Origin of the sequence: Pseudomonas sp. DWP3-1-2 (assembly GCF_049896285.1) — a bacterium.
Lineage (GTDB): Bacteria > Pseudomonadota > Gammaproteobacteria > Pseudomonadales > Pseudomonadaceae > Aquipseudomonas.
In genome coordinates, this window is record NZ_JAFCTZ010000001.1 from 281,278 (window position 1) to 394,119 (window position 112,842).

Here is a 112,842-nt window from a genome sequence, read left to right on the forward strand (position 1 = left end):
CGCTGCTTTACAGCCCGTTCGGAAAACCGCCCCAAGGATGACTGCCAGTTTTGCTGCATCAATTACCCCGATGGTCTGGCGTTGACCAGCCAGGAAGGTCAACCGCTGTTCACCCTCAACGGTATTCAGACGATGTCGGCGCAAGTAACCAATCTCCTGGCCGATTATTCCGGACTGGTGGCGTGTGGGGCCGACCTGTTGCGCCTCAGCCCGCGTTTGCAGGGCATGACCGAAGTCATCGGCGCCTTTGAGCGGGTCCGCTCGGGCGAGGCCCCGCCGGTTTTCGTCGAGGGGTGTAATGGCTACTGGCATGGCCAGGCAGGCATGCTGCGCGTCGAGGAGGTGGGCCTGTGTTGAACCGGAAGAAATGGTTGTTGAAAGGCGCTGACCGGCTATTGCCGTGGGTGCGTCGAGTGCCTTTTGTCGTGCAACGTGTGGCGTTGCAGCAGGGGCTCAATCGCGCCCTTGCCGAGCCGCTACGTGCCGGTGAGTTTGAAGTGTTGCGCGAGCGTTGGCTGTGTCTGCGCATCCCGGACATTGGTGTGTGCTGGTACCTGACACTGGGCGACGAAGGCTTGCGCGTTGCCGAGCGTGCCACGGCGCACGTGACCATCAGCGGCAACTGGCGAGAGTTTCTGCTCCTGGCCAGCCGCCAGGAAGACCCGGACACGCTGTTCTTTCGCCGACGCCTGGTCATCGAGGGCGATACCGAACTGGGTCTGGCGCTGAAAAACCTGATCGACAGCCTTGATCCCGACGTGTTGCCCGTGTGGCTATGGCGCAATCTGGAGCGGGCGGGGAAGGGGTTAGCGGCGCAGTAACTCCGATTGCACGGCATTTACCGCAGCGGCGTTTTTGCCTACTGGAACGCCGCCAGTTGCTGCTCGTCCACGAGCAGGCTGATGGTGCGTCGCTCCATCGCAATCAGGCCGCTTTCCAGCAGGCGGCGCAAGATGCGCGAAAAGGTTTCCGGTTGCATTCCCAGCTTTGAGGCCACCAGGCGCTTTGACACTTGCAGGACGATTTGACCGGTAAGGGGATCGCGTTCCTGAAGCAAAAAGCTCGTGACCCGGCGGCCCGCACTGACCTGGGTCAACATGTCGATGTCCCGCAGCCGCAAGTGCAAGTGAACGCTCATGCTGGCCAGAATCGCGAGACACACTTTCGGCTGATCCTCCAGCGCCGCACGGTAATGGCTGCCCTCGATGCTGACCAGTGTGCTGTCTTTCAAAGCGGTAGCGCTCACGGGATAGCGGCGGGCCTGGCTGAATAACAGGGCTTCGGCAAAGGTCTGGCCGGGCTGAATGACTTCCACCAGATTTTCCTGGCCTTCGTCAGTGAGCCGGTACAACTTGATCTGACCGCTGACCAGCAGGAAAAACCGTTTGGCAGGGTCCCCTTGGTGCATGAGCGTGCTGTGGCAGCTCAAGTGCTTGAGCGTGGCCAGGTGGCAGACGTCCTCGAACACGTTCTCGGGCAACTGACTGAACAGATGATGACGGCGCAACGTTAAGACGGTGGAAGGGTGGGTCAGCATGGTGTACCTCCGCTGACGGTCATAGTAGAGCGCCCGGGCAGGATGACCTATGCCTCTGCAGGTCTACCTCCAAGGAGGCATGCCCGTCAGCCCGTGCTGCGCAGGTGCTCCATAGCCCACACTGCGGCCTCGACCCGCGAACGCAAACCGAGTTTGTGCAGCAGGTTTTTGACGTGGACCTTGACCGTGCCTTCGGTGATGCCCAGCTTGTGCCCGATGACTTTGTTGCTGAAGCCGCTGGCGATGGTTTTCAGCACCTGCCGCTCACGCTCGGTCAGTTCCACCACGGCCTGGCGCGGTGGCGAACGCAGTGCCTGGGCCATGACCCGGGTCAGGCCAGGGCTGATCACCAGCGACCCGTTCAAGGCATCGCGGATGTACTGAATCAGCAGTTCGGGCTCCATGTCCTTGAGCAGATAGCCGTCGGCATCCAGGCGCAGCGCGTCGCGAATATCGTCTTCGGCGTCCGATACGGTGAATAGCAACACTTTGCCCTTGTACTGCATGGCCCGTAAGCGGCGCAGGGTTTCAATGCCATTCATTTGCGGCATGTTGTTATCGAGCAAAACCAGATCCGGTTGCAGCGGCTCGATCAGGCTCAGTGCTTCCTGGCCGTTGCTGGCTTCGCCAACGATCCTGAAATCATCTTCGAGTTCGAGCATCTGGCGGATGCCGTGACGCATCATCGGATGGTCGTCTACCAGCAGGATGGTGTGGGGCAGAGACGGGGTCATGTGACACTACCTTCTGTTAGCTGTCCGAGAAACTCCGGCCGGAACTCCAGCTGGACGCGGGTGCCTTGCGGCGCTCTGGAAACGATCTGCAAATGGCCGTGCAAGCTGCGAGCGCGTTCATCCATGATGTTCAGGCCGTGATGTTCGCGCTGATCCACGTTGCCACTGAAGCCTCGCCCGTCATCTTCCACCGAGAGCCGGACGAATTCGCCGTCCTGGCGCAGTTGCAACCAGGCGTTTTGCGCATGAGCGTGGCGCACGCAATTGGAAAGCGCCTCTCGGGTGATTTGCAAAATGTGGATCTGTTCGCTGGCCGAAAGCTGGAAGGCGAGGGCATCCACATGCAGATGCACCTGAAGCTCGCCCCGCCGGGAGAACTCCTCAGCGGTGTCCTTGAGCTCCTGCACCAACCCGGCATCGTTGATCTGCAAGCGAAAAGTGGTCAGCAATTCACGCAGCTGGCGGTAGGCATTGTTCAGGCCCTCGCGCAGTTCGGCGGTGACGGTTGCCAGGGTTTCGACAGGTTCGCCACGGCGTATGAGCGTTTGCATGCGGCTGACTTGCAGCTTCATGTAGGACAGGGCCTGGGCCAGTGAGTCGTGGAGCTCCCTGGCAATGATCGTGCGCTCTTCAAGCAGCAACAGCCGGTGATCCTGTTCCCGCTGGCGCTTGAGGGAAAGCGATGTGCCGATGAGATTGGCCAGGGCCTGAATCAGTTGGGTTTCCCAGGCTTGGGTGGGATGCCCGTCGACAAAGTGAGCCTTGAGCTCGCCCAATTCACTGCCCTGGTTGCTGATACTGAATGTTTGCGGTTTGGCTTCGTGGTGTTTCTGGCAGGTGGCGCAATCGCTGCTGGCGCAGACTTCGCGGATATTCGCGCCATGCAGCACGAGCAACTGCTGGGCGGGTGCTTGCAGCTGGCCTTGCAGACACAACGACAGACGCAGGCCGGGCAGGCGCTGCTGGAAGCGCCTGATCAAGTCATCCAGGCCTTCGGCATTTGCAAGGCGGGTGGCCAGGCGCTGGCTGCTTTGATACAGCAACTCCAGGGCCGCGTTGGCCTGTTGCAGGTTCAGGGTCTTTTGCTGCACCTGGCTTTCCAGCGTGCGATGGGAGTCTTCGATCGTTTCCGCCATGGCATTGAAACTCATGGCCAACTGACCCAGTTCGTCCTGGGATTTGTGATTGACCCGTACTTTGAAGTCCCCGCGCCGAAAGCGCTGGGTCGCGTCCACCAATTCCTTGAGCGGCATGACCACGCCGTACTGCAACTCGTACAAACCGATCAGCAGGACAATCATGGTAGTGAACAAGGCCAGACCCTGGATGATTTGTTGCCAGCCTTGTTTCTGTTCGCTGTGGCGCTGCAACAAGCTGACGAACTGGTTCAGTTGTTCAACGAACGGCTGGGCTTTTTCCTGAAACGCTTGAGCATCGCCGCGCTCCAGTGCCGGACGCAACGTCTCCCCCCATTGTTGCTGGAGTTGCCCGTAACTGATTTGCAGCTCGGTGGTCGGGCCATCCTCCAGCACCGCCTTGAGAGAATGGCTGTCCAGGCGCGCCTGAAGACTGTCGGTGATAGTGGCGATTTCTTCAGCGGGAGCGTTGGCGGCCAGTTTCCAGCTCAGGTGGTAGGTTTCCATTCGCACCGAGCCTGCCGTGTTGATCGCTGCCGCATCCCCTTGGCTGAACCAGGCGATCAATCCGGCACTCAACGAACTGGCGAGGGCGAGGATGGCGATCAGGATCACCGCCAGGGCGGCGCGAGCGGGCAGGGAACTGCGCAACCAGCGAATCATCAGCGCAGGTTCGCGTAAAAAACGGGGAGATTGACCATGGAAAGCATCCAGGTGTGGTTTTGCCGCCGTTCCCGGGCGCGCTACCTCTAAAGAGTTGTCGACGGTTCCCTGTCAGCAAAATCGACGGTGGAAAGCCTTCAGCACCGTATAAACAAAGGGTTGCGAGGTTTTCCTGTGCTACCTCCTAAGAGGTAGACCGCGCAAGCATAGGCCAAGACCCCCTTGGGCTTCGTTGATGTGGGTCAAGTATTTGCGGGGTTTGCCTCTCTAGTCTGCGGCCATCGTTAACTGACTGGAGAGCATTGTGGCCCGACCCCGCGTACAACAAGGCTTGGTGCTGGGCATGAGCACATTGGCGTTCACTGTGTGCTTCATGGTCTGGATGATGTTTGCCGTGCTCGGCGTGCCGATCAAGGAACTGCTCCAGCTCAACGAAACCCAATTCGGCCTGCTGGCCGCCACCCCGGTGTTGACCGGCTCACTGGTGCGTTTGCCCCTGGGTCTGCTGACCGACCGTTTTGGCGGGCGGAGCGTGTTCTTCCTGCTGATGCTGGCCTGCGTCGCGCCGCTGTACCTGATCAGTCACGCCACCGCCTACTGGCAGTTCCTGGTGCTGGGCTTGTTTGTGGGCCTGGCCGGTGGCTCGTTTTCAGTGGGCATTGCCTACGTCGCCAAATGGTTCGACAAGGAGAATCAGGGTTTCGCCATGGGCGTCTTCGGCGCCGGTAACGCGGGCGCGGCGGTGACCAAGTTTCTCGCCCCGGCCCTGATTGCAGCCGGGAGCTGGCAACTGGTGCCCAAGGTGTTCAGCGCGATCCTCTTCATCACTGCGCTGCTGTTCTGGTTTCTGAGCGCCGAAAACAAGGACCATCGCAGTGCCTCCGGCGCCACTTTGCGCGAGCAATTGAGCTCGCTGAAAGACCCGGCCGTATGGCGCTACTGCCAGTACTACTCGATTGTTTTCGGCGGCTACGTCGCCCTCGCGCTGTGGATGACCAAGTACTACGTGCAGGAATACGGCTTCAGCCTGCAAAGCGCCGCGCTGCTGGCGGCCTGCTTTTCCCTGCCCGGCGGCGTGCTGCGCGCTGTGGGGGGCTGGATGTCGGATCGCTGGGGCGCGCAAAGCGTGACCTGGTGGGTGTTGTGGGTCAGCTGGATCTGCCTGTTCCTGCTCTCGTACCCCCAGACCCAACTGCAAGTGCAGACCGTCAACGGCCCGATGGATTTCCACATCGGCCTCAATCCCGTGCTGTTCACCGTGCTGCTGTTCGTCATGGGCATCGCCTTCGCGTTTGGCAAGGCCTCGGTCTTCAAATACATCGCCAATGACTACCCGACAAACATGGGCGCCGTGTCCGGCATCGTCGGCCTCGCCGGTGGCTTGGGTGGTTTTGTGTTGCCCATCCTGTTCGGCGCCCTGGTGGACCTCACCGGCGTGCGCTCTTCCTGCTTCATGTTGATGTACGGCGTGGTCTGGGTCTCCCTGACCTGGATGTACTTCAGCGAAATTCGCAAGCGCCCGGTGCTCGGCAAAAAACCGCCAGCGACTTCGTCCCCGTTTTCCAGCATTGCCCAAGGAGAAGAACATGTCCGTTCTGCAAAAGCCTGACAAAGGCCCGGTCATTCATGACTGGCGCCCCGAGGACCCTGAGTTCTGGGGCAACAGCGGCAAGCAGACCGCTACCCGCAACCTGTGGATCTCCATTCCTGCGCTGCTGCTGGCTTTTGCGGTGTGGATGGTCTGGAGCACGGTCATCGTGCGGTTGAATGCCATCGGCTTCAGCTTCACCACCGACCAACTGTTCTGGCTGGCGGCGTTGCCGGGATTGTCCGGCGCGACGTTGCGCGTCTTCTATTCGTTCATGGTGCCGATCTTCGGTGGTCGGCGCTGGACCGCGCTGAGCACCGCGTCGCTGCTGTTGCCCTCGATCTGGATGGGCTTTGCCGTGCAGGACCCGAGCACCTCGTACAGCGTGTTCGTTCTGATTGCCTTGCTCTGCGGCTTTGGCGGCGGGAATTTTGCCTCCAGCATGTCCAACATCAGCTTCTTTTATCCCAAGTCGCAACAGGGCACAGCCCTTGGCCTTAACGCCGGGCTGGGCAACCTGGGCGTCTCGGTGATGCAGTTCTGTGTGCCGCTGGTGATCACCTTCGGCGTGTTCGGTTTCATGGGCGGTAAACCCCAGGAACTGGCGGACGGTGGTCAATTGTGGCTGCAAAACGCCGGCTTCATCTGGGTGCCGTTCATCGTGCTGGTGACGGTGCTGGCCTGGTTCGGCATGAATGACCTGTCCAGTGCCCGCGCTTCATTCGGCGAGCAGGCGGTGATCTTCAAACGCAAGCACAACTGGTTGATGTGCTGGTTGTACCTGGCGACCTTCGGTTCGTTCATCGGGTTTTCCGCCGCGTTTCCGATGCTGATCAAAACGTCGTTTCCGGATGTCATTGCCCTGAAATTCGCTTTTCTCGGCCCCTTGGTGGGCGCATTGGTACGCCCGTTGGGCGGCTGGATGGCGGACAAGCTCGGCGGTGCGAAAGTGACCTTGTGGAACTTCGTGGCAATGATCGCGATGGTCTTCGGGGTGATGCACTTCCTGCCTCAGAACGGTTCGGGCGGCAACTTCTACGGCTTCCTCGGCATGTTCATGTTGCTGTTCATCACCACGGGCGTGGGCAATGGCTCCACCTTCCGGATGATCCCGGTGATCTTCCGCACCCTGCATGAAAAAGCGTCGGCCGGAAAACCTCCCGCCGTGCGCGAACAGGCGCTCAAGGACGCCGGCAAGGAATCGGCCGCTGTGCTGGGTTTCAGTTCGGCCATGGGCGCCTTCGGTGCGTTCTTCATCCCCAAATCCTTCGGCACTTCCATGGCCCAGACCGGCGGCCCGGAAATGGCCTTCTACATGTTCGTCGGCTTTTATCTGAGCTGCATCGTGGTGACCTGGTGGTGGTACGCCCGCAAAGGCGCGGCAACCCCCTGCTGAACACCACCCGAATCCAACCATTGCGTGGACGGGGCACAGAACCCCGTAGCAAGCCTGAGAGGACTACACCGTGAGTCATTTACTGGATCAATTGCGGTTTTTCAATCGCAAGCAAAACGAGTTTTCCGAAGGTCATGGAGAGACCCGCAAGGAGTCCCGCGACTGGGAAAATGTCTATCGTTCCCGCTGGCAGTACGACAAGATCGTGCGCTCCACCCATGGGGTGAACTGCACCGGGTCCTGCTCGTGGAAAATCTACGTCAAGAACGGCCTGATCACCTGGGAAACCCAGCAGACCGACTACCCGCGCACCCGCAACGATCTGCCCAATCATGAGCCCCGTGGCTGTCCCCGTGGTGCCAGTTACAGCTGGTACATCTACAGCGCCAACCGGCTCAAGTACCCGAAGATTCGCAAGCCGCTGCTCAAGCTGTGGCGCGACGCCCGGCAGACCATGGCGCCGGTTGAGGCCTGGGCCAGCATTGTCGAGGACAAGGTCAAGGCCGAGTCCTACAAAAGCAAGCGTGGCATGGGCGGTTTCATTCGTTCCAACTGGGAAGAAGTCAACGAGATCATCGCGGCTGCCAACGTCTACACCATCAAGCAATACGGCCCCGACCGGATCGTGGGTTTCTCGCCGATCCCGGCCATGTCGATGGTCAGCTACGCGGCGGGTTCGCGTTATCTGTCGCTGATCGGCGGCGCGTGCCTGAGCTTCTATGACTGGTACTGCGACTTGCCACCGGCCTCGCCGATGGTCTGGGGTGAACAGACCGACGTGCCGGAGTCGGCCGACTGGTACAACTCCAACTACATCATTGCCTGGGGCTCCAACGTCCCGCAGACCCGGACCCCGGATGCCCACTTCTTTACCGAAGTTCGCTACAAGGGCACCAAGACCGTGGCGATTACTCCGGATTACTCTGAGGTCGCCAAACTCACCGACCTGTGGCTGAACCCCAAGCAGGGCACCGACGCGGCGCTGGCCCAGGCGTTCAACCATGTGATCTTCAAAGAATTCCACCTGGACAAGCCGAGCGCTTACTTCACCGACTACGCCAAGCGCTTCACCGATCTGCCGGTGCTGGTGCTGCTCAAGCAAATGGTGGACAAGGCGCCGGGTGCCGGTTATCAGCCAGACCGCTTCCTGCGCGCCAGTGACCTGACCGACAACCTCGGCCAGGAAAACAACCCGGAATGGAAAACCATCGCCCTGGATGTCAGCGGTGAACTGGTGTCCCCTCAAGGCTCTATCGGCTATCGCTGGGGCGAGAAGGGCAAGTGGAACATCCTGCCTCGAGAAGGCGGCGAAGGCCGCGAGATCGACCTGAAACTGAGCCTGATCGGTGATGACGTCGCCGAAGTGGCGTTCCCGTATTTTGCCGGTGAATCACACGAGCACTTCCAGCACGTGGCTGGCGATGCGGTGCAATACCGTCGCGTGCCGGTGCATAACGTGGTGCTGGCGGACGGCAGCGTGGCCAAAGTCGCCACGGTGTTTGACCTGTCGGCCGCTAACCTGGCGATTGACCGTGGCCTCGGCGGCGACAACGTTGCCAGGGATTACGACGATGCGTCAGTGCCTGGCACCCCGGCGTGGCAGGAACAGATCACCGGCGTCAGCCGTGAGAAAGCTATCCAGATTGCCCGTGAGTTTGCCGATAACGCCGACAAGACCAAGGGTCGCTCGATGATCATCGTCGGCGCGGCGATGAATCACTGGTACCACATGGACATGAACTACCGCGGGCTGATCAACATGCTCATGCTCTGCGGGTGTGTCGGTCAGACTGGCGGCGGTTGGGCGCACTACGTCGGCCAGGAAAAACTCCGTCCGCAATGCGGCTGGTTGCCTTTGGCGTTCGGCCTGGACTGGAACCGTCCGCCACGTCAGATGAACGGCACCAGCTTCTTCTACGCTCACAGCTCGCAATGGCGCCACGAGAAGATGAGCATGCACGACGTGCTCTCGCCCTTGGCCGATAAATCACAGTTCCCGGAACACGCCCTGGATTACAACATCCGCGCCGAACGCGCTGGTTGGTTGCCCAGCGCGCCACAACTCAACACCAACCCGCTGCACATCTGCCGCGACGCGGCGGCCGCCGGGATGGACCCCAAAGACTACGTGGTCAAGTCGTTGCAGGACGGCTCGCTGCGCTTCTCCTGCGAACAGCCTGACAGCCCGGTCAACTTCCCGCGCAACATGTTCATCTGGCGTTCCAACCTGCTGGGCTCCTCGGGCAAGGGCCACGAGTACATGCTCAAGTACCTGCTCGGCACCAAGAACGGGGTCATGAACGAAGACATCGGTCAGGTCGGCGACTGCAAGCCTGAAGAAGCCGAATGGGTGGACGAGGGGGCTATCGGCAAGCTTGATCTGGTCACCACGCTGGACTTCCGCATGTCCTCGACCTGCGTCTATTCCGACATCGTGTTGCCGACGGCAACCTGGTACGAAAAAGACGACATGAACACCTCGGACATGCACCCGTTCATTCACCCGTTGTCGGCAGCCATCGATCCGGCATGGGAATCGCGTTCCGACTGGGAAATCTACAAAGGCATCGCCAAGGCGTTTTCCAGCATGTCCGAAGGGCATCTTGGGGTTGAAAAGGACCTGGTGACCATCCCGTTGATGCACGACAGCGTCGGCGAACTGGCCCAGCCGTTCGGCGGTACTGACTGGAAAAGCGCCGGTGTGGCACCGGAGCCGGGCAAGAACGCGCCGAATCTGCATGTCGTCGAGCGTGATTATCCAAACATCTACAAGCAGTTCACCTCCCTGGGCCCGATGTTGGAAAAACTCGGCAACGGCGGCAAGGGCATCAACTGGAACACCGAGGCCGAAGTGAAGTTTCTCGGCGAACTCAATCACCACGAAAGGGATGCGGGCATCAGTCAGGGCCGTCCGAAAATCGACACGGCCATTGACGCTGCTGAAGTGATTCTGTCCCTGGCACCGGAAACCAACGGCCAGGTGGCCGTTAAAGCCTGGGCAGCGCTCTCGCAATTCACCGGCATCGACCACAGCCATCTGGCGCTGTCCAAGGCCCACGAGGCGATTCGTTTCCGCGACATTCAGGCGCAGCCGCGCAAGATCATTTCCAGTCCGACCTGGTCAGGCCTTGAAGATGATCACGTCAGTTACAACGCCGGCTACACCAACGTTCACGAAGGGATCCCGTGGCGCACCATCACCGGTCGCCAGCAGTTCTATCAGGATCACCCATGGATGCAGGCGTTTGGCGAGCAATTGATGAGTTATCGCCCGCCCGTCAACACCCGCACCATTGAAGGGGTGAAAGGCAAGCGCAGCAATGGCGAGATCGAAATCGTCCTGAACTGGATCACCCCGCACCAGAAATGGGGCATCCACAGCACCTACAGCGACAACCTGTTGATGCTGACGCTCAGCCGTGGCGGACCGATTGTCTGGCTGTCCGAGAACGATGCGAAACGTGCCGGCATTGAAGACAACGACTGGATCGAGTGTTTCAACGTCAACGGTGCGCTGACCGCCCGGGCGGTGGTCAGCCAGCGCGTCAAGGACGGCATGGTGATGATGTACCACGCCCAGGAGCGGATCGTGAACGTGCCAGGCTCGGAAACCACCAAGACCCGTGGCGGCCACCACAACTCGGTTACCCGGGTCGTGCTCAAACCGACGCACATGATCGGCGGTTATGCGCAGCAGGCTTACGGTTTCAACTATTACGGCACGGTCGGTTGCAACCGCGATGAATTCGTCGTGGTGCGCAAGATGTCCAAAGTCGACTGGCTCGACGGTTCGTCCGGTGATGACCTGCCGCGTCCTCTGCCTACCGATATTGAGGAGAACTGAGATGAAAATTCGCTCACAAATCGGCATGGTGCTGAACCTGGACAAGTGCATCGGTTGCCACACCTGTTCGATCACCTGCAAAAACGTCTGGACCAGCCGTGAAGGCATGGAATACGCCTGGTTCAACAACGTTGAATCCAAACCGGGCATTGGTTACCCGAAAGAATGGGAAAACCAGGAAAAGTGGAAGGGCGGCTGGATCCGCAACGCCAACGGCACGATCAACCCGCGTATCGGTGGCAAATTCCGTGTGTTGGCGAACATTTTCGCCAACCCGGACTTGCCGAGCCTGGATGATTATTACGAACCGTTCGATTTCGACTACCAGCACCTGCACACCGCCCCGTTGGGCGAGCATCAGCCAACGGCCCGTCCGCGTTCGCTGATCACCGGCAAACGCATGGAGAAAATCGAGTGGGGCCCCAACTGGGAGGAAATTCTGGGGACCGAGTTTGCCAAGCGCCGCAAGGACAAGAACTTCGACAAGATTCAGGCGGACATTTACGGCGAATACGAAAACACCTTCATGATGTATTTGCCGCGCCTGTGCGAGCACTGCCTCAACCCGACCTGCGCAGCCGCATGCCCAAGCGGTGCGATCTACAAGCGGGAAGAAGACGGCATTGTTCTGATCGACCAGGAAAAGTGCCGCGGCTGGCGGATGTGCATCAGCGGCTGCCCGTACAAGAAGATTTATTTCAACTGGAAAAGCGGCAAGTCCGAGAAGTGCATCTTCTGCTACCCGCGTATTGAAGCCGGGATGCCGACGGTTTGTGCGGAAACCTGCGTCGGGCGTATCCGTTACCTCGGCGTGCTGCTGTATGACGCCGACCGCATCAGCGAAGTGGCGAGCACCGCCAATGAGCAGGATCTGTACGAGAAGCAGCTGGAAATCTTCCTCGACCCGAACGACCCGGCGGTCATCCGTCAGGCGCTGGAAGACGGGGTGCCGCAGTCGGTGATTGATTCCGCACAACGTTCGCCGGTCTACAAGATGGCCGTGGACTGGAAACTCGCGCTGCCGCTGCACCCGGAATACCGCACCTTGCCGATGGTCTGGTACGTACCGCCGCTGTCGCCGATTCAGAACGCGGCAACCGCTGGCACCGTGGGCATGAACGGGGTGATCCCGGATGTTGACAGCCTGCGGATTCCCCTCAAGTACCTGGCGAATCTGTTGACGGCGGGCGATGAAAAACCCGTCAAGCGTGCGCTGAAGCGCTTGCTGGCCATGCGCGCCTATAAACGCTCCCAGCAAGTGGATGGCGTTCAGGACTTGCAAGTGCTGGCGGATGTGGGCTTGAGCGTGGACCAGGTGGAGGAGATGTATCGCTACCTGGCCATCGCCAACTACGAAGACCGTTTTGTCGTGCCGAGCGCGCACCGGGAAGACGCCATGAGCGACGCGTTTGCTGAACGCTCAGGTTGCGGCTTCAGCTTCGGCAGCGGCTGTAGCGGCAGTTCTGACACCAACATGTTTGGTGCCAAGAAGGCCAACCGTCGCGACATCCTGAAAACCGTCCAGTTGTGGGAGGAGTGAGCATGCAAATTCTCAAAGTGATTTCGCTGTTGCTCGACTACCCGACCGAAACGCTGATCGCCGGCCACGATGAACTGGAGCAAGCGATTATCCAGTCCCGGGAAATCAGCCCCAAGCAGCGCGGTGCGCTGTTCGAGTTGCTGGAGCTGATTTGCGCCAATGACCTGATGGACGGGCAGGAGCACTACGGTGCGCTGTTCGGCCGGGGGCGCTCGCTGTCGCTGTTGCTGTTTGAGCACGTGCACGGCGAATCCCGCGACCGGGGCCAGGCCATGGTGGACATGATGGCGCAATACGAAGCCGCCGGTTTCGCCATTGGCGTCAAAGAGCTACCCGACTATATCCCGCTGTATCTGGAGTTCCTCTCCACCCGTGAAGACATCGAGGCCCGGGAGGGCCTGGCGGATGTGTCGCACTTGCTGGCCTTGCTCGCGGCGCGTCTGGAGGAGCGTGAAAGCGTCTACGCCAGCTGCTTCCGGGCGCTGCTGCAAATTGCCGGGGCCGAACCCCACCAGGCGGTGGCCGACCTGCGTGCACAAGTCGCCGCGGAACCCCGCGACGACTCCCTCGAAGCCCTCGACAAGATCTGGGAAGAGGAGGCCGTGGACTTCCTCCAGGCCGAACAGCAGGACCGTTGCAGTTCGCTGCCAAGCGCACCGGGCAAAGCCCGGGAAGAAAGCGCGGTGCCGCTGCACTGGGTCGATTTTCAGCATGAAGGCCTGGCAGCCGTGCCAGCCAAAGAGGTGGGCAATGTCTAAATGGGATCTGTTGTTTTTCGGGGTATACCCCTATGTGGCGTTGGCCATTTGCCTGATCGGCAGTTGGGCGCGCTTCGATCTGTCGCAGTACACCTGGAAGGCTGGCTCCAGCCAGATGCTCAATCAGCGCGGCATGCGCGTGGCGAGCAACTTCTTCCATATCGGTGTGTTGTTCGTCCTGGCCGGGCACTTCGTCGGCCTGCTCACCCCCGCATCGGTTTACCACCATGTGATCAGCACCGAGAACAAGCAGCTACTGGCGATGGTCTCCGGTGGATTCTTTGGCCTGTTGTGCCTGATTGGCCTGCTGATGCTGGTTAACCGGCGCTTGACCGATCCTCGGGTTCGCGCCACCTCCAGCACTTCGGACATCCTGATTTTGCTGGTGCTGTTAGCGCAATTGGTGCTCGGCCTGCTGACCATCGTGGCGTCCACGTCGCACATGGACGGCTCGGTGATGGTCATGCTCGCCGATTGGGCGCAGAACACCGTGTTGTTGCGGCCGATGGAAGCGGCGGCGTCCATCGCGCCAGTCGGTCTGATTTACAAGCTGCATGTGGTGCTCGGTTTGACCCTGTTCGTGCTGTTTCCCTTTACTCGTCTCGTACACATGGTCAGCGCACCGATCTGGTACCTGGGACGCCGTTATCAAATCGTTCGGCAGAAAGTCTGAGGAGGCAATCATGTCAGGTGGATGTGGATGTGGCGGTGGTAATGGGGGCAGCGGTGGCTGCGGTTCTTCCAAATCAACGCAACCCGAAGGGGTCGACGCGGCGCCAGCGGTGGCCGTGCAGTTTGAAGCACTCCCGCTTGAGGCGGTGGCCGATGATTCTCCGGCGCTGTTGATCGCCAGCAGCGAACAGGAGTGGCCCATCATCAGCGTCAACGAGGTGGTGATCACCCCGCAAGCGATGGCTCAGGAACTGCAATATCACCCGGCCGAAAGCCGCGAGGAGGCGGTGTACGGGGCCGCCCGGGCGTTGGTGATCCGGGAGTTGTTGCAGCAACGCATTGCCGAACTCGGCGTGTCACTGGAGATCGGTGCTGGAGAAAATGAAGAAGAGGCGGCTACACGCTTGCTGCTCGAGCGAGAAGTGCACGTGCCTCAGTGTGACGAGGAGACCAGCCTCAGGTACTACGAAAACAATCGCGGGCGTTTTCACAGCGCGCCGTTGCTGGCGGTGCGGCACATCCTGCTTGAATGCGCACCGGATGACGTCGAGGGCCGCGCCCTGGCCCATGATCAGGCCGAAGTGCTGCTACAGCGGCTGGTGGATTTTCCCGGCAGTTTCGCCGAGCTGGCCTTGCAATATTCGGCGTGCCCCTCGAAGGCGCAAGGCGGTTCGCTGGGGCAAATCAGCAAGGGCCAGACCGTGCCGGAGCTGGAACGTCAGTTGTTCACCCTGGCCCTTGGCGTGGCGAGCAAACCGCTGGAAAGTCGCTACGGCTGGCATGTGATCAGCGTCGATCAACGAATCGAAGGCATGCCGTTGCCTTACGACGTGGTGTCTACCGCCATTCGCACGCAGTTGCAGCAAGGCGTCTGGCAGAAAGCGCTGGTGCAATACCTGCAGACACTGATCGGCGCGGCGGATATTCGCGGCATCCACTTGCAGGGTGCTGATTCACCGCTGGTGCAGTGAACATTGGGCAAATCGGGAGACGTGATGAGTGCTGTGATGCAGGATGGATTTGGACGGCAGATCGATTATCTGCGGATGTCGGTGACCGATCGCTGTGATTTTCGCTGTGTGTACTGCATGGCGAAAAACATGACGTTCCTGCCGCGTCAGCAGGTCCTGACGCTGGAAGAGCTGCAACGCCTGGCCGGTTTGTTTGTCGGCCTGGGCGTACGCAAGATCCGACTCACCGGCGGCGAACCGCTGATTCGTCCCGGCATTGTCGAACTGTGCCGCAACATCGCGGCGCTACCCGGTTTGCGCGAATTGGTGATGACCAGCAACGGCTCGCAATTGGGCCGTTTGGCCCGGCCATTGGCGGAGGCGGGCGTCAAACGGATGAACATCAGCCTCGACAGTCTGGACGGGCAGAAATTTCGTGAGATCACCCGCAACGGCGATCTGGATCAAGTGCTCAACGGCATTGAAGCGGCACGGGGGGCCGGGTTCGAACGGATCAAACTCAATTGCGTGGTGATGAAGGGCCGCAACTTCGATGAAGTCCTGGGACTGGTGCAATACGCCATCGACCAACACATCGACATCAGTTTCATTGAAGAAATGCCTCTGGGTGATGTGGGTCGTTCACGGGGCGAATCCTTTTGTTCCAGTGACGACGTGCGGGCGCTGATCGCCAGTCGATATGGTCTGCTCGACAGCACCGAAAACAGCGGTGGACCGGCGCGCTACGTGCGCCTGGAACGCCATCCCGATACCCGGATCGGTTTTATCTCACCCAACAGCCACAACTTCTGTGGAAGCTGCAACCGGGTGCGGATGACCGTTGAAGGCAAGCTGTTGCTGTGTCTGGGACAGGACGACGCCCTGGATATGCGCAGCTTGCTCCGGCGTTATCCGCTGGACGATCAACCGCTGATCAATGCGGTGCACAAAGCACTGCGCGGTAAGCCGTTGCGCCATGATTTCAATCCGGCAGGCGACGTGCAGATTGTTCGTTTCATGAACATGAGTGGCGGTTGATCCGCCATTTTTCCCGGCCGCCGAGTGCGGCTTTTTTTTTGCCGCCGATTCTTGACGGTGATCAATTGCCGAGCAGGCCTTTGTCCGTAGTCTTACTGCATATTGTGTTTTTAAGTTAATAAATATCTATATGTAGTGTCTGGAGGCCAAATGCAGAGCACGCTGATCTCGAAAGTCTGTAACCGTTTGCACAAGCGCGATGGCGGTGTGGTCGCCTTCGATGCGGACAAAATCCGTCAGGCGCTGATCGCCGCAGGCAAGGCAACCGGGGAATATGCCGAGGTTGAGGCCGAGGGTTTGCTTCATGCCGTGCTGGCCCGGCTGGAAGGCTTGCCCAGCTTGCAGGTCGAACAAATTCAGGATCGCGTGGAAAGGGTGTTGATGGACGCCGGTTTTTTCCTCGCCATGCGGGCCTACATCGTCTATCGCGAACAGCACGGGCGTTTGCGTCGCGACCGCCGAACCCTGGTGGAAGTGGCAACCTCCATGAACGAATACCTGGACCGTGAGGACTGGCGCGTTCAGGCCAACGCCAATCAGGGCTATTCCCTGGGCGGACTGGTCCTGAATGTGTCGGGCAAGGTTACGGCCAATTACTGGTTGGACGAGGTGTACAGCGAGGCCATCGGCCAGGCGCACCGGGAGGCGGATCTGCATGTTCATGATCTGGACATGCTTGCCGGTTACTGCGCGGGCTGGTCGCTGCGGACCCTGCTGCACGAAGGGCTCAACGGAGTGCCGGGGCGCGTCGAAGCCGGGCCGCCTAAACATTTGAGCAGTGCTCTTGGGCAAATGGTGAATTTCCTCGGCACCCTGCAAAACGAATGGGCGGGTGCACAGGCATTCAGCTCGTTCGACACCTACCTGGCGCCCTATGTGCGTAAGGACAGCCTGAGTTATCCCGAGGTGCGTCAGGCGATCCAGGAGTTTATCTACAACCTCAACGTACCCTCGCGCTGGGGCACGCAGACGCCTTTCACCAACCTGACGTTCGACTGGGTGTGTCCCGAGGATTTGCGGGAACAGATACCGGTCATCGGGGGTGAGGAAATGCCCTTTGCCTACGGCGACCTTCAAGCCGAAATGGATGTGCTCAACCGCGCCTACATTGAAGTGATGCAAGCCGGTGACGCCAAAGGCCGCGTGTTCACCTTTCCAATACCGACCTACAACATCACCCACGACTTTGTATGGGACAGTGAAAACGCTGACCGGCTGTTCGAAATGACGGCACGTTACGGTCTGCCGTATTTCCAGAATTTTCTCAATTCGGATATGCAGCCCAATCAGGTGCGTTCAATGTGCTGCCGCTTGCAGCTGGACGTGCGCGAGTTGCTCAAGCGTGGTGGCGGCCTGTTCGGCTCGGCGGAACAGACCGGATCGCTGGGCGTGGTGACCCTCAATTGCGCACGCCTGGGTTATGTATTCAAGGGCGACACCGGCGGTTTGCTCAAGCGTCTGGACACGTTGATGGAACTGGCGATGGAAAGCCTGGAGACCAAGCGCAAAGTCATCCAGCACCACATGGACGCCGGTTTGTACCCTTACACGAAGCGGTACCTGGGCACCTTGCGCAATCATTTCTCCACCATCGGGCTCAATGGCCTGCATGAAATGCTGCGCAATTTCACCGACGACAAGGAGGGCATGCACACTCAGTACGGCCGCCAGTTTGCCCTGAATGTTCTGGACCACGTGCGCGCCACGTTGCTGCGTTTTCAGGAAGAGACCGGCCATCTCTACAATCTGGAAGCGACCCCGGCCGAAGGCACCACGTATCGCTTCGCCAAGGAAGACCTCAAGCGCTACCCCGACATTCTGCAGGCCGGCAGCACCCAGGCACCGTACTACACCAACTCCTCGCAGTTGCCTGTGGGTTACACCGACGACCCTTTCGAAGCCCTGGAGCTTCAGGACGAACTGCAATGCAAATACACCGGTGGCACGGTCCTGCATTTGTATATGGCCGAGCGAATTTCCTCCACCGAGGCGTGTAAACAGCTGGTGCGCAAGGCCCTTGGGCGCTTTCGCCTGCCTTACCTGACCGTGACCCCGACGTTCTCCATCTGCCCGGTGCATGGCTACCTGGATGGCGAACATGAGTTTTGCCCAAAATGCGACGAGGTTTTGCTGATGCAAGAACGGAAAGTCAGCGCCGTCCATTGATTTCGATTCACTCAACCGTAAGGAGCTTCACCATGACTGCATCGCAAACACTGCCCCAGGCCCAACGTCAACGCTGCGAAGTCTGGACCCGGGTAATGGGTTATCACCGCCCGGTTTCAGCGTTCAATCCGGGTAAGCAGTCCGAGCACCGTGAGCGGGTGCACTTTACTGAAAGCGCAGCGCTGGTCGCGCGCCAATGAGTCGAACGCTCAGGGTTGGGGGCATGGTGCCCCTGACCACTATCGACTATCCGGGGCAGCTCGCCTGCGTGCTGTTCTGCCAAGGGTGCGCGTGGCGCTGCCGTTACTGCCATAACCCGCAGTTGATTGCACCTCGTGGCGCACAGGAAGTGGATTGGCAGCAGGTGCTGGCTTTTTTGCAGCGTCGTCAGGGGTTGCTTGATGCCGTGGTGTTCAGCGGCGGAGAGGCGACCTTGCAAGATGGCTTGCTCGATGCCATGGATGAAGTGCGGGCGATGGGGTTTCGGGTTGGCCTGCACAGCGCCGGTATCAAACCGGTGGCATTTGCCAAGGCGCTGACCGGCTCCGATTGGGTCGGCTTCGATGTCAAGGCGCTGCCAGAGGATTGCCTGGCCATTACCGGGGTTGAAGGCAGCGGGGCGGCGAACTGGCGCAGCCTTGAACGCCTGCTGGACAGCGGTGTGGATTACGAGTGTCGTACCACCGTGCATTGGCATCTATTCCAGCCTGAACGATTACTGACCCTGGCGCGGCGCTTGAGTGAATTGGGCGTCAAGCGTTTTGCCGTCCAGTTGGTGCGTACCGGGCAGATGCTCGACCCGTTGCTGCCGAGTGTCTCGTCACCCGTAGCGCTCGCCGAACTTTGGGAGGCCATGGGCGAGTTGTTTCCAGCCTTCGTGTTAAGGGAGTAAAAGCCCCCGTGACACTCAGGCCCAGCCCCAGAATTGCAGCCACCAGCCAAACCCGATCAAGCCATTGGCGAGTAACAGGCAAACACCGGCCGACAAACTCTGAGCCGGGGTAATGCCTTCTCGATCCAGCCGTTTCCACCCCAGCAGCAAACTCCAGCCCATCGCGGCCATCAACAGGCAAGCCCGGGCGGGCTGAACCCACTCCAGCAGCAAGCCTTCGTAGCGCAGCAATTTGACTGTTGTCGCCGACAGCCCGAGAAACAGCCCGGCAGCGCCCAACGGTGTGAGGGTCAACGCCAGGGGGCGGTACAGCGCGCGATCCTGTGCCAGTTGGGCGCTCAGGCGCACCAGTATCAGCAGCGCCGTGCCGAGCAGCAGGGAACTCATACCCAGGTAAATGATGATGCTGAAGCCGTCCAGCCAACTGAAGCTGTCGTTCAGCTGTGGGTAATGGGTGAGCACCCACCAGGGCGCATTGTCCTGCAGGGGCCAGAGCAGATCGTGTTCCACCAACCCTTGCGCGAGGCGTTGCTTGAGCGCGATGAACCAGGGGCTGACGGTCCACTGAAAGGCGCCCATGGCCAGGCCGATGACGCCGAACAGCAGTAACCGGACGTCCCAAGGGGAGAGCGTCTGCGCGGTCGAATGAAGAATTTCCTGATTGCTTGAACGGGCGATCAACTGAACCGCGCTGCGTTGCCCACTGCAGCGTCCGCAGGCGTGGCAGTCACTGGCGCCTTGCATCCGACGGATATCCAGCAGAGGGGCACAGTTGGGCGGCGGAAGACGGGGCGCGGCATTGGCGACCCAGCGTTGTTCGTCCACACGAAAATGCACGGGGGCCAGTCGGGCGAGGAGGCCGAAGACACCACTGACCGGACACAGGTAACGGCACCAGACCCGCTTGCCCCGGGCAAACAGCAGACCGACGCCCACCGCCGCGACGGTCGAGCCACCAAGGATCAGCAGCGCCGCCTGGGCGTAGTCATAGACGCTGATCAACTGGCCGTAGAGGGTCGTCAGGCAGAACGCCAGGGTTGGCCATCCACCCCAACGCAACCAGCGCGGCACCCCCAGGCCTTTACCGTAATGGCTGGCCCATTCGCTGAGGGAACCTTCCGGGCATAGAACGCCGCACCAGAGACGTCCGAACAACACGATCGACAGCAGCACGAACGGCCACCAAAGCCCCCAGAACAAAAACTGTGCAAGTACGGTCAGGTTGTCGAGTGCCCGGGCCTGGCTGTCGGGCAGGGGCAGCGTCGCGGGTATCACCAGCAGCAAGGCGTAGAGCAGGACCACCGCCCACTGCACGGCGCGAATCGCGGGGGCATGACGACGCATCCCGTCCCCCAGTTGTTGCAGCCATCGGTTGTGCCCACTCAGTTCGCGCATGGCAGGTTTCCCGCAGCCTGCGGCCGAAGCCAACGGCTGACGGCCAGCCAGTACCCGATCCCCGCGACGAGGATGATCCCGCTGGGCGTTGCCCGGTAACCGACAACCCCCGCAAGAAAATGCCCCAATCCATGGCTGTCGCTGAGCAGGTCGCTGCTGTCCCAAAGCGCCTCGCCCGCCAGGCTGTAAACCCACTCCGGCATGTCCAGGGCCAGCAGTTGGCCGTTGATTCGCTCGATGCCGCTGACCAGCAGTGCCGCGCCAAGCATGAGCAGGATGACTTCGCTGATTCCAAAAAAACGTTGCCATGAAATGAACCGGCGACTGCCGTGCAGCGCCACAATGGTCAGCACCGCCAGCACGAGCCCCAACGCGCTGCCAACGGCGAACAAGCCCAGCTGTTGGCCTTGCAGGCGCAGGCCGGCGCCATAGAGGAAGACCACGGTTTCGCTGCCTTCGCGGCTGACCGCGAGCATCGCCAACAGCAATAGCCCCAGGCCGCCTCGCCTGGCCAGATGGCCATCGGCGTGGCGGTGCAAGTCGTGCTTGAGCGTGCGTCCGTGGCGATGCATCCAGCCGACCATTTGCACCATCAGCAGACTGGCCACCAGCGCCAGCGCGGCCTGGAACCATTCACTGGCTGCGCCGCTCATGGCCTGACCGGCAAACAGAATCAACACCGCGAGCAGGCCCGAGAGCAGCAACCCCAGCACAACTCCGGTCCACAGGTATCTGACCAGACCATTGCCTCGACCTTGCTGGCTGACCCAGGCCTGGAGGATGCCGATCACCAGCAGCGCCTCGACGCTTTCACGCCAGACGATAAACATTGATTGATTCATGAAAACTCCCTGCATGGGAAAAGATTATTTCGCGAGGATGCCGCCCTCGGGCAGTTGCGGATTGAACTCGTCGAAGAAGGGATAGTGGCCGGGCTTGAGGGGATGAATGACAACGAAGGTGGTTACGCCTGGCGACATGACCTTTTCAACCCGCAGCGGCGTGCTCTCGAATTCGGCGGGCCCCTGACCCGCGTTCTTCAGGACGATCTTGAAACGCTGCCCGGCCGGAACCTCAAGCAAGGCAGGCGTGAAATGTCCATCGCGCAGGATCAGTTCGTAGGTGGGCAACTCGGCATGGGCCGTCAATGGCGCAACGGCTCCGGCAACGATCAGCCAGGCAAGACCCAGGCGCTTCATTCAATAGCCGCCTTTTTTACCAATGCCGGCATAGACGAATTCGTAGTGCAATTCGCATTGTTCAAACCAGGGTGCGACGCCGGTTTCCTTGTCGGTATGACGTCCGAGGGCGGTGTGACCGCCGGGCGGCAGAACCGTAAACGTCAGACGATATTTGCCCGGGCCCAGCAGCTTCACATTGTCGCCATAGTGGGGGCCGTCGTTGGCGACCATGGCATGGAAGTCACCCTTGATTTCGTCCGGGTTGCCGACCTTGCTCACACTGAAGGAGACGTTGAGGTAAGGCACAAAACTGCCTTCCTGAAAGCCCTGTCGATTGTCAGCCGTGGCCCGAATGTCAGCTTCCAGATGGACATCGGAATCGGCGGTGGCCCTCATCATGCCAGCCGGCGCCATCTCGATCGGTTGCAAATACACGGCCCCGACTTCCAGTCCCGGGCACAGCTGAGGTTCCCCGATGGGGTACTCCTTTGCATGAACCAACGGGGCGAGCACGAGCAAGGCGAGTGAGAGGGCGGTACGCATGATGTCTTCCTGAGGGGTGTCGAGTAGGAACCCGAGTCTAGGAAGACTTGCTGCAAATAATAATGATTGTGATCAAGGTTCGACTGTTTAAACCAATGGCTCGTCCCGCCCGCGAAATCGCTCGGCGCGTTCGACGCTATGGGTCATCTGCGCAGCGGCGTGAAGGGTCAAGGGGTGCTGGGTAAAGCCGGGTCTTGGGGAAATGTAGGCCGCCATCTCGCGGGCGACGGCGAGCTGGCGTTCCGAACCTTCTGCCAGCAGGGCGATGACCAGGTTCTCCAGGGCAATCACCCTGACACGCAAATGCACCAGTTCAGCGTTGGTCATTTCCGGTGGAGCGCTTAAGGCTTCGTCGTCGAGGGGCGTTGCGGTGTCCTGATCATCCCAGGTGGATAAAGGTGGATGACCCGATGTCCCGGTGCCGAGGGAAGGGTTCTTATTAAGCATGAGTACATCTCCAGTTCTGTTGGCTGTCAGAAGCTTAGCCTCTGGATGGCAATGAGTGTCGCGCCGTCCCTCGGTATCTTGATATCCATCAAGGATCGTTTTGCGCTCAGGTTTTAGTCTGGAGGCACGCCTCTCAACGAATGGAGATCGGCATGGCCAAGAACTTCCCCGACAACCCCAAACACCCCGAACGCATCTGTTGGGGGTGCGACCAGTATTGTCCGGCCAAGTCGTTGGCATGCGGCAATGGCTCGGACCGTACCATGCACCCGGCCGAACTGTTCGGAGAAGACTGGAATGCGCCAGCGGATTGGGGGCTGGACAGGCCCATCAAGACAGCCCAGCCGCCGGATGAAGAGGTGTAGCCGGCTTCTTGCATGTAGGCAGGGCGCGTACTTGTGCTTTGACGCTTTGCTTCAGTGGGAAGCATCGTTCCTGGAATGGCTCAGGAAGGACTGAACACAGTTAAGCATTGCATCGTCAACCCAGGGTTTGGGTATGAATCTGATATTGGGGCCGATGTCTGGCAATCGGTGAACTTTTCCCGAAGTCAGGATCATGGGCAGGGAAGGCCACCGACGTGTCACCAGGGTGCTCAATTCGTGCCCGTCCAGAACGCCAGGCATGTTTATATCACTGACAATCAGGCTTAGTTGACTCGCGCTCCTTTCCAGAAAAATCAGGCCGTCATCTGCTGAAGCATAAGCAATAACAATCGCACCCATGTCCTCGATGATTTCCACGAGAAGCATTCGAAGCACATCGTCGTCTTCTAAAACAAGTATCGAGGGGGTAATCACTACCGCTTACTCCACTGAGTGCTTTGATACTAGATGGACTATGCAGGCATTTTTCTGTTCGTGGGATTACAGTTTTGTGAGACCGACGGTAACCAATAAAGATTAACCCGGCCACGCGTTAGAGCAGTGCGAGGGATAGCCATCATCGCTGTAATAATGAGCTATTCGTGGCTTACCAGCGGTAGCGTGACAATAAACTCGCTACCCTTGTCATAACCTTCACTCGTCCCGGTGACTGTCCCGCCATGGGCTTCTACCAGTTCGCGAACGACGGTTAGCCCGATGCCCAAGCCTGAACCGTTGAAGCCTACTGCGTTCACGTCCTGCACATAGGGGTCGAATACAAACGGGAGGGCTTTTTCGGAAATACCGATGCCGTTGTCGCAGATGCTTATTTTCATCACAGCGCCGTCCAGCGTTACCGTTAATTCGATGCTGCCGTCAACGGGCGTATATTTGGCCGCATTGGTCAACAGGTTGTGCAGCACCTGTGACAGGCGCACGGCATCTCCATTGACGGTCAGGGATTGATCGGGGAACCGGGCATTGAACAGCTGACGCTTTGCCTTCATCAAGGGGCGGCAGGCGTCAATGGCATTATTGATGACCTGAACAATGTCCAGATCAAGCCTGTTGAGCCGCAACTTGCCGGTGCCCGCACGGGACACATCCAGCAGATCCTCAACCAGACGTGACATGTGCTGAACCTGACCTTCGATCAACGCCTGCATACGAGGCAATTGGTCTGTCGGCATTCCCACCATACGCTCTGCCATCATGCTGATGGGCGTTAGCGGGTTGCGCAACTCATGAGCCACCATCGCCATTGCGCTTTTCTGCTGTGCCAGTGCCTGCTCCGCCTTGGCCTGAAGGTCCTGAGCACTGAGTGCCGCAAGCACAAGGTGCTCATTGGCTTCACAGATATCCTCATACCTGCCAGGCACTTCCCCGTCAGGAGAGGAGGCAGTGTCGGGCAGTGCCGACAACATCGCGAGTACCAATTGCTGATTGGCCTCGATCAGGTGCTCTATCTGCAGCTTTTCCCCAAGGTTGGCCTTGGCCCCAAGCAGTTCTTGTACAGCTTCGGCACTCACGGTTTCTTCGCCCGACAGCAAGAGTTCGCGAGCGGCATCAGCCTTCTCGCGTTCACTCTTGTCTTCGGACTTGCTCATGAGCTGAGCTCGCCACTTTCAACGAGGGCGACCACTTCTGCGCGGCGCTTTGTGGGGCGGCCACCCAACAGGCCTTCCTGGTCGCCAAGCATTTCGCCAATCTGGATGCCGTTGTCGTCAATCACGTATTGCCGCAACTCATCCGAATGACGACTGCCCCGAATCTTGACCACGGCCATGATGCGCAGCAAGCGGCTAGCGACTTCGATATAGCGCTGGACGATGATGGCGTCGGTCAGGAAGGCTGTACCGTATGGGCTGAATCGAAGATCGGTGTACCGGTCTTCGAGCTCTGAAGTCATCAGCACGGTCACGCCTATACTGGTCAGCGCGGTGACCATGCGCGACAACGACTCTCGAAAGTCTTCACGGAAGGTCGGCGCCAAGGCAAGCTCGAAGCCCGAGAGCGAATCGATGACCACCCTGGTTGCCTTGAGTCGCTTGATTTCACTGAACAACATCTGGACGATTTCGTCGATAGACAGATCAGGTGATCGGCTGTCCACCAAACCCACCTGGTCGTTCTGAATCAACTGAGTGAGCGCCGCACTGCGCAGGTGATTGGGACGCTGCTCGAACGCCGCGATTACGCCCGTCTCCCCACTACGTGCGCCTTCAGCCAGGAACGAAGCCGCGAGGATGCTTTTGCCAGAACCCGAAGGCCCTGCCACCAGCAACGAGTAACCTTTGGGCAGGCCGCCACCGAGCATTTCGTCCAGACGAGGGACACCCGTTTTCAGGCGAACAGGGCGTTCATCTCGCTCTGGCAACATGTTCTCTTCATTGCAGACGCTGGCGGGCGGGAAAACCTTCACGCCTGAGGTGGCGATACGAAAGGTGTGCAGGCCCGGTATTGTCGGTTGGCCGCGCATCTTCATGATTTCCATTTTACGGACCATGGAGTTTCGCTGGACACTCTGGCGAAGCCAGATCAGGCCGTCTGCCACGGTGAAAATCGGATTGGTATCCGTCTCGGTAAAGTACTCGCCAATCAGAAAAGTCGTCGCCTGCCAGGTGGTCATCAACATACCCAGTTGCTGAACAAACTGAGGCAGATTGTTGTTGGGGTTATCCTGGGTTTGACTGGCCAGCACTACCGAGCGGAACGAGTCCACAAACACAAGGGCCGGCGAATATTTTTCGACTTCGCTGACGATGCGCCGCAAGACTTCATCCAAGTCCCCGGCCAGGGTGTCGTCAGCAAGGTTGATGTAGCGAATCGAATGATTGATCGCCTCACCGTTGAAAAAGTCGAACTGTTGCTGGTAACGGAGCATTTTCAACGGCGGTTCGCCGAGCACCGTAAAAAACAATGCAGGGCGCTCGGGCGTCGCCAGGGCGAACATCATTTGATGGGCCAGCGTCGTCTTTCCACAGCCAGGTGGGCCGGCAATCAGGTTGAACGAAAACTCGGGCAGTCCGCCCCCCAGCACTTCGTCCAGCCCAGGCACGCCCGTCGCCAAGCGGTTGATTGTCACTTTGGTACTCATGGCGAAGTTTCCTGCGCAGGTGGAGCGCTCAAAGAATTGTCCCACACGTCACGAAGCAACCGTGCGGAGAGCGACGGCCCAATCAGCGTGGCCAGCAACTCGTGAAACGCTTTCAAAAATTCCTCACCGAAAAAGAGGGCGTCTGCCTGTTTTAGTTGAATGAGCAAAGATTTAAGTTCCATCAGATTCATTCCGCCGGCCAGACTTTCAAACGTGGACGCCAGAAGTGGATGTAATGAAGTGGATAGATAGAGACTACGGCGATAAAGCGCAGCCACTCCTTTGGGGCCAAGTATAGGTACGAGTACCCCGCTTATTTCCTGAAGCATCGCAATAATTGCATCGGCTACTTGTGTAGCGTTAGCGGCGCCATCAACCCGGCGCGCCAGAGACGCTACGATCCGGCGGCCCTCTTCGCTTTCCGTTGACATGGCTAAAGTCTTCTCATGTGTGTGCTTGTAGGTTACACGGTATCGAAGGGCTTAAAGGCTTTTCTTTGTCCTGAAGATGGTGGTCGGGAATATCCATTCGAGTGTAGAGTTATTTTCAGGCTATGGCTGACTGACAGCACCATAAACAACGCTTTTGTACTAGTGGCTGCGGTCAATGATGTCGAATGAATGTATGCAATGTGGCGGTGCTTCCAAAGCCCCTGGTAACGCCTCGAAACATTTTGCCGTGCGCGCGGTACAAAAATTTGAAATGCATGGCGTAGCTCGACACAATCGCGCCCCGATTCGGCCAAAGGTGCCGGACGTCCGTGGTGGAAAGGGGCAGCAGTTGAACGAACACACATTGTCCATGCGTCTGGAGCGCGTGGCGGCGCATGTACCCGCCGGTGCGCGCCTGGCCGATATCGGCTCGGACCACGCCTACCTGCCTGTGGCGCTGATGCGTCGCGGTGCCATTGTGGCGGCAGTGGCGGGTGAGGTGGCATTGACGCCGTTCTGCTCGGCCCGACGAACCGTGCGCGAGAACGGATTTGAACAGCGGATCCGTGTGCGTCAGGCCAATGGCCTGGCCGCCATCGGACCGGGAGACGGGATCACGGCGATCAGCATCTGCGGCATGGGTGGCGAGACGATCCGCGACATCCTGCACAGCGGTGGAGCCTGCCTGAGTGGTCAGGAACGCCTGATCCTGCAGCCTAACGGCGGCCAGCAGCCACTGCGCCAATGGCTCATGGAAAATGGCTACCGCATCCTCAGTGAAGAAGTGCTGCGCGAAAACCGTTTTGATTATGAAATCATCGTCGCCGAGCGCACCGGGCCAGTGACGTACACCCCCCAGGAGCTGTATTTCGGCCCGTTGCTGATGCAGGCACGCAGCCCGGCGTTCCTGCTTAAGTGGCAGCGCGTGCTGAACCAGAAACACAAGACCCTGACCCAGTTCGCCCGGGCGGGGCAGGCCGTGCCCGAGGAGAAGGTGCAGATCGTCGCCCGGCAGGTCCAATGGATCACCGCACTGTTGGCTTGAACCTGACCGAGGTTTGGTAGCGGTGGACCAGCCAGGATACGTGTAGATTCGCGCACCTTGACTCCAGTACTCCTGTGACTAATCAGCCGTATCATTGTGATACAAAAATGGTTTGCATAAGGCAGGGCGCGCGCCATGAACTCATCACCTGATGCTTCCCGTACCCTCCGTTTCGGTGTGTTCTGCGTGGCTTGTTTCCTCCTTTCCATCTCCTATGGGGCGACCTTCCTGTTGTCGTTGCTGGTGGCGTCTTTTGGAGGCGACGAGCACGATGCAGGTCAGGTTTTTGCGGTGGCCATGATCAGCACCTTAGTGGCGGTCCTCGGGTCGGGGCACGTGATGCAACGCTTGGGCGCGCCTCGCTGCATTGCTTTTGGGGCGGTATGCCTGGTCGCTGCGTCGTTGGGATTCGCGCTGGTGCCCGGCTTGGGCATTGGGTTGATGATGTGTGGCGTGGTTCTGGGATTAGGCTGGGGGCTTTTTTATACGACAGGGCCGATCATGGTTGCAGCGATGATTGAGCCAGCCCGAAGGACCCATTGTTTCGCGCTTTTATCGGGGAGCATGCTGACCGGTATTGGCAGCGGCCCCTTGTTGGGCAAGCTGGCGGGGTCTGTGGGCCTGCCTGTGCAGGCAGCCTTTTACTGCGCGGCAGTGGCGGCTGCCTTGAGCGGCATGTACTTCTGGCGGATTGGAGCCCGTGCTCGCGAAAGTGGACAACTGCCCATCGGGCAGACCCATTTCAGTCCACGGGCCGCCTTACGTGTCTTGCGCTCGCGCTCAGCGCTGTCGATTCTCATGGTTGGGCTGGGGGGCGCGATATTCGGAGGGATGGGCAGTTTTCAGACCAGTTACGCTACCAGCCTAGGGCTCGACTACTCACTGTTTTTCATCAGTTTCATGAGCGCGGCCATCGGTTGTCGTTTGTTGATTGCCGGATGGGTGGTCAAGCGCAATCCGTTGGCAGCTTCCTGCCTGTTGACGACGCTCATGCTGATTGCCGTCGTGGGCTTTGCCGAGTGGGTGCACGACAGCGCCAGCTACCTGCTCAGCGCCGCACTCCTGGGCATCGGTTACGGGCTGAACTATTCGGTGATTAACGGGCTGGCGGCCAATGAGGCTCCAAAGGAGCTGACAGCTCAGGCACTTCTGCTTTTCAGCCTGTCGTACTTTGTGGGGGTATTTGGATTTCCGTTTATCGCGGGCAAGCTGATCAGCGTCAACGGGGTGCACGGTATGTTGCTGAGCATTGGCGTGATCGCGTTGCTGGTGTGGGGATTGAGTACAGGCCGCTGGCTGTTCTGGCGGTTTGGCAAGGCACAACTGCTGGCACCACGGATATAGAGACCGGTTGGCGGTCGGACGCCAACCGGCTCGTTTCAGGCAGTGAGTGCAAAGGGATCGAGTTTCTCGACCTCGACCCGGTGGCTTACTGAACTAAACCTTGAACCGCTGCACCAGCCGATGCATGTCAACCGCCAGGCGTGACACTTCCTGGCTTGCGCTGGCTGACTGTTGTGCGCCGCTCGAAGTCTGGATCGACAAGTCCCGGATGCTCATCAGGTTGTGGTCTACCGAACGTGCGACCTGGGCCTGCTGCTCCGATGCAGTGGCGATCATGAAATTACGTTCGTTGATATCGGTAATGGCGCGAGCAATTTCTTCCAGGGCGGCGCCTGCTTCGTTGGCGATGGACAGCGTGGAATTGGCCTCCTGCTGGCTGAGTTCCATGGCCTGCACCGCTTGGGTGGAGCCGGCCTGAATGCCGCCGATCATCTGCTCGATTTCCCGGGTGGATTCCTGTGTGCGGTGCGCCAGCGCCCGGACCTCATCGGCCACTACCGCAAAACCTCGCCCCTGTTCGCCAGCACGGGCAGCCTCGATAGCGGCGTTCAGGGCCAGTAGATTCGTTTGTTCGGCAATGGTACGGATGACGTCAAGCACGCGGGCGATGCTTTGCGCCTGTTCGGCCAGGCGAAGCACGTCGCCACTGGTGCCCTCGACCGTGCCGGCAAGGCCGCGAATGGCAGCCACGGTCTGGTTCACCCGCTCGGAGCCCAAACGCGTGGACGTTTCGGATTCCCGCGCCGAGGCAGAGGCGGAAGAGGCGTTGCGCGCCACTTCCTCGACCGCTGCAGTCATTTCGTTGACCGCAGTGGCGGCCTGCTCGACTTCTTCGTTTTGGCGCTGAAGGCCACGGCTTGCCTCGTCGGATACCGCGGTCATCTCTTCTGCGGCGGAGGCCAGTTGAGTCGAGGACTCGCCAATGTGCCGAATGGTGTCGCGCAGGTTGCCTTGCATCAGCGCTGTGGTTTTCATCAGTTCAGTCAGCTCGTCGCGGCCACTGGGGATGATCTCCACGCGCAGATCACCTTCGGCAATGGTCTGGCTGACCGTCATCAGCTCGCGCAGGGGACGAAGCAGACTGCGGGTGAATAATATGGCGAGCATCACGGTTAACAGGACTGCAATCACTGAACCCACCACAAGCATGGTGATCGCAGTGGCGTAAATCTCGCCCGCATTGACACCGGCTTTTTTGGCTCCCTCCTGGTTCCACTGTGTCAACTGCAAGACGCTTTGCTGTAGGTTGTTGGTGAGCGGTCGGATGTTGTTGTTGATGAACGAAATGCCCTCTGCAGGAGTGCCTGTCTTGGCAATCTGCGTTATTCCATCCAGCTTGCTCTCATAGTCTTTGACCTGAGCCTCAACGGCCTCGAAGAGCTTTTTCTCTTCTGGACTGGCAATAAGCGCAGCATAGTCAGCCACGTTTTTGAGCATTAGCAAACGTGATGAGGCGATCATGTCCAGCGATTGCTGTTTGATCGTAGGGTCGTTGGCTGAAACGACTCGCAGGGTTTCCAGTCGTAACCGCAATATTATTGAGTCGATTTTCGCGGTTTGCGAAATACTTGCCATCCAGTTGGTTTCGACATCCAGTTCGGATTCCCGCAACTGTTTCAAACTCCAACCGGAAAAAATAGCACTGATCAACAGCAGAAGCGTTATCGCCAGGAAGCACAGTGCGGCGCGAGCCGAGAGTCTGAGTGAGCGCATAGCTGAAATCCTTTTATCGTCTTTATCGGTCATGGATAACTGCGTTATCGACGCAGTCGTGCCGAGACTGTAGCCTCGTATTGGAAGGGCGCTGGATGTCGCCGGCTGTAGGTTGGGCTGCAAAAGATTCAAAATAATAGTGATAATACAAAGGGTTAGGGTTGTATTTGTGCGCTTGGCGCAAGGGGCTTCATTCGGGAGTGAGTGAGAGTATCCGACCAGTGGTGTAGCACTTTGCAAGTATTCAGCGGATACACGGCGATCATTGTTTTACTAAATGTAAATTCTTAATGGGCATCTGTCAGGACGCTAAGTTTCAGTCAGCTTTGCTTTCTGGACAAATATGTCGGGTAATCAACGCAACGGCTTGCGTGGGAGACATAAGGGCTGTGTCTATATTAAACGGAGCGTTATCCCACGCTTCATATTCATGATCCAGTACAGACTGCCAGGTGGGTGGAATCAGTCCGGGAATATCAATCTTCCGGGTTTCTACCCGGCGCTGGTGTTCGTGCCTATCCGAACAAACCACCTGAATGTTGACTAATAGAAGCTCCGTGCGTGCGGCGATGTCGGTCCACGCCTTTCGGCTTTCGCTGACGGGATTCACACAGTCGACGATGACTGTATTGCCCATACGAAGATTGCTTAGAGCAAGCTCATTGGCAACCTTGTAACCGCTTCGCCCTACATCATGGGCAAAGTCACCGGAATTTCGAATAGCCTGCTCAATCGTATCGATCCGCAGATATACCGCCTTCGTTTGGGCCGCAAGCCCAGTAGCGATAGTTGTTTTCCCGGTGCCCGGGAGGCCGCTGAAGACAATGAGCATTGTAAGTCCTTCGGTTAATGAGCTTGTTGAGCAGACGCCCTGAGGCATGTGGGGAATGCCGAGTGCTTGCGGGGGAGCAACGCAATATAGCCCGGCACTGGACCCTACTGGCCGGCAGATTGCTGATACCGACGCTGGATGCGCTCCAGCTCGCCCGAGTGCCGCAGTTGCTCCAAAGCTTCGGCCCAAGTGGCTACCTGTTCGTCTTCAGAGTCGCGACTGAAGGCGATGTACAACAACGAGCGATAGAGCTCGATGGGGATCTGCCGTAGCGTACCCGGAGCGATGTTCAACTGGCGGCTGTAAAAAGCTACTCCGGCGTCGTTATCGCCAACGATGATACGGGTGCGCCCGGCCAGCAGCATGCGGTAGAGCTGCAGGTTTTCGGTGGCACTTCTGTCGAGGTTGTTGAAGCCCAGCGACCGCAGCATATCGGGTACCAGACCGGCATGCCGCGTAGTGATCCGCGGAGCGTGCAGCAGTTGCTCCAGGGAATTCACCGGTGGTGCATCGGCCAACTGGTAGGCGTGGATGGACTCTTCCGCGATCGGCCCAACCCATTTGTATAACGGCTCACGTTCCGGCGTGCGGAACATGGAATACATGATCGTCCTGGGCCGGGTTCTCAATACGTGGCTCGCCCGCATGCTGGGCAGCATCACCATTTCAAAATCATCCCCGGTAAGCGCCATGATGGCCCGGACGATTTCCGTGGTCATGCCGGTCAGTTGATTGTTCTCTTCGTAGTTGTACGGTGCCCATTCTTCGGTAACGACCTGATACTGCTCGGCCTTGGCAGGGGTGCCGAGCAATACACACAACAATGCTGCGGCAAGTGTCCAATCTTTCACGTCTTGTGCCCGGTGTGCTGTTCGGTGTTCCAGGGCGGACCGAACAGGCAAGACAAGCATAGACTGTGGCGGGCGCTAAATGGCGGTGATATCACGTCTATCCTCGGTCAGACGTTTGCAGGCATCATCAGGAGAGCGGGAAAATGTCCGACGGGCCCAAGGGTGTTCCGCTTCGCGATCGCTGCTGTTGACCCCTCCCCAAAAATCTGCCGGAGGATGAATGCATAAGGAGTGTTTCGGATGCTGCGAGTGGACTGGCTCGATAAACAAATGGATAAATGCGACTTGATGGCCGAATGGCTATATCGGGAATTCGGTTATGAATTTGCGCAGCAATCTCTTTCAAACTGGCAACACGAGTTCGCTGACGGACAGCGTGATGGCAACTGGAAGTGTCTGATTGCAACGGAACGAGACCAGTTGCTGGGTGGGGCTACGCTTGCCCGTAACGACCTATCTGACCGGCCAGATCTGGGGCCGTGGCTTGCGTGTGTATTCATCGCACCCGAAGCTCGGTGCAGAGGGCTCGCAACCCGGTTGATCGAAGGTATCTGTGAGCATGCACGAGAGGAGGGAGTCACTGCCCTGTATTTGCATACCCACAGCCAGAGTCATTATTACACCAGGCTCGGCTGGGAGGTGTTGGAGCGCTTTGAGGCCTGGGGGAAAGAACAGTGCCTCATGTCGAGACGTTTATAGTCAAAGCCGACTTCAACGTTCCCTCGCCGATTTTGCACACGCCGCAAACTCCGAATTGACGTCTGTGTTTCACAAGGGCCGGCCCGATAGCTGACATTGATTACCAGTGAAACCGGCACAGTAAGTCCTTTAAATGAGACGACAAAAATCGGGGCAACTTGGCCGGTAGCCTCACGACGTTTCAACGAAACTCGAAGCGTTCGAAGTGCAGATTGGCTTTCGGGGTCCGGTTGATCTCCATCAGTTCATGCACCTTGGTCAGTAAACCTTTGGGCCCGCAAAAACTGACGTGCACCTTGTGTGGTCTGGTTTGAGCCGCCGCTTGACGCAGGGTTTCGGCCAATTTCCCGTTACCACCGACATTATGCACAAAGCGTGCCGCATGCCTCTCGGCCATGGCTTGCAACGCCTCGGGGGCAGGGAAGGCGCGCGAGGGCGTGAAGCAATAGACGAGCGTCGCTTTTTCGAAGTCTTTGGCGTCCGGGTCTTGCAGCCAGGAAATGAATGGCGAAATACCCACACCGGCGCCGATCCAGATTTCCCGCTCGGCCCGAGAGGCACGTTTAAAACGTCCGTAAGGGGCGTACAGCGTGGCGCGCATTCCGATTTTGGCGCTTCATGCGGGGGATTCCGACGGTTTTCCTGAACACCTGAACCTGCGGGCGACATTCCCGTGCAAACGGGTTGTTAGCCCGTTGCGCGTACTGCCCGCAAAAAGAACAGCGTTTAAATCAATTAACGCGGCCAATCACCGCGCCGGCTTCAAAATACTCACCTGCCTGTCTGGTGATCTGCACCCGACCCTCGCAAGGTGCCAGGACCGAGCTCTCCATTTTCATGGCTTCTACAACTGCGATCACTTGCCCGGCGCTCACCGACTCGCCGTCTTCGACCACCCAGGTATGCAGATTCCCCGCCACGGGCGTCAGTACCGCCTGCGGATCAGTGACCTCGGGTGGGGCCGCGCTTTCGCTGGCGGTGCTCGCTGCATTCAGGCTGACGCCTCGCAGCAGCGCAGCCGGAAGGCCGAGTTCGTGGCGCTTCCCGTCGATCTCGACAAACGTGCGCAGGATGTCGGGGTCGGCCGATACAGCGGCACGAGGGGCGAGCATGATCTGTTCGGCGAAATCGGTCTCGATCCAACGCGTGTGCACGGCGAATTTATCGGCACCGGTGAAGTCGTCATGGTCCATCACGGCCCGGTGGAACGGAAGCACCGAGGCGATGCCCTCAATGTTGAATTCAGCCAGGGCGCGCCGGGCGCGGGCAATAGCCTGTTCGCGGGTGGCGCCGGTGATGATCAGTTTGGCCATCATCGAATCGAAGGTGCTGGGCACTCGCGAGCCGCTTATCACGCCGCTGTCCAGGCGCACACCCGGGCCGGACGGGGGCAGAAAATCGGTGATCTGACCGGGAGTGGGAAGGAAGCCTTTGCCCGGGTCTTCCGCGTTGATGCGAAATTCGAAGCTGTGGCCCCGTGGGGGCGGCGTCTCACTGAAGGAGAGCGGGAAACCGTCGGCGATCCGCAGCTGTTCGATCACCAGATCAACCCCCGTGGTCTCTTCGGTCACCGGGTGCTCGACCTGCAAGCGGGTATTGACCTCGAGGAACGACAGGGTGCCATCCTGGCTGAGCAGGAACTCCACCGTGCCGGCACCGACGTAGCCGGCTTTGGCGCAAATAGCCTGAGCAGATTGGTGAATACGCTGGCGCTGTTCGTCACTGATAAAGGGCGCAGGTGCTTCCTCCACAAGCTTCTGATTGCGCCGCTGCAAGGAGCAGTCACGCGTGCCGACGACGACGACCTTGCCGTGTTTGTCGGCGAGGATCTGCGCCTCGATGTGTCGAGGACGGTCGAGGAACTGCTCGACGTAGCACTCGCCACGACCAAAGGCCGCTTGCGCTTCGCGCACGGCGGAGGCGAACAATTCAGCCACTTCATCCATGCGCCAGGCGACTTTCATGCCACGTCCGCCGCCGCCAAAGGCAGCCTTGATGGCAATCGGCAGGCCGTGCTGTTCGGCAAAGGCCAATACTTCGGCGGCGCTTTCGACCGGGCCAGGCGTACCGGCCACCAGAGGCGCGCCGACCCACTGGGCAATTTTTCGCGCCTCGACCTTGTCGCCGAGCACATCGATGGTCTCCGGGTTGGGACCGACCCAGATCAACCCTGCGTCAATCACTGCCCGGGCGAAGTCGGCCCGTTCAGACAGAAAACCATAGCCGGGGTGCACGGCATCGGCGCCGCTGCGTTTAGCGACGGCGATAAGTTTGCCGATATCCAGGTAGGTCTCGGTCGGGCGCTGGCCATTCAATGAGTAGGCCTCGTCGGCCTGGCGTACGTGCAGGGCGTCGATGTCCGCGTCGGCATAGACCGCGACAGACTGCACGCCGTAGTCCCGGCAGGCGCGGGCGATGCGGACGGCAATTTCACCACGGTTGGCAATCAGTAGTTTTTTCATGGAAGTTTTTTCACATCGGCAGTTGAAGAAGAGGCTTCCGTAATCGGTTGGATCTCTTTGAAGCCGTCCAAAGGGTTGAAGCGAATCTGAGCATTGATGGGTATCTGGCCAGCCAGGTCGAGATGGTAGCTGGCGACGGCGGCGATCACCGGATAGCCACCGGTCAACGGGTGATCGGCAAGAAACATAACCGGTTGGCCGCTGGCCGGAACCTGAATGGCGCCGACGGAAGTGCCTTCACTGGGCAACTCCTGGTGGTTGCTGCGTTCCAGCGGCGTTTCACCGGCCAGACGAATACCGACGCGGTTGGACTGTGAGGTGACGCGCCAGAGCTGGCTGCTCAGACGCTGGATGGCGTCTTCGGTAAACCAGTCAGTGCGCGGCCCCATGATCACGTCGAGGGTCACGATGTTGGACGTCGTGGGCAGATCAAAGGCAAGTGCTTCGTTCAGCGATACGCTGGTGCCTGTCGTAAGCGGCACAAAACCCAGTCGGTCGCCGGCCGCGAGAGCAGGGGGGCCTACCTGAGCGAGGGTATCTGTCGAGAGGCTGCCGAGCACCGGAGCGACCTCAAAGCCGCCGCGAATCGCCAGATAGCTGCGCAGCCCTGCGGAAGGTGAACCGAGGCTGACCTTGTCACCGGCCTCCAGCTCGATGGGCTGATAGTTGTCGGCAGGCCATTGCAGGCCACTGGCGTTGGTGATGATGACCGGGGTTTGCGCGCCGGTGATCGCTATCACGGCACGGCCATGACAGACGAAGCTCAGGCCGCCGAGTACCGCTTCCACGCAGGCCATGTCCGAGGCGTTGCCCACCGCGCGGTTGGCCGCTCGCAGGGCGCCGAGGTCCAGCGCGCCGGAGCGGGAGACACCTTGGCCGGTCTGCCCGGGACGGCCCATATCCTGCAATACGCTGTGCAAACCGGGGGTGATGATTTCCAGATAGGCACCGCTGGGCGCATCGGCACTTGCCGGCATCGTAGGGGCGGGCAGGCCGCCCGCCGGGAGAGGGCCGGCATCGGTAAACCGCACTTTATAACCTGGGCGGAGCAGGGCCGATTCCGCGCGATTCAGGTCCCACATCTGCAAAGGCGTGACGCCGATGATTTGCCACCCACCGGGGCTGGCTTGGGGATAAACCCCGCTGAATTCTCCCGCCAGGGCAACCGCACCTGCGGGTATGCGGGTGCGTGGCGTTTGTCGGCGAGGGACCTGGAAGCCGGCACCACCCGTGAGGTAGGCGAAGCCCGGAGCGAATCCGCAGAAGGCCACGCTGTAGTCATGGGCGGTGTGGCGTTGGACCACTTCGGCGCGGCTGATCCCCAGCAGTGTGGCGACCTCGTCGAGGTCTTCACCATTGTAATGAACGGGAATTTCCACCCGGCGATGCTCGATCGCGCGCCGCTGGCTCAGGTCCTGGCCAGCAATTCGATTAACGAGCGTCTGCTGGTGAATGGCGCTGGGGCGGAATTGGATCAGCAGGGTTCGTGCGGCAGGAATGATTTCTTCCACGCCCGCAATAGGCTCCGCCGTCAGGGCGTCGAACAATGCCAGGGTCTCGTCCAGGTCGTTCAATTCGACGAGCAGGGCGTCCAGGTTGACCGGTAGAAAACGCACAGGAGGCTCCTAGACGTGGTACGTGCTGTCAGGCACATCGGTGATGAACATATGGCCGGGCGAATGGGTGATCGCGAAGGGCACGCCCGAGGCCATGACCGCAGCCTGAGGCGTCACTCCGCAAGCCCAGAACACCGGGATCTCGCCTGGCTCGATGCGTACGGCGTCGCCGAAGTCGGGTCGAGCCAGGTCCTTAATTCCAAGCAACCCAGGCTCGCCGATGTGCACCGGGGCGCCATGGACTGAGGGGTAGCGTCCGGAGATACCGGAGGCCTCGGCCACGCGACCGGCGGGGATCGGTCGCATGGAAACCACCATGTCACCCTTCAGCCGTCCGGCTGGCCGACAGGCACGGTTGGTCAGGTACATCGGCACGTTGCAAGCATCGGCGATATGCCGCACTTCAATGCCGACCTCTTGCAGGGCCGTTTCAAAGGTAAAGCTGCAGCCGATCAGAAAGGCCACCATGTCGTCGTGTTCGGCCCAGGCCTTTGTGGCGTCGCTGACTTCCTCCACCAGCTTCCCGTCGCGCCAGATGCGGTACAGGGGCAGATCCGTTCGCAGGTCAGCGCCTTCAGCCAGAAGGGTGCCTGGGCTTCCGGCATCAGTGACGTCAAGGATCGGACACGCTTTGGGGTTGCGTTGGGCATACAGCAGGAAGTCATAGGCCCAGTCTCGCGGCAACGCGATCAGATTCGCTTGAGTCATGCCCGGCGCGATACCGGCAGTGGGGGTGACCAGGCCGCCACGGTAAGCGAAGCGTGCTTCACGGCCAGCGGCGATGGCCAACTGACGAGCGAGATCAAGGGCAGTCATGGACGACCTCCAGCAAAGGGTCGCAAGGACGTGTTGGCCTGCTCCAGCACGCGGCGCAGCTCACGGGCCATTTCCACCGCTGCCGGGCTGTCGCCGTGGACACAGATCGAGTCGGCCTGGATTCTGGTCAGGCTGCCATCGATTGCTTCAAGGGTGCCGTCTTCAACGAGGCGCAGCATACGTTGGGCGACGAGCTTGGGATCGTGCAGCACGGCGCCTGGTTCGCGGCGAGAGACGAGGGTGCCCTGCGGTGTGTAGGCACGGTCGGCAAACGCTTCGGCGATGCACTGTAAACCCTCGTCACGGGCCAGTTCAATCAGGCTTGAACCTGCCAGGGCAACCAATATGAGGTTGGCGTCGATCGCGCGGATGGCTTCGATCACGGCCAGCGCCTGACGGCGATCGTGAGCAATGGTGTTGTACAGGGCACCATGGGGCTTCACATAGCGCACGGAGGTGCCGGCGACCTTGGCCAGGCCCTGTAGCGCGCCGATCTGGTAGATCACGTCGGCCGTCAGCTCATCGCTGGCCACGTCCATGTTTCGTCGGCCAAAGCCCACCTTGTCCGGGTAGGCGACATGGGCACCGATGGTGACATTTTTTGCCGCTGCAGCTTTCAGTGTCCGCAGGATGCCGGCCGGGTCGCCAGCGTGAAAGCCGCAGGCGACATTGGCGCTGGTCACGACATCGAGCATCGCGGCATCGTCGCCCATGCTCCAGGCGCCAAAGCTTTCGCCCAGGTCGCTGTTGATATCTATCGTTGGCATTAACGTGACTCCTTGTTCGTTATCGGGCTCAGGCGACGTTGAGGAAGGCGAAGATCGGCCCTACGGATTTGATTGCCATGTACCAGGTCAGCAGGCAGGTCAGGGCGCCCAGCACCAGCAGCCAGCGTGGGTAATGGTAACCGCCCATGAGGTCGGACCGGCGCCAGCCGACGTAGATAAAGATGCTCAGGCCGATGGGCAGTATCAGGCCGTTGAAACCGCCCGCGAAGAGCAGCAGTGCGGCAGGGGCAGTACCCATCAGGACAAAGATCAGCAGCGACAGGGCGATGAACACGGTGGTGGCGCGGTTGCGGCCCTGCTCGGTGATGTTCGGCTTGAACACGGTGACAAAGGAAATAGAGGTGTAAGCGGCGCCGATCACGCTGGTGATACTGGCGGCCCACAGGATGAGACCGAACATGCGCAGACCGATCTGCCCGGCCGCTGCCTGGAAGGCTTGTGCAGCCGGATTGGCGCCCTGACCCGAGGTGTCGATGACTACGCCGCTGGCAACGACGCCGAGGATGGCGAGAAACAGAATGTAGCGCATGAGGCCGGTAACCATGATGCCGCTCAGGGCTGCTTTGGTCACTGCCTGGAGATTTTCGACCCCGGTAGTACCGCGATCCAGCAAGCGGTGAGCCCCGGCATAGGTGATGTAACCACCGACCGTGCCGCCGACAATGGTGGTAATGGTGGCGAAATTGATCTGGTCAGGAAGTACGGTCTGGTAGAGGGCTTCACCCAGTGGCGGGTTAGAGGCAAAGGCTACGAACAGCGTCAGGCCAATCATCACCAGACCCAGCACGACGATCAGGCGGTCGACGGCCAATCCGGCGCGGCGGGAGAGGAAGATGCCGATGGCCAGCAGGGCGCTTAGACCGCCGCCCCATTTTGCGTCTAGCCCCATCAGCGCATTCAGCCCCAGCCCGGCACCGGCGATGTTGCCGACGTTGAACACCAGCCCGCCGAAGATCACCAGTACCGCCAGCAGGTAACCACTGCCCGGAATCGCTTTGTTGGCCACGTCTGCGGCACGCATTCGGGTCAGGGTGACAATACGCCAGATGTTAAGTTGAACCACGAAGTCGATCAGAATCGAGGCCAGGATACCGAAAGCAAATGCCGCACCCATCTTGGCCGTAAACGTGGCGGTCTGGGTGATGAATCCAGGGCCGATGGCAGAGGTTGCCATCATGAAAATGGCTGCGATCAGGGAAGAGCGTCGCGCCTTTGCGAAATCTTGAGCGGTCTGTGTCACGGCATCATTCCTATGGTGGGGGATGACTCGGTTGAGCAACGAGCGTGCCAAGGTTCAGTTAAAAGACCTATAGTGTTGATATATAGGCGTTAGATTGTTGAACAATACATATCAGATAGACAGACAATATGCACCGGTTTGTAACCTGATCACACCTGCGTGTTACTTAATGATGCACGCGGAGCCCTTGCTCCTTGCCATGCGCTGAGCTCTCATGGAACATCAAAGTGACTTTCTCTGAATCCGGATCGCACATGAACGACGCTTCACATTCCCTTCCTCGCTCGCTGGGTGAATCCATTACCCAGGAGGTCCGCCGAATGCTCGTCGAAGGTGAATTGGTCCCGGGCCAACGGCTGTCCGAAGCGGCGCTGGCCGAAAGCCTGCAGATCTCCCGCAACACCTTGAGAGAAGCGTTCAGGGTCCTGACCCGTGAGGGGTTGCTCAAGCATGAGCCCAATCGAGGGGTCACTGTGGCGGAGCCTGACATGGCGTCGATCATCGACATCTATCGTGTACGCCGCTTCATCGAATGCAAGGCCATCGCTCAGGGTTACCCGCTGCACCCGGGAACAGTGCATATGCGTGAAGCAGTGGAGGTGGGCATGCGAGCGCGCGAAGCGAAGGATTGGATGGCCGTCGGCACCGCGAACATGATGTTTCACAAAGCTATCGTCGAGCTGGCCGACAGCCCGCGCTTGGTGGTGTTCTACGGGCAGATATCGGCCGAGCTACGGCTGGCCTTCGGCTTGCTGGGTGATCCCGAATTCCTGCACATGCCTTATGTCGACATGAACGTTTCAATCCTGCGTTGTGTAGAAGAGGGGCGACCAGAGGATGCAACCCGGATGCTCGAGGCCTATCTGGTCCAATCGGAACGCACCGTCCTGGCAGCCTATGAACGCAGTATGAAACGATAACTGAGCGCGCATGACATTGAAGGCGGCGGGTATGCGCAGTGGATGATGCTCAAGACTAAGGAGGGTCCAGGGTAACCAGTTAACACCTGGGCTCTCAGGTTTCCTCCCCGCAACCGCGGTTTTTGGTACAGAGCGACAAGTAGCGTGCCTTCACGGATGTGGAGTGCGAGGTGGCAACAGGCTAGCCACGCTGTTCCTATAAAAACATCCAGAGAGTCTGCCCCATGGATCGTTTACTCAGTGTCGAAGCCTTTGTCCGCGTTGCCGAGACTGGCAACTTCGCCAAGGCGGCTCAGCAATTGGGCGTCACCCGCTCGGTGGTCACCCACCGCATTCAACAACTGGAACAGTTCATCAGCGCGCCGCTGTTCCACCGCAGTACCCGTCATGTGCGGCTCTCCGAGGTGGGGGAGACGTACTATAAGGAGTGTGCGGATATGGTCGCGAGTTTCAATTCGCTGACCGAGCATATGCGCGAGTTGCGCGCCAAGCCAACCGGCAAATTGCGCGTGCAGATGCTGCCAGGTTTTGCCATCGGTCACTTCGGCAGGATGCTGGCCGAGTTCACGCGGCTTTATCCCGATATTGAGGTCGACGTCATCGTTAATGATCGGGTGGTGGATCCTATTGAAGAAGGCTTTGATGTGGCGTTCCAGATGTTCCCGCCGATGGCCGAAACCCTGATCGAACGCAGATTGTTCAGCGTGCGCCGGTTGTTCTGCATGTCACCCGATTATGCCGCCGAGTTCGGCGTGCCCGAGCACCCGCAGGAGCTGTTGCAACACAAGATTGCTTTGTACGAGGGCTATCCGTCGCGTAATCGCTGGATCTTCACCGGCGCAGACGAGCACGTCGAGTTGAGCCTGCCGGGGCATGTCCGCTCGAACTCGGTCCATTTGCTGCGCGACTATGCGTCGACCGGGGTCTGCATTGTCTGCCTGCCGACCCTGGTAGCCAGCGACGACCTGCTCAGCGGCCGGTTGATTCCCGTCCTGCCTGAATACGCGTTGTCGTCCTTCAATTTCTCTGCGGTGTACCCGGCTACCCAACGGCGGGCCTTGAAAGTGCGCACGCTGATTGATTTTCTGGTGGAAAGCTTCGGCGATGAGCCGTGTTGGGACAAACCCCTGCTGGAGCGCGGCTGGGTACGTTGAGCGGTGCGCTTTTCGGTACATTGTTTGCATTTCGCGAACACTGTTGTCGCCGTCGCTCTCATTGTTCCCCGAGCAAGGCCGACGTACTGTGGGCTCACTGTGACTACAACAACAAAACGGTGAAAAACCATGAGCAGCGCTGCAATCGAAACGGTCTTCGGCTCGCTGGACAACTACAGCAAAGGGTCGGTTGAAATCATCAGCGGCCAGGCCAGCCATTACGCCTTTTCGAATATCTTCGAGGTGGCGGAAAAATCCCTTCCCTATGAAAAAATCGTCGTCGGTCTCAATCTCGGCTACGTCATTGAAACCCTGCGCGCCGAAGGTCAGTCGCCTTGGTACACGGCGGCGCACGACGAATTCGCCATCGTGATGGATGGCGAAGTACGCGTGGATTTCCTCAAGCTCGACACCCCTTTGACAGACGGCGAGGGCACACGGCTGGCGGGTGAAATGCCAGCGGGCAAGCCGATGGGCTACATGCTGCTGAAGCGCGGCCATCAGTGCCTGTTGCCGCAGGGCGCCGCCTATCGCTTCGAATCCAGTCGTCCTGGCGTGTTATTGCAGCAGACCATTAAAGGCCCGTTGTCGATCGAGAAGTGGGCAGATATCTGCTTCAAGTGATCCCCGCTGTTTTCCACTCAGAATAATCAGAAAAACTAGAGGAATCCCGTCATGGCCATGCTTGAGAACGCCGCCGATAACGCCGCCTTTGCCGAAGACGAAGTCCAGGTCAGCCGGCCCCATGCCGTTACCGGCTACTGCTCCTTCAAACTCGGCGCGTTCGAGCTGTCGCGCGACGAGTATTTTGCCCGTATCACTTGGCCCGCCAAAGGTCAGACGCGCTCGCACCTGATTCCGATCGATGCCTTTCTGCGCGCCATGATGCGCGATGTGGCCTGGGGCTTTTTCTACGGTTGGGTCAACTTCGACCACGTCATCGGCACCCGCAACTACTACGGTAAAGTCGACCTGTATGCCGGCACCTTCAATGGCACGCTGAAAGCCGCAGGCGTCAACTACACCGAAAATTTTGAAACACCGCTGATCATGGCAACCTTCAAAGCCATTTTGCGCGACTGGACCAACGCTACCTTTGACCCGTTTGCGGCGCCGGAAGAGACCGGTACGGCGTTCGGTCGCAAGAACGGCAACAATATTGAAGCCATTGAACGCTTCCGCATCGCCACCAAACGCATGCCTGGCCTGGCGGATGATTCACCGTTGCGTAACGATTTGCCCGTCAATCGTCAGTTCACTGATGTTTCTCAAGGCGAACCGGAAGTGCATGCCGCAGAAGGTTTCGAAGGTGAACTGCATGCCTTCAGCCTGTTCAAGTACCTGTCGCGTTCCGATGTGACCTGGAACCCGTCGGTTACCTCGGTGTGCAAGGCCAGCCTGTTCTGCCCGACCACCGAAGAATTCATACTGCCGGTGTTCCATGGCAATGACCGGGTCGAGTGGTTCCTGCAACTGTCCGATGAAATCCTCTGGGACGTCGGCGACAAGGATAACGGCAGCCCACGCGCGCGCATTACCATGCGTGCCGGCGACATCTGCGCCATGCCGGCCGACATTCGACATCAGGGCTACTCGACCAAGCGCTCGATGCTGCTGGTGTGGGAAAACGCCACGCCGAACCTGCCGCAACGCTACGAAAGCGGCGAACTTACGCCGTATCCGATCGCGTTTTAAGACCGCTCTCCAGCCCAGCGTCCGCTGGGCGATGCGTCCAGGAATCAAATCGCCAGACACTGCGCCATCGACGCGGTGAGAGGAAAGTATTATGCAAAATCAGCTCTATATAGACGGCCGATTCGTTGATGCGGTCGCCTGCGGCACCATCGATGTCGTGTCACCCCATGACGGCTCGTTGATCACCCGGGTTGCCGCCGCCGAAGCCGCAGATATCGATCTTGCCGTCGCCGCTGCCAAGCGCGCGTTCCCTGCCTGGTCCGGCCTTGGCGCTGCTGAACGCGGGCGGCTGTTGCTCAAACTCGCCGACAAAATCGAAGAATGCAGCGAAGAACTGGCGCAACTCGAATCCCTGAATACCGGCCACCCGATTCGTGATTCCCGTGGCCTGGATGTTCCGCGCACGGCGGCCTGTTTCCGCTATTTCGGCGGCATGGCGGACAAGATCGAAGGTTCGGTGATTCCGGTCGAAGCCGGATTTCTCAATTACGTACAGCGCAAACCGATCGGTGTGGTAGGGCAAATCGTGCCGTGGAACTTTCCGCTGATGTTCACCAGTTGGAAGATGGGCCCGGCGCTGGCAGCAGGAAACACCATCGTGATCAAGCCGTCGGAAATCACGCCGCTGTCGACCCTGCGCATTGTCGAGCTGATGGCTGAAGTCGGCATCCCCAAAGGCGTGGTCAACGTGGTGCCGGGCTACGGGCACACTGCCGGGCAGGCGCTGGCGGAGCATCCGGATGTCGGCAAGATCGCCTTCACCGGTTCGACCGCGACCGGTCGCCGGATTGTTGAAGCGTCGACAGGTAATCTCAAGCGCATTCAACTGGAGCTGGGCGGGAAGGGCGCGAACATCGTATTCGAAGACGCCAATCTCGAAGCGGCCGTCAACGGCGCCGCATGGGCGATCTTTCACAATCAGGGCCAGGCGTGCATCGCGGGTTCGCGTTTGATCTTGCATAAAGACATTGCCGACCGCTTTCTTGAACGTTTTGTCGCGTTGGCCAAATCCATACGCCTGGGCGACCCGATGGATCCCGAGACCGAAATGGGACCGTTGACCTCGGCGCTGCACCGCGACCGCGTGCTGGCCTATATCGATATCGCCATCGAGCAGGGCGGCAGGGTCCTCGCCGGGGGTAAGGCGCCGGATGATCAAGCATTGGCAGATGGTTTTTACGTTGAACCGACCATTGTCGAAGCGTCGCCTGAGGATCGTGTGTGCCAGGAAGAAGTCTTTGGCCCATTCGTCACGGTGGTGCGATTTGGCACCGACGAAGAGGCCCTGGCCATCGCCAACAGCACGCAGTACGGGCTGGGCAGTGGCCTGTGGACGCAGAACCTGACCCGCGCGCATAAAATGGCCAACGCCATTCATGCGGGGATGTGCTGGATCAACTGCTACAAACGCGTCAGCCCCGGCAGCCCCTTTGGTGGCGTTGGGCAGTCGGGCTATGGCCGGGAGATGGGGTTTGAAGCGATCCATGACTACACCGAAGTTCGTTCGGTTTGGGTCAATGTCGACGCCAACATCGCACCGCACTTCAAACGTTGAGGCCTGCCATGAATCCTTTTGTGTACCAAAGCCTGCCAACCCGCGTGGTGTTTGGCTGGGGCAAGCTCTCGGCGCTGGCCGAAGAGATCGAACGTCTGGGTGCCACGCGCGCGCTGATTCTCACCACACCTGAACAACAGGCATTGGGTGAACAGGTCGCGGCTTTGCTCGGCGATCGTGCGGCAGGCGTCTATCCCCAGGCAGTGATGCATGTTCCGCTGGAAGTGGCGCAAGCGGCGCGTATTGAAGCCGCCCGGCTTGATGCTGATTGTTGTGTGGCCGTGGGCGGCGGTTCGACGATCGGTCTGGGCAAGGCGATTGCAATGGATTCGGGCCTGCCGATCGTGGCGGTTCCGACGACATACGCCGGTTCGGAAATGACCCCGATCTACGGGCTCACCGAAAACCGCCTGAAGAAAACCGGACGCGATCCGAGGGTTTTGCCCAAGACTGTGATCTACGACCCGCAGTTGACGCTGACCTTGCCGGCGCAGATTTCCGCCTGCTCGGGAATGAATGCCATGGCGCACGCCATCGAGGCGCTGTATGCGGAGGATGCCAATCCGATCATCGGGTTGATGGCCGAAGAGTCGATTCGCGCGCTGGCGCTGGCCCTGCCGGGTGTGGTCAATGATCCAAATGACCCGCAAGCCCGCAGCCAGGCACAGTATGGCGCCTGGCTGGCGGGTATTTGCCTGGGATCGGTAGGCATGGCCTTGCACCACAAGCTCTGCCACACGTTGGGCGGTACTTTCAACCTGCCGCACGCCCAGGCACATGCGATCGTGCTGCCACACGCCGCCCACTACAATCGTGAGGCGGCGGCCGGGTCATTGCAACGCGCCGCCCGCGCGCTGGGCGGCAGCGAAGCGAGCGAGGTGGGCGCCTTGTTGTACGCACTGAACCAGAAGTTGGGCGTTCCCTTGGCACTGGCAGATATCGGCCTGCCTGAAAATGGGCCGGCCGAGGCGGCACGCATTGCCTGTGCCAGCCCTTATTACAACCCACGGCCGTTTGAACAAGGCCCGATCGAAGCGCTGTTGACCCGCGCCATGCAAGGCTTGGCGCCGGCCTGACGCTTCGCTGTGTCTATCCCCGTCGGAATAACAATAATGACCGATCAAGACAAAGCCATAGAGTCGCTGATCTCAGAGCAGACAGTGAGCAGTTTCAACGACGCTCCCGATGCGCGGTACAAACAGATCATGCAGAGCCTGGTTCGCCACCTGCATGCATTTGTCAGCGATGTCGAACTGACCGAGCGGGAGTGGTTTGAAGGCATCCGCTTTTTGACCGAAACCGGCCAGACGTGCGACGGCCTGGTGCGCCAGGAATTCATCCTGCTGTCGGACACGCTGGGCGTGTCGATGCTGGTCGATGCGATCAATCACCGGCACAGTGCAAGCGCTACCGAGACCACTGTGTTTGGCCCGTTCTACATCGAAGGTATGCCGGATCGCGAGTACGGCGAAAACATGGCGTTCACTGCGGGTGAACCCGCGCTGGTACGCGGTCGTGTGGTCAATACCCATGGCAATCCACTGGCCGGCGCCGTGCTGGACGTTTGGCAGACTGCCGAAAACGGCATGTATTCGGGCCAGGACAGCGCGCAGCCGTTCGGTAACTTGCGCGGCCGCTATCGCACCGACGACGAGGGTTATTTTGCGATTCGCACGATTGTCCCGGTGTGCTACCCGATCCCCACCGATGGTCCGGTGGGACGCATGCTCAATGCCGCCAATCGTCATCCCTGGCGGCCCGCGCACCTGCATTTCATGATCGACAGGCCAGGCTATCGCAAGCTGGTCACCCACCTGTTCAATCACAATGATCCCTACCTGGACTCCGATGCAGTGTTCGGCGTCAAACAGTCGTTGCAAGTGATCTATGAGCACCGTGTCACGCACGATGACTTATCCGCGAGCCTGGGTATCGAATTGCCGTTCAAACGTGCGTGTTACGAATTCGTCATGGAGGTGGAGTGAATCATGGGCCATTTTTTTGCGGTATTCGCGACAGACCATCCCGACTCACTGGCCTTGCGTCAGCGCTTGCGGCCCAGTCATCAAGCCCACTTGCGGGCTACCGAGATGCACCGGGTGATCGTTCGGCTTGGGGGCCCGACCCTCGATGATACGGGGGAGGCGATGAATGGCACGTTGCTGGTGATCGAAGCGGGCAGTCTGCCGGAGGTGGAGGCGTTCATCCAGGAGGACCCCTATGTTCGGGCCGGGCTGTTTGCCAGTATCCAGATCCGCCCGTGGCACTGGAGCCTTGGCAACCCGCAATTGCGTGGCTGATCATGAGCGCCATTACGTTGTGCCGACTCAATGACATCACCGATGGCGGCGCCTTAGGGCTGCCTGAGCATCAACAACTGCACCCCGGCGGGCTGGTGGCGGTGCGCCAAGGCGAACAAGTGCGGGTGTACATCAACCGATGCCCGCATTTTTCTGTGCCTCTGGACTATCGCCCGCAAGAGTTCTGCACGTATCGCGGCAAGATCCTGATGTGCGCTCACCACAGCGCGATGTTTCGTTTTGAAGACGGGCATTGCATCGACGGGCCCTGCAAGGGCGCGCGATTAGAACCGGTGCCTGTGCGCTGGGTCGAAGATCGATTGGTGCTGGACCTCGAACCTCAACAGTAAAAAACCTGTGTACTGCGCAATCCTGCGCGCCCTCCTGCCAACCTGACAGAGCCCCTGGCCCGACGCATATCATGGGCTTGCGAGGCAAGACGGGTGAGCGTAGGTTGACCTGAGTGACTTGATTGGAGTGGCCGAATGATAACGCGACTGCGAACCCTTGATCGTGGCCTTAACGTTTTGGGGTATCTCAACAAAGTACGGTCCGCCTCGGCGCAAAATATCGCCAAGGCGCTCAAGCTACCCTTGCCAACTGTCTATCGAATCATCGAGACGCTTTCTCAAGGTGGTTTTGTCGAGCGAGTGAATCCCGATGAAAATACCTATCACCTGACCATCGCGGTTCGTCGTCTGAGCGGCGGGATGACCTGTGAATCGGTGTTCGTTTCGGTGGCCACGCCGGTGCTTTTTGGGCACCGGCAACAGCTGAAGTGGCCGAGCGCAGTGTCTACTTTTGAGGATGATGGCATCGTCGTGCGCGAAAGCACCGACCGTTTTACCCCGCAGTCGATTGGATTGAGTGCCGTTGGCAGGCGGATTCCGATGTTGTCGACTCCACTCGGCTGGGCGTATCTGGCGTTCACCCGCGACGAGCAGCGACGCGAGATTTTGGCGCATCTACGCAAGTCCCAGGCGCCGGAAGACCACGCGGCTCGTGACTCACAACGCATCGTTCACATGATCCGATCGGTTCAAGTGAAAGGGTACTGTACGTCTGATGAGGTCCCCTACAAGCGTTGCAACAGTATTGCACTGGCTGTGCTTTGCCGGGGCAGGGTGTTCGGCTGCATCAGCACCGTGTGGCCGTCCACCGTGATCAGTCCGCAGGCCGCCATTTCGCGCTGTCTACCCGTACTGCGCGAGGCCAAGGCGGAAATAGAGCACAACCTCGAGACAGCGGGCATCGAGTGGTAGATCACGCGTGGGTTGGCGATTTACAAGGTGTTAAGAGGCAGGCGGGGAATTTGTGGGTCCCCGCCGCTTTTGAGGGTTTCAGGCGTTCGGCTTGGAGGAGTGTTCCATGCGTTCAGGAGTGGACGGCAACCCCCATCCTTGAACACCACTGGCCTTCGGCGGGCCAATCAAGCGCAGCAAGACCATCGCGATCACGGTCATGATGACAATCACCAGGTTGACCGGTTGGTAGTGACCCGAGCTGTCGAAATAGATGCCCGCCGCAATCGGGCTGACTGCAGCGCCGGCAGTTTGGATCAGCAGCCCAAGCGCGGTAAGCATCGGAAACACTTGGACGCCCCAGTAACCGCTTAACAACACCATGGGACCGACTTGCGCTGCACCGAAACCCAGCCCGTACAGGATCGCGTAGCCGTATAAGCCTACTGACCCGCTCGCGTATATCAGTGTGAAAAGGCCGACCCCAAACAGCACCAGGGCACCGAAGTAGGCTCGGCGTGGGCCAAGGCGTTGCGCGACCGAGCCGATACCAAAATTGCCGACAACCATGGCCGCGGAAATGATCGAAATGGTCGCTGCAGCCAGCACGGGGGAGTGCCCGATATCGCGCAGATGGGCCTGCGCATGCGCAATGACGAAGGCCGAACCGCAGGTGGTCGCAAACATGCTGAAATAGATCGCCCACAACGCCGGTGAGCAGAGCACTTTGCGCATTCGCAGATCAAGATTGATCGGCGCAGGGGGTGGCGCGAACGGCCGTGCGGCCAGTCGTTGGCTGTCAGCAAGCTCCCAGGCGTCGAATTGATCGACTTCGGGCTTGTCGCGCACCAACAGCAGGGTGACCACCAGGCCGATAGCCGAAAAGCCGAAGAACACCCAGCAGCCCATTCGATAGCCGATTGTCGAGCCCTGGATCGCCCAGGTCATCAGCCACACGAAGATAAAACCGCCGATACCCATGGCAGCGTAGAGCAATGACAATGCGAATGCGCGCCGGTGGCCGAACCAGGCGGCGACGGCCGTTTGACAGGGGATGACACTGGCGAACGTTGCTGCAACGCCAATCGCCGCGAAGGTCACCGCAGCTTGCCACGGTGCGGTCACCCAGGTTGCTAGCGCGACCGATGCGGCCGCCATGAAGATACAGCCGATGATCAGACACCAGCGCACGCCGATTTTACTCGTCAGCGCAGCGACCAACGGTGCACACAGACCATTGGCGGCCATGTTGGCGGCAATCAGGAGTCCCAGGGTGCTACGTTCCCAGTGGAGCTCTGCGGTCATATAGGTGCCGAGCACGCTGCCGCCGTAGATGGGTAGCGCCATACTGACGCACATCATGAACGCCAGTGCGCCCAGTACAACCCAGCGCGAGTGCAAACTTGTCTTTGTTTTTATTGTTGTCATGAGGATCTGCCAATCAAATCTGAGGTCTGTCCAATCACTCCGCGGTGGCAGAGTGAGTTCTTGAGCGAGACGGCAACGCAAGAAATATCGCTGAACCAACGCAAGCCGTGTGTCCGCGTCGCGTACAACCGAGGTGAGATACGCTGGCGGGCATGGCCGCAGGCTGGTCATGGCGCGGGCGAGATGCTGAGGTTGGCGGCGGGCAAATCCGTGACCAGTATCCGCTTTCACGGGCAACCTCACTCATCTTGTTTGCCCGCCGCGATCAGGCCGGCTTCCCGTTGCCGAACCTAACGAACCGTACTCAGCAGCGCCTTCGCTTCCCTGGGCGCAAGCAATTTCAGCTTAAGCGACAACGGGCCGCCCATGCCGTGCAATTTCCCACCTTCAACCAGCGAGCCCGCGTCTATCGGCTCGCCCCCCAGATCGCGAATCAGCTGAGCCACCTTTGCCTTGGCCTGGGCGTCATCTCCCGAAAAGAAGATCGCACCACTGTCGCCTTCTGCCGGAAGGCCTGCGGCAAACACCGGGATAGGTTCGTAGTTGAAGGTTTTCACCACATGCGCTTCCGGAATCATCTGGGCGACGACTTCGCTGGAACCTTTGCTGCCGATATCAATGAGGTCCTCTGGGCGTGGGCCGCGTCGATTGTTAGTCGCGTCGATAACCACTTTGCCGGCCCATGAGCCTGCGGCAGCGATGGCCGCAGGTGTTTTTTCCCACGGCGTGGCCAGAATTACCACATCGGCCTCAGCGAGCATCTGCCCGGACTCCGCGGCACTCACGCCTGTACCCAGTTGCTGGATCAGCGGCTGCAGGGACTCGGGGCCTCTGGAGTTACTGATGATGACGTGATGACCACTCGATACCAGTTTAGGGACTAGCATTTGCGCCATTTTTCCTGCGCCCAGAATTCCGATTGCCATGATGTTTAATCCTTGATTATTTACGTTGGGATGAGCAGTGCTTACGCTTCTTTTGCAATCACATTGCGCAGCACGCCGATTTCCGAGATTTCCACCTCGACGATATCGCCATGCTTCATGAACAGTTGTGGGGAGCGGCGTGCGCCTACGCCGCCAGGTGTGCCTGTAACGATCACATCGCCTGGCTCAAGCTGGGTAAATGTGGAGCAATACGTGACGAGTTCAGCAATCGAGAAGATCATTTGCCGACTGGTGGCGCGCTGTACTTCCAGGCCATTCAAACGAGTGCTGAGATGCAGCTCGGGATCATTCCCGAATTCGTCAGCCGTGCTCATCCAGGGTCCGAACCCACCGGTCTGCAAAAAGTTTTTGCCGGGCGTCCATTGGTGGGTATGGCCTTGCCAGTCACGAACCGAAGCGTCGTTGTAGGGCGCGTAACCGGCGATATGTTCCCAGACTCGATCGGAAGGGATGCGGCGTCCGGCCTTGCCGATGATGACGGCAATTTCGCCCTCATAGTCGAGTTTTTCGGATTCGGGCGGCAGCGGAATCACTCCCAGGTGGCCCACCTGGGAATTACTGAAGCGCCCGAAAACTGGCGGTTTGAGTGTTGGCTCGCGGCCGATCTCGGAGCGGTGTTCTTCGTAGTTGACGCCAATGCAGATGATTTTTGGCGGCGAGGGAATAACGGGCAGGAACTTGATGTGCTCAAGGGCGAAGTCGGCTTTCGCGCCGTCCAGAGCCGCGGCAACTTTTGGCAGCGCGCCCGCTTGCAGCACGCTCAGCAGATCAGGAAATTTACCCCCCAGGCGTTGCGTCAGATCGACGACCCCGCCATCGATCCAGGCACCGAATCGCGGTGAACCATCAACTTCAAAACTCAGGAGCTTCATCGTCTCTTCTCTCTATCAGGGTGTCGGCAATCGTCCCTTGGGCCAGAGGCACGCGATGCAGCGCATCCGTCAAGCCTCGCCCGGGTCGAAGAAGACTAGGCCTGCGCTGGAGCGTCAAACAAGCACACCCCCTGTTCTGTCCGGTGTGTGTATCAGGGCATCAGAGCCGCGCAGTTGTGATTGATCCGAGCTGTTGAAAACCGCCGGCAACTGATCACTGCGTCTCCCAAGAGCTTGATACACAGAACGGACAGAACAGGGGGTGTGCTTGTTTGGTTGCCTGCGTGGGCACTAGTCTGATTTCGCCCGAGCGGGCTTGGCCGATGCGTTGCATCGCAGCTATGGCTGAAACCCTAATAAGAGAGAGAAGAGACTATGAAGCTCCTGAGCTTTAACGTTGGAGGTCCGCAGAGATTCGGTGTCTGGATCACACGCGCAGTAGCCACATTGACACTGCGTCTGGGCGGTCAATCGTCACAGGCGCTGTTCAACGACGAGCCCCTGTCTTTTTTTGCCGTAGGCCTTTCGGTGGAAGATAACAGTGATTTGATCTTCCCTTCGCGTGAGGCTGTTCCAGCCAGGTCGAAGACGCCGCTCGGTATGGATCGTTACGTTTTCAATAACGAACCTTCGCTGTATTCCCATCAAGCATCGCGGGCCCCCAAATGATCGATCAAACCAACTTTCGTGAAGCCATGTCTCGCCTCATCGGCGCGGTTACCGTCATTACCACGGATGGCCCTGCCGGCCCGGGCGGCTTCACGGCGTCGGCCGTCTGCAGTGTGACGGACGACCCACCGATGTTGCTGGTTTGTATGAATCGCAACAGTCGACAGCACAACGTGTTCAGCAGCAATGGCGTCTTGTGCGTCAATGTGCTCACGGCAGGGCAGGAGACAATCTCCAGAACCTTCTCAGGCGCGGCGACGGTGCAGGAGCGGTTTCAGATTGACCGTTGGAGCGTGCTGGAAACGGGTGCCCCCGCGCTGGAGAACGCACTGGTCAACTTCGATGCGCGCATCGTCCAGACCGTCGAGGCCGGCACTCACAGTATTTTCCTGTGCGGCATAGTCTCGGTACGCATAGAGCCGGAAGACCACTCGGGGCTGGCTTATTACGCCCGTAAGTACCACCCGATCGCGGTACACCGGCGGGAAGAGTGAATGGACCTGGGCGCTTGCACACTGCGTGCGGGCGACCAGGAACGCCGCCAAATCAATGGGCAATTGCAAGTGCCACGAGGAATCGGGAGACCATATTGTAGGCGGCAATCGTCGCGACGAGCTCTACGACTTCCTGCGCGTTGAACCGCGCGGTCACACGCGCCATCACTGCATCCGGCACGGCCACCTCGCGCGTCATCTTGTCTGTAAGTTCGAGGACAAGGGTCTGGCTCTCCGTGAACAGCTGCGCGTCGAACACAGCGCCAGTGCGCAGGTTATCGATGGCTTGCTTGGTAAGGCCGGCGGTGAGGGCGTGAGGTACATGCGCCTCGAATTCATATTCGGCCCGGTTAAGCACGGCGACTCTCAGGATCGCGAGTTCGCGCAAGTCAGCCGGGATTGAGCTGTGATTGCGAACGGCTGATAGCATTTGTTCCCAGCCGCTGGCAATCGGGGCGCTATTGAGAAGCACCTGGTAGAGCAGGGAAATATTGCCGCCGCGTGACTTTTTGATGGTGTCCTCAAGCTCAGCGAGCTCGGGTCTTGTACCTGGTGTGACAACGGGAACTCGAATCTGACTCATGGGAAGCCTCTGTTTGGTCGGCGATGCGCCGAGCATGGGGATGCAGTTGTCCGGATTGTTATTGCGCAGGGCCTTGGCGGTTCACTAGGCCCGCCGCGCTGTCGCGTGATGATGCAAGTTCAATCTGTCGGGCGCTGTTCTTCATCAACTCGATCAATCTGGCTTGATCAGTGAGGGCGAAGCGCGAGCGGGTAGTCACCAGAATCAACGCTGCCGGTTCCAGTGATGTCCCTGTGTACAGCGGAACGGCGGCGCCGGCGGCGTCGGGATCCAGTTGCCCCACCGAGATGACATGCCCCTCATGCTGAATCTTGAGCATTTGGGTACGGAACGCTTTCCACGTTTCGCCGAGACCGGCCTCGGCGATTTCCGCCGCGTGGCTTTCATAGAGGCGCTTGTGTCTGGCCGGCGACAGCGCAGCGATGATGACTTTCGACCCGCCGCCGCGAAAGAGCGGCATGGGGCGGCCCCGACCGAATGCGACGGGGCACGATAGCTCACCCTGCTCCTGGTGAACGGCAAGAATCCGCACCCCATAGATGCTCGCGAGCAAAATGTCGCAGCCGGTCTCTTGCGCCAATCGATTCATCACCGGTTGGCACGCGATCAAAAGCCTGTCGCTTTGGCGGATGTAATAGTCCATCTCGATTATTCGAGGCCCCAGCGAGTAACCGCTCTCCGCACGCCTGAGGAGACCGGAGTCGCACAGTTCCTTGAGGTAACGGTATCCCGTCGGCCGGGACAGGCCTGTTTCGGCGATCAAATCCTCGGGCGACCAGGTGGACTTGTCGATCGAGAAAAAATCGAGTATCGACAGCATCTTAGTTAGGCTGGACATTGAGAGCTTCAGAGGGAGGTTAGGACGCCAGCATGGTAGTCAGCGCAGGTTAAGCGTGCAAGCAAACGGCGCAGCGCCTGCAGGCTCTCACCTTAAAGCCTGAGAGCCTGCAACGGCGCGCGTTCTATTGGCTGGCCGCATATTTGCCGGTCAACTGCGGGGAGAGCGCATTCAGCCCCTGGGTCTGCCGTTGCAGGCGCGTTTCGTTCGACCAGGTTCGACGCAGATCGTCCTTTACGTTGACCGACAGCGTGCCCAGGCCTTCAACCGAGAGTTCGAGTACGTCGCCGTTCTGAATGGCCCCAAGGCCGCGATGGTTAGTACCTGTAGCGATAATGTCCCCGGGTTCGAGCGGGTGGATATGGCTTAGCCACTCGATACTTTTTGCGATGCTGTGGGCCATGTCATTGGTATTGAAACGTTGCCTCGGTTGGCCGTTGAGGTTCATTGCAATGTCCAGGTTCTGCGGATCGGAAATCTCGTCCGCAGTGACGATCCAGGGTCCCATCGGGGCGAAGGTGTTCCTCGACTTTGCCTGGAAGAAACTGTTCTTTTCCGGCTTCATTCCGCGAGCGGAACCGTCCATGAAATTGGTGTATCCGAACACATAGTCCCGCCAGTCCGCCGCCGCCACCTTATCGGCCCGACGCCCGATGATGATCGCGAGTTCCGCTTCAGCTTCGAAAACGATCGCCGGGATATCTGGAAGCACCATGGTGTCTCCCGGGCCTATCACGCAGGAGGGCGCCTTGTGGAATGCATTGATCAGTGGCGGCTCCGCCAGGGTGCCGTCTTCCATGTAATTGACCGCCATGCAGACGATATTGCCCGGCTTGGGCAAAGGTGCCCGGAGCCGAATGCGCGACAGATCGATCCGTTCCCCGTGACTTTGCGCCTTCTCTAATGCGCCCTTGTATTCATCGAACTTCTCAATCAGGCGAATCATCGCATCGTTGGGGTTTGCGTAAGGAAATCCGCTGATCAATGACGAAATGTCCACGATCGATTCGTCGACGATCAGGCCGAGTCTGTATGAATCGAAGAACGCTAGTTTCATTGGCAAGAATCTCTTGTTGTTGAGGAGTTGGACACAGGGCCTGCAAAGGCTTGTGGTCCGGAGGAGGCCGATTGAGCGCCGTCGTGATCGTATGGATCTCGTCGATAGCTAGGTATCAATTAATGTCAAATCTATCACTGTGAGATTTAATCGTAAACGGTAAATTGCTTATGTGTGATTTTTTATCGATAAAAAGTGGAATTATCTCAGGTTTATATGGAGGTAAAAGGTCTTTTTGCTAGGAATTTTACATAAATTTCTATTTCTCATAATTCAAGATTTGATTGATAGTTTTCTTTTTCGTGTGCTAAGTTTTGATCCAGCGCGCCTTGCGCACTCTCAGTGACGGCAGGCGTCTACGCCGGCCCAGGAACATTTTCGATGACGCTCATTGACACGCTTGCTCAACGGATTACCGCAGGCCTTTCCCTCGATGCAATGGAGTCCGCTGCGCCAATGCTTTCGGTCCATGTGCTCGATACTGTGGGCGCCTGGATTGCCGGGCGTGCAACCACTGAGGGGCGGCTCCTCAACGGACTGCGAGGAGGCCTGGCCGCGGGTCATGCATCGTTCGATTCGTCGGTGCTCGATACGGTAGGGTTATTTACTGCCACGGCGAGATTGACCGAGGTCGACGATATCCACATGGCGTCGTGCACCACGCCCGGCGCGCTGGTGGTCATGACCGCGTTGGCCCTGGCTGCCAACGTACCGTGCGGGTTGCTTGGCCAGGAACGTTTTGCACAAGCGGTTCACGTTGGCTATGAAGTAATGACCGGCCTGGGGGAGGCGGTGTCGGGGCCGCAAATATTGCATCAGGGGGTTTGGCCGAGCCTGCTGCTGGCGCCGGTCACGGCGGCGGCAGTCACCGCAAAGCTCCTGAACCTGGACGCGGAGCGTACGGCCCACGCGCTGTCGATTGCGCTGACTGCGTCCAATGGTCGGCCGGGAGGCAATGCGAGTGCCGGGGTTGCATCGGTGCGAGGAACTTCGGCCAGATGGCTGCTTTTTGGAATGGCGGCCCGAACCGGTTGCGCCGCTGCAATGAGCGCCGCCGCAGGCTTCACGGGCGATCGGGGCTTACTTGAGAATGATCAAGCGTCGCCGATGCGCGGGATGACCCTTTCGCACACTCGCATCGCGAGCATTCTGCAAGGCACTCCCGCGCTCCTTGAAACAAGCATCAAGCCGTACTGCGCGGCGAAGCACAACATCGCAGCAATGTTTGGTTTCAGGCAGTTGCTTGACCAGGGTATCGCACACGAGTCGCTGACAGCGGTGCGCGTTCGATTGCCTCCGTCCCACGCGAAAATGGTGGCGCATTACGACGTGGAAACCAGCAGGCTGTCGCGTGTCACCAGTTGCGCCTACAACCTTGCGCTGATGGGCGTCATGCCCGATGACCTGCTTGATGTCGACCGTACGCAGGCGCATCGCAGTGTCGAGATGACGCGCCTTGCAGGCAAGATCGACGTCGTGGCTGACGAGCAATTGCAAGGCGCTACACCGCAATCCTATCCGGCGGTGGTGGAGTTGCTCGTGGGTGATCGGGTCATCGCCAGCGAGACGATTATTCATGCCTTGGGCGATCCGCAGTTACCCTTTCAAATCGAGGATGCGAGACGCAAGTTTCGCCGGCTGGCCAGAGGCCTGCTTGAACCGAGCGCCGCCTTGAAGATCGAGAACCTGTGCCTGGAGGCACCGAACTCTGCACACGCTCGCGCCAGCGTGTGGAAACAACTCACGGGCTTTGACCGACGCGAGTCGGAACGGGACCCGACGCAATTGACGCACCTTCGCAGCTAGCTGGACCTCGCACCACTGGAGCGCTGAGCCATCTGGATCAACCCCACACCATCATGAGCATTGTCATGAGCAACTATTCAGACGTCATTATTGTTGGACTCGGGCCTACGGGCGCCACGCTCGCCAATCTGCTCGCGACTTTTGGGCTGTCGGTGACGGTGATAGAAGCCGCCCATGAGACTTTTCCATTGCCGCGAGCGACGCATTTCGATGGTGAAGTGATGCGCGTGTTGCAGTCGATAGGATTGGCCGAACAGGCCCTGCCGTTCACGCATGTGAACCCCGGTATGACCTTTGTGAACCTCAATCACGAGGTAATTCTGAGTTGGCCAAGGCCGGATACCGTTGGCCCGCACAACTGGCACCCCAGCTATCGGTTTCATCAGCCCGCGCTGGAGGCCGTTTTGCGAAAAGGGCTCGATCGCTTTGCGGATGTGAGCATCAGGACCGGCTGCGAACTGGTGTCTGTGGTGCAATCGCAAGAGGGGGTTCAGGCGCAATTCGTCTCCCGGGGCAATACGACACCAGAAGTCGTCAACGGGCAGTATTTAATCGGCTGCGATGGCGGCAGATCGCAGGTGCGCGGCATCCTTGAAGTGCCGCTGGAGGATCTGGGCAGCCACGAAAAATGGCTGGTGGTAGACCTGATCATGCAGCGGGAAGTCGACGGACTCACCGACGGCACCGTTCAATTTTGCGATCCCCAGCGACCCACGACCTACATGCGGTGCGTTGGCGACCGGCGACGCTGGGAATTTATGGTCATGCCTGGCGATGACGTCGCGGCACTCACTGCGCCCGAGGGCGTCTGGGGATTGTTGTCACCCTGGTTGGTTCCCGACGACGCGCAAATCGAACGCGCCGTGACCTATGTGTTCCATGGAGTTATTGCTCACCCGTGGCGCCGGTCGCGGGTATTGCTCGCCGGGGATGCCGCTCACCAAATGCCACCCTTTCTCGGGCAGGGATTGTGTGCAGGCATCCGGGACGCCTCCAACCTGGCCTGGAAGCTGGATTGGGTGATCAAGGGGCGCGCGTCGGATGACCTGCTCGACACCTATGAACAAGAGCGGTCTGCGCACGTTCGCGCGACGATCGAGCACGCAATCGAAGTTGGAGACATCATCCAGACGATTGACCCCGAGCAAGCCCGCGAACGAGACGTCAAACTGGGCCAGGGGCCACGAAAAATGAGTTCCCTCGTGCCTCGGCTCGGTGCGGGCCTTCACAGAGCCGACGACCTTCCTGCCGGATTTATCTTCGCGCAGCCACTGCTCGAATCCGGCCTGCCGCTCGATGAATTCGTGGGTTCGAACTTCGCTGTCATTGGCGATCGCGAGTTGCTGGATTCGGTGTCGCCGGCGACCAAGGCGCTATGGGACATCAATGGCGTCGTGCGTGTGCCGGACGAGGCGCGGCAGCACCTGGACGAGTTGAATACCAGAGCGGTAATCATCCGCCCCGACCGGTACATTCTGGCGGTTGCCAATAGCACCGAGGTGCTGGATCACGTATCAACCTATCTCCCCGGAGGAGACGAAAATGAACACTCACGCCGTACTTGAAACATCGCCAGCGACTGCGCTGGCGGCGCCGCTGAAAATTGGCATGCTGTTGCCGTCGAGCAACTCCATGGCCGAGCCCGAGATTCAACGAATGCTGCCACCGGGGGTAAATATCTTGACGACCCGGTTGAAACTTGCCGGCTCGTCAAAGGCCGCGTTGCTGGGGATGACCGAGAAGATAGAGGAAGCGAGCAGCCTGCTTGCCGACGCGGCCGTGGACCTGATCGTTTTCAACTGCACGGCGGTCTCGACATTTGATCCGGGCATGGGGGAAAAGCTTTCATCGCGTATTGCTGAAGCCAGCGGGTGTCCGGCAACGGCGACATCGGATGCGCTGCTGGCTGCATTCAACGTGCTGCGGGCCAAGCGTATCGTACTGATCACGCCCTATATCGAGGAGGTGAATCTGCGCGAAGTCGACTATCTCGAACATTTCGGTTATGAGGTGGTCAGCCAGGTCGGATTAGGCTTGCTGGAAGGCACGAGCATGGCCGCAGTGCCGCCCGCCAAGTGGCTTGAGCTTGCGCGAAACTATCGAGACGACTCCACCGACATTTACTTTCTCAGTTGCACGGCAATCAACGTGTCTTCGATCATCGAAACAGTGGAGGCTGAGTTGGGGCGGCCGGTGGTGACGAGCAACCAGGCCATGTTGTGGCATTGCCTGCGCCTCCTGGGGCGAACAGAGCCTGTGCGCGGATTCGGCAAGCTATTCGAGATGGCATGACGGTCTGAAGCTCGCGCGGGTCAATGAGGCCCGCTACGGCGATCGACTCGTCCAACTGTTTACCTGCCGATTACCTGCCGACGATGATCGCCGCGAATGATCGGTTCGAACTCCGGCTCAAGCATGTGCCGCCGAAGTAAGCATTGGCGCTGTTCTGGCTGCCAGCGGTACATCCTGTCTCCCACCACACCACACCACACCACACCACTCGACACGGCCAAGGTCAAGCCTTCGGTCGGCTTTCCGCAAGCCTATAACACGAGTTTCAAACCTTGATCCACGCATCGTCATTGATCACGTCGCTGCCGCCCGTGTTGTCGTTCACGAACGGCATCAACGCGCATGCTCAAAGCCTGCCCGGCTAATGCAACTGCCGATATATATAGAGCAAGCAATCCGTACGACTAAACTTCGGAACTCACAACTAAACGCCTTGCGCGTCTAGAACGCTTTCTCCAACCGACCAACGACGATGTGCGGGGGCGACCGGGCTTACGCGGTTTCCCAGAAAGGGCCTGATCGGTTTACGGCTTGCGTCGGACGCAGGCAGCAGTTGTCACCCAAGGGCTTGGCGTAGCAAGAGTGTCGACGTTTTTCATCTGGACAGACCACTGATGCGGCCAATATCGATGACGAAAGTCAGGGCGAACAACCAGCCGCTTTGAGTCGGTCCTACCAAAGCGTTTGGACCTTGCCTGTTTGGATTCAGAAAGTACTGGGCCGAGGCATTAGCCAGCACTCCGGGAGCAAGTCCGTACTGACCGTGCACGTCGAACGTGAAGGTGTCTCGGTGAACACGGTCGTCACCCCAGCCGTTTGCCTCGCTGGTCTGTTGCTCGTTTAAAGCGCGCCCCTTGCTCAACTGGAGGTAGCGCACAGTTGAGCCGACCAGTGCTGCCGGGTTGCCTTGGACAAAACCACCATATTCGGCGCCCGCATACAGTTCCAGGGGAAATGACTGACCGGAGCCTGGGGTGACAAATGCGCCCCCGTAGACTGCAACGTGAGGAGGAACGATGCCGTCCGCGTTTGCGTCGGTCCAGATGACTTTTCTTGCCTGGCCGTAAAAGCCCGACGTGCCGCTGTCATGTTTAACCGCTGTGCCAAAAGGATTCTGCGACTGAGTCGATCCATCCTTATTGTACAGGTCATCCGTGTACGGACTTGTGTTGTGGTACACGCCGACTTCAGCATTCAGTGGATATCGGCGGTCGGAGAAGTCGCTTGTGTACGACACATTCCCCAGCCATATCCAGCCTTTCCTGGTGTTAGAGGTCCAATCCCATCCGGATGACTCGCTGAAAAGCCCGTAATTATCTTCGGTCACGCCTAACCCCAGGCGGGTATGGGGAGACAGTTTGTATGCAACCCGTGCCCCCCAAAGTGATTTATCGAAAGGGGGCACGCCCACGGTTATAAGCGGGGTCGATGTGATGCATCCGGCGCACATTGTTGAGACCATGAAATCATCACCCAGATTCATCCGACCATATTCAACGTGAAGCTGTTTATCAAAGAGGTCGTGTGACAGTGTCAGCTTGACGAGATTTGAACTCGTGGTTGTCGCGGGAAAGGGGGCAAGGGAAGAGCCGACTTTATATGAGTAATCTCCGTTATTTTGAGAAAGTGGCTCCCACGCCTCCGTGATGTGCAGTTGTGTGTTGGGAACCCCGATGAGCTTGGCTAGATCGGCGTTGACCGACATGAACAGTGCGGGGGAGTCCATGGAACTGCCCGGTTTGATACCCGCCGAAGGGTTAGTGAAATAGCCATTGGTAAAAAACAGGCCGAAAGTGAACCCCTGCTTTTCAAGTTCATCGCCTAACTCGCTAAGCGGCCCCTTTCTGGTGGGAGTGGGAATATCGGACGGAGGTCGTACGCTGACGCTCGCGACACCCGGTGGGTTCTGTCCGGTTTCAGTCTGGGCAGTCAGGAAAACGCCTTTGATGGTTTTTTTGTCGGGATCGATTGAGCTATTGGCGGCGATTGAAGTGCTCGCTTCCTGTGTGCGACTTGTTGCGTCAGTCAAGACAATTGGAGTCTGCTGGTCCGAGTCGGCAGCCGTCGCAGTAAGTGCTGAGAATCCAAGTGCGACGACAATTGTTTTGGCACGCGTGACATTGATAAAACGGTTCATGTGTTTCCTCCATTGTATTTATTGTTGAGTCAACGCGCCGAAGCATAACGAGCGACCCAATGGAGAGAGCCCAACACATGGTTGCCGTCCGCTAGGTGTATGGCAGAGGATTTGGCAAGCGCGACGAGCGGCTGAACGCACGGTGTGTGGGCGGTTGCCGATAGAGGAGGGGCGTGAAAGACAGGCAGTCGTGCGACTGGTACACCCAGCGGACACTCGCCAGGAGATACGATCACTCGCGTGGGCCACACGTTAGACTCAGAGCCGTCTTGCACGTTTAGAAGGTTTCCGGCGGTCGCCTCAGCTCAACAACAATAGCGACTGCCAAATAGCGTATGCGGCTGCCTGCCGCAGTCCGTCCACCGAGAGAGGAAGTAGCGATGACGATTGTCACAGTGAGCAAGAGTGTCAAATTGAAAGCTGGCGCGTCGGATGCCTGGGAATTCATTAAGGACTTTGCCGGCTTCGCCTCTTGGCAGCCGCACATCAATTCAGTTGAGATGCTCCCCAATGGGGATCGCAAGGTGTTATTCAAGCGCGGAAATACCATGCTTGATCGCATCAAGCACCAAAGTGATGAGTCGAAGACCTTGACCTACGAGCTCGTTCCCGGCCAGGAGACCCCGCCCGGCGCTCCACCCATCAAGAGCCTGGATGCAACTTTTGTGGTGGTCGCTGACGGCTCTGGATCCGAAGTCACCTATACCATCGAGGCTGATGTGCCTCCGCCAATGGTGGAGTTGGCTCCAAAGGGTATCGGCGCAGACATCGATGGCGCACTGGAAGGTCTGAAGACGCAGTTCGGTAGCTGACAACCCAAAGCGACATACGCTCTTACGCAGTCTTAGCCGATCCCCGCGAAGTGTATTTATTCGCGGGGATATCGGTGTTGATATCGGCTTGAGGTAAGTGTGCTGCCAATGTGCTCTGGTCGAGCTCGCGGTTAAACCCGCGAGCGCTCATAACCCATCTTGATCAAACCGGCTTCCATATCCAGTTTGGTTTCTATCAGATCCGGCAGATACCGGCTGACTACCTCGTCGTAATCAACGGTCGCCGCCACCCAGACAATATTGATGCAGGCGATGACAGCCTGCTTGTACATGACCGGCACTGCGATGCTGGCACACCTAGGGTGTTCCAACTCCCTACAATTGCTATAGCCATTGGCATGCGAGCTGCTGATCATTTTTTGCAGGAATGCTTCGTCACGACTCAAGGCGTTGTCCGGATCCTGCGAGCAGCGCAGTGAGGCCAGGATATCCTCGCGTTCGTCCTCGGGACAAAACGCAAGATACGCGCGTCCAAGCGGACTTTTCAGCAGATGGCGCTTGCGCCCGATCATCCCCACATCGACTGAGAAGGGGCTGAAGCTATGGGTGCTTTCCCGAATGATCATCGCATCGCGTTCAAAGGTCGCCAGATCGGTTGGCCACAATACCTTCTCGCCCAGGCGTTGCAGCAGCGGCGCGCCGAGGGTGCGAATCCATTCTTCATCGGTGAACCCTTCGCTCAACTGGCGCACCGCGTCGGTCAAGCGAAAGACGCTGTCGGAAACACTGCGGTAGAGCAGCCCGCGGTCTTCCAGGGTTTCCAGGATGCGATACACGGTAGGTCGGGGGAGTTGGAGCTCCATAGCGATCTCGTGCACGGTGGAGGCGCGAACCGTGTTGAGGTACTCAAGCACTTTGAGCCCTCGGTCCAACGAACAAATCGTCTTATAAGTCATGAGCGTTTCCCGGCGTTCGTTATGGTCGATTTTTTGTATGCGGGATGAGGTAGCAATTGAAGGCGGGGCGACCTGGCTCAATCCGGTGCTTGTCGAGTAACACCTGCCAGCCGTGATTCACCCCCTTCAATGCCCAAGGTTATACACCAAACGAGCGGCGGTAAATCGACACGTCGCTCGGCGGCCGGGGTGATTTGATTGAGCGGGGCACCTTGGCACGGTGTATGGGGTCGCGGCGGTGTCGGCTCCGCGCCGCCTGGCGTGCCTGCGGCCATCGTGCCTTACGTTTGGCTGCCCGATTTCGGCATCAGATACACAGGCCGGACAGCCATTAACGGCATCTTGTCCCTCCCAATATGCGAGGACTACTGTGGACGCTCAGAGTCGCCATCCAACAAGAAGATTGCTCAGGAGAATACCGATGGTCAGTACGCTTAAGAGAAATATGGCCAGCGAGATGGCACCGCCGGAGCCGGGACTAAGGCCGGAAGAGTTAATCGCGCGTGCAGTGGCGCTACGCGGAGCGTTATTGGAGGGGCAGTCTGCTGCAGAGGAGCGCGGTACGTTTTCGCCGGAAATGCATAAGGCGTTTGAGGACGCCGGGTTTTACCGGACTTTGCAGCCGCGACGTTATGGCGGGTACGAGTTCGACGTGCCGACGTTCGCGCGCATGGTGATGGAGGTTGCGCGGGGCTGTCCGGGGAGCGCCTGGTGCCTGGCTTTGTCGGCAGGGCACGCACTTAATGTGGCGCAACTGTTTGGCGAGAGTGCGCAAGCTGAAGCTTTTGGGCCGGATGGGCATTTTGCTGCGGCGGCGCGAGCCATTCCATCAGGGACCGCGACCCGAGCTGATGGCGGCTGGCGTCTGGAAGGTACGTGGGATTATTGCTCCGGGGTGCCATATTCAACTCATGTGATGGTGGGTGTAAGGATCCTCGAAGAAGGTGCGGCACCGCAGGCAGGGGTCGCGCTGGTACCGAGAAAAGAATGGACGATGCTGGACAATTGGGGTGATTTCATTGGCATGCGCGCCAGTGGCTCCAATAGCGTGGAGATGCACAGCGCCTGGATTCCGGAACACTACCTGGTGCGTGAGGATTTCTTTGCGCCGAACATCTCACAAGGTACAGAAGGTGCGCGGCTGCATGGTAATCCGATGTACGCCGGCGGAACCCTGGGGTTCTTTCAGACCGAGATCAGCTCGATCATGGTCGGCGTTGGGTATGCGGCACTGGATGAATACGAAAAAATCATCAGCGCCCGCAAGTCCTTCGGCCCGAATGCGGTGCTGCAGTCCGAACACCCGGATCATCAGCGCCCCTACGGAATCGCGCTTGGCAAGCTCGAAGCGGCGCGCCACGCGGTGGTGGGTGCGGCGCAAGAATATATGGATCTTGCACGCTTGAGCATGGAAGGAAAGCGCACCTACCTGCGTTCGGATGACCAACGCCTGCAGGCCGGGCTTCAGCATGCGGCGCAGCTGTCATTTGAGGCCGTGGACATGCTCTATCGCGCTTCAGCTACCAGTGCTGCAGCGAAAAATGGAACGCGCATGCAGCGCTATTTTCGCGATATCTCCATGGCACGCACCAACCCAGGATTGCAGTTTGAGCTGAAGGCGGCGGATCTGGCCCGACAGCTGTTCGCAGAGCGCGACCAACTCCAAGGGAGTAAGCAGCCGTGATCAATGCTGAGCAAGCTCGCGATCGGCAGAGATCGCAAACTGTGTCTATAGCGGGCGGCGCAATCTCGAGTCCCGAGGCCGATCTGACGCCGCAGGAAATGATCCGCCGTGCCACGGCGATGCGCCAGACATTGCGTGATCGACAAGCTGCCACCGAATCGGCAGGCCGCATCCTGGCGCAAACCAACGATGAGTTTGTCAACGCCGGTTTTTACCGCGTGGTGCAGCCGCGTCGGTTTGGGGGGTACGAATTCGATCTGCCGACCTATGTCAGGGTCATGAGCGAAGTTGCACGAGGCTGTCCTTCAAGCGGTTGGGTGCTCGCGTTGACCTCAGGCCATCCCATTATTCTCGCCGATCATTCTGAGCAAGCTCAGGTCGAAGCGTATGGGAGCGACGGAGAATACCGTTGCCCGTCTCTAGGCTCGCCCATCCCCGTGCAGCCTGTGCCGGGTGGATATGTTGTGTCGGGTTTCTGGGATTTCGCCTCTGGCTGCGACATTGCAACTCACATCATGGCGAGCGGCCTGATTCCTCAGGAGGGGGCAGCGCCGAAGCCGGTGCTGATGCTGATCGATCGTAAAGATTATTCGATCATTGATAACTGGAACATGCTGGGCATGCAAGGTTCAGGGTCACGCCGCGTAGTCGTTGAAAACCTGTTCGTCCCGGAGCACCGAGTGGCCCCACTGGCGATGTGGGTGGGTATCACTGGCGAGAAGGTGCATTCGAACCCAATGTACAACGGCCGTAAGGCCGGCTTTTTCATGATCGAGGGCGGTGCCGTGCTAATGGGTACCGCGCGGGGCATGCTCGATCTATACGACGAGTTGCTGCGCAACAAACCCATGCGCTTCGCGCCAAAGACGAAGCTCATGGAGCACCACGAGTTTCAACATTACTTCGGTGTGGCGCAGGCGTTGATGGACAATGCCGACGCCGCGCTGCTCAAGGCGGCGCAGGACTACATGGATGCCTGTACGGCGCAGTCGGAGCAGGGTATCGAGTTTTCAGAGGAAGAGGACCGACGGATCTTCCTGATGGTGCAGCAGGCTACACGTCTTGCGTTCGAAGCAGCGGATCGCATTTTCACCACGGCAGGCACCCAGATCGGTCAAAGCAAGTCGATGCTCGGGCGCTACTACCGCGACCTTGCGATTCAGCGTACGCACTTCACTCAGCAGATGGACCGAACTGCCGTGAACTTTGCACGCATTCACTTCGGCTTCGCGCCCCTGTCACCATTCTAAGGAATGCGATCATGCCCTCCGAAGCGATAACGTCCCACATCCGGGAGAATTTCAAACAACGTCGTGGTTATTGGAATGACGACTGGGAACGGCTGATGCACAGCAACCCGGCCTATGTGGCGGCGTATCTGGAATTGTCCGCTTACACCGCCGAACGCGGCAGTCTCTCGCCGAAGACGCGTGAGTTGATCTATGTGGCGACCAACTGTTCGCCCACACATTTTTTCGAACGCGGCATTCGGCAGCACGCGCGTTTCGCCCGGCAATTCGGCGCCTCGCTTGAGGAACTGATCGCGGTGGCCATGATTGTCAGCACGGTCGGCGTGCAGACCTATCTGCTCGGGGCGGCCGCCCTTGAGGAGCTTGTACCAGGCGCACTTTCCTCAAACGACCATAAGGCGCACGTTCAGTCGGTACACAAGCAGCATCTCCAACTGCTCGGCGCAGCACTGCCTGAGGTCGATGCCGCTATTAATGTCGATCCTGGATTCTATGAAGCGTGGCTGAACTTTGCCGAGGCAGCGATTGGCACGAACGGTCTGCTTTTGCCCAAGGACAGCCATCTGATCGCCCTGGCCGCGTATGCGCAGTGCACGCAGCTGTCGGGCCCTGGGGTGCGACAACATATGCGGGCGGCGCTCGCGAACGGCGCCACCCCGAATGAAATCATGGATGTGTGCAAGCTGATCACCAGTATGGGTGTGCATGCGGTCGTGCTGCCCGTTCCGGTGCTGATCGACGAATGGGAGAAACTGTCTTGAGTACAACGCCTCTTCGCTACAGCGCCGATGGCCAAAGCTTCTGTGGTCAGCTGGCATGCCCGGATGGACAAGGCAAGGTGCCCGGCATCCTGATCTTCCCGGAAGCGCCAGGCGTCGGCCCGCATGTGATCCGTCGCGCTACGGCTCTTGCCCGGATGAATTACGTCGCCCTCGCCGCAGATGTGCACGGGGAGGGCGCGTTATTCGACGATCCCGCCATCATGCGCGCGAGTATCGACCTTCTGAAAAGCCAACCCGAGCGGCTGGCCCAGCGCCTGCAAGCAAGCCTTCAAGCGTTCGCGCAGGTTCCACAGGTGGATCCGCAGCGAATGCTGGTGATCGGTTACTGCTTTGGCGGTTGGTGCGCGCTGGAACTGGCACGCACCGGCGCACCGCTTCTGGGCGTCGGGGTTTTCCACGGTGCCTTGATTCCGACACAGGCCAATACCGCGAATCAGATCCAGGGCAAGGTGCTGGTCTGTTCGGGTGCATCCGACCCCTTGGTGCCAGCGGAACAAATTAGCGCGTTCACTGAAGAGATGTCTGCGGCGGGGGTGGATTGGCAGGTCCACCTGTATGGCGGAACAGGTCATGGCTTTACCAGTCCCGAGGCCGGCAGCAACCCGCGCCCCGGCTTTGGCTACTCGGCATCGGCCGATCGTCGTTCCTGGGCAGCGCTGAGCGTATTTCTGAGTGAGATCTTTGACATGGGAAAAGACTGATGGAATTTGCGAATAAAGTCGTCCTGATCACCGGAGCAGCGACCGGTATCGGCCGCATGACCGCTAAAAAATTGGCCCTGCTGGGTAGCCGCGTCGTCATCGCCGATCTCAATGGCGAGAAGGCCGAAGAAGCGGCGAAATCGATTCAACTCGACGGTGGCGACGCAATAGGCGTGCGCTGCGACGTTACCCGGGATGAAGACATCGCGGCGTTGATCGAGACGGTGGTCGCCACCTACGGCCCGGTCGATGTGCTGATCAACAACGCCTCAATGCCGCCCATCGCCGGGCGAATCGAAGACATTCCCTTTGAGGCCTGGGAAACCGCGCTGCAGGTGAACGTGCTGGGCTACGTGCGCATGATCAGCGCCGTTTTGCCCGCCATGATGGAGCGCGGCAGTGGTTATCTGGTCAACACCGCTTCGTCACTGGCCATCCTGCCCGATCCACCTACGCGCTTTCAGATTCCTTACACGACTACCAAAGGCGCGCAGCTCGCGATGAGTTACGGCCTGGCGCACGCGCTGAAACCGCATGGCGTGGGTGTATCGGTTTTTTGTCCAGGCATTACGGCCACGTCGGATCGCCCCGGCGGTCAAAGCGTGACAACCTCGGGCACAGCGATCCCGAGCATGGCAGAGTTCCTTGACGGTGTTGACCCTCGGCGCGGCAAGCCAGCGACGGCGGAGTTCGCGGCTTCCACATTGGTCGAGGGCCTGCAGCAAGAGAAGTTTTTAATCAGTTCGCAAGTGGGTTATGAGGAGCAGATCGTGGAGTTCGCGCGGGCCGGCCTTGATCCCCTGGCGTTGATAGTCGGCGGGGGCGTCTGATCATGGCTCGCGTACGCTATCTCGATCGAGAGGACCTGGCACCTGAATTTCAGGACATGCCGCGCATGAAGTCCAACATCACGCGAGCGCTCGCCAACAGTCCACGCGGTGCCCGGCATGTCGCCGGCACCGGGATGTACCTGCGGCATGAGAGCGCGCTTAACCCGCGCCTGCGCGAACTGGCGATTTTGCAGGTGGGTTATTCCACTGGCAGCGAATACGAATACGCCCACCACGTAGACGTCGCGTTGTCATTTGGCGTCAGTGAAGCGGACATCCTGGCCATCGCCGCCGACAGCGCCGGGCAGGCAACCACACTCGAGCCGCTGGCCCGCGCGGTGTTACAGGCCGCGCGCGAGATGACCGAGCGGCTGAACTTGAGTGATGCAACATTCGCAGTGCTAAGCGAAGCGCTGGACGCCGAATCGCTCATCGATTTGCTCATCGCCATCGGCGAATACAACGGCATGGTTCGAATCATGGCGGCGCTTCAGATCGATCTGGAGCCGGAATTCATGACCTACCTGGAGCGGTTTCCGCTGCCTGCCTGCCACCAATGAGCTGCGCCATTCCAACTTGATTAAAAGGTTAAAGACTATGGACTTGGGACATGTGGGGATTCATGTGCGCGATTTCGAAGCCATGCTGGGTTTCTATCAGCGCGTATTCGGCTTTGTGATCAGTGATATCAAGCGCGGCCCGGAGCGGTCGATTGTTTTTCTGACTTCAGAACCTGAAGTCCATCACCAGTTCGTTATCGCCAACGGCAGGGCGGCCGATGACCACTCGCGCGTCATCAATCAGATCTCTTTTCGCGTGTCGAGCCTGGCTGAATTGAAGCGTATCGGCACCGCGCTCAAGGGCGAGCCGGTCGAAGAGCTCGACATCATCACGCATGGGACGGCGTGGTCGATTTATTTCCGTGACCCCGAAGGCAATCGCGCCGAGGCCTTTGTCGATACGCCGTGGTATGTCGACCAGCCGTTTCGGGCGCCTATCGATCTGGATCAACCCGATGACGTCTTGCGTCGCGAGACCGAAGCGTTGTGCCGTACCCGCCCCGGGTTTCAGAGCATCGAGCAATGGCGACTCAAGCTCGTTCAACGTTTCGAGTTGGCCCGGACTTAATAACGCGAACCCTCAGGCCGCTGCGTCAGCCGAGCGTTTCGGCGGGCGGCCATGCCCCTCCAGAACCCATAGATTCACACTGCGGACACTTGTACGGCGTGCATGGCAGCGCGGCTCTATGACAATTAATGTGCAGCCAACACAATGTGTCTTGGAGTACGACGTGAGCTTAAACGCAAAGGCGGTAATTATAGGTGCGTACGAGCACCCCGGCCGCGATCTACCGGACCGGTCGGCACAGCAGATCCATGCGGAGGTAGCGCTGGGTGCGCTCGCCGATGCGGGGCTTGGCCTGCAGGATGTCGATGGTTTTTTCTGCACCGGCCAACTCGGATTTGGCGCCATCTCGCTAGCCGAATATATAGGCCTTAAACACCTGCGTTACACCGACTCGACGTTCACCGGCGGTTCGTCCTACCTGTGCCACGTCGGCCACGCAGCTCTGGCCGTGGCAAGCGGCAAGTGTCGCATCGCCTTGGTAACGCAGGGCGCACGGGTTCGCGGCATCGTACGCGGTGCCAAGCTGGCGCCCGACACCCCAGAGTATCCCTTTGAGGCGCCTTACGGCGAAACCAACCTGGGCATCTATGCCCTGGCCGCGCGGCGGCACATGTATGAATACGGGACGACTGCGCGGCAACTCGCTGAAGTAAAAGTGGCCGCCTCGTACCACGCGCAATTCAACCCCAATGCGCTGCTGAGAAAACCGGTCACCCTCGACGAGGTACTGGCTTCACCTTTCGTCGCCGATCCGCTGCGTCGGCTCGACTGCTGTGTCGTCACCGATGGCGGCGGCGCTGTGATCGTCACGACACCGGAGATCGCCGCCGGATTGAAGCGCCAATCGGTCGAGATCCTGGGGCATGGCGAAGCGATCAAGCACACCATGAGCGGTCGCCTGGATATGACTTACACCGCAGCCGTGTGGTCGGGCCCCGCAGCCTTTGAGGAGGCCTCGGTGACGCCGGACGACATTGATTACGCGTCCATTTACGACTCCTTCACCATTACTGTGCTGATGACCCTGGAGGACCTTGGATTTTGCAAGAAGGGTCAGGGCGGGGCCTTTGCGGCGGACGGAGCGTTGCGTATCGGTGGGCGACTTCCGATCAATACCGACGGCGGCGGCCTGTGCAACAACCACCCAGGCTATCAAGGCGGGATGATCAAAATCATTGAAGCCGTTCGACAGCTTCGCGGCGAGGCCCATCCAGAAGTGCAAGTCAAAAATTGCAAATTGGCACTGGCGCACGGCACGGGCGGCGGTATCTCGCGCCTGTGCAGTGCGACGTTGATTCTTGGTCGAGGTGATGCATGAGTAGCGTTGAACTGCCGGTGCCTGCTCCGCTTGTGGTCCCGGAAACCCAGCCTTTCTGGGAGGGAACAAAGGCCGGCCGGCTGATGCTGCCGCGTTGTTTGCGGTGCAGTTTTGTCATTTGGTACCCGCGGCAGTTCTGCCCGGAGTGTGGACACAATTGCGTCGAATGGTTTGAGGCAACCGGACACGGTTCGATTTACAGCTTCACGATTGTTCGCCGTGGCGAAGGCGCGTACCGCGAAACACCCTCTTATGTACTCGCCTTTGTCGACCTCGACGAAGGCCCGCGCGTGATGACCAACATCATCGACTGCGACCCTGCGCACCTTCAAATAGGTCAGTCCGTCGGCGCAGTGTTTTGCGATGCCAGCGATTGCGCCGCGTTGTTGCGATTCCGCCCACTCTTGCCTGAGTAAGCACCCATGACAAAAATATTTTCTTCTCCCGAGGCTGCCGTAGCCGATATTCCTGACGGTTCTTCCGTCGCCATTGCCGGTTTTGGCGTGGGCCATAGCTACCCGAACAGCCTGGTGATTGCCCTCAAGGACCAGGGCGCGCGCGACCTGTGCGTGGTTGCCAATTCGCTGGGTGCTGGCGAATACCGGCCCGAACTGCTTCTAGAAAATGGGCAAGTCAGTAAGGTGATTCTGTCTTTCTCGGCGCGGCCCGGTCTTCCTTCTCTGGTGGAGCAACGCGCCGCTGCCGGTGACGTGCAACTGGAAATGGTCCCGCAAGGGATACTTGTTGAACGCCTGCGTGCGGCGGGTGCCGGGCTGCCGGCCTTCTATAGCCCGGTGACCGTGGGTACGCCGCTGGCTCAAGGCAAGGAGTTGCGTGAGTTCGACGGCAAGTCGTACGTGCTTGAACGATCACTCCCTGTCGACTACGCGCTGGTACGGGGTTTCCGTGCGGACACGAATGGCAACGTCGAGTTTCGCGGTAGCAGCATGCATTTTCACCCAAGCTTCGCCAAAGGTGCACGGGTGGCCATCGTGGAGGTTGAGGAAATCGTTGAAGTAGGCGCTATCCCGCCAGAGCGCGTGGGTTTGCCTGGGGTTTTCGTATCGCGGGTGGTGCTCGCCACCAAGAAAGTGGCGATACCCAAGGGGGCGTTGGGGCGTCGGGCGCCAGACACCCGGCGCGAGTACTTCGGCAAGCCGGCGCTCTCGCGCCTGGAATTTGCCAAACGCGCCGCTGCGCTGTTGCCCGAGCATGGTTACGTCAACCTGGGCTCCGGCTTACCGACGTTAGTCGCCTCACATGTCAGCGGGCGAAACATCACGCTCCACGCGGAGAATGGCGCATTGGGCTACGAACTGCTCGACGACGCTGGAGTCCCCGATTCGGACTTCTTCGACGCGGCTGGCGGCTTCATAGAGATGCGGCTGGGTGGCGCATTGTTTGACAGTGTTGTGTCCTTCGAAGTGGCCCGTTCGGGCAAGCTTTCGGCTGTGCTGCTAGGTGCGTACCAGGTGGCGCAAAACGGCGATCTTGCCAATTGGAGCGTACCGGGCCAGGTGGGCGGTGGCATTGGTGGCGCGATGGACCTGATCGCCGGGGGAAGTAAGCTCATCATCGTGATGGAACACAGCGACAGCAAGGGACGTTCGAAGCTGGTACGTGAATGCCAATACCCGCTCACGGCGCCTCAGTGTGTCGATGTGATCGTTACCGACCTCGCGTTGCTGGTGCGTCGCGGCAACCGTTTTGTCCTTGAAGAGGTTGCACCGGGCTTCACCGTCGCAGAAATCCAGCAACTGACGGATATGGAACTATTGATCGCCGAGAACGTTCACGTGATGCAGCCCGACGCTGACCCCGTGTGATGTAACCCCTGCGCTTTAACTACTGCGCCAATCCCAGGTCACGCAACGCTAATGCTGCGTGGCCTGTTTCGCTTTGATCGGCGGTAACAATCCAGGCAAAAGGTGATGTGTGACCACACAGGCTGTGCTCGACCCTTGCACTGCTCGCTTACTGCCTTGGTTGGTGGCAGTGGCGTTCTTCATGCAAACGCTGGATGGCACTATTCTTAACACTGCATTGCCAGTAATGGCCATCGACTTGGGAGAAAGCCCACTGCGCATGCATGGCGTGTTGATCGCCTACCTTATTACCGTCGCCATTCTGATCCCGGCCTCGGGCTGGATGGCTGACCGCTTTGGTACCCGGAAGACTTTCTACACGGCGATCATGTTGTTTTGCTTTGGTTCGTTACTGTGCACCCAGGTCAACACCCTGGATTCGCTGATCATCGCACGCGTCATCCAGGGGCTGGGCGGTGCACTGATGATGCCCGTCGGACGGCTGGTGGTGCTGCGCGCCTATCCGCGCAGCGACCTGGTACGGGTCATGAGCTTTGTCACATTCCCCGGACTGGTCGGCCAACTGATGGGGCCAACCCTAGGCGGATGGCTGGTGGAGTACGCCAGTTGGCGCTGGATTTTCGCGATCAACCTGCCGATCGGATTGCTTGGCGGTTACGCTGCTCATAAGTTGATGCCCGATTTTCGGCCCGCCAAACGGACGCGCTTTGATGGGGTCGGTTTTGGGCTGTTCGGCGCATTTACCGTATCGGTCATTCTGGGGCTCCAACAGCTGTCCCAGGACTCGATGCACGCCTCCGGCTGGTTCTTCGGCATCGCGGTGAGCGCGCTGGTGCTGTATTGGCTGCACGCCTCACGCAGCCAATACCCGTTGTTTGCGCTGTCACTGTTTCGCCTGCGCAGCTTTTCGGTCGGCATCAGCGGCAGCCTGATGTCGCGCCTGGGCAGTGGGGCGATGCCGTTCCTGACGCCGCTGATGATGCAAGTGGGTCTTGGTCATTCGCCCTCGGTGGCGGGTATGAGTATGATCCCGTTGACCTTGTCCGGCATGGCCACCAAGCCATTTATTAGCGGGGTGATTCGGCGTTTCGGATACCGTTCGGTGCTCTGTTGCAACACACTTGCTCAAGGGGCGCTCATCTGCGGCATGGCACTTGTCGGGTCGGAAACATCGTTGTGGCTAGTTATCGCTCTGCTGTCGCTGATCGGTGTCGCTAACTACATCCAGTTTACTGCCATGGGCACCGTAACCCTCATCGAACTGAATGATCATCAGGCAAGCGGCGGCACCAGCTTGATGTCGGTCATTACCCAGCTATCGACCGGCCTGGCCGTTTCGATAGCAGGTGCATTATTGGTGGTATTTAATCCGGGCGAGGGGGTGTTGGCACAGTCGAGTGTTATGGATGTCTTCTCAATGGCTTATCTCTGCCTGGGTGCGCTAACCATTATGTCAACACTGCTGTTCCTGCGTTTACCGCGTAAGGTTTAGAAAAAAATCACAGAGAACACAATGGCTGGGATGAGTCGGTAATACTGTCATTCATTGGCCGGAGGGGATCACAGGGCATGATGGGACAGTTAACGAGTGGGCAGGCGCGACTGTTTTACTCGTTTAGCCGTGAAAATCGCATCCCGGCCAATCGTCTTCTGCCCAGGATTGACCGGTGTCTCGATCTGAGTGACCTGCGCCATTACCTCGCTGATTTCTCCAGCTCAATCAGGCGTCCGTCGATTGATCCTGAACTAATGTTCCGCATGCTGACTCAAGGCGAGCGAGGGTTGTGTATCGAGATCAATGAGCGGGGTGCGGATATTGGCATCGGCGCAGAACGCGCCCAGGTTGGCAGTGGCCGTGCTTTTACGGGGTCTGCCTTTGGTCGACAGGATTGTTGCGATTTTCATGATGCTTACCTCTAAATCGAATGATTAGAGACAGCGTGCTGCTGTGCGCCAAAGTACTTGGCTATTCAGGGGAAGGGTGGATTTCAGGCATCGTACGATTCAATGAAAAACATCACTGACGACGAAAATTCCTACAAGCCCACCTAAACCCTTGAATCAAATATGGCTCCACGACCTGGACTCGAACCAGGGACCCAGTGATTAACAGTCATCCCATGGTCAATTCGAGCTTTGTCTCAAGTCCAGGAAGTGTCGTGGTCAAACGCAGAAAAATGGCACATTGCGTTTGAGGTCAATCCCACTTTTGCGTCTTTTTCAGTAGTGAGACGTAGTCGCCGTCACAGACCGAAAAGTAGTGCTTTCTTTGCGTGATGTCAAATGTGCGCCGATTGTTGAGTTCGATAGGGTCATCTGAATCCGTTCAATAGGCTTCGCATCTGATTAACACTGACTTCGATGTACTGCATGGTTGTTGAAAGATTTTTGTGCCCCATCAAATCCTTAACGGTATGGATGTTCCGCTCGGGCTCTTTCATCAGGCTGGATGCAAGAGTGTGCCGGAATCTATGAGGGCTCACCTTTACGTTTAATTTGTCCGACATCCGTTTATAGAAAGCTTCAAGTTGATTCATGTTCATCGTAAGCCGATGGTGTCTTGCTGAGAATTTATTGATGTTAAACAGCTGCTCGTCTTTCGCTACTTTCTTCTGCGTTGCTTCGTGTACAAGTTGCCAAAGTGATGGCATCAGGTTGTCATGTATTGGTATCCGTCGCTCACTAAATCCCTTTGATGTGTCCGCCGCTATCAGAATGATGCCTTTGCGAAGATCTACATCCTCCCTTTTTATGCTTAACAGCTCACCTGCGCGTATACCCGTGTACAGTAGGGTGTCGAAAACGGTTGACCAGAACCAGGCCGGATAAAAATAGCTACGGTGGAATGGCGTAGTCTCTTCGCGCTCCGCAGCAGCCAAGTATGTCTGACCACGATCGATGACTTCTGAGTCGACGGTTTTTTTGGGGCGTTTCGGGCATTTCACACTGCAGTCGTCGAAAGGGTTCTTGGTCAGCCCGATGAGGCCAAAATCCAGCGCGAACTGGTACAGGCTGCGCAGATGGCGGATGTAGGTGTTCCAACTGACCTCTTTTATCGTGACCCTCAGGACCTGGTCACGCCACTTGTTGATGGTCTTCCTGTCTATTTCCTCCACGATGCAATCACCGATGTAGCGGATCAGCGCCCGGCAAGCGACGCCATAGGATTGTTGGCTGCTGGGCTTGAGGTCTTTATCGTCAAGGTAGGCTGTCAAAAGATCAGATATCGAATACATTGTTATCTTCTTTATGAATTGATTATCGTTAAGTAAGGATTGTTGTAGGGCTTCTCGGTGAATATCACCGAATAATCCTGTAGCAGGTAGCCTTTGACACTTCGGGTCTTTCTGGGGCCTTTGACCTCGCATGTCCATATGTTCAATCCGTCATCACGTTTTTTGTGTATACCTAGTTTTTCAAAGGCGCGCTGCACTAGTCGCCAGTCGCTAAGTGACTCTGATTTGGCGAGTTGTATAAGCTCTGGGTGTTCTTGAGCATAACGCTGGAATATTTCCGGCGTCACTATGAAAGCTGTATCGGCTACTGAGTGTATTTTTGCTTTCGCATCGTTGATGATGATTCTGTGTTCGACGACTCCTAGTCTTACCCATCTAATGAATTCGTCGCCGAGTTTATTCTTATTGTTTAAAATGTGTAGTGGCTTGTTGTCGGGAAAGACGTTTCGCACTTCATATTCGGAGATTACTGTAGGCTGGTGTAGGACTATATTTTTGTGTGGCGGAAGTGTTCCTACAGGCTGCTCGGAAGGTTCGTTCATGCCTAGTAGCTGAAGGAGATCTTCCACTCCGTCCTTTTCATCAACCTGCACCCTGGACGGCGGGATCGGGCAGGGTGGCAACGTTGGGTTTTTCTGCGGATCACCAATTCCAATGACAGGCTGATCACTGACGACAGGCTTTTCATTGCTCCTGTCTGATGCCTGGGTATGCTCAATGACTGTGCCAGCGAAAGCTGGGGGCCGATCGTCCCCCGCCCAGATCAGGGCGGGCGACAGCTTCAAAAACGTCAGCGTCATTTGCCATCTGCCGCTGTCGACGTCTGCTTTCCAGATCGCTTTGCCTTCAGCGTTTGGCTGGATGATTCCGTGGTCTTGAAGGATGTTGAAAAACGTCGAGTTCGAACTGGGTATGCCCTCAATACCCTGAGCCAGTAAATAGGCCCTCAGCTTGTCGGCAACCGTTTTGCTTACGAGCCATAGCCCATCCTGCGTCAGCCATCCATCAGACGCCTCAGGTTGGTTCAGCTTGAGCTGGTCATGGACCAGGTGGCGCAGACCATCGACCAATTGACGCTGCAGCGATTGCTTCGGCGCGTCCATTGCTCTGATGGGGTTGCCGCCCAGTTCCTGAGCTACGGATGCGCGATCAGCCTGTATGACCAGCTCCCCCAGGATCCCCGCATGCTCGTATTGGTCTGCAAGCACATAAATCAGCGCAGACCACAGCTCTGGAAAACCACTGAGCCAGTCCATGACATTGCTTGAGAGCACCTGGTTGTAAATCAACCCGGCGGCGGCAGCATGCAGTTTGTATTCACGGCCTTCAACGAAGCGGAACCGGTAATCGCCTTTGATCGGACCCTGCCACGGGTGCCAGCGCTTGCCTGACGCAAGATCAACCTCAACATCTACGGCAATCTTGCCGATGTCGTGCAGCAGGGCGGCATAGGCTATCGCCGCCGTCCATGCTTCAGTTTGAGCCGCTTGGGTTTCCGGAGTCGTGCCAAGTGGAAGTAGATACGACTGACGCATCTTCAACGCGTAGGCCACGATTTCCAGCCCGTGGTCCAGCATCCCGCCGTGATAGGCATGGTGGTGATTTCTGGACGCGGGGAGATGCTGTACCAGTTCGGCAAAGCGATGCAGTGGCTCAAGGTACAAGCGATCAAATTGCTGGCGGGAGAGGGATGTGCGTTGCCAGATATGCTCGATGAGCTTCATCCGGCGTGGTGTGGCCATCAAGGCCTTGGCTGATTCTGCACGAACGCAGCCGATTGCAAGATCTGCAGAAGGCTCCGAAACAGGCGAGCCTTTTGCTTTTCTCCATTTCAGTGTCCAACCCATTTCACCCTCGGCGACAGCCTCGGAAGAGCCTTTTGCTCTTCACGTCCAACCCAGTCCTTTTCGGGTAGGGCTCTTACCCCTGGCTTCCATTCCCTTGCTTTGCCATTCCTTTTGACTGGTGGGGTTATGGCCTTTTGGGCGGGAGGGGGCAATAGGGAAACTGGTTTTGGAGCTTAAGGAAAATGCGGTTGCGGCGTTGCGATCTTCGCATTTCCACTGAGTCAGTCAATGTCGTTAATTGCACGATTAAAGGCGATACGACATCATCAGCGATTTAGACTGTCTGGTGTTCTCAGGCACGCCAGTTAGCAGGGAGCAATGATGTTCAGGAGATTGAAGGAGTTCAGGGAGTGGTTCCGATTCGATGCTGTTGCGAAGGAGGGCATTAAAGAGGATGTGCAGGAATCAAGCGAGCGGCCACCCGTCAGGGAGGCTGTAGCCAATTTACCGTCCGACATACTGGGTTACTGGCATAAGGCACTGACGGAGGATGATCTTCTCGGGTTGCAGTCAACCGATGTCCGCATTCCACTTAAGAGTCATGCCCGGCTGGCGTGGCCGAATTTCGATTTAGGTTTCGGGGCACGCCCGGCAAAGGCGCTGGCGGTGATTACCGAGCGAGCTGCAGAGGCCCGGCGCAAGCAAGAGGCCGAGGCGCTTCAGGCCCTGGAGGAGGATCCAGAAAGCGCGGATGATACAGGCGAGGTAGAGACGCGTATTCCTATGGCACTGGTGTTCCACCACGCGATATCAGCTGACGAAATTCAGGTCACTTGGCCTGATCCGGATGATAAACCGGTGAAGGGTAAGAAGAGCTCACGTCCCAAAGTGACCAAACTGAACATAGCGTTCTGGTTCCCCTTTGACCTTAACGACGCCAACCAAATATGCCTTCCCCGTGAATTCAACGATTGTCGCCCGAGGGTCGTCAGGCAATGGCTTGAGCCGCAGCCTCTCATCGCTTTCAAAGACTTGCCTCCACCAATCGGACACTACGACAGCTACCGTGAGGAGCTGAAATCATTTATCGACACCCTGCGGCACAGCACAGATTTGCGGACATACGTCGATGCTTGTTTTGCTCTTTTCAACCGCATTCAAGCCGATGGGGCAGAGACCGGTCTGGCCACTATCTCCGGGCAGTGGATTGCGGTGCCAAGGCAACCTAGTTATGCGACCCGGGCGCTAGAAGGCGTTTACAAGGCGATGCCGCAGGCCAACTCTCTTGGTGCACTCGGACAACTAATACTGCCCGGTCGCCATCGTTCAGCCGTTCAGGTGGGTTGCCCGAGTCCCGCGTCAGTAATTGCCCGGCACGTGGCGATGGTCGACAAAGCTGCCAGCATTCAGAAACCTGACGAAAAACGTTCCGCTGACCCTCTGAATGACTCACAGCGACGGGCACTGCATACCTACGGGCAACTGGCGAGCGGGACTGGGGTTCTCGCAGTAAGTGGGCCGCCAGGGACCGGAAAAACCGCGATGTTGCGGGCGATGATTGCGAACCAGTGGGTATTGGCCGCTTACGATAGCGCCGAGCATTGCCCTGTGACGTTTGTATGTGGCGCTACCAACCAGAGCGTTGAGAACGTTATGGGTACATTCGACGGCGCTGTTGGTAACAAACACCCATTGGCCCGACGTTGGTTGAATCCAGTCGGGAAGAACCTATTGGGGTTTACCGCAAGTGCACCTTCGAAAGCCAAAAGTAAGTCGCATCGCAAGAAATTTACCACGCTAGAAATCAGGAAGAACCGTTTGCATACCTTCGGTATCGGTTCCTCAAGCCTGCATTTACCGTATAAAGACTTTGCAGCGGCGGCCTACGCGCTGGCGGGGCACTTCGAAGACGCTTTTACTAAACTGAGGCCTTTATTTGGCTCGCTCTTTAGCGTCGAGCAAAAGCTCTCGGTCAGTGATATAACGCGCAAAATCCGTCTCGCTCAGAAGGCCGCATCGAAAGATGCGTTGCCTTCCAGGGATGAGCTTCGCGGTTATTTGGACGCACTCGCTGATATCTTGCATAGTGGCCTGAGTTGCGCGATTGATCGACAGGGCGTGGTCGAATCTTTGACGGATCTGACCGAGCTGACTTCCAGCTTTCCGAGCGAAGCATGGTCCTCTCATTGGGTGGAAGACATCCTTTCTGAACTGCGTGCTGCCTCCAGCCCTGAACACCTTCAGATGCAGTATCAGAAATTACTGGATGTTGTTTGGCGACCGATCATTTTCCAGTTGGCAGCCAGATATTGGGAGATCCGCTGGCTGGCTGACGTTGTGGAATCCCCTGAGCCAGCTAACCGAAAAGATGCGCTGAGACGTTCGGCCATGCTATTCCCATGCATCGTGGCCACGCTGCACAGCGCACCACGTTTGTTGGCTGAAGCAGGGCAACCGCTTTTTGATTTTCTTGATCTGTTGATTATCGACGAGGCCGGCCAGGCGGCCCCAGAGTTAGGCGTGCCGGTCCTAAGCCTCGCCAGAAGAGCGGTGATCGTTGGCGATATGAAGCAGCTTTCTCCTGTCTCCTCGGTCACGCCGGAGGTGGATGCCCGACAAGTACGAGATCGCTGGCCTGATTCGGATTGGTTGCTCGATCTGCGGCAGCGCGGGGCTGATTCTGCAAGCGGCTCAATCATGAAATTGGCGGCTACCGGTGCCTCTTTTGCCGAATCTATGCCTGATGGACGTCTGCGGGACGGATTGTTGTTACGAGAGCACTACAGGTGCGCTGAATCGATCATCAATGTTTGCATTGATCTGTTGTATCACGACCATGATCGTGATTTTGACGGGCGATTGCTCGAGCGAGAGTTGGTGCCAAAAATCCCCGACCCGCAACCAGGTCTGTTTGCGGATGCCGATCTGCCACTCCTTGATGGCAAGCCGGAGGAGGAGTTGCGCAAGCGCATGAAAGCCTCTTTTCCGTTGCCGCCGCTTGGGTTCTATCAGACCGGAGGACCGAATGACGAACCCAGCAAAGGCGACTCCTGGTCCAATCCCGGAGAGGCGAGGGCGATCGTAGAGTGGCTAAAACAATACGGGCCAAAATTGGCGAAATGGGTGGCACGAGTCGAGGGCAATCCTGATCAGCCGATCGCGTTGGAGAAAATTGTCGCGATTGTGACGCCGTTTAGGGGGCAAGTTGAAGCCATCAGAAACTGTATCCGCGAGGAACTGGATGCTAATGACGACAACTTGAGCGGGCGTCTAACCATTGGCACTGTCCATACGTTGCAAGGTGCTGAAAAACCGGTGGTGCTCTTCAGCTCCGTTAACAGGGAAAGTCGTGCTAACCGCAGAACCGACAGCAATCACCGCGAGCGGGTGTTTATCGACCGGGACGATGGTCGTTTGCTCAACGTAGCGATCAGCCGCGCTCAGAAGAGTTTCATACTGTTTGGTCATTCTGATCTGTTCTTTTCCCAGCAGGCGATGAATCCGGCCAACGATCTGCCTTCCGCTGTTGTGGGCAGATGCCTTGCCGGTGTCCGCGAGCCGGAACATGAGAGGATGACTGGCGCCCCACGAATACCTGCTTGCAAGCTGGGGCCCCGCACTCTAATGGTCGTGGAGTCTGTTCATAAAGCCAAAATTATCCAGAATCTTGTGCCTGCTGGAACGCAGGTATTCGGCTGCGGCGGCCACATCCGCGACCTGCCAGGTGCAGGGGCTATTCGATGGCAGGATGGACTCCAGCCCCGTTGGCAAATGAGCGAGCGAGAGGGTGGCGACCTCACTACCGCTTTGCGTAATGCCGGCAGCCGTTTGCTGCAATCCAACGAACTCGTTCTCGGCACCGACGACGATGCTCAAGGTGAAGCAATCGCCTGGCACATGATCCAAGTCCTCAAAGATGCTCCTTGGTTCGTCCATGTAAGGCAGGTGCGCCGCGTGCGCTTTCACTCGTTGACCGAGCCGGATATGAAGCAGGCATTCGAGGAAGGCAAGCAGATATTAGTAGAGGGGGCTACCCCGGAAGAGCGTGCTGCCAGTATGTGTCGCGCGTTGAATATGGGCTTGGCGTACGGTGCCATCGCTCTGCGGGTCTTGGATAACCTGATCGGCTCAGTTTATCTGCGCCACGGAATTCCCGGCGGGGGCCGCGTAAAGGGCCCGCTATTGAGAGCTTTAGCGGCACATGGCGACTCTAAGGACAGGCCAGGCAAACGATTTGGCATTGCAATCACTCTGTTGGTCAATGGTACGGCGGTGCCCGCACGTCTGATGGTGCTTCGTCGGGCAGAGGGTTGGCGCAGGTGGGGGACGGACGTCGAAGAAAATGCATCACGTGTGTCTGCGGCACTGAAGGATGCTGTCGTTTCAACTACGCCATGTCTTCTTGAACACGAAACTCACCTGCTGCCACCCATGGAGCAACTCGGTACGAACCAAGTATTGCAGGAGGCCTTTCGGCGCTTTGGTTGGCTACCCTCCGATACTATGACAGCACTGCAGAGGCTGTATGAATTACGCGCTGAGACTGATGAACCTAAACCGCTTTCTCGTAATAGCGCCTGGGCAACTCTGGATGACCAAGGGCGCCTATGCCTGACCAGGGGCGGCCGGAACCTTGCCGGCAAGCTTTTAGGGAGTTCCTGGCTGGAGCAAATCAGTGCCAATGAATTATTGATCGCGTTCGATGAGGCGCTAACCCGCTTTTCGTGGGGTGCTGATGCCTGTGAGCAGGACTACGTCGAGTTTCTTCGCACTTGGGCCGCGAGGTTTGACGATTGCCGTCCCGCACAGGAACGCTCGACCCCAATCGTTGGCCCCTACTCAGCAACGGTTGATGCACAAGGTTCCGACGTAATGCTGTTCGCCGGTCAACCATCTGTGGACTTGAGCTCCTGGAAACCGTGCAGTGTCGATGTTTTACCAGCAGAGGAAAGCGAGTCTGTCGAGGCGCCGGAGACGTCTGCGGGGGATACACCTGACGATTTGGGCGGTGGGCGCTCCGGGGCACACGGAGCCTTGGTCCCTCTAGATTTGGCCATCGAAGCTGATAGTGAAAAGATGGCTGGTTTCTCACCCCGGCAGCGGCAACTTTACACAATGATGTCGAAGCTGATGCTGGCCTCTTCCTTGCGTGACGGCGAGATGCACACCGTACGCCGGATTTATCCGCTGACGTGGGGGGTGGTGCGCCCTATTGAGGTTGGTGTTGAAGTTATCACGGGCACGCAGGGAGCATACGCCGGCTGGTTTGGTATTGATCCTGAGGGGGTCGGTAGGTACACGTCCTCTTGGGCTCAATCTGGAGTAGAGGCTTTACTTGGTAGCCAAGAACCTCCGGTATTACAAGTCCTTGCTCAGGACAATGCCACACGGACCCATTCTCTGCTTGAGCCGACAGTCGATCAGTTATTGGCCTGGATGCATGCTCGTGGGCATGGCAGACCGTCGACTTACGGTAAGCACATTGAAGATCTTTTACGTGGGTACGAGTCTGCCTTGGCGCAAGGGGAGAGTACAGATGAGTAACGGGTTTCAAGTAATGTCTCTGATGCGCCAGGCTTACGAAGCAGCGATGAGTAATCCGGGTGATCAAGGCGCTCAAGCCGCGTTCGCCGCCGCGCATCAGCTCAATCAGGCGACGTTCGTCGACTCGTTTGACGTGGGTGGTGTTACCTACCCGCGAACTGATGGCCACAAATTGAGTGAGCGTGAAGCGAGAGCGGCCATTTCGAGAGTTCTATCCATTCCCGGCTATTCGGTGGCAGATCTTCGTCCAAGTGTCATTGAGGCCGCCTATCCGCTGCAAAAAGATGTGCTGCGCGATGAGATTGAGTCAGTGATCAGGGTGGCCAATGAAATCAATCAGCTGGACTGGCGTAACGACACACTAGACCCTACCAGCAAACATGCGATTCGTGAGCTGCTGCGTATGCCGACCTTGGCAGGTGGTTACGAGACCCTCTCCAATACCAAGTCCACTGAACGCTCACACCTATTGAGTATTTATCGTGGATACGACGCGGATCACCTGATTCCTGACAAGGTGCTTCGTGGCTCGCTGCTTAGAGGCCAATCCTTCAGTCTGAATCACAGTTTCGCGACGTTTATGCAGGACTCACAGAACAAAGGCTCGCAGCACAAGTTTGTAACTGATGAGCAGAGGAAAACCCGTAAGCTGCTGCGGGGTGATCTGCAAAGTCTTGCCAAGAACCCAACAACTGGCGAATACCTCGAACATGTTTTTAAATGGATGACGCAGGTCTACACCGTGGCTGATCTTGGTGTCGATGTTGCGGTGAAGGACAGCGGCTTCGCTAACGGAAGCGAGTTCAAAAACTTCAATGTCAAAGGCTTTGCGTTGGCACAGGCAGGATTCATGACCTGGTCGGAGCGCAAAGATGTCGGTCGAGCGGTGGCCGTGGCCCTGTTGATTGAGGCCCGTGAATTTTATACCAATGCTGGCTGGACAATGGATCGAGAGTTACCACTGTTCCACGACATTCCGCCTACGGTCAATCAACAGCAGGTGCCTGTGACATGAGCCTGGATATTACTGAACCAGCAAATGCTGTCGCTAGTCGACGTTACCAGTTGGCAGATTTGACTGTCGCAGGTGATCGGCCATGGTTTGCCGTCCACGTACAGGATGGTGAAGGGCATACATCCTCTTGGATTATCAGCGGTGAGTTGAACGGCGAAAGATTTGATTTCCGTCCGGAGACTTGGGTGCCTGATGCTATTCAGGCAATCGTTGCCGATAGCGACGGTCAGATTTGGGCAATCACCAGCGAAGACCACCTGATCACCAATACGGATCTGGGCCATCTAGACGGTTGGCAGAAGATCACGCCTCACCCGCAACTTGGTTTGAGGCGTAGCTGGTTCACTCGACGTCTACGTTACATTTCGCCGGATGCAGAAAAAATCGAACTGGCTTGTTGCTTGGCCTGGGTCCACGGTAGCTTGCTGATTGGCACATGTGAGCGTCGTCTTTACCGCTGGGATTCCGATGGCGCCGCTATCCTTGAATATGAAGATCGACGTCCCGATGTATTGGGGGGGATCAATGGAATCGTGGAGACAGCCCAGACCGTGTACGCCATTGGCTATGCTGGCCTGATTTTGCGCCGCAGAGCCGAAGGTACTTGGCAACGTTTGTCAGGCCCGTGGCCAGAGGAGGCTAATGCATTTGTTAACTTGATCGCCGGTGTTGAAGGACCTGAAGGTGAGTTATTGGCGGTAGCGGCCGGCGGCTCGGTGATTTCGGTCTCGGGTGAGATACTTCGGACAGTTGCTCAGGTTCCTGCTGAACCGCTAGGTATTACACAATTTCAACGACAGTGGTTCGTGTCCACTCTAGATGGCTGCTACGAATTGCCCGGTGACGGGGATGTTGCGCTGATCAAGCGCCATATTCTGATGGGCAAGGTCGTTGATGCCGGTTCCTGCTTGATTGCATTTGATGCCGAGCCCCAATCTCAGGATAGCGCCGAGATCCATGTTTGGTTGCGTAACAGGTCTCGAGATAGCTGGTTTCGTCAGGTCGTATGTCGTCCTTGATCAGAGGGTTAGCCTATCAGTGGAAGTGTCCTACGCAATATAGAGAATTAGCTGATCGCAATTTGATGTTGTTTTTGATCTTCTCTAGCTAACGGCATTTTCGGTATCAGGAGAGAAGAGCACCGATGGACAGGATAAATACCAAACCCGGCTTTGCGTTCCGCGCAGGCCAGTTAATGGGAACGGCACTGCTTCGGTGTACGGCACTCGAACGACGTCTGACTATTTGGTGTGTCGGCGGGGGTATGAACCCTGTTCTGTGTCGGTGGGTTCTTCGCATCTTGAAGTCCGGGCTGATTGCGCTCGTTCTCTATTTATCATTCTGGATTGCTGCAGTTATTTTCGGGCTGTGGCTTCTTCGAGGGATGGCTGAGTTGGGTTTGATGTCCGATTTTCGGTCGAACGATGAGGTGGGCTTTGACACCGAAGGACTCTTTCCTGACCCCTATTCGCAGGACAACATCCACGATCCAGTATTCGATCATGAAAACCTGTAACCAAGCTAGCCGCCCTTAAGGGCGGCCACTGTCCCAGTGGCTAACGTGCCTTGCTTGCGACCACGTCCTTACCTTTTCCGCCTTCCTGTTGGGCTGAGCGGGTCCCATCCGACAATCCTTGCAGAGATTTTCCTGCCGCGATACCTGCGTAGCTAAGCGCCGTCATCCATAAGCTTGGCAGGATGATAAACATCGCCGCCATCACATAATTCAGCAACATATCCGCCTGCGTATTGTTCATCCCCAGCAGCGGATTCAGCGTCCCATGCGGCGAGTCTGCTCCGTACATGGCATCGAGAATCGTCGTATCCAGCCAGCGCGCGAGCTGAAACCAGAAGTCCACGAAGATCATCGAGAATTGAACGATGGATAGGGTCATGGCCGACTTGAAATCGAACGTCCCAAACGTAATCACCAACGGTATGCAGATGATCAGGGTCATCTTCAGAAAAGCCATCACCATCGGTAATGCCTGGCGAACCACGTCCATCGCCGGGAAGTAGGCCATGGAACCAACACCCAGACCCACCGCGCCCGTCACCCGACTCGCATCGTTGAACATCGAGCCGCCAACCTGGCCGCCGTAGTCCGAGTAGACCTGTCCTTGTGTCATGCGCTGCGCCCTGGGCGAGGCGATCTCGCGAATCAGCGCGTCGCTTACTGCCTGAGGCGACATGAAGCTAGCCCAACTGATGAATCGCTCCTTCAGCGTAGGGGTTACCTGGCTCAGCAATCGGTCTCTGAGACCTTTCCCGGCGTCGCTCCACCACTGATTGCACATCGGGAAGCCGCCACCGTTCTTTACCTTAGGCATCGCTGCGTCCCTGACGGGGTCCCATGGCCACTCCTGCCTCGGCGATCGGGAGTAGTAGTTGTCGTAATACCCGGGCTGATTGCTGAAGTAGCTTGAGCCGATCCAGTTCACGTCGTTCATGAGCTTCTCATCGAGCTTCGGACGCTTCATGAACAGCTTGGCTCGGGAGTAGGCGTAGCAGTCGTTGGTGAAGTCCGCGACTTCCTGAGCGAGTAGGGGGTCGTGAATTCTCGTGGTGCTGATCTCCATGCGCATCTGCCGTAGGTCCGTCCCGCAGGGGATGGATGCTACCGCTGCGTTGGTGACCGCTTTGGACATCGCATGCACGAAGAACCACCATGCTGGGATCTTCGCGCTCTCGTTATTCAATGCAGTGAAGGATTTTCCCCAGCGGGTGTCCTGAGGCTGCGCGACCTGGTATTGGCATTGCTGCGATCGGCCTTCATCAAACTTCAGGGTGGCAAGGTCCACGTTAATGAGTGGTAAGCCGGCGAACATGATCACCACGGTGGCCACCCACACGCGGTTCTCGATGCGTATCACCGACAGAGCGCCTTTGTTGCCCTCGTCAGCGCCTTCGCCACGCGCCTTGATCCATTCCTGAACGATGATCGCGGCAAAAGCCAGGGCGTAGACCCCGGAGTCCATCAGAACTTCCCAGATCCCGTTACCGATCAGCCAGCCCACGAGTGTCAGGTAGTACTCAAGATAATCATTGGTATAGAGCGTCATGCAGCACCCCAGAGTCCGTGGGCATGCGCACGAGTTATCTCGAAAAGGATGCAGGCTGTTGCAGCAGCAAACTCGGCGCGTTTGATTCGCCACTTCATCTGAGGCTCGGGCTCCAGTAATCGCTGGCGAACCCGCAACCACCCTGTGACCAATAGCGCGTACACAGCGAGCCTCCAAACCAAGAGGTACTCGTAGGATTCTGCGCGCCAGGCTTTCCAGTTTTCCAGGCTGCCCAGGATGTGGATGCCGTAAAGGTTGATGAGCGTCGCGACGCTTATCAGCAGAACGAGCAGGCCTATCAGGCGCCAGTACTTGAATCTGAATACGCGATTGCTTTTGAAATCCATCTCCAGTGCTCCTACAGGTTGTCCTGACTGGTAGGTTTTTGGGCGTCATCCAAACGGTTCATCTCTGTGTCGCCTTGGTAGATCGAGCGCGAGTTCTCTTTGCGCTCCTTGTGTCGCGCAATAATTGCCATCGGTGAATTGCTGGCCAGGGTTCTTCGCAGTTCCAGCTCGGTCTTGAGGTTGTCGATTTCGAGCTTCAGATTCTGGCTTTCGCTGTTGATCGCGCCGGTGGCCACGTCATTGGCTGAGACGTTGGGCTCTTTGTTGCCAGCGAGGAGAGTGCGCTGCAGCAGCAAGGCTTTTTCCAACACGCTGGACACGGCGATCTCAGATGCCAGACGTTGAGCCAGGAGCTCTTGATCAGGTTCATCACGTAGCGCTGTGACGACGCCTCGGGAGATGGGCAGCGAGTTGCTACCTGCCGCGGCAAGGTTTTCCGGTGTGGTCTCTTTGCTACCGGTGATCAGCTCTTGCAACGCCTGCAGCTTGGCGTCGTACTCCTCCTGAATCAGGGGAGTAAGACCGACACCTGCGGTGGTGGTCGACTTGGTGCAGTCTTCACATGTTTGCTGTTGCACCTCGCCGAGTACACGAGTGGCAAACTGTGCGGCCTCTTCGGGAGACTTCCAGGTGCCACACGTCATGCCGCTGTTGCAGGTGCTCTGACTAATTGCCGAGTCATCTGTAGCACTGCGGCCGTTGAGCAGGTTGTATCCCGCTTTGGTGACCTCGCTAATGACCTTGATCGGTTGCTGATTTTTGCCTCCTGCCTTGGTCCCGCCTACCCAGGGCACGCCGCTGTTACCTTTGGAGGCTTCAGCCGTCTTGGTTGCTGCCACAGCATCGCCGCTTTGGCTGACGGCTTCCTTCATGGCCTGGCCTTGGGCGAGGGCGCTCCAGCCGGTCTGGCTACCAGCAATGTCAGCCATCTTCGCTGCCATCGCCGCACAGCTGGCCTTGGAGCGATCGAAGTCCACGCGCGCTTGCAGGATTCCGTTAGTCAGCAGGTTGTACAGTCCAGGATCTGCTCGTTGAATGATTAGCGCGGGCAATGACGCAACCGCACCGGTCGCGCCCTGAATCACGCTGCTCATGATGTTCTGAAACCCATCGGTGGCGCCGCTCAGCTGGTTCTGCAGCGTTGTCGAAAGGTCCATGTTTCCGCACATCAAATTGCTGTTCCAGCCCACCCCGACGCCAATGCTTTGCATGTTGCCGGCGCGACCCATCGACACCGCACTGCCGCCGCCAATGCTGTAAAGCACGTCGTCACCGATAACGCTGCCGGAGGTTCCGGCATTAATCGGATCCGCTTGAACTGTTCTTGCGGCCAGGAACGCAATGGTTAATGCGAGGCAGCGAATTACCGTCAGAGATGCAGAAGAAAACCGAACCATATCGGGCCTCATGAGCTTGGAGTTTTAGTAAGTGCCAGTGCTGCCGAGGAAGGTCTGACCTTCACGTTTGCAGCAGCTGTAGGGGCGCCATAAGGCCCAGGCATAACCGCCATCCTGGGATTGCATCGCTGGCGACTGATCGGGAAATACACTGCAGGTTTGGTTAACGATTGGAGCAAGCTGCTGCCATTTTCCGGTTCGGATCTCACCTTCACGCAATTCGCCTGCAGGCCAGTAACCTGGCTGCACTTGAGCAAGCAACGGCTGATACACATGCGCTTGCCCAGAGCGGGTAACGACGTCCCCGGCGCGCTGCGCCATCACGGCTGCCGCCTTGTAGTCATCCGGCTGATGCAGAAAACCACTGCGCGGGTAAACACTTCCCCACAAGTTCGCAGCAGCGCGACTGCCGATCTCACGCATGCCAGGCGTAAGTGCCTGCGGAAACACATTTTCGGGAACACCAAAGCGCCATGCGATGGTGTCTAGCGTGCTTAGCATATTCGGCACATAGGATGCACCCGCACCTGCGCAGGTGTAACCCGAACCACTGGCAAAACTGTTGAAAGCCACAAGCCCGGGATGGCCGATCACATCAACGTTCTTGAATGTCGCGAGATTGTTCTCATGGACATTGTTGGTCGTACCGCTGCCGCCACCCTGAGCGGATGAAGTAGGTGCACTCATCGATGCGACTTCGACCCACGGGTTCTGCCCTGTATTGCCATAGCTGGAAACCACCGCGTCCGGAACGTAGTGGCCCACCTTGGGAGAGGTCTTTACCTTGCAGCCGAAGGTGGTGCAGTACAGCCAATAGCAAACGCCAACGACCCTGTAGTCCATGCAACTGGGAGACATCACTGACGGCGCGATGGTCGCGGTGTTTAGCGCGAATGCCGGGCTAGAGGTCAACAGGAGAGCGGGGAGGGCCCGCCTTGCTAACGGCCGGAGGGTAAGGAGGCTCATGGCTCTCTCCTTAGGTACTCCTCAATGCGATCGAGTGCGCGCTGGACGTTTGCTTCACCGTAGACCACGTATTTGCGATCGACTACCACGGCTGGGACTTTGGTGATGCTCATGCTCCAGGCGTCGGTGACGTTTTGGTGGGCTTGGGTGAGTTGCGCTCCCAGGGCTGGAGTGATGCGTTGGGTGGCGATTGCTTGGGCTGCGGATGGGGTGGCGGGTAGGGCGGTGGATATCTTGGCTTCGATTGTGGCTGGAAGGTCGAGATTAATTGTGCGGATATTTTTGGTTGCTGCGAGCGGATTTTGGTTGGTGGTGATCAGGATGATTTCACTACTGACTGCGGTGCTTGCCAGGAGGGTAGTGAGGCATGCGGCAAGCGCTTGGCGTATGGGTGCTGCGTATGGGCGTCGAAGTGACATGAGCTGTGTCCGGATTTGTGATCGGAATACATTTAACTACGTGGTAATGAGGGGCGCTGCTAAAAACAAGAATGTAGCTCGGATGGTTTTCCTCGGTCGGCCTCAGCGCAGCGATTAGTTTTATAGGTGCTTTATTTCAGTTTGCATGCTTTTCACAGTTTACTAACTAAGTGGCCACACAAAGGCTATTAATGGCTAACTGGATGCGCCACAGATATGTAGCAGCAGCGTTCAGGACTATGGTGTGTGAGTTGAGATGCCTCATTGGGAAGGCGCGAACTCTTGGTGATGATCAAGCGTGAATGTAATCTTCATTGTTTACGGGTAATTAGTAGGGCTTATTCTCATGTTGTCAGCGTGTTGAGGTTTTTTGTGTCGGGACAATATGTGTGATTGGTATTCCTGGTTTGATATAGAAGTGTTTTGATGATTTGGGTTGTTGGAGCTGATTGTTTAATGGGTTTGTATGTGTGGCGGATATTCAGGCAACTATCGTGTATAACGATAAGAAGAGACCGGCTGAATATTATAATTGTGTTTAGAAAATTCATAAGGTTGCTAATAATTTGTGTGTTGCATTTAGTCGGGATATTGAAGCTGGACTAAAAATTATAAAGTTGCTTGGGGAGGGGCGCCCCTGCCTCAAAAAGGATGGTGGTTTTGATATTGACGGTTATTCTGATTTGGTTGTGTCATTTATAAAACATAATTACGATCGGATTCATCAGTACAAAAAATTAAAGCCGGCATTGGAATTTATATTCTTGTGGAATGCTCAGGCGGCAGATGGCTCGATCGACAGACCGTTCTGCATGAGATTCAGAGCGCCGGACTTTCGCAGAAACTCTATTGCAAGGCTAGGCTTAGGACAGTCAGCTAGCGGGAGTATTGATTCACAGTACTAGTCAATCGTGAAGTTTCTGTCGGGTGATAAAACTGGTGATCCTCAATATGACCTCCTGTACGATTATTCCGAAGGTGAGAGAAATTTGTGGACCGTCACGATGTTGAAGAAAGTATTGCTTAAGGAAGGCGCTGCTGTAAGCTTCCCTGAAATTAGCAAAAAGCTTTTTGTCACTCGAGTCCGTGGTTCGATATGATAAAATTTATCTTGATGAACTTCAAGGGGGTCTTGCAGGAGCTTTTAAGGCCCTTGGTGTGGAGTATTCTGTCGAAAAGGCCCCGCTATGCTTTCTAAGCTTAGCGCTTTGATGCAGCAGGCCAAGACCGTCGAGGATATGAGTCAATTACTTCACCTACCTTTCGTAGAGCAAGAGTTTACTGAAGGGCAGGAAAGCATAGATGCTTACCCATTATTAGATACTTGGGAGGGCATGTTGAGTTTTTTCAAGGCCCACAATGTTCCTGTTAGAGCATGCTCGGCCAATGGTTGAGGAAAAAGAGCATTTTTGTGTGCGATGTAGGCGTCCTGAATGGTTTCGGAAACCTTTCGTGAAACCTTCAAATGATCATATGAAATTGTGGGGGCTCGATATACAAGATCGTGCCGAAATTTTTTCTATACCTAGCGGCCGGGTTACAAAAAATGAGAGGTTTCCATTTAGGGCTTTTGTTTTTCCAGTTGTCGATATTTTCCGTTCTGATTCCAAGATCCAGAGTTTATAGCATCTCCTCTGTCAAATGTGTCGCTTGTTCTTTGTGTTTGTGGGTTGTCCTTTCTTTTTAGTAATGATTCTCCATCAGGCTTTGCGGCGCGCAAAAGTGTTGCCTCGCAAAAGTCGTACATTATTTTCTGTGCCCCGCTAGTAGGTGCTGCCAAATTTCTAGCTGTTAAATCGCTGATGTAGTTAAAGCACTTATATCCATCCTCGCCGACTGTTAGTAGAGTTCCTGCGATTTTGCTTATGGCTTCAATCGCTTCTACACCCACTATTGCGGAGGTACGGTCGTCGTTAGGGTTGGAGTTTACTGAAGTGCTGCTGATTTTGTTGTTTTGTGTGATTTGCTTTTCTAGTCTTTCAATTGTACTCTCTAAATTCTTTAGTTCTTGTTTTTGAGCGTCTGTTCGATCGGCCTCGGTTATTGCTTCTAATTTAGTTTTGTCCGATTTTGCTTTAGTTAATTTGGTTTGTGCTCGTTCATTCTCGTCTTTGAGGTTTGATTCAGAAGAAATGGCGACCGCTGGCGCTTGTGTAGCCTGCGCCAGGTTCTCGATCGCCATGAGTGCCAGCGTATAGCGCTGATTTCGAGTCATCAGCATTTCATATTGCGTGTCAGTTATAAAGCCGTTCACATTAGCTTCGCAGAGTCGGTACATCTGATCTCTTAGCAGCTGTACTGTCTGTGTTCTCATGCCTACAAAAGCTGCTGCTCCCTGATACCCACCTGCCAGTCCAGTCGATGCGCCTTCGAATACTTCTTTCTGAACTGAAAGTTGGGCGGCGTAGCTTGTTAAGGCGTCGGGGCTAGGCTCCGCGCATACGCGACTGTAGGTCTTTTTTGTTCCATCTGCGAGTTCTACTGTAATGGGGCTAGCCAAGATCGAGCGGGTTTTGATATCGACAATCGCTGATCCTTCTGAGCGGAAGTCGTGTGTTCTGTAGACTGCATCCCAATTTCCACACGCAGATACCCCAGCGAGGGAAAGCAGCCCTAGTGCTTGTCGGATTTTTGCCATGATGGCCTCCAAGTCAGTCGCCACTTGGAGATTAGATCAAGGATGGTGGATTGCTAGTCCGTCTTAGAGTATCTAGCTGATTTCGTCTATCGGCATAAATCCCACGCTTCCCATCAATCCGCCGCGCAATCTCAATCGCCGCATCCAGCTCAGTAACCCCCAGCTCACCCATTACCCTGAAACGCTCAGCCTTCTCCTCCGGCTCAGTCATGGCCATCGCCAGATACAAACTCGGCGGAACAGCCCGAAACAGCACCTCAGTCGACTTCGACAAAATCACCCCCTCGGTGAACTTCCCCGACTCCTTCCTGGCTGAAAGCATCAGCTTTTTCTGTGCGTCATTCAGCTCACGAAACCGCGAGATCTTGGCGACTTCGTCTGGGGGCATGTTGAGGCAGATCCACCATTCGATCATGTTCAGCATTGGCTCTGCAGCTTTCGGCAGGTCGTCGATGTTTTGGGTGGCGAGCCAGAACCAGGCGCCGAGCTTTCGCCACATCTTGGTGATCTTGACCACGTAGGGTGAGAGCAGCGGGTTTTTGGTGATGATGTGGCCTTCGTCGGTGACGTTGATGATAGGTCTACCAAGCATCTGGTCGCGTTCGGCGATGTTGTTAACGGTGTTGATCAGCGAGATGTAGGCGATCGAGAGCTGGGCGTTGTAGCCCTCGCGGGCGTAGGTCGCCAAGTCGACGATGGTGATGTCAACCTCGGGCCAAGGGCTGCCGTCGCTGTTGAACAGGTCTCCGTCGGCTCCCTGGCAGAACATGTCCATGGCGTCGGCCATTTCCAGAAGGCGAGCGCGACGTGCTTCAGGTAAGGCGCTGTCTTGGCCAGCGCGGCGTAGGGCATCACGCACGTCCTCGGTGAGTACGGTCCGTTTGGCTTCGACGCAAACCCCGGCAGCATCGAGGATGCACTGTCGAACCAGGCTGCGATCGGCGCGTGTCATGCGCGCTTCTTCCTTGTCTTCCCCGCCGGTGATCATCAAGCGAGCGGTGATCTCCAACTCGCCGAGCACGTCGCGCTCATCTTCGTCCTCAGTTTCCTGCTCGTCGAGCTCGTCGGCATCCAGGGTTTTTACGCGAGCGGGGGTATTGATGAGTCGATGGGCATCGGCGAAGGGTGCAAGGCTGACGCCGGAGCCGGGAGCCAACTTGATCCGGTTGACGGTCAGTCCGAGGCGCTTCGCGAAGTCAGCGAATAATCCAAAGCTGTTTCCCGCTTCGGCGATGAACAGGCGAGGGCGGTACATCGCCGTCACCTGATTGAGGATGTTGTTTAGCGTGGCTGACTTGCCTGCTCCTGTCGGGCCGAACAGGAACAGATGGGCGTTCATCTGCCGATCAAGGCGGTTAAGTGGGTCGATCGTGATTGGGCCGCCGCCGCGATTGAAGAAGGTGATGCCTGGGTTGCCGGTGCCTTGGCTGCGTCCCCACACGGGAGCCAGGTTAGCCACGTGCTGGGCAAACATCAGTTGGGTGTACCAATCGGCGTTTTTCATGCCCGGGTTGAACACGCAAGGCAACCAGCGCAGGTAGCAGTTCAACGGCGCGACTTCATGCTCGTCGCGCACCGGTTGCAGACCTGCATTGAGCATGACGTTGTTCAACTGCAGGGTGCGGCTATCGAGTTGAGCAAGATCCTCGCCGCGCAGGTAGAACGCGACGCTTGAGCGGTAGAGCTTGTGCGAACTGCTAATCAAGGAGCGCGCCTCCTGCACATCATGGCGGGTTTGCTCCGAGTCGACGGTGTCGCCCACCGACTTCTTGGCCAGCAAATTAAGGTGCGCTTCAAGCATGTCCTGTGGCGTGATTAACAAGGTGATGCATAGCACAGTGTCTTCGGGCATCTGGTCGAAGAGGGCATTGATGGCGTCACCGCCTTTGTTCGTTTCGCCGGTCAAGTGACCGGTCATGGGCGGCGAGCGTAGGCGATCAAGGGTTACCACCCGATGCGGCATTTGATCGAAGAACCACAAACCATTTTCGGCGTCCGATCGAGGCTGCTCGAAAAACAGGCGCTGCGCGAAGTCGGTACCGCTGGCCAGCTCCAACTCACCGGGTTCGATAGAGGCTGGATATGCTGTGGTTTCGTAGAAGCGCCTACGGTCTTCTGCGGTGGGCCCCAGCATTCGTGGTTGAGGGTTGAACCAGCGCAAAAGCCATTCATGGATCTGGGCACCATCCATGCGGAAGCATTTGACGCCGACGTTGCCCAGGCCGCCAAGAAGCCGATCGCAGATCGTATTGAGGGCATGCTCAGCAGTTTGCCCGCGTCTGCCTGGCTTTCCTTTGCTGCGTCGATAGACGACCAGCCGAACCCGGCGAGTCTGGCCGCGCCATGGGAGGCGGGTGACGGCGTTGTCTTCGAACAACCCCCCGGGCTTCGAAATCGCCTGCAGGTGTTGTTCGAACATATCGAGGTAACAATCAGTGAACGCCGAACCTTGTGCTCGCGGCTGGACGTAGTTGCGTAGCCGCTTAAGGTACGGATCCCAGTCGGTTTCATCCTGAGCGTAGAGCTGCACAACCCACGGTTGGTCTTCCAGCTCATCGAAGCTGTCCTGCAGCGCATTCTCAAGTGCGTCACGCACGCCGCGCAGCCAGTCAGGCTCGCGGCCTTCGGTGCCAATCTGCGTCAGCTCAAAGAATGCCGCCACAGACTCACCGTCATCCAGCAGCATGCACTGGGAGTCTGGCAGGTACTCTACCCATGGCAGGAGGTCGACAAAGCTTGGCTCTGACTCATAGAGTTTTTGCTCGTCGGCCGCAGTGGCTTTACCTGTTTTCTTACTGGGCTCAGGTATGCGTTGAGCGTTGAGATTGGAGACATGTTGCTCCCAAGCGTCAGGCTGTTCATTGCGTCCCATCAATAGTCCTCCGTTCGCTCGCCAGGCATAGCGTATTGAATCCGCTGATACAGCGGGAGTACGGTGCTGTAGCCCGGGACCGGCGCTGGATCCGTTCCGGTCAGATGCGGAAAGACGTACATCACGAGATCAGGGTTGGGCAGCCGTTTGAATTGGCTGTAGATCTCGTTCTGTGCGGTTCGCGTGTAGCTGGTGTGAGTGGCGCCGCCACCCCCACTCAGCGGCCGGCGCAAATGGAGCCTTGCATCCATGAGTTGTCGGCTAGCCGAGCTGCCGCCACTTGCCCCTGCGGACTGGTTCCAGAGTTCAAGCATGTTCTGCGGACCATGGGGCATGAGTTTGTCTTTGTCGGTCGCACAGGCCGAAACCAACGCCAAAACGAGTAGCCCTGATGCAGGCTTAATCCAGTGCAGACGCATGCGCACCTCCTGATGTGTATTTCACCTTGCGGCCGTCGGGTTCGTAGTCAATTTCAAGCTGGCGATCCAGATGCACTGCGACTTGCGCACCGGGTTGTACATAAACTGCAGCGAACGCCTGGCCGTAGAGTTTGTTCACCCAGTCACCGATGTCCTTGACCCCACCAGACAGGATGCTGCTGAGCGCGGAGCTGCCTGCACCACCCATGGTGCCCACCGTTGTGCCGTTGCTGCTGATCACAGTGCCGGTGTTGGCCTGGTCAGCCTCCAACAATTTCGCTACACCCGCGCCCGCGGCAGTGACCAGGCTCTTGCTGCCTATGTATTGCTCCGCATTAGAGCGACGTAGGCCGGAGATGCACGGGATGCCGTTAGGGTCGCTGATCCAGCCAATACCTCCCTGGATCCTGTCCATCTGACTGCTGGACTGGACGCCGTTGTTCTGCTTGGTAGTCAGCGGCTGCGGTTGTGGCACGGTGCGCACACGACCGTCGTTGAAAACAAACGTCATGCTGATGACTTGCCCGCGCACGCAGGACAGAGTCCAGTCACCAGCGGCCGTGCCACTGATCACTGCGCCGGCAACATCCGGCAGATCAATGCCGTTGGCCGTCAGGTTGTCCGGGCCGATCAGAATCTTGAAGGGGAAGGGGTCGTTGACCGTTCCATCTACGGGCACTCGACCAATCAACGCGGTCATGGCCACAGAGCCCATTAATGTCGAGTTCTCGGGCAGCGTGTAGACCGGACGCGGCGGTGGTTTGTCGTCATCGGTTTTGATGTTTCGCCCAACTGCACCTGATCTGGCTTTGAGCTCACGCTGGCCCATGTTGATCTGGTCGGTGAATGCATTGGGGAAGTTAAATCCAGTTGCCGGTTTGCTAGTGCCCGCACCCATTGGTTTACCCTGGGCGTCAATCGCTGTCCCATCTTGGGGATCAATCCAGATCAGGTTCTCTTCGCTACCTTTGAACCCGTCGCCGTCACCTGGCTGCAAACCCAGACCTACGGGCATATCAGTATTTTTGGGGGCAAGACCGCGAGTATTGAATTGATCTTTCAACTCGTTCAGCAGGCTTCGCGTGGTCTGTTTTTCCTGATCGAATTGAGTGCGATCACTGCGTAGCTGCTCGATCTCGCCGTTTAACGCGCTGCGGATGCGTTGATCGACATCTGACTCACGGGACCGAAGTCGGTCGTTTTCATCTTTCTGCGCCTTGTTCTCCGAGAGCAGGATTTGTAGCTCTTCGCGCATGGCCTTTGTCTGCCCAACGAGAGTGGCCACCGTGTCCATCGGCGTATCACCGTGAATGCCCAGACGCTTCAACTCTTCTGGCGAAAGCTGGCCAGCTGTCGACGCTGATTGGGCGTATGGGGATTTTTCGCTTGAGCAGGACCTGACAACGAAGAACAACAGCAGGAGCAGTGCTGGTAGCACAAGCCACTTGATCAATCCGTTACTTTTCATGCGCCGTCTCCCTTGCGTCGGGGAGGTTGCTGGATGCATCTATCCGGCTTTGATTGGGCATGATCGACTGTGCCAGCCCATGTCCACGGGTGACCAGGTAGAGAACTGTGGTGTCCTCTGCTTTGCCTTGTTTGCCCAGTTGCTGATGCTGAAACGTGGCCGCAATGAAGTCGCCCTGAAGTTCTCGTGGGTCGAGCTGCAGGTCTACGCTTGATTGATTACGCAGTTGCACAGCTGTGACCCAGAAGTCCTCAAGTTGCCAGGCGCCGATCGTTGTGGCGCTGACCGGAAGAGCAGGCAGCAGTCCCTCAAGGTTTAACGCGTGGTTGACGCGTACTTGGCTGACACCTTCCAACTGCTCAACGGCGCGTAGCGGGGAGTAAAGGCTCTGTGCGGCGTAACGGGTAAGCACCACTGGAATAGGCGTTTGTCGAGGTTTAGCAGGGGGCTCGGCAGCAGTATCCCCAGATGGTTTATCTGGATTTTCTGACCCAGCCCTTACGATCCTGACGGGCTCCAGTTTCGCCGAGTCATTCGCAACAGTTGCCGCGATATCGATCAGGATTAACTCACCCGTCGTGACGTTCTGCAATTGCAGCCGGGTCGGTTCGATCACCTCATTCGCTCGCAGATACAAGGTTCCGCCGGTGCTCTGAATGCGTAGCTTGTCTTTCAGCAAACGAGGGATGCCGACGCGAACGTTCTGGTCGACAAAGATGATGCGCTCCTGACCCACGTGGAGCGGAACGGCAAGTGGCAGACGCTGCCATTGCAGGATTTCCACCGCAATCACCGAGGTGGCCACGCCGGTCAGCATCAGTAATAGCAATGAGGAAAGCGTGAGCTTCATTGCACGACTCCTTGCCCGGGTGCATCCAGGCCTGTGTCAGTAGATTGGGAGGTTGGAGAGGAAGAGAGACGTTGCGGCTTTCCGCTGTAGCAGTTCAGCAACAAGCCGAAAGGATTACGCTCCGGGTCGGTGTCTACACGCAGCACGTGCAGTGGATACCTGACTAGGGCGCGCTTGACCTTTTCGGAGCCGTAATACTCATCCGCCGTGAGGTCCAGGTTCACGATCCATGCGTCATTGCCGAGCGTCTTGACCCGCAACGTCGGGTTGTCGCTGTAGCCCCGTTCGGGGATTTCGTACACTCCGCGGGTCCGCTTGCGTAACTCGCCGCCGGCCCGGCGCTCTTCGAACTCAGCTTCGAGTTGGGTTTTGCAACCGGGTGTTAAAAACGGCGCAAGCTGACGCAAGTTACGTGGGTAGTCCTCTTCACCATTGGTAGGCCAGCGGTTCAACTGCTGGAAGATGTAAAACCCGAAGGTGTAAACCGTCTCCGGAGGTACCTCCCACCACTTGCGAGTACTCCCGGAGCGCAAGTCCGGCGGAACATGAATAGTCATGTCCCGAGGTGCAGACCACCAGCCCAACCCCATGAGTACCGCGACCAGAAAGAACAGGCCGACACCGATCCGAAGCGTCACTACGTGAGCCTCCAGACGAGAGATTTCGTTTTTGAAACGGCTCATCGGCGATGTCTCCGGCGAGTGGACCAGACTCCGCTGCGTGTCAGTAGATCTGCACCGCCAGCCCACGCTTTCAAGGCTGGCCATCGGGTGCTTATCTGCCAGCGCATCTCGCGATAAAGCCAAGTCTGAGGTTTGCCCCGCTTGAGCCTGCGCAGAAATTTCCCGCCAAAGAAAATCCCTGACGCAACTGCAGCGACCATCGTCGTCGGCGTCATGGCGATGCTCTTGGTTACTATCGCCAGCACGATGCCGATTACCAAGCCCACCAATGCCGACAAGCCCACTGACAACCAAAGCTCATCGGCCGTCATCCCCAGTACGATCACTGGCTGCCGGTTGAGCCGATTGGGCAGAAAACGCAGCGTGCCGTCCGGCAACTGCTCAGGCGGAGTAGTCATGACCGAGCCCCAAAGTATTTAGAGAATGCCGGCGGCTTTGGTCAGCAGCCAAATGGTCAGAACCAGGAGCAGAGCACCTACCGTGCAGGTGAGGCCGAACTGCCCCCAGGTCTTCTTGCCGCTTTGCACTTCAGCAAACGTTCCGTACGCGTGATATGCGACACCGCAAAATGCAGCGGCGGAGATCAGCAAACCAATGAGCGCGGCTCCGTCGTAGGCGTAGTTCTGCATAGTCTGGATGATGTTGGTCCCTTCACCCCGGCTCGGTGCTTCCATCTCTGGAAGCGCTGCATGAGCAAGCGATGACATCAAAGCACTTGCCCATAACCAGGCATGGATGAGTTTTTGAGTAAGGTGATTGCGCATGTGACTGCCTCCCTGGGCATGGTTGTGAATCTGAATCAGTGCAAAAGCAGATAGCCGAGCAGCACGTAGAGCAGCGTGATCTTCAACGCCAACGTGCCAAACTGCTCATTGCTGAGTTTCCCCTTGCTCCAGCCGCGATACCCACTACCGAGTGCCCACGCCGAGAACACCAGAATCAGCGTCAGTGCGAACCCGACAAACAACGTCATCGTGTCTTGCGCGGAAAACCCGCCTCCGGCTTGAAATGCACTGGATTGCTCGGGCGTCATGCTCATGGCTTTTCGATCGCCTCGCGCAGGTAGTGGCCTGTCAGCTCAGGTGGGTGACGTGGTTGTGCGCGGGCAGGGGATTGGTAGGCTTTGATGCCTTGGCGGATTAGCTCGATCTCTGCTCTGAGTCGCGGGTAGTCGAAGGTGTAGCGGCTGCCGTCTTCCGCCGGGAGTGACTCGCTGGAGCGGGTGATGCGGTCGATGGTGTCGAGTTGGCGGAGGATGAGGTTTAGGTTGGTTTGTTCGGATATTGGGGGGCTGGCTTGTGCCTTTGTGCCGCAGAAGAGCAGGGCTAGCATGAGAGGGGCTAGATGTTGAGATATCGAGGCTGGCATCGGAGCTGTCCTGGCGGTAGCGGATAGGACGAGCTTGCCAATCAACGAGAGAGAGAACATTAGAAAAACTGGAACGAATCTGCAGGGTTTAGCCTGTAAAACCTTTTTCTGAGGCGATTTGCACTTGTTTTTAGATCAGATCTTTGATCGCGCACATTTTGTACAGGTATAGGCTCGTGTGATTTTTGCCTGCGATCAGCTAACTGGTGCGCGTAGCCCATTAAAAACTGAGTAGGGGCCAGCGGATACGTATGGGGCTCAACGGACCGGCCTAAAGCATCAACACATCCGCACAAATCATGCTGTCTTCATGGCGCGGGCAGTCGTATAGTGTCAAACGGCCTGCATCGGCGATGCACCCCCAAGGACTACGAGGTGTGCCATCGATTCAGTCGAAATTTTTCATCGTGGTATAGGCTAGCCGAGAGTTAGGTAGATCGCGAACGACTGAAAGAAGGCTCAGCACGAAGTTTATCTATATTTGCCTAAATTAGGGACTGAAATGGAACTTTCAAGAAAGCGAACGGTATACGGAAAAAAAAGTAAGGGCATATCGAACTCAGATGGACCGACAAATTTAGGTAAGCTGGATATAATCTTTGAGCAAATAAATGGAGATTTGTATCCGATTAATGAGAAAGAATTTTTCTGCGAGACCAAGCAGGTATTTGTAACTAGCAATTACAATGAAATCGATTTATCCGCGACAGATCATGATCTGCTAGTTATTGAAGCTAGTCCAACCACCCAAGAGTGGAAGGAAGGTGATTGTCGCTACGTAACAATGGCGCAAAAAACTACCTTAAACACGTCCCGTAAAGCAGCAATTCAAATTATGAGTGCCCCTTTACCCTCTGCCAACGACCGATCACTGTTTACAGAGTACCCTCCATTTACACCGCTGATAATGATAAAAAATGGAGAAAAAATCTATGGTCCATTTCAGACTGAGGTTGAAATAGATACGGATGGTAGCTCGACAGTCAAATTGTTGAATCTGGAGGGAGCTTTCCCGGGTAAGGCAGGAGCACCAGTCGGTGGGTTGAGGACGTACAAATACAGTGATCTTGAAAGTGGCGTAGTTCACTATGATACGAATGGAGAGAGGTATTCGTTTTTCACTAAAGCGGATCTTTTCAATCATATTGATTGTGAGTATACGGATTATGCGTCTGATGACGAGATAATAAAAATCTGTAGCGAAATGCTTAAAAAGGCAAATGTTAAGAGTTTCTCAAAGCATGAGCAAATAATGTTCCGAGCTGCGGTTTCGAAGGCCAAGGGTATGCCTGCAAATGCAGCAGATCAGTTGAACCGCTTTTTCGCAATTGCGCACGAAACAGACGAGAAGTTTGATAATCTTGATCAGGCTCTCCACGACTTCCTCCACTCTAGTAAAGGAAGTGAGCTTCTAAATAGGCACATAGAAACCCGTAAGGATCATTACCTAAAACAATTCCGTCAGGATATGGATCAGCAGCTTCGTGGTGAGCTCGCCACTTTGGAAAGTGACGTTGATAGTCTTTCAAAAATCCAAAAGAATTTAGAGAGCGAGAATCAGATTGCCTCTGAAAAACTTCAAGAGAAAAATTTCCTGCTGAAGGATCAGCAGAAAACTCTTTTCGATGAAGCTAGGAATAGAGAGCGCAGTGAGCTAGACGCAGACATACTTAAAATCAAAGATCAGCTCCAGGCATTAAAAGAAGAGCTTGGTCCGTTCAAAACTTTATCTGAGCTAAAGGCAGCAGTGACACGTGAAGAAGGACGTCGAAGCTTTCTGAATGAAGAGATTGCAACTGCGAAGCAAGAGAAGATATCTTTAGATGACGAGTTGAATAAGCGCACTGAAGACTTGCGGAAAAAGCTCATAGGTCTCCGTCCATACGTGGAGACTATTTCTGGTATGGTATCTCTGTAGTGGTCAACTGATCCCGGACACGACGTTAAGTCTTTTTTCGGACTGAGCTGGCGCCAGTCCGTTATTGAACTGGTGTGGCCGAATCCAGTTGTAGCGATGCATCAGATAATGACTGATGTCTCGCTGAGCCTCTTGGGCCGTCATGTAGCCCACGGTCGGTATCCACTCAGTTTTCAAACTCCGGAACACCCGCTCCATCGGCGCATTATCCCAGCAGTTGCCACGACGACTCATGCTCTGGCGTATGCGGTATCGCCAAAGCCGCTGGCGAAACTGTCGGCTGCCGTACTGGGCGCCCTGATCCGAGTGAAACAGCAGGCCCTGAGGCTTGCCGCGTTGTTCGTAGGCCATATCCAGCGCCTTGATCACCAGATCAGTATCCGGTTTGCTCGATAACGCCCAGCCCACCACTCGGCGCGCGAAAAGATCCATAACCACAGCCAGGTAATGCCATTTCCCTTGTGCCCAGATGTAAGTGATATCGCCGCACCACACCTGATTGGGCGCTGGAACATCGAACGCTCGATTCAAAATATTCGGAATATCGGGTCGCTCCACCGTCGCTTTTTTATAAGCATGCGATCCCGGTTGCTTACTGATCAATCCCAGCTCTCGCATCAGGCCACGTACCTTGAACCGGCCAATCTGCTCGCCATCTTCCTGCATCATCAACACGATGCTGCGGCTGCCGACAGCGCTTCGACTTTGTGTAAACAGCTCGTTGACCCGGCTGCGTAGCCGGACTCGCTCAACGTCTGGATTCCGCCGTCTAAGGCGATGGCTGTAGTAGCACGAGCGAGGTACTTCAAAGGCTTCGCACAGCAACTCAACCGATTCACGGGCACTGAGCTGATCAATCAGCGCATGCGCTCGTGCTCTTCCGACATCAAGAGCGCGGTAGCCTTTTTTAAAATGGATTTCTCCCGCTCAAGACGGGCAATCCGGGCTTCCAGCTCCTGAATTTTCTGCTGCTCGGGCGTCAGGGCTTTGCTCTGTGGAGTGACACCGTTGCGCTCCTGTTGAAGCTGGTTGACCCAGCGACGCAGTGCAGACTCGACAACTCCCAGCGAGCGAGAGGCTTCAATGTGGCTGTAGCCTTGATCGAGCACGAGGCCTGCGGCCTCGCGTTTGAATTCAGCGGAAAAGGTACGGCGTTGTTTGGTCATCAGACACCTCTATCTGGCAAGCATTCTCGCCTAAATGGGTGTCCGGTTTCATTAGACCACTACAAGTCTCTTCCACTTGGTTAGCGGTATTCTGCGAAAGAGAAATGCTGGATTGCTCGTTCTCGGCATCAGCGGATGTGGCGACGGCAAACAGCAAAGCCATCAGGGTAAAAAACCTCATGGGCTCACCCCCAGCGCCAGCTTCACATCATGACTTCGCCCATCCGGTAGCCTGAAGCTCGCGCTGTCCGGCGTTAGTGCTTTCAACAGCCATCCATCACGCGATTCATTCGGGCGGAGCAGCTGGATATCCTGCAACTGAGCATTCTGAAGAGGCGATACCGCCAGGAAGGATTCACCACCCCGGTGTTCAAGGCCGATGATGGTGAAGGGCGGAGCTAAAGGTATTTTCAGCCTGACTCTCTTGGTGGCTGGTGCCGCTGCTTTCACCATCGATATCGGCTGTTGAGTCGCAATGCGCTTCACCTCTTCGAGCTCTTTCTGCACCAATTCAACACTGGCATTGAGCGCTATGAGATCGGTTTGAAGTGCGTGCAGGGTGGTATCGTCCGTACTTGGCTTGGCCAGCAATGTTACTTTTCTGTTCAAGGTTTCCTGATCCGTCTGGTATAGCGCTGCATCTACTATTTTTCTGCTGGCTAAGGCATCCAGGTCCGTGCGCAGTGTCTCCTGCTGTTGAGCCAGGATCTCCAGGGATCCCGATTGTTCCTGCAGCTCCGTCTGCTTCACCACCTTGCGAAGCCCCCACCACTGAGTGGCAAGAGCCAAAGTCAGCACGAGCAGAAGAACGCTGTGGACGTGACTCGTTTTTAGTCCGACCTTCATCGCTGACCACCCACGGTTAATGGCTTGGTCGAAGGCGCTGCAATTGCCTGGGTTGACGGTATTCCCGGGGCAGGGTGCTGAAAGGCTGGCCGAACTGAGAAGCAGATCCGGCGTGCGAGCTCGTCCACCTGCATTTCCCACGCGGGCCCCGCCAGCATCTGCATGGCTTCACGCACACTGATCGGCCCAAGCCGGTACTGAGAGGCCGGAAGTGGATGAGCGAATAGCACACCAACGTTCCCGGTGGCCGAACAGAGCTGGTAGCCGGAGTGGCGGAGCGCGTAAGTCATGGCTTGATGAACGGAAGGGCTCAGCGCATCGGGAATGCGTAGATTGATGATCTGATCCAGAAGCTGGAGTTGATCGGGTTTGGGTTTGGTCGAGATGATGGTGTAGCGGTCGTAGCGGATTTGGCTCGGCACAGTGCTTGCTGCGGCGTTTCGTTTGTTGTCCGCATCGAACGCGCCTGACTGCAATTGAGGCGTGTTCGTTGCGCATCCCGCAAGTGCCAGGTTCAGGCAAAGCATCAAAGCTGTCCGTTGAGGACTGAAGGGTTGGAACATGGGTAAATCCTCACATAGCTATGAGGACACCTTGGCAAACCGGATGAGTTCGAACCTCAAGAAAACTGGTTCAAGGCCCATGGATATTCTTCGCGCGGATCTGGGTAGTGGAACTGCCTGAATAGACCCAGGCAGTTTTGGTTAGAAGGGGCAGTTATTGCTCGTCGTTGAGTAGCACCCGCAGATGCTTTGGCTGCTTACCCAGATACTGGATCTCTAAACGCAAATCGATCCTGACCTTGTCCACGCGATTACGTGAAGAAGGTTTGAGCCAAAGGCTGAACGGGATCATGTTCGCTCCGTCGGATTCAGACATCACTGCACGATAGGACGCATCCAGCAATGCACTGAGACGATCACTTAGCTCCTCAAAGAGGTAATCGTTGATGTGAACTGTCTGCAGCCAGGCAGGTTCGCTGAGGACTATCGGCAGCTGAAGCAAGCTCAGCTTGCGAGGTGTTAGAACTGATTGCATGTGGGTCTCCGAAAAATGAAAAACGGAGAAACACAGCACCCAGGCAGGGGAAGTGTTTCCCCGTGTGGGTTGAGTTGAAGCAGATATCAGCAGGCAGGTACGGAGCTGATTGTGTGAAGGTTGCCGCCCCTTGATCAGACCGCTGCTTTCGAGACCAGGTCGAAGCCCAGCTTGAGCAAGGGCACGACGACGCAAACGAAAATTGCGCCAAGCTGCCAGCGCATGACTTTTATTTCAGAACGAACCTCAGAGCGCATCTCTGAAATCGATGCGTTAATCCGGGTTTCTACGTGCTGAAGGTCAGCTTTGGTCGCGAGCTTTTCCACGTCTGTCTCCCATGCATCCACCACAGCTTTGGCCTTGTCGGCCGGTACGTTGGCGGAAATCAGTGCGTCATACAGCGTAAGCGATATTTTCATGGCATCTCCAGATTTGACGAGGAGACACCGCCTGACGGAGGTTCCCCGTCAGGGTGGTTTGAGTAAGCATTCGATCATCGAGGGCATCGACGACTGTCCGCGCTACCGAATGCGATACGGACTGGGTTGAATCAGTGCGGTAAACCGCACCGTAGCGTTGAAGATTCAGGCTACCTGGGCAGGGTGCTGTCTGCGACAGCGATCCTGTAGGGGATTTTTAATGATTTTGAGGAGGGTAGTCAATCAGATAGGTTTAAACGCTGAATATGGACTTCTCGGAGGTGGTTGAAGCATAAAAGGTACGTGGGCTTTCTAAATTATACATAAATATTTATGATGCTTGTAATGTTGTCATTTTAGTGAGTTGATGATCGATATGAAGTTTGTAAAGAGTTTGACCCATGTGGTACGTGTCAGCACTCAAAAGTTCATTGCCAAACTGCTCACTCGTAACCCAGCCCCCATCAACTCTAGATTTGAAGCCTTGAGCAGACCACTCTACAAGCAAAAGTGCGACGCTGACTTACGTTATGCCGGGTTGCTAATGGATAGATCTCAGCCAGTACTGGTTACTGAATCAGATCTGGCTCCAGCTGACGTTTTGTTTTGTGTGGGCGACTCCTCGGATTTGGCATGGAGCGCGATCTCCTTTGGGTCTTCAGGCGATTATGTTCATGCTGCAGTATATGTTGGTAATGGGTATGTCGTTGAGTCAACCCTAAAAGGGGTAAACAGGGTGCCGCTTACTGAGCTGATCGCTAGATATCGCTACGTCGTGGCAAGCCGCTGCCCTGGTGCCAGTCCAGATGGCTTGCCTGAACTTAGTTCAAAAGTAGTAGATTTTTGCTCTAGGCATGTTGATCTCAATACTCCATACAATAAGGCAGGAGCCCTGAAGGCACCACTGCTGGAATATCAGATGCTTAGACACATAAATCGAACGTTCCGAACACATGTACCCGTTATCAAGAAAAAAGCCGCAGACTCTTTTTTTTGCTCTGAGTTAATTGTTGGGGCTTTTGTTTTTGGGGGCTACGTGCCTGAAGGGACACTGGATCCGGCCGGTTACTCGCCAACGGCGCTAGCAGAGAGTCAAATCGTTGGTCTGGTTGGCTATCTCAGCAGCCCAGAAATGGCAGATTATATTCTTGATAATGACTACTTCTTAACAGGGGGAATCCCTAGGCGCAAAATCACTTGAGGCCATCAACGAAGATCAATTACTGCTTTTGAGGTAACTGGTGATCATCATCGCCCGGATCGTTGCCGACAGCATCTTCGGCGGATTTTATTGATTTGTTTCATCGGTCCAACCTTGCAGCAGCCCTAACCACTGCCGGAACCTGCCCATTTCCAAGGGCCTTAAGTCGGTCCACCCGATAGGCCACCCCATCAGCCACTCGACCCATTCCGGGTTCAGTGGCCCACCATGCAGCGCCATTACCGCGTGATCCAGCCGATCCCGTGAGCGGTCCCGGCCAGACTTGCGGATCAGTGAGCCCGGTGAAGAGCCCTTGGACATGCTCGCCACGGGCGTTGGCCAGGATCCAGATGCGGTCGCGACGATGCGGCGCACCGCATTCAGCCGCTGATAGACAATGCCACTGCGCGTCATACCCCATTTGGGCAAGGTCACCGAGGACCATGGCAAGGCCTCGGCTGATGAGCATTGGGGAGTTCTCCAGCCAGGCAAATCGAGGTCGAACCTCATTGATGATTCTGCCCATGTGTTTCCACAGACCGGATCGGGCGCCTTCAATGCCCGCACCGAGTCCGCAGACGGCAATGTCCTGGCAAGGAAAACCTCCCGAAACCACATCAACAAGTCCGCGCCATGGACGACCGTCAAAACTGCACACGTCAGACCAAATCGGGAAAGGCGGGAGCAATCCATCGTTCTGTCGTTGCGCCAGAACTTGTGCGGCGTAGGCATCACGCTCAACGGCGCATACGGTTCGCCATCCGAGCAAATGCCCGCCCAATATTCCACCACCAGCGCCCGCGAAAAGAGCCAACTCATTCATCTTCACTCCTGCAGCGCCTGGTTTTGGCAGGCGCATTGAAGGGAGGGAGAATTCCTGGGTGAGGTGGGCGTTAAAATTTCTTGCTTCTTGTTGACTAGCCTGCGACAGGTTTCGTTGTCAAATGGGTATTGCTAAGGCAACGCTAACAATGCTCTGCCTCGTCATATGGCTGATTCAAAAGGTATCAGGATGATCAAGCAGATAAATTTGGACCCGCTCGGCATTTTTATAGGCACCATAGTCAGTTGCGAAAAGCCCCCCGCAAAAAATCATCGCTGCGAACAGTGCCATACCTATCAGGAGGCCGAAGGGGGGAAGTATGACCATGAAGGCGATGCAGAATACCCCTCCGATCACCAAGCATAAGATTCCAAGGAACAGACCTAACCAAGCGCCGAGCTTGTCTCCCTGGTCGATTTGAATGCGCGGTTTTCCACTTTTGGTGTCAGCAACCAAATACTTTGCTACCTGCCTCAGCTGTGATCTGTTCCAGAATCCTAGGCTCGACAATTTGATGAGAGCCGCCGTATTCAGCGCGTTTGTGCTGATGCCGGAAGCGATCCGGAATGCTTCAAGCTTGATGGACTCATCCAAATATTGGCTGAATGGGCTATCTAGAGTGAAGTTTGAGCGAAGCTCCTGCAGGCGTTTATGGCGTTTCAGTACAAAATGGAGGTCGTGAAACTCCATGACTTTCCCTAGCATTGTCAGTGATTTAACTACAACCACTAGGACCGCCACGCCTGCCGCCACGATCACCTGCGTACTGCTAAAAAAATCTAAAACTCCCTGGTACATGCTGCTCACTCCAATAATTGATGGGTGGCATCATGTCATCACGCGAAGAAAAAAGCGCCCGAAGGCGCTTGCTTCAAATCAACCCTCTCTCCGCAAAAGACAGCGGTTTCCCGTTACCAACGATGAAATGATCAATCAGCCGAACGTCAACCAGGCTTAGCGCATCTTTGATGCGAGTAGTCAGGGTGATGTCCGCTGAGCTGGGTTCGGTACATCCCGAAGGATGGTTGTGACAGATAATGACTGCAGCTGCGTTGTGCGCGAGTGCGCGTTTAACGACTTGCCGTGGGTAGACCGCGGCACAGTCAATGCTGCCCCGGAATAGTATTTCGAATACCAGTGGCTGGTGCTTGGCGTTCAGAAAAACCACGCCAAAAGCTTCGTGCTCTTCTGCAGCGAGTTTGAGCTTCAGGTATGACGCTACTGCGCCTGGTGATTCAAGCGCCGCTTCGGTGGTAAACAGCCGACGATCGAGGATCAGCAGGGCTTCCTGAATCAGCTCGTCTTCGGCGGTGGTGATGGATGTTTCGAGTTCTCTGATGGTCTTATCAATCAGTGCCAGTTTCATGAGGTGCTCTCCGATTTTCAGGACGGGCAGCACCCCAAAGGGATTGCTCCCCGGGAGGTAGGTGTCGCGGTCATGTGTGGGCATGACCGCGTTATTGCTGATTCAGATAAGCGAAGTGTCAGGGGGCGTAGTACGCATCAGGTTCTGCAACAGCAGCTGATGGTGTTTCTGCCTTCGGGGTTTGTGGTGCGGTGTCTGTTGGTTGAGCTTGATCATCCTGAGGCGCTTCTTGATCATCTCGGGGTTTGGCCTGGTAGACCGTCTCCCCATCGACCTTCACCCAAGAGATAAACAACAAGCGGCCTTTAAGACTCGCGCCGGGTTTGCCTTGTTTTTCGCCTTTGGCATAAGTGAATGCGTCAGCCCAGATATCTCCGATTTTGAAAGCAACGAGTACTTTCTTGCCGGCGGATACCTCAGGGCTGTGAAGCAGAACGAGTCGTTCAGCTTCGCTACCACTGACTTTGCAGTCGATATAGGAATACTCCATGTCGTCCGAGCTGCCATGCAGCGCTGCTACGGTGACGCAGATGAAAGGCTTGCCTTTGCGCACCTCAACTTCGCGGATGCGATTGAGGTACCCGATGCCGGTGGTGTGCAGGTCGAAGTATTTGCTTTCGTTGGATTGAGTCATGGTCGTTTCTCCGTTTCAGAATCAAAAGCGGGGAACGACTAGCCCTTGCGGGAAGTAATTCCCCGCGTGGGTGATGGTGCTGTCAGGCATCCGATCGTCAGTGCTGCCGACGACTGATCGCGCTGCCGAATGCGTTAGCGATCTTGGGATGATCAACGCTTTGCGGCGCCGTAGCCTTGAAGATCGAAGCTACCTGGGCATGCTGCTGACACGTCAGCGGAACATGTATGAAGCATGGAAAACGATGCTTGAAGCGTCAAGGTTCGGTGGCGCTATAAAAGTGGATCTAGCGAGCCGCGTTTTCTTTCAACTGGATTGCTGCCGCGACGCCGTTTACGAGTCGCCTTTGGAGGCTTGGAAGCAACCACGTTTTTGTCGTACCAGTGATTCAGGTTGATGCCTTTGCGAACCATGGCCGGGACCTCAGCGAGATTTTTCAGTGATACGGTTTGCTCTGGCTGGTCATCCTCATCGACAGGTTGAACGTCCATGGTGCGTAATGCTTTCCTGGCCTGCACAACGAAAACGCCGAGGTGATGGCCAAACCGGTAGCTAAGTGAGTGCATGGGTATCTCCTGAGTGTTCGGCGCGGAGATACGTTTCACCCGGCAGGGGAATTGATCCCCGCATGGGTTGGTGTTTTAAGCATTCCATCGCCATTGCTGGCGAACGATCGCGCTGACGAATGCGCTGGCGACCCTGGCTGGATCAACGCGGGCTATCGCGTCGTAGTCTTGAGGATCCTGACTACCTGGGCATGTTGCTGACGACGTCAGCGGACATAGGGAAAGAATGTAAAACCGCCCGTGCCGAGGCAACCGAAAATATGATCAAGGCACTGCACATATTGATTTCTCCCGTTGGAAGGAGAAGTGGGCCGAAGACTGTCTTCGGCTGAGAAGAGATCACCACCTGTGAACGTATTGCATAGACGGCCCCTTGGCATTGACCTGTCATCGCATACAAACACCCGATCCGTGTCGTGGCTGGGATCGGTATCAACTGGCGCGTATCCACGCACAAAAGGAACCCGTTATTTCACCGGCGGGTACCGGCACTGAATAGTGGCCCTCGGAAGGGTGTCCTGACACTCCGGCGAACAGAGCGTCAGGGCACCTTTCAGAGTTGCCGTGAAGCAAGAGAGTAGGGGCCGCGCTGGAACAGAGCGGCCCGAGGTTTGGTAGGCTTCGGACTCTATGCGTCTATGACTACCCGGGCAGGGTGATCGTGACGGCAACATGCCTGGATAACCAGGGAGACGCAGGGAGAATCTGCACACACTTCCCGAGGCTGAGCGTGCTTGGGTTGCTCGCTACTGATGACCGTCAGTAGCCAACGGGTGTGATCCGTGACCCGTTCAAATTCTTGCACATGCCGATGGACGTGGGAATGTAGTAAATGAGCTTAGGTGCCGACAGATTTAGTGGGATCAGTCGGTAGGAAATTTTACTTCTTCAGGGTTTTCTTCGCGGGACTCAGGCTAAGGATGCCTTTGCACTCGGGGTATTTTGAGCAGGACATAAACGGCCCGTTCTTGCCGTTTCGTTTTCGCATCGGCGCGCCGCATGTGGGGCAAGGCGGCGAGGGTGGTTGATCGATGCTCAAGGTCAACTGTGAACATTGCTCGACCAGCTTGCCAATCCATACGCTCTGCCCCTTGAGGAATGTCTCCAGCGGCATACGACCGGCTTCGATTTCGTCAGACGCTTGCTCCCAGATTGCCGTCATGCCTGGATCCTTGACCATGCTTGGCACCGTGTCGATCAGCGCGAAAGCTGCAGACGTCGGGCTCAACGAGCGGCCTTTTTTATCAAGATACCCACGCTGCATAAGCCCCTTGATGATTGATGCGCGGGTGGCTTGAGTACCGATGCCGGTGGTGGCTTTCAGCTTGGCCTTGAGCCTCGGATCCTCGACCACATCAGCGATGTTCTTCATCGCCTTGAGCAACGTACCCTCGGTAAAGCGCCGAGGTGGCGATGTACTCAGCGATTTGAGTTCCGCTGATTGAACTCCGCACGCCTGGCCTGATTGCAGGTTCGGCAGATGTTGGCTTTTCGGTTGTGCTTGCTCATCACACTCAGCTTCGTCTTCGCGGGTGAATAGCATTTTCCATCCAGGTGCGATGATTTGTTTACCAACAGCTTTCAAAACCATACCCGAGGCATCGAGCATTACGACGGTGCGGTTGTATTCATGATGTGGCATGAACTGGGCGATGTACCGCCGGCGGATCAGGTCGTAAACCCTGCGCTCGTTTTCAGACATCTTAGAGATGTCTGCGGCTTCGGTCGTGGGAATGATGCCGTGGTGAGGGCCAGCTAATTTGACGTCGTCCCACGCCT

At 57.3% G+C, this 112,842-nt stretch carries 108 protein-coding genes and 3 pseudogenes (2 of these 111 cut by a window edge); 52 read left to right on the plus strand and 59 right to left on the minus strand.

Annotated elements, in window-relative coordinates:
• Positions 1-357: the 3' portion of a U32 family peptidase gene (locus ACP7B0_RS01355; RefSeq protein WP_426139126.1), read on the plus strand. The gene continues 534 nt to the left of window position 1, outside the view; the window shows 357 of its 891 coding nt (coding positions 535-891); the start codon falls outside the window, past its left edge; it ends in the stop codon at positions 355-357.
• Positions 351-821, plus strand: coding sequence for a ubiquinone anaerobic biosynthesis accessory factor UbiT (gene ubiT / locus ACP7B0_RS01360; protein ID WP_426139127.1), 471 nt, complete (start codon positions 351-353; stop codon positions 819-821). The genes ACP7B0_RS01355 and ubiT overlap by 7 nt, the downstream gene beginning before the upstream one ends.
• 38 nt (positions 822-859) lie before the next feature.
• Here ubiT and ACP7B0_RS01365 read toward each other — a convergent pair whose 3' ends face one another.
• The 3 genes from ACP7B0_RS01365 to ACP7B0_RS01375 form a co-directional block, all read right to left on the minus strand.
• Entirely contained in the window at positions 860-1,537 is a 678-nt protein-coding gene (locus ACP7B0_RS01365) for a Crp/Fnr family transcriptional regulator (RefSeq protein ID WP_426139128.1), read from the minus strand.
• Between the two features lie 86 nt (positions 1,538-1,623).
• A complete protein-coding gene (narL, locus tag ACP7B0_RS01370) occupies positions 1,624-2,271 on the minus strand; it encodes a two-component system response regulator NarL (protein ID WP_426139129.1) in 648 nt (215 codons plus the stop codon).
• Positions 2,268-4,070, minus strand: coding sequence for a HAMP domain-containing protein (locus ACP7B0_RS01375; protein WP_426139130.1), 1,803 nt, complete (start codon positions 4,068-4,070; stop codon positions 2,268-2,270). The genes narL and ACP7B0_RS01375 overlap by 4 nt, the downstream gene beginning before the upstream one ends.
• Before the next feature lie 304 nt (positions 4,071-4,374).
• Here ACP7B0_RS01375 and ACP7B0_RS01380 point away from each other — a divergent pair, with 304 nt between their 5' ends.
• The 11 genes from ACP7B0_RS01380 (at position 4,375) to ACP7B0_RS01430 (ending at position 18,914) form a co-directional block, all read left to right on the plus strand.
• Positions 4,375-5,679 carry an MFS transporter gene (locus ACP7B0_RS01380; protein ID WP_426139131.1) on the plus strand — a complete coding sequence of 435 codons (1,305 nt, stop codon included), beginning with the start codon at positions 4,375-4,377 and terminating at the stop codon, positions 5,677-5,679.
• On the plus strand, positions 5,657-7,054 hold the full coding sequence (locus tag ACP7B0_RS01385; protein WP_426139132.1) for a NarK family nitrate/nitrite MFS transporter: 1,398 nt from the start codon (positions 5,657-5,659) through the stop codon (positions 7,052-7,054). Before ACP7B0_RS01380 ends, ACP7B0_RS01385 begins: the two co-directional genes overlap by 23 nt.
• Positions 7,055-7,124: 70 nt before the next feature.
• On the plus strand, positions 7,125-10,898 hold the full coding sequence (locus ACP7B0_RS01390) for a nitrate reductase subunit alpha (protein ID WP_426139133.1): 3,774 nt from the start codon (positions 7,125-7,127) through the stop codon (positions 10,896-10,898).
• A gap of 1 nt (position 10,899) precedes the next feature.
• A complete protein-coding gene (narH, locus tag ACP7B0_RS01395) occupies positions 10,900-12,438 on the plus strand; it encodes a nitrate reductase subunit beta (RefSeq protein ID WP_426139134.1) in 1,539 nt (512 codons plus the stop codon).
• 2 nt (positions 12,439-12,440) lie between these two features.
• Positions 12,441-13,196 carry a nitrate reductase molybdenum cofactor assembly chaperone gene (narJ, locus tag ACP7B0_RS01400; protein ID WP_426139135.1) on the plus strand — a complete coding sequence of 252 codons (756 nt, stop codon included), beginning with the start codon at positions 12,441-12,443 and terminating at the stop codon, positions 13,194-13,196.
• Complete coding sequence (gene narI / locus ACP7B0_RS01405; RefSeq protein WP_426139136.1) at positions 13,189-13,869, plus strand: respiratory nitrate reductase subunit gamma; 681 nt, start codon at positions 13,189-13,191, stop codon at positions 13,867-13,869. The genes narJ and narI overlap by 8 nt, the downstream gene beginning before the upstream one ends.
• A gap of 10 nt (positions 13,870-13,879) precedes the next feature.
• The gene (locus ACP7B0_RS01410) at positions 13,880-14,839 is read left to right on the plus strand and encodes a peptidylprolyl isomerase (protein WP_426139137.1); all 960 of its coding nucleotides are present in this window, start codon (positions 13,880-13,882) and stop codon (positions 14,837-14,839) included.
• Between the two features lie 24 nt (positions 14,840-14,863).
• Positions 14,864-15,856: a GTP 3',8-cyclase MoaA gene (moaA, locus tag ACP7B0_RS01415; RefSeq protein ID WP_426139138.1), complete on the plus strand. Its 993-nt coding sequence runs from the start codon at positions 14,864-14,866 to the stop codon at positions 15,854-15,856.
• Positions 15,857-16,006: 150 nt separating this feature from the next.
• A complete protein-coding gene (locus ACP7B0_RS01420; RefSeq protein WP_426139139.1) occupies positions 16,007-18,022 on the plus strand; it encodes a ribonucleoside triphosphate reductase in 2,016 nt (671 codons plus the stop codon).
• A 32-nt stretch (positions 18,023-18,054) separates the two neighbouring features.
• Positions 18,055-18,222 (plus strand): anaerobic ribonucleoside-triphosphate reductase, encoded by a 168-nt coding sequence (nrdD, locus tag ACP7B0_RS01425; RefSeq protein ID WP_426139140.1) that lies wholly within the window; start codon positions 18,055-18,057, stop codon positions 18,220-18,222.
• Positions 18,219-18,914, plus strand: coding sequence for an anaerobic ribonucleoside-triphosphate reductase activating protein (locus ACP7B0_RS01430; protein WP_426139141.1), 696 nt, complete (start codon positions 18,219-18,221; stop codon positions 18,912-18,914). The genes nrdD and ACP7B0_RS01430 overlap by 4 nt, the downstream gene beginning before the upstream one ends.
• 15 nt (positions 18,915-18,929) lie before the next feature.
• Here ACP7B0_RS01430 and ACP7B0_RS01435 read toward each other — a convergent pair whose 3' ends face one another.
• The 5 genes from ACP7B0_RS01435 to ACP7B0_RS01455 all read right to left on the minus strand — a co-directional run bounded on the left by ACP7B0_RS01435 (position 18,930) and on the right by ACP7B0_RS01455 (position 22,480).
• Positions 18,930-20,309 carry a 4Fe-4S binding protein gene (locus ACP7B0_RS01435; protein WP_426139142.1) on the minus strand — a complete coding sequence of 460 codons (1,380 nt, stop codon included), beginning with the start codon at positions 20,307-20,309 and terminating at the stop codon, positions 18,930-18,932.
• Positions 20,297-21,151: an FTR1 family iron permease gene (locus tag ACP7B0_RS01440; protein WP_426139143.1), complete on the minus strand. Its 855-nt coding sequence runs from the start codon at positions 21,149-21,151 to the stop codon at positions 20,297-20,299. The genes ACP7B0_RS01435 and ACP7B0_RS01440 overlap by 13 nt, the downstream gene beginning before the upstream one ends.
• 24 nt (positions 21,152-21,175) lie before the next feature.
• Positions 21,176-21,508, minus strand: a complete 333-nt coding sequence (locus tag ACP7B0_RS01445; RefSeq protein ID WP_426139144.1) for a cupredoxin domain-containing protein — start codon at positions 21,506-21,508, stop codon at positions 21,176-21,178.
• Positions 21,509-22,033: an iron transporter gene (locus ACP7B0_RS01450; protein WP_426139145.1), complete on the minus strand. Its 525-nt coding sequence runs from the start codon at positions 22,031-22,033 to the stop codon at positions 21,509-21,511.
• Positions 22,034-22,120: 87 nt separating this feature from the next.
• Complete coding sequence (locus ACP7B0_RS01455) at positions 22,121-22,480, minus strand: hypothetical protein (RefSeq protein ID WP_426139146.1); 360 nt, start codon at positions 22,478-22,480, stop codon at positions 22,121-22,123.
• A gap of 152 nt (positions 22,481-22,632) precedes the next feature.
• Here ACP7B0_RS01455 and ACP7B0_RS01460 point away from each other — a divergent pair, with 152 nt between their 5' ends.
• The gene (locus ACP7B0_RS01460; RefSeq protein WP_426139147.1) at positions 22,633-22,845 is read left to right on the plus strand and encodes a DUF3079 domain-containing protein; all 213 of its coding nucleotides are present in this window, start codon (positions 22,633-22,635) and stop codon (positions 22,843-22,845) included.
• A 51-nt stretch (positions 22,846-22,896) separates the two neighbouring features.
• Here the strand turns inward: ACP7B0_RS01460 and ACP7B0_RS01465 are convergent, their stop codons facing one another.
• The 4 genes from ACP7B0_RS01465 to ACP7B0_RS01480 form a co-directional block, all read right to left on the minus strand.
• On the minus strand, positions 22,897-23,280 hold the full coding sequence (locus ACP7B0_RS01465; RefSeq protein ID WP_426139148.1) for a response regulator: 384 nt from the start codon (positions 23,278-23,280) through the stop codon (positions 22,897-22,899).
• A gap of 161 nt (positions 23,281-23,441) precedes the next feature.
• Positions 23,442-24,452, minus strand: a complete 1,011-nt coding sequence (locus tag ACP7B0_RS01470; protein ID WP_426139149.1) for a sensor histidine kinase — start codon at positions 24,450-24,452, stop codon at positions 23,442-23,444.
• A complete protein-coding gene (locus ACP7B0_RS01475) occupies positions 24,449-25,942 on the minus strand; it encodes an RAD55 family ATPase (RefSeq protein ID WP_426139150.1) in 1,494 nt (497 codons plus the stop codon). Before ACP7B0_RS01475 ends, ACP7B0_RS01470 begins: the two co-directional genes overlap by 4 nt.
• Positions 25,939-26,373: a hypothetical protein gene (locus ACP7B0_RS01480; RefSeq protein WP_426139151.1), complete on the minus strand. Its 435-nt coding sequence runs from the start codon at positions 26,371-26,373 to the stop codon at positions 25,939-25,941. The genes ACP7B0_RS01475 and ACP7B0_RS01480 overlap by 4 nt, the downstream gene beginning before the upstream one ends.
• A 349-nt stretch (positions 26,374-26,722) precedes the next feature.
• Between ACP7B0_RS01480 and ACP7B0_RS01485 the strand changes: the two genes are divergently transcribed.
• Complete coding sequence (locus tag ACP7B0_RS01485) at positions 26,723-27,418, plus strand: tRNA (adenine(22)-N(1))-methyltransferase (protein WP_426139152.1); 696 nt, start codon at positions 26,723-26,725, stop codon at positions 27,416-27,418.
• Between the two features lie 135 nt (positions 27,419-27,553).
• Complete coding sequence (locus tag ACP7B0_RS01490) at positions 27,554-28,762, plus strand: MFS transporter (RefSeq protein WP_426139153.1); 1,209 nt, start codon at positions 27,554-27,556, stop codon at positions 28,760-28,762.
• A 93-nt stretch (positions 28,763-28,855) separates the two neighbouring features.
• Here the strand turns inward: ACP7B0_RS01490 and ACP7B0_RS01495 are convergent, their stop codons facing one another.
• From ACP7B0_RS01495 to ACP7B0_RS01510, 4 genes and pseudogenes are all read right to left on the minus strand, one after another.
• Positions 28,856-29,737, minus strand: a complete 882-nt coding sequence (locus tag ACP7B0_RS01495) for a methyl-accepting chemotaxis protein (RefSeq protein WP_426140042.1) — start codon at positions 29,735-29,737, stop codon at positions 28,856-28,858.
• Positions 29,723-30,508, minus strand: a pseudogene (locus ACP7B0_RS01500) (MCP four helix bundle domain-containing protein); the annotation flags it as partial. The pseudogene ACP7B0_RS01500 and the gene ACP7B0_RS01495, both read right to left, overlap by 15 nt.
• 283 nt (positions 30,509-30,791) lie before the next feature.
• Positions 30,792-31,307 carry an AAA family ATPase gene (locus tag ACP7B0_RS01505; RefSeq protein WP_426139154.1) on the minus strand — a complete coding sequence of 172 codons (516 nt, stop codon included), beginning with the start codon at positions 31,305-31,307 and terminating at the stop codon, positions 30,792-30,794.
• A gap of 104 nt (positions 31,308-31,411) precedes the next feature.
• On the minus strand, positions 31,412-32,218 hold the full coding sequence (locus ACP7B0_RS01510) for a substrate-binding periplasmic protein (RefSeq protein ID WP_426139155.1): 807 nt from the start codon (positions 32,216-32,218) through the stop codon (positions 31,412-31,414).
• 180 nt (positions 32,219-32,398) lie between these two features.
• Between ACP7B0_RS01510 and ACP7B0_RS01515 the strand changes: the two genes are divergently transcribed.
• Positions 32,399-32,857 carry a GNAT family N-acetyltransferase gene (locus tag ACP7B0_RS01515; RefSeq protein ID WP_426139156.1) on the plus strand — a complete coding sequence of 153 codons (459 nt, stop codon included), beginning with the start codon at positions 32,399-32,401 and terminating at the stop codon, positions 32,855-32,857.
• 181 nt (positions 32,858-33,038) lie between these two features.
• Here ACP7B0_RS01515 and ACP7B0_RS01520 read toward each other — a convergent pair whose 3' ends face one another.
• From ACP7B0_RS01520 to ACP7B0_RS01545, 6 genes are all read right to left on the minus strand, one after another.
• Positions 33,039-33,458, minus strand: coding sequence for a hypothetical protein (locus ACP7B0_RS01520; protein ID WP_426139157.1), 420 nt, complete (start codon positions 33,456-33,458; stop codon positions 33,039-33,041).
• A gap of 130 nt (positions 33,459-33,588) precedes the next feature.
• On the minus strand, positions 33,589-35,319 hold the full coding sequence (locus tag ACP7B0_RS01525) for an acetyl/propionyl/methylcrotonyl-CoA carboxylase subunit alpha (protein WP_426139158.1): 1,731 nt from the start codon (positions 35,317-35,319) through the stop codon (positions 33,589-33,591).
• Positions 35,316-36,935 carry a 5-oxoprolinase/urea amidolyase family protein gene (locus ACP7B0_RS01530; protein WP_426139159.1) on the minus strand — a complete coding sequence of 540 codons (1,620 nt, stop codon included), beginning with the start codon at positions 36,933-36,935 and terminating at the stop codon, positions 35,316-35,318. The genes ACP7B0_RS01525 and ACP7B0_RS01530 overlap by 4 nt, the downstream gene beginning before the upstream one ends.
• Positions 36,936-36,944: 9 nt before the next feature.
• Positions 36,945-37,751, minus strand: coding sequence for a putative hydro-lyase (locus ACP7B0_RS01535; protein ID WP_426139160.1), 807 nt, complete (start codon positions 37,749-37,751; stop codon positions 36,945-36,947).
• Positions 37,748-38,518, minus strand: a complete 771-nt coding sequence (locus tag ACP7B0_RS01540; protein WP_426139161.1) for a LamB/YcsF family protein — start codon at positions 38,516-38,518, stop codon at positions 37,748-37,750. The genes ACP7B0_RS01535 and ACP7B0_RS01540 overlap by 4 nt, the downstream gene beginning before the upstream one ends.
• Positions 38,519-38,546: 28 nt before the next feature.
• Positions 38,547-39,779, minus strand: coding sequence for an NRAMP family divalent metal transporter (locus ACP7B0_RS01545; protein WP_426139162.1), 1,233 nt, complete (start codon positions 39,777-39,779; stop codon positions 38,547-38,549).
• 254 nt (positions 39,780-40,033) lie between these two features.
• Between ACP7B0_RS01545 and ACP7B0_RS01550 the strand changes: the two genes are divergently transcribed.
• From ACP7B0_RS01550 to ACP7B0_RS01595, 10 genes are all read left to right on the plus strand, one after another.
• The gene (locus ACP7B0_RS01550) at positions 40,034-40,699 is read left to right on the plus strand and encodes a GntR family transcriptional regulator (RefSeq protein ID WP_426139163.1); all 666 of its coding nucleotides are present in this window, start codon (positions 40,034-40,036) and stop codon (positions 40,697-40,699) included.
• A 224-nt stretch (positions 40,700-40,923) separates the two neighbouring features.
• Positions 40,924-41,853 (plus strand): LysR substrate-binding domain-containing protein, encoded by a 930-nt coding sequence (locus ACP7B0_RS01555; protein WP_426139164.1) that lies wholly within the window; start codon positions 40,924-40,926, stop codon positions 41,851-41,853.
• Between the two features lie 129 nt (positions 41,854-41,982).
• Positions 41,983-42,477, plus strand: coding sequence for a hydroxyquinol 1,2-dioxygenase (locus ACP7B0_RS01560; RefSeq protein WP_426139165.1), 495 nt, complete (start codon positions 41,983-41,985; stop codon positions 42,475-42,477).
• A gap of 51 nt (positions 42,478-42,528) precedes the next feature.
• Positions 42,529-43,548 (plus strand): hydroxyquinol 1,2-dioxygenase, encoded by a 1,020-nt coding sequence (locus tag ACP7B0_RS01565; protein ID WP_426139166.1) that lies wholly within the window; start codon positions 42,529-42,531, stop codon positions 43,546-43,548.
• 91 nt (positions 43,549-43,639) lie between these two features.
• A complete protein-coding gene (locus ACP7B0_RS01570) occupies positions 43,640-45,103 on the plus strand; it encodes an aldehyde dehydrogenase family protein (protein ID WP_426139167.1) in 1,464 nt (487 codons plus the stop codon).
• An 8-nt stretch (positions 45,104-45,111) separates the two neighbouring features.
• Positions 45,112-46,179, plus strand: coding sequence for a maleylacetate reductase (locus ACP7B0_RS01575; protein WP_426139168.1), 1,068 nt, complete (start codon positions 45,112-45,114; stop codon positions 46,177-46,179).
• A 36-nt stretch (positions 46,180-46,215) separates the two neighbouring features.
• Positions 46,216-47,088 (plus strand): dioxygenase, encoded by an 873-nt coding sequence (locus tag ACP7B0_RS01580; protein WP_426139169.1) that lies wholly within the window; start codon positions 46,216-46,218, stop codon positions 47,086-47,088.
• Positions 47,089-47,091: 3 nt separating this feature from the next.
• Entirely contained in the window at positions 47,092-47,403 is a 312-nt protein-coding gene (locus ACP7B0_RS01585) for a YciI family protein (protein WP_426139170.1), read from the plus strand.
• 2 nt (positions 47,404-47,405) lie between these two features.
• Positions 47,406-47,753 carry a Rieske (2Fe-2S) protein gene (locus ACP7B0_RS01590; RefSeq protein ID WP_426139171.1) on the plus strand — a complete coding sequence of 116 codons (348 nt, stop codon included), beginning with the start codon at positions 47,406-47,408 and terminating at the stop codon, positions 47,751-47,753.
• Between the two features lie 135 nt (positions 47,754-47,888).
• Entirely contained in the window at positions 47,889-48,665 is a 777-nt protein-coding gene (locus tag ACP7B0_RS01595; protein ID WP_426139172.1) for a helix-turn-helix domain-containing protein, read from the plus strand.
• Positions 48,666-48,743: 78 nt separating this feature from the next.
• On the opposite strand, the gene ACP7B0_RS01600 is transcribed toward ACP7B0_RS01595, so the two are convergent.
• The 3 genes from ACP7B0_RS01600 to ACP7B0_RS01610 all read right to left on the minus strand — a co-directional run bounded on the left by ACP7B0_RS01600 (position 48,744) and on the right by ACP7B0_RS01610 (position 51,891).
• Positions 48,744-50,072, minus strand: coding sequence for an MFS transporter (locus ACP7B0_RS01600; RefSeq protein ID WP_426139173.1), 1,329 nt, complete (start codon positions 50,070-50,072; stop codon positions 48,744-48,746).
• A gap of 290 nt (positions 50,073-50,362) precedes the next feature.
• The gene (locus tag ACP7B0_RS01605) at positions 50,363-50,998 is read right to left on the minus strand and encodes an NADPH-dependent F420 reductase (protein WP_426139174.1); all 636 of its coding nucleotides are present in this window, start codon (positions 50,996-50,998) and stop codon (positions 50,363-50,365) included.
• A 41-nt stretch (positions 50,999-51,039) separates the two neighbouring features.
• Positions 51,040-51,891: a fumarylacetoacetate hydrolase family protein gene (locus ACP7B0_RS01610; RefSeq protein WP_426139175.1), complete on the minus strand. Its 852-nt coding sequence runs from the start codon at positions 51,889-51,891 to the stop codon at positions 51,040-51,042.
• A 375-nt stretch (positions 51,892-52,266) separates the two neighbouring features.
• On the opposite strand from ACP7B0_RS01610, the gene ACP7B0_RS01615 reads away from it, so the two are divergent.
• On the plus strand, positions 52,267-52,560 hold the full coding sequence (locus ACP7B0_RS01615) for a hypothetical protein (RefSeq protein WP_426139176.1): 294 nt from the start codon (positions 52,267-52,269) through the stop codon (positions 52,558-52,560).
• Positions 52,557-53,054 carry a flavin reductase gene (locus tag ACP7B0_RS01620; RefSeq protein ID WP_426139177.1) on the plus strand — a complete coding sequence of 166 codons (498 nt, stop codon included), beginning with the start codon at positions 52,557-52,559 and terminating at the stop codon, positions 53,052-53,054. The genes ACP7B0_RS01615 and ACP7B0_RS01620 overlap by 4 nt, the downstream gene beginning before the upstream one ends.
• A gap of 52 nt (positions 53,055-53,106) precedes the next feature.
• Here the strand turns inward: ACP7B0_RS01620 and ACP7B0_RS01625 are convergent, their stop codons facing one another.
• The 3 genes from ACP7B0_RS01625 to ACP7B0_RS01635 form a co-directional block, all read right to left on the minus strand.
• Positions 53,107-53,637: a carboxymuconolactone decarboxylase family protein gene (locus ACP7B0_RS01625; protein ID WP_426139178.1), complete on the minus strand. Its 531-nt coding sequence runs from the start codon at positions 53,635-53,637 to the stop codon at positions 53,107-53,109.
• A 58-nt stretch (positions 53,638-53,695) separates the two neighbouring features.
• A complete protein-coding gene (locus ACP7B0_RS01630; RefSeq protein ID WP_426139179.1) occupies positions 53,696-54,475 on the minus strand; it encodes an IclR family transcriptional regulator in 780 nt (259 codons plus the stop codon).
• A gap of 124 nt (positions 54,476-54,599) precedes the next feature.
• The gene (locus tag ACP7B0_RS01635; protein ID WP_426139180.1) at positions 54,600-55,532 is read right to left on the minus strand and encodes a fumarylacetoacetate hydrolase family protein; all 933 of its coding nucleotides are present in this window, start codon (positions 55,530-55,532) and stop codon (positions 54,600-54,602) included.
• A gap of 381 nt (positions 55,533-55,913) precedes the next feature.
• Between ACP7B0_RS01635 and ACP7B0_RS01640 the strand changes: the two genes are divergently transcribed.
• From ACP7B0_RS01640 to ACP7B0_RS01650, 3 genes are all read left to right on the plus strand, one after another.
• Positions 55,914-57,338, plus strand: a complete 1,425-nt coding sequence (locus tag ACP7B0_RS01640) for an MmgE/PrpD family protein (protein WP_426139181.1) — start codon at positions 55,914-55,916, stop codon at positions 57,336-57,338.
• Between the two features lie 65 nt (positions 57,339-57,403).
• Positions 57,404-58,903: a bifunctional 3-(3-hydroxy-phenyl)propionate/3-hydroxycinnamic acid hydroxylase gene (locus ACP7B0_RS01645; protein ID WP_426139182.1), complete on the plus strand. Its 1,500-nt coding sequence runs from the start codon at positions 57,404-57,406 to the stop codon at positions 58,901-58,903.
• A complete protein-coding gene (locus ACP7B0_RS01650) occupies positions 58,881-59,630 on the plus strand; it encodes a maleate cis-trans isomerase family protein (protein ID WP_426139183.1) in 750 nt (249 codons plus the stop codon). Before ACP7B0_RS01645 ends, ACP7B0_RS01650 begins: the two co-directional genes overlap by 23 nt.
• A gap of 595 nt (positions 59,631-60,225) precedes the next feature.
• Here ACP7B0_RS01650 and ACP7B0_RS01655 read toward each other — a convergent pair.
• A complete protein-coding gene (locus tag ACP7B0_RS01655; RefSeq protein WP_426139184.1) occupies positions 60,226-61,767 on the minus strand; it encodes a carbohydrate porin in 1,542 nt (513 codons plus the stop codon).
• A gap of 380 nt (positions 61,768-62,147) precedes the next feature.
• On the opposite strand from ACP7B0_RS01655, the gene ACP7B0_RS01660 reads away from it, so the two are divergent.
• Entirely contained in the window at positions 62,148-62,579 is a 432-nt protein-coding gene (locus ACP7B0_RS01660) for an SRPBCC family protein (protein ID WP_426139185.1), read from the plus strand.
• A 131-nt stretch (positions 62,580-62,710) separates the two neighbouring features.
• Here the strand turns inward: ACP7B0_RS01660 and ACP7B0_RS01665 are convergent, their stop codons facing one another.
• Positions 62,711-63,577: a helix-turn-helix domain-containing protein gene (locus ACP7B0_RS01665; protein WP_426139186.1), complete on the minus strand. Its 867-nt coding sequence runs from the start codon at positions 63,575-63,577 to the stop codon at positions 62,711-62,713.
• Positions 63,578-63,917: 340 nt separating this feature from the next.
• Here ACP7B0_RS01665 and ACP7B0_RS01670 point away from each other — a divergent pair, with 340 nt between their 5' ends.
• The 12 genes and pseudogenes from ACP7B0_RS01670 to ACP7B0_RS01725 form a co-directional block, all read left to right on the plus strand.
• Entirely contained in the window at positions 63,918-65,180 is a 1,263-nt protein-coding gene (locus ACP7B0_RS01670) for an acyl-CoA dehydrogenase family protein (protein ID WP_426139187.1), read from the plus strand.
• Complete coding sequence (locus ACP7B0_RS01675) at positions 65,177-66,430, plus strand: acyl-CoA dehydrogenase family protein (RefSeq protein ID WP_426139188.1); 1,254 nt, start codon at positions 65,177-65,179, stop codon at positions 66,428-66,430. Before ACP7B0_RS01670 ends, ACP7B0_RS01675 begins: the two co-directional genes overlap by 4 nt.
• 11 nt (positions 66,431-66,441) lie before the next feature.
• Positions 66,442-67,191 (plus strand): carboxymuconolactone decarboxylase family protein, encoded by a 750-nt coding sequence (locus ACP7B0_RS01680; RefSeq protein WP_426139189.1) that lies wholly within the window; start codon positions 66,442-66,444, stop codon positions 67,189-67,191.
• Complete coding sequence (locus ACP7B0_RS01685) at positions 67,188-67,913, plus strand: dienelactone hydrolase family protein (protein ID WP_426139190.1); 726 nt, start codon at positions 67,188-67,190, stop codon at positions 67,911-67,913. Before ACP7B0_RS01680 ends, ACP7B0_RS01685 begins: the two co-directional genes overlap by 4 nt.
• Entirely contained in the window at positions 67,913-68,743 is an 831-nt protein-coding gene (locus tag ACP7B0_RS01690) for an SDR family NAD(P)-dependent oxidoreductase (RefSeq protein ID WP_426139191.1), read from the plus strand. Before ACP7B0_RS01685 ends, ACP7B0_RS01690 begins: the two co-directional genes overlap by 1 nt.
• 2 nt (positions 68,744-68,745) lie before the next feature.
• A complete protein-coding gene (locus tag ACP7B0_RS01695; RefSeq protein WP_426139192.1) occupies positions 68,746-69,303 on the plus strand; it encodes a carboxymuconolactone decarboxylase family protein in 558 nt (185 codons plus the stop codon).
• Positions 69,304-69,340: 37 nt separating this feature from the next.
• Positions 69,341-69,871 carry a VOC family protein gene (locus ACP7B0_RS01700; RefSeq protein WP_426139193.1) on the plus strand — a complete coding sequence of 177 codons (531 nt, stop codon included), beginning with the start codon at positions 69,341-69,343 and terminating at the stop codon, positions 69,869-69,871.
• Positions 69,872-70,034: 163 nt separating this feature from the next.
• Entirely contained in the window at positions 70,035-71,189 is a 1,155-nt protein-coding gene (locus ACP7B0_RS01705) for a thiolase domain-containing protein (protein ID WP_426139194.1), read from the plus strand.
• Complete coding sequence (locus tag ACP7B0_RS01710) at positions 71,186-71,605, plus strand: Zn-ribbon domain-containing OB-fold protein (protein ID WP_426139195.1); 420 nt, start codon at positions 71,186-71,188, stop codon at positions 71,603-71,605. The genes ACP7B0_RS01705 and ACP7B0_RS01710 overlap by 4 nt, the downstream gene beginning before the upstream one ends.
• 6 nt (positions 71,606-71,611) lie before the next feature.
• Positions 71,612-73,015 (plus strand): 3-oxoacid CoA-transferase, encoded by a 1,404-nt coding sequence (locus ACP7B0_RS01715; protein ID WP_426139196.1) that lies wholly within the window; start codon positions 71,612-71,614, stop codon positions 73,013-73,015.
• 109 nt (positions 73,016-73,124) lie between these two features.
• The gene (gene mdtD / locus ACP7B0_RS01720) at positions 73,125-74,507 is read left to right on the plus strand and encodes a multidrug transporter subunit MdtD (RefSeq protein ID WP_426139197.1); all 1,383 of its coding nucleotides are present in this window, start codon (positions 73,125-73,127) and stop codon (positions 74,505-74,507) included.
• Between the two features lie 77 nt (positions 74,508-74,584).
• A pseudogene (locus ACP7B0_RS01725) lies at positions 74,585-74,815 on the plus strand (IS5/IS1182 family transposase); the annotation flags it as partial.
• On the opposite strand, the pseudogene ACP7B0_RS01730 reads toward ACP7B0_RS01725, so the two are convergent.
• The 3 genes and pseudogenes from ACP7B0_RS01730 to mobH all read right to left on the minus strand — a co-directional run.
• Positions 74,786-74,920: pseudogene (locus ACP7B0_RS01730) on the minus strand (ParA family protein); the annotation flags it as partial. The pseudogenes ACP7B0_RS01725 and ACP7B0_RS01730 sit on opposite strands and share 30 nt — an antisense overlap.
• Positions 74,921-75,327: 407 nt before the next feature.
• The gene (locus tag ACP7B0_RS01735; RefSeq protein WP_426139198.1) at positions 75,328-76,251 is read right to left on the minus strand and encodes a tyrosine-type recombinase/integrase; all 924 of its coding nucleotides are present in this window, start codon (positions 76,249-76,251) and stop codon (positions 75,328-75,330) included.
• 11 nt (positions 76,252-76,262) lie between these two features.
• Complete coding sequence (gene mobH / locus ACP7B0_RS01740) at positions 76,263-78,098, minus strand: MobH family relaxase (protein WP_426139199.1); 1,836 nt, start codon at positions 78,096-78,098, stop codon at positions 76,263-76,265.
• 321 nt (positions 78,099-78,419) lie between these two features.
• On the opposite strand from mobH, the gene ACP7B0_RS01745 reads away from it, so the two are divergent.
• From ACP7B0_RS01745 to ACP7B0_RS01760, 4 genes are all read left to right on the plus strand, one after another.
• Positions 78,420-83,582: an AAA domain-containing protein gene (locus ACP7B0_RS01745; protein ID WP_426139200.1), complete on the plus strand. Its 5,163-nt coding sequence runs from the start codon at positions 78,420-78,422 to the stop codon at positions 83,580-83,582.
• A complete protein-coding gene (locus tag ACP7B0_RS01750) occupies positions 83,575-84,597 on the plus strand; it encodes a hypothetical protein (RefSeq protein ID WP_426139201.1) in 1,023 nt (340 codons plus the stop codon). Before ACP7B0_RS01745 ends, ACP7B0_RS01750 begins: the two co-directional genes overlap by 8 nt.
• On the plus strand, positions 84,594-85,616 hold the full coding sequence (locus ACP7B0_RS01755) for a hypothetical protein (RefSeq protein ID WP_426139202.1): 1,023 nt from the start codon (positions 84,594-84,596) through the stop codon (positions 85,614-85,616). The genes ACP7B0_RS01750 and ACP7B0_RS01755 overlap by 4 nt, the downstream gene beginning before the upstream one ends.
• Before the next feature lie 125 nt (positions 85,617-85,741).
• A complete protein-coding gene (locus ACP7B0_RS01760) occupies positions 85,742-86,113 on the plus strand; it encodes a DUF3742 family protein (RefSeq protein ID WP_426139203.1) in 372 nt (123 codons plus the stop codon).
• 40 nt (positions 86,114-86,153) lie between these two features.
• Here the strand turns inward: ACP7B0_RS01760 and ACP7B0_RS01765 are convergent, their stop codons facing one another.
• Genes ACP7B0_RS01765 through ACP7B0_RS01785 form a run of 5 tightly spaced genes read right to left on the minus strand, consistent with a single transcriptional unit; the run spans position 86,154 to position 90,788 of the window.
• Positions 86,154-87,659 carry a conjugal transfer protein TraG N-terminal domain-containing protein gene (locus tag ACP7B0_RS01765; RefSeq protein ID WP_426139204.1) on the minus strand — a complete coding sequence of 502 codons (1,506 nt, stop codon included), beginning with the start codon at positions 87,657-87,659 and terminating at the stop codon, positions 86,154-86,156.
• Entirely contained in the window at positions 87,656-88,006 is a 351-nt protein-coding gene (locus ACP7B0_RS01770; RefSeq protein ID WP_426139205.1) for a hypothetical protein, read from the minus strand. Before ACP7B0_RS01770 ends, ACP7B0_RS01765 begins: the two co-directional genes overlap by 4 nt.
• Positions 88,007-88,017: 11 nt before the next feature.
• Entirely contained in the window at positions 88,018-89,403 is a 1,386-nt protein-coding gene (locus ACP7B0_RS01775; RefSeq protein WP_426139206.1) for an integrating conjugative element protein, read from the minus strand.
• Positions 89,404-89,427: 24 nt separating this feature from the next.
• Positions 89,428-90,369, minus strand: coding sequence for a TIGR03756 family integrating conjugative element protein (locus tag ACP7B0_RS01780; protein WP_426139207.1), 942 nt, complete (start codon positions 90,367-90,369; stop codon positions 89,428-89,430).
• Positions 90,366-90,788, minus strand: coding sequence for a TIGR03757 family integrating conjugative element protein (locus tag ACP7B0_RS01785; RefSeq protein WP_426139208.1), 423 nt, complete (start codon positions 90,786-90,788; stop codon positions 90,366-90,368). Before ACP7B0_RS01785 ends, ACP7B0_RS01780 begins: the two co-directional genes overlap by 4 nt.
• Before the next feature lie 1,187 nt (positions 90,789-91,975).
• Here ACP7B0_RS01785 and ACP7B0_RS01790 point away from each other — a divergent pair.
• Positions 91,976-92,182, plus strand: a complete 207-nt coding sequence (locus ACP7B0_RS01790) for a hypothetical protein (protein WP_426139209.1) — start codon at positions 91,976-91,978, stop codon at positions 92,180-92,182.
• 167 nt (positions 92,183-92,349) lie between these two features.
• On the opposite strand, the gene ACP7B0_RS01795 is transcribed toward ACP7B0_RS01790, so the two are convergent.
• The 10 genes from ACP7B0_RS01795 to ACP7B0_RS01840 are packed head-to-tail and all read right to left on the minus strand — an operon-like array spanning position 92,350 to position 101,050.
• Positions 92,350-93,426, minus strand: coding sequence for a hypothetical protein (locus ACP7B0_RS01795; protein WP_426139210.1), 1,077 nt, complete (start codon positions 93,424-93,426; stop codon positions 92,350-92,352).
• A gap of 31 nt (positions 93,427-93,457) precedes the next feature.
• Positions 93,458-96,298: a conjugative transfer ATPase gene (locus ACP7B0_RS01800; RefSeq protein WP_426139211.1), complete on the minus strand. Its 2,841-nt coding sequence runs from the start codon at positions 96,296-96,298 to the stop codon at positions 93,458-93,460.
• Positions 96,298-96,717, minus strand: a complete 420-nt coding sequence (locus tag ACP7B0_RS01805) for a TIGR03751 family conjugal transfer lipoprotein (RefSeq protein WP_426139212.1) — start codon at positions 96,715-96,717, stop codon at positions 96,298-96,300. The genes ACP7B0_RS01800 and ACP7B0_RS01805 overlap by 1 nt, the downstream gene beginning before the upstream one ends.
• The gene (locus ACP7B0_RS01810; RefSeq protein ID WP_426139213.1) at positions 96,698-98,170 is read right to left on the minus strand and encodes a TIGR03752 family integrating conjugative element protein; all 1,473 of its coding nucleotides are present in this window, start codon (positions 98,168-98,170) and stop codon (positions 96,698-96,700) included. The genes ACP7B0_RS01805 and ACP7B0_RS01810 overlap by 20 nt, the downstream gene beginning before the upstream one ends.
• A 4-nt stretch (positions 98,171-98,174) precedes the next feature.
• A complete protein-coding gene (locus tag ACP7B0_RS01815) occupies positions 98,175-99,035 on the minus strand; it encodes a TIGR03749 family integrating conjugative element protein (protein WP_426139214.1) in 861 nt (286 codons plus the stop codon).
• Positions 99,032-99,718 carry a PFL_4703 family integrating conjugative element protein gene (locus ACP7B0_RS01820; protein WP_426139215.1) on the minus strand — a complete coding sequence of 229 codons (687 nt, stop codon included), beginning with the start codon at positions 99,716-99,718 and terminating at the stop codon, positions 99,032-99,034. The genes ACP7B0_RS01815 and ACP7B0_RS01820 overlap by 4 nt, the downstream gene beginning before the upstream one ends.
• A complete protein-coding gene (locus ACP7B0_RS01825; protein WP_426139216.1) occupies positions 99,715-100,116 on the minus strand; it encodes a TIGR03750 family conjugal transfer protein in 402 nt (133 codons plus the stop codon). Before ACP7B0_RS01825 ends, ACP7B0_RS01820 begins: the two co-directional genes overlap by 4 nt.
• Positions 100,117-100,134: 18 nt before the next feature.
• A complete protein-coding gene (locus ACP7B0_RS01830; RefSeq protein ID WP_426139217.1) occupies positions 100,135-100,482 on the minus strand; it encodes a TIGR03745 family integrating conjugative element membrane protein in 348 nt (115 codons plus the stop codon).
• A gap of 35 nt (positions 100,483-100,517) precedes the next feature.
• A complete protein-coding gene (locus tag ACP7B0_RS01835) occupies positions 100,518-100,757 on the minus strand; it encodes a TIGR03758 family integrating conjugative element protein (RefSeq protein WP_426139218.1) in 240 nt (79 codons plus the stop codon).
• Positions 100,754-101,050: an RAQPRD family integrative conjugative element protein gene (locus tag ACP7B0_RS01840; RefSeq protein ID WP_426139219.1), complete on the minus strand. Its 297-nt coding sequence runs from the start codon at positions 101,048-101,050 to the stop codon at positions 100,754-100,756. Before ACP7B0_RS01840 ends, ACP7B0_RS01835 begins: the two co-directional genes overlap by 4 nt.
• 538 nt (positions 101,051-101,588) lie before the next feature.
• On the opposite strand from ACP7B0_RS01840, the gene ACP7B0_RS01845 reads away from it, so the two are divergent.
• Positions 101,589-103,004: a hypothetical protein gene (locus ACP7B0_RS01845; RefSeq protein ID WP_426139220.1), complete on the plus strand. Its 1,416-nt coding sequence runs from the start codon at positions 101,589-101,591 to the stop codon at positions 103,002-103,004.
• 3 nt (positions 103,005-103,007) lie between these two features.
• Here the strand turns inward: ACP7B0_RS01845 and ACP7B0_RS01850 are convergent.
• The 5 genes from ACP7B0_RS01850 to ACP7B0_RS01870 all read right to left on the minus strand — a co-directional run bounded on the left by ACP7B0_RS01850 (position 103,008) and on the right by ACP7B0_RS01870 (position 106,473).
• Positions 103,008-104,170 (minus strand): IS3-like element ISPsy24 family transposase gene (locus tag ACP7B0_RS01850; RefSeq protein ID WP_426139221.1). Its coding sequence is split into 2 segments (ribosomal slippage): positions 103,008-103,915 and positions 103,915-104,170, totalling 1,164 coding nucleotides; the frame shifts between segments, so codons are not numbered across the junction.
• 177 nt (positions 104,171-104,347) lie between these two features.
• Positions 104,348-105,016 (minus strand): hypothetical protein, encoded by a 669-nt coding sequence (locus ACP7B0_RS01855; RefSeq protein WP_426139222.1) that lies wholly within the window; start codon positions 105,014-105,016, stop codon positions 104,348-104,350.
• Positions 105,013-105,579 carry a PilL N-terminal domain-containing protein gene (locus tag ACP7B0_RS01860; protein ID WP_426139223.1) on the minus strand — a complete coding sequence of 189 codons (567 nt, stop codon included), beginning with the start codon at positions 105,577-105,579 and terminating at the stop codon, positions 105,013-105,015. The genes ACP7B0_RS01855 and ACP7B0_RS01860 overlap by 4 nt, the downstream gene beginning before the upstream one ends.
• A 154-nt stretch (positions 105,580-105,733) precedes the next feature.
• Entirely contained in the window at positions 105,734-106,054 is a 321-nt protein-coding gene (locus ACP7B0_RS01865; protein ID WP_426139224.1) for a hypothetical protein, read from the minus strand.
• A 134-nt stretch (positions 106,055-106,188) separates the two neighbouring features.
• Entirely contained in the window at positions 106,189-106,473 is a 285-nt protein-coding gene (locus tag ACP7B0_RS01870; protein ID WP_426139225.1) for a DUF1640 domain-containing protein, read from the minus strand.
• Between the two features lie 367 nt (positions 106,474-106,840).
• On the opposite strand from ACP7B0_RS01870, the gene ACP7B0_RS01875 reads away from it, so the two are divergent.
• Positions 106,841-107,674: a hypothetical protein gene (locus ACP7B0_RS01875; RefSeq protein ID WP_426139226.1), complete on the plus strand. Its 834-nt coding sequence runs from the start codon at positions 106,841-106,843 to the stop codon at positions 107,672-107,674.
• A 100-nt stretch (positions 107,675-107,774) separates the two neighbouring features.
• On the opposite strand, the gene ACP7B0_RS01880 is transcribed toward ACP7B0_RS01875, so the two are convergent.
• From ACP7B0_RS01880 to ACP7B0_RS01905, 6 genes are all read right to left on the minus strand, one after another.
• A complete protein-coding gene (locus ACP7B0_RS01880) occupies positions 107,775-108,533 on the minus strand; it encodes a DNA cytosine methyltransferase (RefSeq protein ID WP_426139227.1) in 759 nt (252 codons plus the stop codon).
• A 138-nt stretch (positions 108,534-108,671) separates the two neighbouring features.
• Complete coding sequence (locus ACP7B0_RS01885) at positions 108,672-109,295, minus strand: hypothetical protein (protein WP_426139228.1); 624 nt, start codon at positions 109,293-109,295, stop codon at positions 108,672-108,674.
• A 73-nt stretch (positions 109,296-109,368) separates the two neighbouring features.
• Positions 109,369-109,863, minus strand: coding sequence for a RadC family protein (gene radC, locus ACP7B0_RS01890; RefSeq protein ID WP_426139229.1), 495 nt, complete (start codon positions 109,861-109,863; stop codon positions 109,369-109,371).
• A 118-nt stretch (positions 109,864-109,981) separates the two neighbouring features.
• On the minus strand, positions 109,982-110,497 hold the full coding sequence (locus tag ACP7B0_RS01895) for an STY4534 family ICE replication protein (protein WP_426139230.1): 516 nt from the start codon (positions 110,495-110,497) through the stop codon (positions 109,982-109,984).
• Positions 110,498-110,769: 272 nt separating this feature from the next.
• Positions 110,770-111,063 carry a hypothetical protein gene (locus tag ACP7B0_RS01900; protein ID WP_426139231.1) on the minus strand — a complete coding sequence of 98 codons (294 nt, stop codon included), beginning with the start codon at positions 111,061-111,063 and terminating at the stop codon, positions 110,770-110,772.
• An 880-nt stretch (positions 111,064-111,943) separates the two neighbouring features.
• A protein-coding gene (locus tag ACP7B0_RS01905; protein ID WP_426139232.1) for a DNA topoisomerase III crosses the window boundary here: on the minus strand, positions 111,944-112,842 show its 3' portion. It continues 1,084 nt past the right edge of the window; the window shows 899 of its 1,983 coding nt (coding positions 1,085-1,983); its start codon lies off the right edge, out of view — the gene reads right to left on this strand; the stop codon is at positions 111,944-111,946.

What these genes read in the sequence shown, in the direction of transcription:
- ACP7B0_RS01365 (WP_426139128.1), bottom strand. Translation starts at nt 1,537, where the DNA reads ATGCTGACCCACCCTTCCACCGTCTTAACGTTGCGCCGTCATCATCTG.
- narL (WP_426139129.1), bottom strand. Translation starts at nt 2,271, where the DNA reads ATGACCCCGTCTCTGCCCCACACCATCCTGCTGGTAGACGACCATCCG.
- ACP7B0_RS01375 (WP_426139130.1), bottom strand. Translation starts at nt 4,070, where the DNA reads ATGATTCGCTGGTTGCGCAGTTCCCTGCCCGCTCGCGCCGCCCTGGCG.
- ACP7B0_RS01385 (WP_426139132.1), top strand. Translation starts at nt 5,657, where the DNA reads ATGTCCGTTCTGCAAAAGCCTGACAAAGGCCCGGTCATTCATGACTGG.
- narH (WP_426139134.1), top strand. Translation starts at nt 10,900, where the DNA reads ATGAAAATTCGCTCACAAATCGGCATGGTGCTGAACCTGGACAAGTGC.
- narJ (WP_426139135.1), top strand. Translation starts at nt 12,441, where the DNA reads ATGCAAATTCTCAAAGTGATTTCGCTGTTGCTCGACTACCCGACCGAA.
- narI (WP_426139136.1), top strand. Translation starts at nt 13,189, where the DNA reads ATGTCTAAATGGGATCTGTTGTTTTTCGGGGTATACCCCTATGTGGCG.
- ACP7B0_RS01410 (WP_426139137.1), top strand. Translation starts at nt 13,880, where the DNA reads ATGTCAGGTGGATGTGGATGTGGCGGTGGTAATGGGGGCAGCGGTGGC.
- moaA (WP_426139138.1), top strand. Translation starts at nt 14,864, where the DNA reads ATGAGTGCTGTGATGCAGGATGGATTTGGACGGCAGATCGATTATCTG.
- ACP7B0_RS01420 (WP_426139139.1), top strand. Translation starts at nt 16,007, where the DNA reads ATGCAGAGCACGCTGATCTCGAAAGTCTGTAACCGTTTGCACAAGCGC.
- nrdD (WP_426139140.1), top strand. Translation starts at nt 18,055, where the DNA reads ATGACTGCATCGCAAACACTGCCCCAGGCCCAACGTCAACGCTGCGAA.
- ACP7B0_RS01430 (WP_426139141.1), top strand. Translation starts at nt 18,219, where the DNA reads ATGAGTCGAACGCTCAGGGTTGGGGGCATGGTGCCCCTGACCACTATC.
- ACP7B0_RS01435 (WP_426139142.1), bottom strand. Translation starts at nt 20,309, where the DNA reads ATGCGCGAACTGAGTGGGCACAACCGATGGCTGCAACAACTGGGGGAC.
- ACP7B0_RS01440 (WP_426139143.1), bottom strand. Translation starts at nt 21,151, where the DNA reads ATGAATCAATCAATGTTTATCGTCTGGCGTGAAAGCGTCGAGGCGCTG.
- ACP7B0_RS01445 (WP_426139144.1), bottom strand. Translation starts at nt 21,508, where the DNA reads ATGAAGCGCCTGGGTCTTGCCTGGCTGATCGTTGCCGGAGCCGTTGCG.
- ACP7B0_RS01450 (WP_426139145.1), bottom strand. Translation starts at nt 22,033, where the DNA reads ATGCGTACCGCCCTCTCACTCGCCTTGCTCGTGCTCGCCCCGTTGGTT.
- ACP7B0_RS01455 (WP_426139146.1), bottom strand. Translation starts at nt 22,480, where the DNA reads ATGCTTAATAAGAACCCTTCCCTCGGCACCGGGACATCGGGTCATCCA.
- ACP7B0_RS01460 (WP_426139147.1), top strand. Translation starts at nt 22,633, where the DNA reads ATGGCCAAGAACTTCCCCGACAACCCCAAACACCCCGAACGCATCTGT.
- ACP7B0_RS01470 (WP_426139149.1), bottom strand. Translation starts at nt 24,452, where the DNA reads ATGAGCAAGTCCGAAGACAAGAGTGAACGCGAGAAGGCTGATGCCGCT.
- ACP7B0_RS01475 (WP_426139150.1), bottom strand. Translation starts at nt 25,942, where the DNA reads ATGAGTACCAAAGTGACAATCAACCGCTTGGCGACGGGCGTGCCTGGG.
- ACP7B0_RS01480 (WP_426139151.1), bottom strand. Translation starts at nt 26,373, where the DNA reads ATGTCAACGGAAAGCGAAGAGGGCCGCCGGATCGTAGCGTCTCTGGCG.
- ACP7B0_RS01490 (WP_426139153.1), top strand. Translation starts at nt 27,554, where the DNA reads ATGAACTCATCACCTGATGCTTCCCGTACCCTCCGTTTCGGTGTGTTC.
- ACP7B0_RS01495 (WP_426140042.1), bottom strand. Translation starts at nt 29,737, where the DNA reads ATGAAAACCACAGCGCTGATGCAAGGCAACCTGCGCGACACCATTCGG.
- ACP7B0_RS01505 (WP_426139154.1), bottom strand. Translation starts at nt 31,307, where the DNA reads ATGCTCATTGTCTTCAGCGGCCTCCCGGGCACCGGGAAAACAACTATC.
- ACP7B0_RS01510 (WP_426139155.1), bottom strand. Translation starts at nt 32,218, where the DNA reads ATGCTTGTCTTGCCTGTTCGGTCCGCCCTGGAACACCGAACAGCACAC.
- ACP7B0_RS01515 (WP_426139156.1), top strand. Translation starts at nt 32,399, where the DNA reads ATGCTGCGAGTGGACTGGCTCGATAAACAAATGGATAAATGCGACTTG.
- ACP7B0_RS01520 (WP_426139157.1), bottom strand. Translation starts at nt 33,458, where the DNA reads ATGCGCGCCACGCTGTACGCCCCTTACGGACGTTTTAAACGTGCCTCT.
- ACP7B0_RS01525 (WP_426139158.1), bottom strand. Translation starts at nt 35,319, where the DNA reads ATGAAAAAACTACTGATTGCCAACCGTGGTGAAATTGCCGTCCGCATC.
- ACP7B0_RS01535 (WP_426139160.1), bottom strand. Translation starts at nt 37,751, where the DNA reads ATGACTGCCCTTGATCTCGCTCGTCAGTTGGCCATCGCCGCTGGCCGT.
- ACP7B0_RS01540 (WP_426139161.1), bottom strand. Translation starts at nt 38,518, where the DNA reads ATGCCAACGATAGATATCAACAGCGACCTGGGCGAAAGCTTTGGCGCC.
- ACP7B0_RS01550 (WP_426139163.1), top strand. Translation starts at nt 40,034, where the DNA reads ATGAACGACGCTTCACATTCCCTTCCTCGCTCGCTGGGTGAATCCATT.
- ACP7B0_RS01555 (WP_426139164.1), top strand. Translation starts at nt 40,924, where the DNA reads ATGGATCGTTTACTCAGTGTCGAAGCCTTTGTCCGCGTTGCCGAGACT.
- ACP7B0_RS01560 (WP_426139165.1), top strand. Translation starts at nt 41,983, where the DNA reads ATGAGCAGCGCTGCAATCGAAACGGTCTTCGGCTCGCTGGACAACTAC.
- ACP7B0_RS01565 (WP_426139166.1), top strand. Translation starts at nt 42,529, where the DNA reads ATGGCCATGCTTGAGAACGCCGCCGATAACGCCGCCTTTGCCGAAGAC.
- ACP7B0_RS01570 (WP_426139167.1), top strand. Translation starts at nt 43,640, where the DNA reads ATGCAAAATCAGCTCTATATAGACGGCCGATTCGTTGATGCGGTCGCC.
- ACP7B0_RS01575 (WP_426139168.1), top strand. Translation starts at nt 45,112, where the DNA reads ATGAATCCTTTTGTGTACCAAAGCCTGCCAACCCGCGTGGTGTTTGGC.
- ACP7B0_RS01580 (WP_426139169.1), top strand. Translation starts at nt 46,216, where the DNA reads ATGACCGATCAAGACAAAGCCATAGAGTCGCTGATCTCAGAGCAGACA.
- ACP7B0_RS01585 (WP_426139170.1), top strand. Translation starts at nt 47,092, where the DNA reads ATGGGCCATTTTTTTGCGGTATTCGCGACAGACCATCCCGACTCACTG.
- ACP7B0_RS01590 (WP_426139171.1), top strand. Translation starts at nt 47,406, where the DNA reads ATGAGCGCCATTACGTTGTGCCGACTCAATGACATCACCGATGGCGGC.
- ACP7B0_RS01595 (WP_426139172.1), top strand. Translation starts at nt 47,889, where the DNA reads ATGATAACGCGACTGCGAACCCTTGATCGTGGCCTTAACGTTTTGGGG.
- ACP7B0_RS01600 (WP_426139173.1), bottom strand. Translation starts at nt 50,072, where the DNA reads ATGACAACAATAAAAACAAAGACAAGTTTGCACTCGCGCTGGGTTGTA.
- ACP7B0_RS01605 (WP_426139174.1), bottom strand. Translation starts at nt 50,998, where the DNA reads ATGGCAATCGGAATTCTGGGCGCAGGAAAAATGGCGCAAATGCTAGTC.
- ACP7B0_RS01610 (WP_426139175.1), bottom strand. Translation starts at nt 51,891, where the DNA reads ATGAAGCTCCTGAGTTTTGAAGTTGATGGTTCACCGCGATTCGGTGCC.
- ACP7B0_RS01615 (WP_426139176.1), top strand. Translation starts at nt 52,267, where the DNA reads ATGAAGCTCCTGAGCTTTAACGTTGGAGGTCCGCAGAGATTCGGTGTC.
- ACP7B0_RS01620 (WP_426139177.1), top strand. Translation starts at nt 52,557, where the DNA reads ATGATCGATCAAACCAACTTTCGTGAAGCCATGTCTCGCCTCATCGGC.
- ACP7B0_RS01625 (WP_426139178.1), bottom strand. Translation starts at nt 53,637, where the DNA reads ATGAGTCAGATTCGAGTTCCCGTTGTCACACCAGGTACAAGACCCGAG.
- ACP7B0_RS01630 (WP_426139179.1), bottom strand. Translation starts at nt 54,475, where the DNA reads ATGTCCAGCCTAACTAAGATGCTGTCGATACTCGATTTTTTCTCGATC.
- ACP7B0_RS01635 (WP_426139180.1), bottom strand. Translation starts at nt 55,532, where the DNA reads ATGAAACTAGCGTTCTTCGATTCATACAGACTCGGCCTGATCGTCGAC.
- ACP7B0_RS01640 (WP_426139181.1), top strand. Translation starts at nt 55,914, where the DNA reads ATGACGCTCATTGACACGCTTGCTCAACGGATTACCGCAGGCCTTTCC.
- ACP7B0_RS01645 (WP_426139182.1), top strand. Translation starts at nt 57,404, where the DNA reads ATGAGCAACTATTCAGACGTCATTATTGTTGGACTCGGGCCTACGGGC.
- ACP7B0_RS01650 (WP_426139183.1), top strand. Translation starts at nt 58,881, where the DNA reads ATGAACACTCACGCCGTACTTGAAACATCGCCAGCGACTGCGCTGGCG.
- ACP7B0_RS01655 (WP_426139184.1), bottom strand. Translation starts at nt 61,767, where the DNA reads ATGAACCGTTTTATCAATGTCACGCGTGCCAAAACAATTGTCGTCGCA.
- ACP7B0_RS01660 (WP_426139185.1), top strand. Translation starts at nt 62,148, where the DNA reads ATGACGATTGTCACAGTGAGCAAGAGTGTCAAATTGAAAGCTGGCGCG.
- ACP7B0_RS01670 (WP_426139187.1), top strand. Translation starts at nt 63,918, where the DNA reads ATGGTCAGTACGCTTAAGAGAAATATGGCCAGCGAGATGGCACCGCCG.
- ACP7B0_RS01680 (WP_426139189.1), top strand. Translation starts at nt 66,442, where the DNA reads ATGCCCTCCGAAGCGATAACGTCCCACATCCGGGAGAATTTCAAACAA.
- ACP7B0_RS01690 (WP_426139191.1), top strand. Translation starts at nt 67,913, where the DNA reads ATGGAATTTGCGAATAAAGTCGTCCTGATCACCGGAGCAGCGACCGGT.
- ACP7B0_RS01695 (WP_426139192.1), top strand. Translation starts at nt 68,746, where the DNA reads ATGGCTCGCGTACGCTATCTCGATCGAGAGGACCTGGCACCTGAATTT.
- ACP7B0_RS01700 (WP_426139193.1), top strand. Translation starts at nt 69,341, where the DNA reads ATGGACTTGGGACATGTGGGGATTCATGTGCGCGATTTCGAAGCCATG.
- ACP7B0_RS01710 (WP_426139195.1), top strand. Translation starts at nt 71,186, where the DNA reads ATGAGTAGCGTTGAACTGCCGGTGCCTGCTCCGCTTGTGGTCCCGGAA.
- ACP7B0_RS01715 (WP_426139196.1), top strand. Translation starts at nt 71,612, where the DNA reads ATGACAAAAATATTTTCTTCTCCCGAGGCTGCCGTAGCCGATATTCCT.
- ACP7B0_RS01735 (WP_426139198.1), bottom strand. Translation starts at nt 76,251, where the DNA reads ATGTATTCGATATCTGATCTTTTGACAGCCTACCTTGACGATAAAGAC.
- mobH (WP_426139199.1), bottom strand. Translation starts at nt 78,098, where the DNA reads ATGGGTTGGACACTGAAATGGAGAAAAGCAAAAGGCTCGCCTGTTTCG.
- ACP7B0_RS01745 (WP_426139200.1), top strand. Translation starts at nt 78,420, where the DNA reads ATGTTCAGGAGATTGAAGGAGTTCAGGGAGTGGTTCCGATTCGATGCT.
- ACP7B0_RS01750 (WP_426139201.1), top strand. Translation starts at nt 83,575, where the DNA reads ATGAGTAACGGGTTTCAAGTAATGTCTCTGATGCGCCAGGCTTACGAA.
- ACP7B0_RS01755 (WP_426139202.1), top strand. Translation starts at nt 84,594, where the DNA reads ATGAGCCTGGATATTACTGAACCAGCAAATGCTGTCGCTAGTCGACGT.
- ACP7B0_RS01760 (WP_426139203.1), top strand. Translation starts at nt 85,742, where the DNA reads ATGGACAGGATAAATACCAAACCCGGCTTTGCGTTCCGCGCAGGCCAG.
- ACP7B0_RS01765 (WP_426139204.1), bottom strand. Translation starts at nt 87,659, where the DNA reads ATGACGCTCTATACCAATGATTATCTTGAGTACTACCTGACACTCGTG.
- ACP7B0_RS01770 (WP_426139205.1), bottom strand. Translation starts at nt 88,006, where the DNA reads ATGGATTTCAAAAGCAATCGCGTATTCAGATTCAAGTACTGGCGCCTG.
- ACP7B0_RS01775 (WP_426139206.1), bottom strand. Translation starts at nt 89,403, where the DNA reads ATGGTTCGGTTTTCTTCTGCATCTCTGACGGTAATTCGCTGCCTCGCA.
- ACP7B0_RS01780 (WP_426139207.1), bottom strand. Translation starts at nt 90,369, where the DNA reads ATGAGCCTCCTTACCCTCCGGCCGTTAGCAAGGCGGGCCCTCCCCGCT.
- ACP7B0_RS01785 (WP_426139208.1), bottom strand. Translation starts at nt 90,788, where the DNA reads ATGTCACTTCGACGCCCATACGCAGCACCCATACGCCAAGCGCTTGCC.
- ACP7B0_RS01790 (WP_426139209.1), top strand. Translation starts at nt 91,976, where the DNA reads ATGCTTTCTAAGCTTAGCGCTTTGATGCAGCAGGCCAAGACCGTCGAG.
- ACP7B0_RS01795 (WP_426139210.1), bottom strand. Translation starts at nt 93,426, where the DNA reads ATGGCAAAAATCCGACAAGCACTAGGGCTGCTTTCCCTCGCTGGGGTA.
- ACP7B0_RS01800 (WP_426139211.1), bottom strand. Translation starts at nt 96,298, where the DNA reads ATGGGACGCAATGAACAGCCTGACGCTTGGGAGCAACATGTCTCCAAT.
- ACP7B0_RS01805 (WP_426139212.1), bottom strand. Translation starts at nt 96,717, where the DNA reads ATGCGTCTGCACTGGATTAAGCCTGCATCAGGGCTACTCGTTTTGGCG.
- ACP7B0_RS01815 (WP_426139214.1), bottom strand. Translation starts at nt 99,035, where the DNA reads ATGAAGCTCACGCTTTCCTCATTGCTATTACTGATGCTGACCGGCGTG.
- ACP7B0_RS01820 (WP_426139215.1), bottom strand. Translation starts at nt 99,718, where the DNA reads ATGAGCCGTTTCAAAAACGAAATCTCTCGTCTGGAGGCTCACGTAGTG.
- ACP7B0_RS01825 (WP_426139216.1), bottom strand. Translation starts at nt 100,116, where the DNA reads ATGACTACTCCGCCTGAGCAGTTGCCGGACGGCACGCTGCGTTTTCTG.
- ACP7B0_RS01830 (WP_426139217.1), bottom strand. Translation starts at nt 100,482, where the DNA reads ATGCGCAATCACCTTACTCAAAAACTCATCCATGCCTGGTTATGGGCA.
- ACP7B0_RS01835 (WP_426139218.1), bottom strand. Translation starts at nt 100,757, where the DNA reads ATGAGCATGACGCCCGAGCAATCCAGTGCATTTCAAGCCGGAGGCGGG.
- ACP7B0_RS01840 (WP_426139219.1), bottom strand. Translation starts at nt 101,050, where the DNA reads ATGCTAGCCCTGCTCTTCTGCGGCACAAAGGCACAAGCCAGCCCCCCA.
- ACP7B0_RS01845 (WP_426139220.1), top strand. Translation starts at nt 101,589, where the DNA reads ATGGAACTTTCAAGAAAGCGAACGGTATACGGAAAAAAAAGTAAGGGC.
- ACP7B0_RS01855 (WP_426139222.1), bottom strand. Translation starts at nt 105,016, where the DNA reads ATGAAGGTCGGACTAAAAACGAGTCACGTCCACAGCGTTCTTCTGCTC.
- ACP7B0_RS01860 (WP_426139223.1), bottom strand. Translation starts at nt 105,579, where the DNA reads ATGTTCCAACCCTTCAGTCCTCAACGGACAGCTTTGATGCTTTGCCTG.
- ACP7B0_RS01865 (WP_426139224.1), bottom strand. Translation starts at nt 106,054, where the DNA reads ATGCAATCAGTTCTAACACCTCGCAAGCTGAGCTTGCTTCAGCTGCCG.
- ACP7B0_RS01870 (WP_426139225.1), bottom strand. Translation starts at nt 106,473, where the DNA reads ATGAAAATATCGCTTACGCTGTATGACGCACTGATTTCCGCCAACGTA.
- ACP7B0_RS01875 (WP_426139226.1), top strand. Translation starts at nt 106,841, where the DNA reads ATGATCGATATGAAGTTTGTAAAGAGTTTGACCCATGTGGTACGTGTC.
- ACP7B0_RS01880 (WP_426139227.1), bottom strand. Translation starts at nt 108,533, where the DNA reads ATGCGCCTGCCAAAACCAGGCGCTGCAGGAGTGAAGATGAATGAGTTG.
- ACP7B0_RS01885 (WP_426139228.1), bottom strand. Translation starts at nt 109,295, where the DNA reads ATGTACCAGGGAGTTTTAGATTTTTTTAGCAGTACGCAGGTGATCGTG.
- radC (WP_426139229.1), bottom strand. Translation starts at nt 109,863, where the DNA reads ATGAAACTGGCACTGATTGATAAGACCATCAGAGAACTCGAAACATCC.
- ACP7B0_RS01895 (WP_426139230.1), bottom strand. Translation starts at nt 110,497, where the DNA reads ATGACTCAATCCAACGAAAGCAAATACTTCGACCTGCACACCACCGGC.
- ACP7B0_RS01900 (WP_426139231.1), bottom strand. Translation starts at nt 111,063, where the DNA reads ATGCACTCACTTAGCTACCGGTTTGGCCATCACCTCGGCGTTTTCGTT.